This is a genomic window from Ruegeria sp. BC6 (assembly GCF_056539185.1).
Window position 1 is genome coordinate 1 of sequence record NZ_JBQFUM010000005.1, and the last position, 108978, is coordinate 108978.

Annotated in this window: 117 protein-coding genes and 2 tRNA genes (1 of these 119 only partly in view); 64 read left to right on the forward strand and 55 right to left on the reverse strand. The window is 61.0% G+C overall.

Annotated features, from left to right (window positions below; all coding sequences use genetic code 11):
* Positions 1-499 precede the first annotated feature (499 nt).
* Both ACR0MM_RS14410 and ACR0MM_RS14415 read right to left on the reverse strand, forming a co-directional pair.
* Positions 500-1882 (reverse strand): D-alanyl-D-alanine carboxypeptidase family protein, encoded by a 1383-nt coding sequence (locus ACR0MM_RS14410; protein ID WP_170452418.1) that lies wholly within the window; start codon positions 1880-1882, stop codon positions 500-502.
* Between the two features lie 297 nt (positions 1883-2179).
* On the reverse strand, positions 2180-2881 hold the full coding sequence (locus ACR0MM_RS14415; protein ID WP_480696944.1) for an HAD family hydrolase: 702 nt from the start codon (positions 2879-2881) through the stop codon (positions 2180-2182).
* Between the two features lie 92 nt (positions 2882-2973).
* On the opposite strand from ACR0MM_RS14415, the gene clpS reads away from it, so the two are divergent.
* Genes clpS through hemF form a run of 4 tightly spaced genes read left to right on the forward strand, consistent with a single transcriptional unit; the run spans position 2974 to position 6051 of the window.
* Positions 2974-3315 carry an ATP-dependent Clp protease adapter ClpS gene (clpS, locus tag ACR0MM_RS14420; protein ID WP_093963054.1) on the forward strand — a complete coding sequence of 114 codons (342 nt, stop codon included), beginning with the start codon at positions 2974-2976 and terminating at the stop codon, positions 3313-3315.
* Positions 3316-3354: 39 nt separating this feature from the next.
* The gene (locus ACR0MM_RS14425) at positions 3355-4320 is read left to right on the forward strand and encodes a class I SAM-dependent methyltransferase (protein ID WP_170360343.1); all 966 of its coding nucleotides are present in this window, start codon (positions 3355-3357) and stop codon (positions 4318-4320) included.
* Between the two features lie 37 nt (positions 4321-4357).
* Complete coding sequence (locus tag ACR0MM_RS14430; protein WP_170365224.1) at positions 4358-5158, forward strand: SDR family NAD(P)-dependent oxidoreductase; 801 nt, start codon at positions 4358-4360, stop codon at positions 5156-5158.
* A gap of 8 nt (positions 5159-5166) precedes the next feature.
* Positions 5167-6051: an oxygen-dependent coproporphyrinogen oxidase gene (hemF, locus tag ACR0MM_RS14435; RefSeq protein WP_480696946.1), complete on the forward strand. Its 885-nt coding sequence runs from the start codon at positions 5167-5169 to the stop codon at positions 6049-6051.
* 4 nt (positions 6052-6055) lie between these two features.
* Here hemF and ACR0MM_RS14440 read toward each other — a convergent pair whose 3' ends face one another.
* Entirely contained in the window at positions 6056-6466 is a 411-nt protein-coding gene (locus ACR0MM_RS14440) for a hypothetical protein (protein ID WP_480696948.1), read from the reverse strand.
* 193 nt (positions 6467-6659) lie between these two features.
* Here ACR0MM_RS14440 and ACR0MM_RS14445 point away from each other — a divergent pair, with 193 nt between their 5' ends.
* Positions 6660-7172: a toxin-activating lysine-acyltransferase gene (locus tag ACR0MM_RS14445; RefSeq protein WP_480696950.1), complete on the forward strand. Its 513-nt coding sequence runs from the start codon at positions 6660-6662 to the stop codon at positions 7170-7172.
* Positions 7173-7181: 9 nt separating this feature from the next.
* Here the strand turns inward: ACR0MM_RS14445 and modC are convergent, their stop codons facing one another.
* Genes modC through modA form a run of 3 tightly spaced genes read right to left on the reverse strand, consistent with a single transcriptional unit; the run spans position 7182 to position 9749 of the window.
* On the reverse strand, positions 7182-8279 hold the full coding sequence (modC, locus tag ACR0MM_RS14450) for a molybdenum ABC transporter ATP-binding protein (RefSeq protein WP_480696952.1): 1098 nt from the start codon (positions 8277-8279) through the stop codon (positions 7182-7184).
* Positions 8276-8968 (reverse strand): molybdate ABC transporter permease subunit, encoded by a 693-nt coding sequence (gene modB / locus ACR0MM_RS14455; RefSeq protein ID WP_093963061.1) that lies wholly within the window; start codon positions 8966-8968, stop codon positions 8276-8278. The genes modC and modB overlap by 4 nt, the downstream gene beginning before the upstream one ends.
* A gap of 4 nt (positions 8969-8972) precedes the next feature.
* The gene (modA, locus tag ACR0MM_RS14460) at positions 8973-9749 is read right to left on the reverse strand and encodes a molybdate ABC transporter substrate-binding protein (protein ID WP_480696954.1); all 777 of its coding nucleotides are present in this window, start codon (positions 9747-9749) and stop codon (positions 8973-8975) included.
* Positions 9750-9989: 240 nt separating this feature from the next.
* Between modA and ACR0MM_RS14465 the strand changes: the two genes are divergently transcribed.
* The 3 genes from ACR0MM_RS14465 to ACR0MM_RS14475 all read left to right on the forward strand — a co-directional run bounded on the left by ACR0MM_RS14465 (position 9990) and on the right by ACR0MM_RS14475 (position 12307).
* On the forward strand, positions 9990-11243 hold the full coding sequence (locus tag ACR0MM_RS14465; protein ID WP_480696956.1) for an aminotransferase class V-fold PLP-dependent enzyme: 1254 nt from the start codon (positions 9990-9992) through the stop codon (positions 11241-11243).
* Between the two features lie 77 nt (positions 11244-11320).
* A tRNA-Val gene (locus tag ACR0MM_RS14470) sits at positions 11321-11396 on the forward strand.
* Between the two features lie 158 nt (positions 11397-11554).
* A complete protein-coding gene (locus tag ACR0MM_RS14475) occupies positions 11555-12307 on the forward strand; it encodes an outer membrane protein (RefSeq protein WP_170372095.1) in 753 nt (250 codons plus the stop codon).
* A gap of 135 nt (positions 12308-12442) precedes the next feature.
* On the opposite strand, the gene ACR0MM_RS14480 is transcribed toward ACR0MM_RS14475, so the two are convergent.
* Both ACR0MM_RS14480 and ACR0MM_RS14485 read right to left on the reverse strand, forming a co-directional pair.
* Positions 12443-13378 (reverse strand): mechanosensitive ion channel family protein, encoded by a 936-nt coding sequence (locus ACR0MM_RS14480; protein WP_475142676.1) that lies wholly within the window; start codon positions 13376-13378, stop codon positions 12443-12445.
* Positions 13379-13436: 58 nt separating this feature from the next.
* Positions 13437-14252: a response regulator gene (locus ACR0MM_RS14485; RefSeq protein WP_170583075.1), complete on the reverse strand. Its 816-nt coding sequence runs from the start codon at positions 14250-14252 to the stop codon at positions 13437-13439.
* Positions 14253-14309: 57 nt separating this feature from the next.
* On the opposite strand from ACR0MM_RS14485, the gene ACR0MM_RS14490 reads away from it, so the two are divergent.
* Genes ACR0MM_RS14490 through ACR0MM_RS14505 form a run of 4 tightly spaced genes read left to right on the forward strand, consistent with a single transcriptional unit; the run spans position 14310 to position 18313 of the window.
* Entirely contained in the window at positions 14310-14534 is a 225-nt protein-coding gene (locus ACR0MM_RS14490) for a NepR family anti-sigma factor (RefSeq protein WP_480696959.1), read from the forward strand.
* Positions 14527-15072, forward strand: coding sequence for an RNA polymerase sigma factor (locus ACR0MM_RS14495; protein WP_480696961.1), 546 nt, complete (start codon positions 14527-14529; stop codon positions 15070-15072). The genes ACR0MM_RS14490 and ACR0MM_RS14495 overlap by 8 nt, the downstream gene beginning before the upstream one ends.
* 6 nt (positions 15073-15078) lie before the next feature.
* Positions 15079-16839 carry a sensor histidine kinase gene (locus ACR0MM_RS14500; protein WP_480696963.1) on the forward strand — a complete coding sequence of 587 codons (1761 nt, stop codon included), beginning with the start codon at positions 15079-15081 and terminating at the stop codon, positions 16837-16839.
* The gene (locus ACR0MM_RS14505; protein ID WP_480696965.1) at positions 16817-18313 is read left to right on the forward strand and encodes a phospholipase D family protein; all 1497 of its coding nucleotides are present in this window, start codon (positions 16817-16819) and stop codon (positions 18311-18313) included. Before ACR0MM_RS14500 ends, ACR0MM_RS14505 begins: the two co-directional genes overlap by 23 nt.
* A 5-nt stretch (positions 18314-18318) precedes the next feature.
* Here the strand turns inward: ACR0MM_RS14505 and ACR0MM_RS14510 are convergent, their stop codons facing one another.
* The 4 genes from ACR0MM_RS14510 to ACR0MM_RS14525 are packed head-to-tail and all read right to left on the reverse strand — an operon-like array spanning position 18319 to position 20975.
* On the reverse strand, positions 18319-19311 hold the full coding sequence (locus ACR0MM_RS14510; RefSeq protein WP_480696967.1) for an AI-2E family transporter: 993 nt from the start codon (positions 19309-19311) through the stop codon (positions 18319-18321).
* A 9-nt stretch (positions 19312-19320) separates the two neighbouring features.
* Positions 19321-20082: a hypothetical protein gene (locus ACR0MM_RS14515; RefSeq protein ID WP_480696969.1), complete on the reverse strand. Its 762-nt coding sequence runs from the start codon at positions 20080-20082 to the stop codon at positions 19321-19323.
* Positions 20075-20473: a phage holin family protein gene (locus ACR0MM_RS14520; protein WP_170460774.1), complete on the reverse strand. Its 399-nt coding sequence runs from the start codon at positions 20471-20473 to the stop codon at positions 20075-20077. Before ACR0MM_RS14520 ends, ACR0MM_RS14515 begins: the two co-directional genes overlap by 8 nt.
* Positions 20466-20975 (reverse strand): hypothetical protein, encoded by a 510-nt coding sequence (locus tag ACR0MM_RS14525; protein WP_480696971.1) that lies wholly within the window; start codon positions 20973-20975, stop codon positions 20466-20468. Before ACR0MM_RS14525 ends, ACR0MM_RS14520 begins: the two co-directional genes overlap by 8 nt.
* A 212-nt stretch (positions 20976-21187) precedes the next feature.
* Between ACR0MM_RS14525 and ACR0MM_RS14530 the strand changes: the two genes are divergently transcribed.
* The 3 genes from ACR0MM_RS14530 to ACR0MM_RS14540 all read left to right on the forward strand — a co-directional run bounded on the left by ACR0MM_RS14530 (position 21188) and on the right by ACR0MM_RS14540 (position 22822).
* Positions 21188-21385, forward strand: a complete 198-nt coding sequence (locus tag ACR0MM_RS14530) for a CsbD family protein (protein ID WP_170456361.1) — start codon at positions 21188-21190, stop codon at positions 21383-21385.
* A 92-nt stretch (positions 21386-21477) separates the two neighbouring features.
* Positions 21478-22098: a PRC-barrel domain-containing protein gene (locus ACR0MM_RS14535; protein WP_480696973.1), complete on the forward strand. Its 621-nt coding sequence runs from the start codon at positions 21478-21480 to the stop codon at positions 22096-22098.
* Between the two features lie 154 nt (positions 22099-22252).
* A complete protein-coding gene (locus tag ACR0MM_RS14540) occupies positions 22253-22822 on the forward strand; it encodes a PRC-barrel domain-containing protein (protein ID WP_170456366.1) in 570 nt (189 codons plus the stop codon).
* 87 nt (positions 22823-22909) lie between these two features.
* Here ACR0MM_RS14540 and ACR0MM_RS14545 read toward each other — a convergent pair whose 3' ends face one another.
* Positions 22910-23659 carry a Crp/Fnr family transcriptional regulator gene (locus ACR0MM_RS14545; RefSeq protein ID WP_480696975.1) on the reverse strand — a complete coding sequence of 250 codons (750 nt, stop codon included), beginning with the start codon at positions 23657-23659 and terminating at the stop codon, positions 22910-22912.
* Positions 23660-23722: 63 nt separating this feature from the next.
* On the opposite strand from ACR0MM_RS14545, the gene ACR0MM_RS14550 reads away from it, so the two are divergent.
* Positions 23723-24121, forward strand: coding sequence for a hypothetical protein (locus ACR0MM_RS14550; protein ID WP_170452354.1), 399 nt, complete (start codon positions 23723-23725; stop codon positions 24119-24121).
* Between the two features lie 95 nt (positions 24122-24216).
* Here ACR0MM_RS14550 and ACR0MM_RS14555 read toward each other — a convergent pair whose 3' ends face one another.
* Positions 24217-24408, reverse strand: coding sequence for a PLD nuclease N-terminal domain-containing protein (locus ACR0MM_RS14555; protein WP_093961670.1), 192 nt, complete (start codon positions 24406-24408; stop codon positions 24217-24219).
* 187 nt (positions 24409-24595) lie between these two features.
* Between ACR0MM_RS14555 and ACR0MM_RS14560 the strand changes: the two genes are divergently transcribed.
* Positions 24596-25450: a formate/nitrite transporter family protein gene (locus tag ACR0MM_RS14560; protein WP_170360292.1), complete on the forward strand. Its 855-nt coding sequence runs from the start codon at positions 24596-24598 to the stop codon at positions 25448-25450.
* A 166-nt stretch (positions 25451-25616) separates the two neighbouring features.
* On the opposite strand, the gene ACR0MM_RS14565 is transcribed toward ACR0MM_RS14560, so the two are convergent.
* On the reverse strand, positions 25617-25901 hold the full coding sequence (locus ACR0MM_RS14565) for a DUF883 family protein (RefSeq protein WP_170365267.1): 285 nt from the start codon (positions 25899-25901) through the stop codon (positions 25617-25619).
* A gap of 122 nt (positions 25902-26023) precedes the next feature.
* On the opposite strand from ACR0MM_RS14565, the gene ACR0MM_RS14570 reads away from it, so the two are divergent.
* From ACR0MM_RS14570 to ACR0MM_RS14585, 4 genes are all read left to right on the forward strand, one after another.
* Entirely contained in the window at positions 26024-26185 is a 162-nt protein-coding gene (locus ACR0MM_RS14570; RefSeq protein WP_093961673.1) for a DUF1328 domain-containing protein, read from the forward strand.
* A gap of 51 nt (positions 26186-26236) precedes the next feature.
* Positions 26237-27862 carry an acetolactate synthase large subunit gene (locus tag ACR0MM_RS14575; protein ID WP_480696977.1) on the forward strand — a complete coding sequence of 542 codons (1626 nt, stop codon included), beginning with the start codon at positions 26237-26239 and terminating at the stop codon, positions 27860-27862.
* 69 nt (positions 27863-27931) lie between these two features.
* A complete protein-coding gene (locus ACR0MM_RS14580; protein WP_170360286.1) occupies positions 27932-28432 on the forward strand; it encodes a Dps family protein in 501 nt (166 codons plus the stop codon).
* A gap of 124 nt (positions 28433-28556) precedes the next feature.
* Positions 28557-28931 (forward strand): YidH family protein, encoded by a 375-nt coding sequence (locus ACR0MM_RS14585; RefSeq protein ID WP_480696979.1) that lies wholly within the window; start codon positions 28557-28559, stop codon positions 28929-28931.
* Between the two features lie 408 nt (positions 28932-29339).
* Here ACR0MM_RS14585 and ACR0MM_RS14590 read toward each other — a convergent pair.
* The 3 genes from ACR0MM_RS14590 to ACR0MM_RS14600 form a co-directional block, all read right to left on the reverse strand.
* Positions 29340-29416 (reverse strand) — tRNA-Arg (locus tag ACR0MM_RS14590).
* A gap of 21 nt (positions 29417-29437) precedes the next feature.
* Positions 29438-29914, reverse strand: coding sequence for a GNAT family N-acetyltransferase (locus tag ACR0MM_RS14595; protein ID WP_170373034.1), 477 nt, complete (start codon positions 29912-29914; stop codon positions 29438-29440).
* Positions 29915-30226, reverse strand: a complete 312-nt coding sequence (locus ACR0MM_RS14600; RefSeq protein WP_093963390.1) for an ETC complex I subunit — start codon at positions 30224-30226, stop codon at positions 29915-29917.
* Positions 30227-30386: 160 nt separating this feature from the next.
* Between ACR0MM_RS14600 and uvrB the strand changes: the two genes are divergently transcribed.
* Positions 30387-32573, forward strand: a complete 2187-nt coding sequence (uvrB, locus tag ACR0MM_RS14605) for an excinuclease ABC subunit UvrB (RefSeq protein ID WP_170365273.1) — start codon at positions 30387-30389, stop codon at positions 32571-32573.
* Positions 32574-32606: 33 nt separating this feature from the next.
* Here uvrB and ACR0MM_RS14610 read toward each other — a convergent pair whose 3' ends face one another.
* Positions 32607-33338 (reverse strand): hypothetical protein, encoded by a 732-nt coding sequence (locus tag ACR0MM_RS14610; RefSeq protein ID WP_480696981.1) that lies wholly within the window; start codon positions 33336-33338, stop codon positions 32607-32609.
* Positions 33339-33519: 181 nt separating this feature from the next.
* On the opposite strand from ACR0MM_RS14610, the gene ACR0MM_RS14615 reads away from it, so the two are divergent.
* A complete protein-coding gene (locus ACR0MM_RS14615) occupies positions 33520-34227 on the forward strand; it encodes an ORF6N domain-containing protein (protein WP_480696983.1) in 708 nt (235 codons plus the stop codon).
* On the opposite strand, the gene ACR0MM_RS14620 is transcribed toward ACR0MM_RS14615, so the two are convergent.
* The 4 genes from ACR0MM_RS14620 to ACR0MM_RS14635 form a co-directional block, all read right to left on the reverse strand.
* On the reverse strand, positions 34224-34577 hold the full coding sequence (locus ACR0MM_RS14620) for an MmcQ/YjbR family DNA-binding protein (RefSeq protein ID WP_480696985.1): 354 nt from the start codon (positions 34575-34577) through the stop codon (positions 34224-34226). The genes ACR0MM_RS14615 and ACR0MM_RS14620 overlap by 4 nt on opposite strands.
* Positions 34578-34633: 56 nt before the next feature.
* Positions 34634-35191, reverse strand: a complete 558-nt coding sequence (locus ACR0MM_RS14625; protein ID WP_480696987.1) for a lysozyme — start codon at positions 35189-35191, stop codon at positions 34634-34636.
* Positions 35192-35218: 27 nt separating this feature from the next.
* Positions 35219-35509 (reverse strand): hypothetical protein, encoded by a 291-nt coding sequence (locus ACR0MM_RS14630; RefSeq protein WP_480696989.1) that lies wholly within the window; start codon positions 35507-35509, stop codon positions 35219-35221.
* Positions 35510-35669: 160 nt separating this feature from the next.
* On the reverse strand, positions 35670-36062 hold the full coding sequence (locus ACR0MM_RS14635; RefSeq protein WP_480696991.1) for an excalibur calcium-binding domain-containing protein: 393 nt from the start codon (positions 36060-36062) through the stop codon (positions 35670-35672).
* A 119-nt stretch (positions 36063-36181) separates the two neighbouring features.
* Between ACR0MM_RS14635 and ACR0MM_RS14640 the strand changes: the two genes are divergently transcribed.
* The gene (locus tag ACR0MM_RS14640; RefSeq protein WP_480696993.1) at positions 36182-36691 is read left to right on the forward strand and encodes a HugZ family pyridoxamine 5'-phosphate oxidase; all 510 of its coding nucleotides are present in this window, start codon (positions 36182-36184) and stop codon (positions 36689-36691) included.
* Here the strand turns inward: ACR0MM_RS14640 and ACR0MM_RS14645 are convergent.
* Positions 36676-37083, reverse strand: a complete 408-nt coding sequence (locus ACR0MM_RS14645; protein WP_093963399.1) for a universal stress protein — start codon at positions 37081-37083, stop codon at positions 36676-36678. The two genes, ACR0MM_RS14640 and ACR0MM_RS14645, sit on opposite strands and share 16 nt — an antisense overlap.
* A gap of 72 nt (positions 37084-37155) precedes the next feature.
* The gene (locus ACR0MM_RS14650) at positions 37156-37476 is read right to left on the reverse strand and encodes an antibiotic biosynthesis monooxygenase family protein (protein ID WP_093963400.1); all 321 of its coding nucleotides are present in this window, start codon (positions 37474-37476) and stop codon (positions 37156-37158) included.
* Between the two features lie 139 nt (positions 37477-37615).
* Here ACR0MM_RS14650 and ACR0MM_RS14655 point away from each other — a divergent pair, with 139 nt between their 5' ends.
* Positions 37616-38281, forward strand: a complete 666-nt coding sequence (locus tag ACR0MM_RS14655; RefSeq protein WP_480696995.1) for a hypothetical protein — start codon at positions 37616-37618, stop codon at positions 38279-38281.
* 43 nt (positions 38282-38324) lie between these two features.
* On the opposite strand, the gene ACR0MM_RS14660 is transcribed toward ACR0MM_RS14655, so the two are convergent.
* The 4 genes from ACR0MM_RS14660 to ACR0MM_RS14675 all read right to left on the reverse strand — a co-directional run bounded on the left by ACR0MM_RS14660 (position 38325) and on the right by ACR0MM_RS14675 (position 43429).
* A complete protein-coding gene (locus ACR0MM_RS14660; RefSeq protein WP_480696997.1) occupies positions 38325-40610 on the reverse strand; it encodes a glycosyl hydrolase family 28-related protein in 2286 nt (761 codons plus the stop codon).
* 142 nt (positions 40611-40752) lie between these two features.
* A complete protein-coding gene (locus tag ACR0MM_RS14665) occupies positions 40753-41154 on the reverse strand; it encodes a DUF4864 domain-containing protein (RefSeq protein ID WP_480696999.1) in 402 nt (133 codons plus the stop codon).
* Positions 41155-41202: 48 nt separating this feature from the next.
* Positions 41203-42777 (reverse strand): lysine--tRNA ligase, encoded by a 1575-nt coding sequence (locus ACR0MM_RS14670; protein WP_170391956.1) that lies wholly within the window; start codon positions 42775-42777, stop codon positions 41203-41205.
* Between the two features lie 115 nt (positions 42778-42892).
* Positions 42893-43429 (reverse strand): class I SAM-dependent methyltransferase, encoded by a 537-nt coding sequence (locus tag ACR0MM_RS14675; protein WP_480697001.1) that lies wholly within the window; start codon positions 43427-43429, stop codon positions 42893-42895.
* 310 nt (positions 43430-43739) lie between these two features.
* Between ACR0MM_RS14675 and ACR0MM_RS14680 the strand changes: the two genes are divergently transcribed.
* Entirely contained in the window at positions 43740-44162 is a 423-nt protein-coding gene (locus ACR0MM_RS14680; protein ID WP_093963405.1) for a tellurite resistance TerB family protein, read from the forward strand.
* 6 nt (positions 44163-44168) lie between these two features.
* Here the strand turns inward: ACR0MM_RS14680 and dacB are convergent, their stop codons facing one another.
* The 3 genes from dacB to ACR0MM_RS14695 all read right to left on the reverse strand — a co-directional run bounded on the left by dacB (position 44169) and on the right by ACR0MM_RS14695 (position 46975).
* Positions 44169-45647, reverse strand: a complete 1479-nt coding sequence (gene dacB / locus ACR0MM_RS14685) for a D-alanyl-D-alanine carboxypeptidase/D-alanyl-D-alanine endopeptidase (protein WP_480697003.1) — start codon at positions 45645-45647, stop codon at positions 44169-44171.
* Positions 45648-45731: 84 nt separating this feature from the next.
* Positions 45732-46334: a nicotinate-nucleotide adenylyltransferase gene (locus tag ACR0MM_RS14690; RefSeq protein ID WP_480697005.1), complete on the reverse strand. Its 603-nt coding sequence runs from the start codon at positions 46332-46334 to the stop codon at positions 45732-45734.
* A gap of 32 nt (positions 46335-46366) precedes the next feature.
* Positions 46367-46975 (reverse strand): MOSC domain-containing protein, encoded by a 609-nt coding sequence (locus tag ACR0MM_RS14695; RefSeq protein WP_480697007.1) that lies wholly within the window; start codon positions 46973-46975, stop codon positions 46367-46369.
* On the opposite strand from ACR0MM_RS14695, the gene ettA reads away from it, so the two are divergent.
* The 4 genes from ettA to ACR0MM_RS14715 all read left to right on the forward strand — a co-directional run bounded on the left by ettA (position 46974) and on the right by ACR0MM_RS14715 (position 50472).
* On the forward strand, positions 46974-48641 hold the full coding sequence (ettA, locus tag ACR0MM_RS14700) for an energy-dependent translational throttle protein EttA (RefSeq protein WP_170360247.1): 1668 nt from the start codon (positions 46974-46976) through the stop codon (positions 48639-48641). The two genes, ACR0MM_RS14695 and ettA, sit on opposite strands and share 2 nt — an antisense overlap.
* Before the next feature lie 84 nt (positions 48642-48725).
* The gene (locus ACR0MM_RS14705) at positions 48726-49034 is read left to right on the forward strand and encodes a hypothetical protein (protein WP_480697009.1); all 309 of its coding nucleotides are present in this window, start codon (positions 48726-48728) and stop codon (positions 49032-49034) included.
* A 479-nt stretch (positions 49035-49513) separates the two neighbouring features.
* Positions 49514-49720, forward strand: coding sequence for a cold-shock protein (locus ACR0MM_RS14710; protein ID WP_170360243.1), 207 nt, complete (start codon positions 49514-49516; stop codon positions 49718-49720).
* Positions 49721-49911: 191 nt separating this feature from the next.
* Positions 49912-50472 carry a L,D-transpeptidase gene (locus tag ACR0MM_RS14715; RefSeq protein ID WP_170440322.1) on the forward strand — a complete coding sequence of 187 codons (561 nt, stop codon included), beginning with the start codon at positions 49912-49914 and terminating at the stop codon, positions 50470-50472.
* Between the two features lie 8 nt (positions 50473-50480).
* On the opposite strand, the gene ACR0MM_RS14720 is transcribed toward ACR0MM_RS14715, so the two are convergent.
* Both ACR0MM_RS14720 and ACR0MM_RS14725 read right to left on the reverse strand, forming a co-directional pair.
* Positions 50481-51095 carry an SOS response-associated peptidase gene (locus ACR0MM_RS14720; RefSeq protein ID WP_480697011.1) on the reverse strand — a complete coding sequence of 205 codons (615 nt, stop codon included), beginning with the start codon at positions 51093-51095 and terminating at the stop codon, positions 50481-50483.
* A gap of 3 nt (positions 51096-51098) precedes the next feature.
* Positions 51099-51740, reverse strand: coding sequence for an arylesterase (locus ACR0MM_RS14725; protein ID WP_480697013.1), 642 nt, complete (start codon positions 51738-51740; stop codon positions 51099-51101).
* A gap of 49 nt (positions 51741-51789) precedes the next feature.
* Here ACR0MM_RS14725 and ACR0MM_RS14730 point away from each other — a divergent pair, with 49 nt between their 5' ends.
* A complete protein-coding gene (locus ACR0MM_RS14730; RefSeq protein ID WP_480697015.1) occupies positions 51790-52485 on the forward strand; it encodes an ABC transporter ATP-binding protein in 696 nt (231 codons plus the stop codon).
* Entirely contained in the window at positions 52482-55007 is a 2526-nt protein-coding gene (locus tag ACR0MM_RS14735) for an ABC transporter permease (RefSeq protein WP_480697017.1), read from the forward strand. Before ACR0MM_RS14730 ends, ACR0MM_RS14735 begins: the two co-directional genes overlap by 4 nt.
* A 2-nt stretch (positions 55008-55009) precedes the next feature.
* Here ACR0MM_RS14735 and ACR0MM_RS14740 read toward each other — a convergent pair whose 3' ends face one another.
* Positions 55010-55456, reverse strand: coding sequence for an RrF2 family transcriptional regulator (locus ACR0MM_RS14740; protein ID WP_480697019.1), 447 nt, complete (start codon positions 55454-55456; stop codon positions 55010-55012).
* A 97-nt stretch (positions 55457-55553) separates the two neighbouring features.
* On the opposite strand from ACR0MM_RS14740, the gene ACR0MM_RS14745 reads away from it, so the two are divergent.
* Positions 55554-56123, forward strand: coding sequence for a gamma-glutamylcyclotransferase family protein (locus tag ACR0MM_RS14745; RefSeq protein WP_480697021.1), 570 nt, complete (start codon positions 55554-55556; stop codon positions 56121-56123).
* A gap of 71 nt (positions 56124-56194) precedes the next feature.
* Here the strand turns inward: ACR0MM_RS14745 and gltX are convergent, their stop codons facing one another.
* Together gltX and ACR0MM_RS14755 are read right to left on the reverse strand one after the other, a co-directional pair.
* On the reverse strand, positions 56195-57520 hold the full coding sequence (gltX, locus tag ACR0MM_RS14750; protein ID WP_480697023.1) for a glutamate--tRNA ligase: 1326 nt from the start codon (positions 57518-57520) through the stop codon (positions 56195-56197).
* 74 nt (positions 57521-57594) lie between these two features.
* Positions 57595-58029 (reverse strand): DUF1801 domain-containing protein, encoded by a 435-nt coding sequence (locus ACR0MM_RS14755; protein WP_480697025.1) that lies wholly within the window; start codon positions 58027-58029, stop codon positions 57595-57597.
* Positions 58030-58144: 115 nt separating this feature from the next.
* Here ACR0MM_RS14755 and ACR0MM_RS14760 point away from each other — a divergent pair, with 115 nt between their 5' ends.
* Entirely contained in the window at positions 58145-59077 is a 933-nt protein-coding gene (locus ACR0MM_RS14760) for an MBL fold metallo-hydrolase (protein ID WP_170343274.1), read from the forward strand.
* Here the strand turns inward: ACR0MM_RS14760 and ACR0MM_RS14765 are convergent, their stop codons facing one another.
* The 3 genes from ACR0MM_RS14765 to ACR0MM_RS14775 form a co-directional block, all read right to left on the reverse strand.
* A complete protein-coding gene (locus ACR0MM_RS14765; RefSeq protein ID WP_480697027.1) occupies positions 59078-60409 on the reverse strand; it encodes an NAD(P)/FAD-dependent oxidoreductase in 1332 nt (443 codons plus the stop codon).
* A 144-nt stretch (positions 60410-60553) separates the two neighbouring features.
* Entirely contained in the window at positions 60554-60829 is a 276-nt protein-coding gene (locus ACR0MM_RS14770; protein ID WP_480697029.1) for a hypothetical protein, read from the reverse strand.
* 299 nt (positions 60830-61128) lie between these two features.
* On the reverse strand, positions 61129-62787 hold the full coding sequence (locus ACR0MM_RS14775; protein WP_480697031.1) for an NAD+ synthase: 1659 nt from the start codon (positions 62785-62787) through the stop codon (positions 61129-61131).
* A 156-nt stretch (positions 62788-62943) separates the two neighbouring features.
* Between ACR0MM_RS14775 and ACR0MM_RS14780 the strand changes: the two genes are divergently transcribed.
* Positions 62944-64416: an MORN repeat-containing protein gene (locus ACR0MM_RS14780; protein ID WP_480697033.1), complete on the forward strand. Its 1473-nt coding sequence runs from the start codon at positions 62944-62946 to the stop codon at positions 64414-64416.
* A gap of 4 nt (positions 64417-64420) precedes the next feature.
* On the opposite strand, the gene ACR0MM_RS14785 is transcribed toward ACR0MM_RS14780, so the two are convergent.
* Positions 64421-65086, reverse strand: coding sequence for an SDR family NAD(P)-dependent oxidoreductase (locus ACR0MM_RS14785; protein ID WP_480697035.1), 666 nt, complete (start codon positions 65084-65086; stop codon positions 64421-64423).
* Between the two features lie 287 nt (positions 65087-65373).
* Between ACR0MM_RS14785 and ACR0MM_RS14790 the strand changes: the two genes are divergently transcribed.
* Positions 65374-66945, forward strand: a complete 1572-nt coding sequence (locus tag ACR0MM_RS14790) for a 2-isopropylmalate synthase (RefSeq protein ID WP_480697037.1) — start codon at positions 65374-65376, stop codon at positions 66943-66945.
* Positions 66946-67097: 152 nt separating this feature from the next.
* Here the strand turns inward: ACR0MM_RS14790 and ACR0MM_RS14795 are convergent, their stop codons facing one another.
* A complete protein-coding gene (locus ACR0MM_RS14795) occupies positions 67098-67883 on the reverse strand; it encodes a 23S rRNA (adenine(2030)-N(6))-methyltransferase RlmJ (protein ID WP_480697039.1) in 786 nt (261 codons plus the stop codon).
* Positions 67884-68039: 156 nt separating this feature from the next.
* Between ACR0MM_RS14795 and ACR0MM_RS14800 the strand changes: the two genes are divergently transcribed.
* From ACR0MM_RS14800 to ACR0MM_RS14825, 6 genes are all read left to right on the forward strand, one after another.
* Positions 68040-69086, forward strand: a complete 1047-nt coding sequence (locus ACR0MM_RS14800; RefSeq protein WP_093963423.1) for a rod shape-determining protein — start codon at positions 68040-68042, stop codon at positions 69084-69086.
* A 61-nt stretch (positions 69087-69147) separates the two neighbouring features.
* Positions 69148-70050 carry a rod shape-determining protein MreC gene (gene mreC, locus ACR0MM_RS14805; protein WP_480697041.1) on the forward strand — a complete coding sequence of 301 codons (903 nt, stop codon included), beginning with the start codon at positions 69148-69150 and terminating at the stop codon, positions 70048-70050.
* On the forward strand, positions 70043-70579 hold the full coding sequence (locus tag ACR0MM_RS14810) for a rod shape-determining protein MreD (RefSeq protein WP_480697043.1): 537 nt from the start codon (positions 70043-70045) through the stop codon (positions 70577-70579). The genes mreC and ACR0MM_RS14810 overlap by 8 nt, the downstream gene beginning before the upstream one ends.
* A complete protein-coding gene (gene mrdA / locus ACR0MM_RS14815; protein ID WP_480697045.1) occupies positions 70576-72522 on the forward strand; it encodes a penicillin-binding protein 2 in 1947 nt (648 codons plus the stop codon). Before ACR0MM_RS14810 ends, mrdA begins: the two co-directional genes overlap by 4 nt.
* Positions 72519-73658 (forward strand): rod shape-determining protein RodA, encoded by a 1140-nt coding sequence (gene rodA / locus ACR0MM_RS14820; RefSeq protein WP_170372184.1) that lies wholly within the window; start codon positions 72519-72521, stop codon positions 73656-73658. Before mrdA ends, rodA begins: the two co-directional genes overlap by 4 nt.
* Before the next feature lie 15 nt (positions 73659-73673).
* A complete protein-coding gene (locus tag ACR0MM_RS14825; protein WP_480697047.1) occupies positions 73674-74606 on the forward strand; it encodes a 2-hydroxyacid dehydrogenase in 933 nt (310 codons plus the stop codon).
* A gap of 47 nt (positions 74607-74653) precedes the next feature.
* Here ACR0MM_RS14825 and ACR0MM_RS14830 read toward each other — a convergent pair whose 3' ends face one another.
* The 6 genes from ACR0MM_RS14830 to ACR0MM_RS14855 form a co-directional block, all read right to left on the reverse strand.
* Positions 74654-76669, reverse strand: coding sequence for a M3 family metallopeptidase (locus ACR0MM_RS14830; RefSeq protein WP_480697049.1), 2016 nt, complete (start codon positions 76667-76669; stop codon positions 74654-74656).
* Positions 76670-76728: 59 nt separating this feature from the next.
* A complete protein-coding gene (locus ACR0MM_RS14835; RefSeq protein WP_480697051.1) occupies positions 76729-77775 on the reverse strand; it encodes a HesA/MoeB/ThiF family protein in 1047 nt (348 codons plus the stop codon).
* Complete coding sequence (dut, locus tag ACR0MM_RS14840; RefSeq protein WP_480697053.1) at positions 77775-78230, reverse strand: dUTP diphosphatase; 456 nt, start codon at positions 78228-78230, stop codon at positions 77775-77777. Before dut ends, ACR0MM_RS14835 begins: the two co-directional genes overlap by 1 nt.
* Before the next feature lie 39 nt (positions 78231-78269).
* Positions 78270-79466 carry a bifunctional phosphopantothenoylcysteine decarboxylase/phosphopantothenate--cysteine ligase CoaBC gene (gene coaBC, locus ACR0MM_RS14845; protein ID WP_170541381.1) on the reverse strand — a complete coding sequence of 399 codons (1197 nt, stop codon included), beginning with the start codon at positions 79464-79466 and terminating at the stop codon, positions 78270-78272.
* A gap of 64 nt (positions 79467-79530) precedes the next feature.
* Entirely contained in the window at positions 79531-80355 is an 825-nt protein-coding gene (locus tag ACR0MM_RS14850; protein WP_170540624.1) for a ChaN family lipoprotein, read from the reverse strand.
* Positions 80352-81230 carry an RNA polymerase factor sigma-32 gene (locus tag ACR0MM_RS14855; RefSeq protein ID WP_093963433.1) on the reverse strand — a complete coding sequence of 293 codons (879 nt, stop codon included), beginning with the start codon at positions 81228-81230 and terminating at the stop codon, positions 80352-80354. The genes ACR0MM_RS14850 and ACR0MM_RS14855 overlap by 4 nt, the downstream gene beginning before the upstream one ends.
* Before the next feature lie 101 nt (positions 81231-81331).
* Between ACR0MM_RS14855 and cobU the strand changes: the two genes are divergently transcribed.
* From cobU to ACR0MM_RS14875, 4 genes are all read left to right on the forward strand, one after another.
* On the forward strand, positions 81332-81853 hold the full coding sequence (cobU, locus tag ACR0MM_RS14860) for a bifunctional adenosylcobinamide kinase/adenosylcobinamide-phosphate guanylyltransferase (RefSeq protein ID WP_480697055.1): 522 nt from the start codon (positions 81332-81334) through the stop codon (positions 81851-81853).
* Positions 81850-82428, forward strand: coding sequence for a histidine phosphatase family protein (locus tag ACR0MM_RS14865; protein ID WP_480697057.1), 579 nt, complete (start codon positions 81850-81852; stop codon positions 82426-82428). Before cobU ends, ACR0MM_RS14865 begins: the two co-directional genes overlap by 4 nt.
* A gap of 58 nt (positions 82429-82486) precedes the next feature.
* The gene (locus ACR0MM_RS14870) at positions 82487-83365 is read left to right on the forward strand and encodes a glutathione S-transferase N-terminal domain-containing protein (RefSeq protein ID WP_480697059.1); all 879 of its coding nucleotides are present in this window, start codon (positions 82487-82489) and stop codon (positions 83363-83365) included.
* A 64-nt stretch (positions 83366-83429) separates the two neighbouring features.
* Positions 83430-84944, forward strand: a complete 1515-nt coding sequence (locus ACR0MM_RS14875) for a YifB family Mg chelatase-like AAA ATPase (protein ID WP_480697061.1) — start codon at positions 83430-83432, stop codon at positions 84942-84944.
* On the opposite strand, the gene gshB is transcribed toward ACR0MM_RS14875, so the two are convergent.
* The 3 genes from gshB to rsmI all read right to left on the reverse strand — a co-directional run bounded on the left by gshB (position 84941) and on the right by rsmI (position 87165).
* Complete coding sequence (gene gshB / locus ACR0MM_RS14880) at positions 84941-85873, reverse strand: glutathione synthase (protein ID WP_480697063.1); 933 nt, start codon at positions 85871-85873, stop codon at positions 84941-84943. The genes ACR0MM_RS14875 and gshB overlap by 4 nt on opposite strands.
* Before the next feature lie 61 nt (positions 85874-85934).
* On the reverse strand, positions 85935-86306 hold the full coding sequence (locus tag ACR0MM_RS14885) for a YraN family protein (RefSeq protein WP_480697065.1): 372 nt from the start codon (positions 86304-86306) through the stop codon (positions 85935-85937).
* Between the two features lies 1 nt (position 86307).
* On the reverse strand, positions 86308-87165 hold the full coding sequence (rsmI, locus tag ACR0MM_RS14890; RefSeq protein WP_480697067.1) for a 16S rRNA (cytidine(1402)-2'-O)-methyltransferase: 858 nt from the start codon (positions 87163-87165) through the stop codon (positions 86308-86310).
* A gap of 88 nt (positions 87166-87253) precedes the next feature.
* Here rsmI and ACR0MM_RS14895 point away from each other — a divergent pair, with 88 nt between their 5' ends.
* The 3 genes from ACR0MM_RS14895 to murJ are packed head-to-tail and all read left to right on the forward strand — an operon-like array spanning position 87254 to position 92731.
* Positions 87254-88414: a penicillin-binding protein activator gene (locus ACR0MM_RS14895; RefSeq protein WP_480697069.1), complete on the forward strand. Its 1161-nt coding sequence runs from the start codon at positions 87254-87256 to the stop codon at positions 88412-88414.
* Positions 88374-91193, forward strand: coding sequence for a [protein-PII] uridylyltransferase (locus ACR0MM_RS14900; protein ID WP_480697071.1), 2820 nt, complete (start codon positions 88374-88376; stop codon positions 91191-91193). Before ACR0MM_RS14895 ends, ACR0MM_RS14900 begins: the two co-directional genes overlap by 41 nt.
* Positions 91190-92731, forward strand: coding sequence for a murein biosynthesis integral membrane protein MurJ (gene murJ, locus ACR0MM_RS14905; RefSeq protein ID WP_480697073.1), 1542 nt, complete (start codon positions 91190-91192; stop codon positions 92729-92731). The genes ACR0MM_RS14900 and murJ overlap by 4 nt, the downstream gene beginning before the upstream one ends.
* 5 nt (positions 92732-92736) lie before the next feature.
* Here the strand turns inward: murJ and ACR0MM_RS14910 are convergent, their stop codons facing one another.
* Complete coding sequence (locus ACR0MM_RS14910; protein WP_480697075.1) at positions 92737-93423, reverse strand: rhomboid family intramembrane serine protease; 687 nt, start codon at positions 93421-93423, stop codon at positions 92737-92739.
* 86 nt (positions 93424-93509) lie between these two features.
* On the opposite strand from ACR0MM_RS14910, the gene trpS reads away from it, so the two are divergent.
* Complete coding sequence (gene trpS / locus ACR0MM_RS14915) at positions 93510-94538, forward strand: tryptophan--tRNA ligase (protein WP_170360177.1); 1029 nt, start codon at positions 93510-93512, stop codon at positions 94536-94538.
* A 58-nt stretch (positions 94539-94596) separates the two neighbouring features.
* On the opposite strand, the gene ACR0MM_RS14920 is transcribed toward trpS, so the two are convergent.
* Positions 94597-95646 (reverse strand): Glu/Leu/Phe/Val family dehydrogenase, encoded by a 1050-nt coding sequence (locus tag ACR0MM_RS14920; protein WP_480697077.1) that lies wholly within the window; start codon positions 95644-95646, stop codon positions 94597-94599.
* A 129-nt stretch (positions 95647-95775) separates the two neighbouring features.
* Between ACR0MM_RS14920 and ACR0MM_RS14925 the strand changes: the two genes are divergently transcribed.
* From ACR0MM_RS14925 to ACR0MM_RS14990, 14 genes are all read left to right on the forward strand, one after another.
* Positions 95776-96237 carry an Lrp/AsnC family transcriptional regulator gene (locus tag ACR0MM_RS14925; RefSeq protein ID WP_170360173.1) on the forward strand — a complete coding sequence of 154 codons (462 nt, stop codon included), beginning with the start codon at positions 95776-95778 and terminating at the stop codon, positions 96235-96237.
* A gap of 58 nt (positions 96238-96295) precedes the next feature.
* Positions 96296-97159: a branched-chain amino acid aminotransferase gene (locus tag ACR0MM_RS14930; RefSeq protein ID WP_170360171.1), complete on the forward strand. Its 864-nt coding sequence runs from the start codon at positions 96296-96298 to the stop codon at positions 97157-97159.
* Positions 97160-97234: 75 nt separating this feature from the next.
* On the forward strand, positions 97235-97690 hold the full coding sequence (locus tag ACR0MM_RS14935) for a universal stress protein (RefSeq protein ID WP_170342153.1): 456 nt from the start codon (positions 97235-97237) through the stop codon (positions 97688-97690).
* Complete coding sequence (locus ACR0MM_RS14940) at positions 97690-98283, forward strand: DsbA family protein (protein WP_480697079.1); 594 nt, start codon at positions 97690-97692, stop codon at positions 98281-98283. The genes ACR0MM_RS14935 and ACR0MM_RS14940 overlap by 1 nt, the downstream gene beginning before the upstream one ends.
* Before the next feature lie 68 nt (positions 98284-98351).
* A complete protein-coding gene (locus tag ACR0MM_RS14945; RefSeq protein ID WP_093963451.1) occupies positions 98352-98915 on the forward strand; it encodes a NifU family protein in 564 nt (187 codons plus the stop codon).
* Positions 98905-99495 (forward strand): tRNA (adenosine(37)-N6)-threonylcarbamoyltransferase complex dimerization subunit type 1 TsaB, encoded by a 591-nt coding sequence (tsaB, locus tag ACR0MM_RS14950; protein WP_480697081.1) that lies wholly within the window; start codon positions 98905-98907, stop codon positions 99493-99495. The genes ACR0MM_RS14945 and tsaB overlap by 11 nt, the downstream gene beginning before the upstream one ends.
* Positions 99492-99905 (forward strand): GNAT family N-acetyltransferase, encoded by a 414-nt coding sequence (locus ACR0MM_RS14955; protein ID WP_480697083.1) that lies wholly within the window; start codon positions 99492-99494, stop codon positions 99903-99905. Before tsaB ends, ACR0MM_RS14955 begins: the two co-directional genes overlap by 4 nt.
* 159 nt (positions 99906-100064) lie before the next feature.
* Positions 100065-101063 (forward strand): BMP family lipoprotein, encoded by a 999-nt coding sequence (locus ACR0MM_RS14960; RefSeq protein ID WP_480697084.1) that lies wholly within the window; start codon positions 100065-100067, stop codon positions 101061-101063.
* A gap of 112 nt (positions 101064-101175) precedes the next feature.
* Positions 101176-102705 carry an ABC transporter ATP-binding protein gene (locus ACR0MM_RS14965; RefSeq protein WP_093963455.1) on the forward strand — a complete coding sequence of 510 codons (1530 nt, stop codon included), beginning with the start codon at positions 101176-101178 and terminating at the stop codon, positions 102703-102705.
* Position 102706: 1 nt separating this feature from the next.
* Positions 102707-103801, forward strand: coding sequence for an ABC transporter permease (locus ACR0MM_RS14970; protein WP_170367644.1), 1095 nt, complete (start codon positions 102707-102709; stop codon positions 103799-103801).
* On the forward strand, positions 103801-104769 hold the full coding sequence (locus tag ACR0MM_RS14975) for an ABC transporter permease (protein ID WP_170365360.1): 969 nt from the start codon (positions 103801-103803) through the stop codon (positions 104767-104769). Before ACR0MM_RS14970 ends, ACR0MM_RS14975 begins: the two co-directional genes overlap by 1 nt.
* 90 nt (positions 104770-104859) lie before the next feature.
* Positions 104860-105783, forward strand: a complete 924-nt coding sequence (locus ACR0MM_RS14980; protein WP_170343308.1) for a sulfite exporter TauE/SafE family protein — start codon at positions 104860-104862, stop codon at positions 105781-105783.
* A gap of 121 nt (positions 105784-105904) precedes the next feature.
* Entirely contained in the window at positions 105905-106825 is a 921-nt protein-coding gene (locus ACR0MM_RS14985; RefSeq protein ID WP_170343309.1) for a sulfite exporter TauE/SafE family protein, read from the forward strand.
* A gap of 1 nt (position 106826) precedes the next feature.
* Positions 106827-107591, forward strand: coding sequence for a TIGR02186 family protein (locus tag ACR0MM_RS14990; protein WP_170360158.1), 765 nt, complete (start codon positions 106827-106829; stop codon positions 107589-107591).
* A gap of 3 nt (positions 107592-107594) precedes the next feature.
* Here ACR0MM_RS14990 and ACR0MM_RS14995 read toward each other — a convergent pair whose 3' ends face one another.
* On the reverse strand, positions 107595-108323 hold the full coding sequence (locus ACR0MM_RS14995; protein WP_170365362.1) for an SDR family oxidoreductase: 729 nt from the start codon (positions 108321-108323) through the stop codon (positions 107595-107597).
* On the reverse strand, positions 108320-108978 hold the 3' end of the coding sequence (locus ACR0MM_RS15000; RefSeq protein WP_480697087.1) for an ATP-dependent DNA helicase. 874 nt of this gene lie beyond the right edge of the window; 659 of the gene's 1533 nt are visible here — the last part of the coding sequence; its start codon lies off the right edge, out of view; the stop codon is at positions 108320-108322. The genes ACR0MM_RS14995 and ACR0MM_RS15000 overlap by 4 nt, the downstream gene beginning before the upstream one ends.

Here is a 108978-nt window from a genome sequence, read left to right on the forward strand (position 1 = left end):
GCCGTCACTCCGACCAACCAACACCGCCTCAGCAGCGCCGGTGAAGGGCGTTCTAAGGATAACTACAAATCACCGCAAGCAGAAAATGACAAACTGCCAAACTTTTTTGCTGATTTTATTTTTATCAATATTTGTCAGTAACTTAGATAACGATCACCTAGCTCCACCGTTGGGAATTTCACCCTCGGAGATCAAGCCCGACCCGCTGGATTCAAAGTCCGACCCCACGAGACCACTATATATAGCGAAAGCGCCCTGACACCACCACAAGAACACTCGACTCGCGCCCCGTGAATCGACTCACTCTGCGCCCGAATTGCGGCTCGGAACGCACAAGCGTTGAAGGGCCGAACACAGCGTTTTGCGCCACTCTGCTGCTTTTGGCGTCCACTGGGCAAGTGGCTTCCGACCGGACCGATGGACCGCCGCATTCAAGGCGTAAAAAAAGGCCGCGAAATCCATTCGCGGCCAGCAACGATCCAGGAGAGAGCGTCGGACCTTATGATGGCCCGATCATGAAACAGGTGACATTGCGTGCCTTCAGGCGGCGACAGGCCAGATCCGCCTGCTCGCGGGTCATGCCCTGGAAGGTCGCGTCGAACCCGCGCGAACTCTGGTTCACTTTGCGCAAAGTGCCTTCCAGTGTCGTCATCTCCGACAAAGCCGTTTTCAGCAAAACCTTCTCGGCCTCGTAGCGGGTGGTGTAGCGCCCGACATTGACGCCCCAAAGATGCCCGCCCGACGTGGACAGACGGGTAACGACCTCCTGCTCGGGCTCGGCCACGACTTCTGCGGGCTCGGTCGATGCAAGCACAAGGTTCTCGGGGCGCAGGGCCGGGCGCGTGTCGGCATTCTCGACCGGAGGCGCCGTCGGCGCGATATCCGCTGCGGCGATCGCAGCGGCGATGCCGTCTTGAATACGTGCACCGTTCTTGGCTGCGGTTTCAGCCACGGCGCCGGCAACCTGGATGGCCACCCCAGCCCCGGGTCGCATCACAGGTCGAAGGCTGCGCTGTGGCGCGCGGACAGCACTGGCCAATTGGGTGGCTCCACCCAGCCCGGTATTCCCGGCATATGCCGGACGGGCAGGTTTGCGGATCGGAGCGCGCGACGGGGCGCGCCGGAATCCCATGTCCAGTAGCTCGGCCACCTTGGCGTTGCGCGAAGTGCTGGATTTGCCACCGAACACGGTTGCGATGATCCGTTTGTCCCCACGCTTGGCCGAAGCAACAAGGTTGAAGCCCGCAGCGCGCGTGTACCCGGTTTTGATGCCGTCGGCGCCCCGGTAGGCTGCCAGCAGCCGCCGGTTGGTGTTCGGAACAGTCTTGATGCCCGCATGTGTCGATTGGCGTGAAAACAGGTTGTAATACTCAGGATAGTCATAAAGCAGGTGCCGACCCAGCGTGGTCATGTCACGCGCAGTCGAAAGATGGCCCGCTTCGGTCAGCCCGTGTGCGTTCTTGAAGGTTGTGCGGCTCATGCCCATGGCCTTGGCTGTGCGGGTCATACGGCGCGCAAAGGCGGCCTCGGATCCGCTGAGAGCGATGCCGATCGCGGTCGCGGCGTCATTGGCCGATTTCACAGCGGCCGCGCGGATGAGATAACGGAACGCGATGGTCTGGCCCGCCCGCAGGCCCAGCTTGGAGGGCGGCTCGGCCGCCGCGGCCTTGGTGATCCGCACCTGGGTGTCCAGCGTGATCTCACCGTTCCGCACCGCTTCGAAGGCGATATAGAGGGTCATCATCTTGGTGAGAGAAGCAGGGTGCAGCCTGGTATCGGCGTTGCGGGAATGCAGAACCTCACCGGTTCTGGCGTCAATGACCATTGCCGCATAAGGAGCCGCAAGCGCCTGAGTCGCCAGGACCAACGCCATCCATACCATTGTGACTACGAGCAAGCCCGCCCGCGCCGGAACTATCCGCCGAATCTGCACGATCTTTGCCTCTGTCTGCCTCGCGCCGCCGAGTTTTCCCGGTCAGCCTTTTTGATTATTTGGTCGAGGCTAACACACAGCACTGTTGAAATAAACCGAAAGCTGAAAAATCCGCGGCAGAGGCTCCGCTCGGTGGCGTCTAGATGTTGCGGCCCAACGGATGGCCGCCACCAAAACGGCGAAGATGTCAAAAAGTTGGCGCGACTTCGTCGTAAAAGTTTGAAACTGGGGCCAATCTGTCACAGGTCAGGAAATCTGCCGGACCAGATCAGGAAGATCTCCCAAATCGCGGATCTCCCGGAAACGGGGATGGCTTGTCGGGATCTCGGCCTGCTCGATCTCCCACACCAGACCGTGCGGTACGTGCACGCCCCAGCACCCCGCCTGGATCGGCGCGACCACATCCGACCGCATCGAATTGCCGACCATCATGGCACCGGCAGGTGACTGCCCCATCCGCCGAAAGACTTCGCTATAGGTGTCGGGCGTCTTTTCCGACACGATTTCGACCGCGTCGAACAGTTCACCCAATCCCGATTGGGCCAGTTTGCGCTCTTGATCAATGAGATCACCCTTGGTGATCAGAACAATGCGATGGGTGCCTGCGATTGTCTCGACCGTCTCCCGCGCGTGAGGCAACAGCTCGATCGGGTGGGACAGCATCTCCTGCCCGGCTTCGATCAGTTCGCGGATGACCCTGGCCGGGACTTTGTCTTCCGTCACCTCGATTGCGGTTTCGATCATCGACAGGACGAAACCTTTGATGCCATACCCATAGTGGCGGATGTTGCGCTTCTCGGCCGCCAACAACCGCTCCATCAGATGGTCACGGTCCGCATGATCCGCCAGTAGCGCAGAAAAATGCGCTTGGGTCAGCTGAAAGAAACGCTCGTTGTGCCACAAGGTGTCGTCAGCGTCGAAAGCGACGATGGTCAGGTTTTCATCCATTTCGAATCCGCCCGGTTGCTCTTTCCTCTGGGTGGGTCGACGTTATATAAGCCCTGAAACGACCCGAAGTGTGAATCGGAAAATCTCGCGACATGATTGAAGCCCGTTGGATGATGGCTGGCAAATCGGAAGACGATGGCGACACGTCAATCCTTGTTCAGACCAAGCCCAAGACCAAACGACCGCCCTTGTACAAGGTGCTGCTGTTGAACGACGACTACACGCCCATGGAATTCGTGGTTCATGTGCTCGAGCGGTTTTTCGGGATGTCCCATGCACAGGCTTTCGAGATCATGTTGACCGTGCACAAGAAAGGTGTGGCCGTGGTCGGTGTATTCAGCCACGAGATTGCCGAGACCAAGGTTGGGCAGGTGATGGATTTCGCTCGTCGGCACCAACACCCGCTTCAATGCACCATGGAGAGAGAGGAGTAGGGTCGCGACGCGCGCCTCTGCCCCCTTCAACCCGCTCTGATGTCCTTACGATTGTCTCTCGCCCTCGACTCGGGCCTGACCCTGTCGGAACCGATATCGGTCATTGGACCGACGCCGGATCATGACCTGTCGGCGCTGCCGAACGGTGTCGAGATTGTTCAACCTTTCAAACCATTCCACGACCATTTCCGGGACCGCGGCTTTGCAGCTGTGCCCGAAACCGACAGCGCCTGCGAAGACGTGGTTCTGTTTCTGCCCCGCGCCAAAGCGCAGGCACGCGCCATGATCCATCATGCGTGCAGCCGGGCCTCGGGAACGGTTGCCGTTGATGGTGCCAAGACAGATGGCGTGGACAGCTTGCTGAAGGACGTTCGCAAGCGGGTCGAGATCGAGGGCCCCATCGCCAAGGCGCATGGCAAGATCTTCTGGTTCAAGGCCGATCCCGACGCATTTGCAGACTGGGCCGCGTCCACAGGACAGATGGCGGATGGCTTCCAAACCGCGCCCGGGGTGTTTTCGGCCGACGGGGTCGATCCTGCTTCGGCACTGTTGCGCCAGACCCTTCCACCAAAGCTTGGACCTCGGGTCGCCGATCTGGGTGCCGGGTGGGGCTATTTGTCCTCCGGGCTGCTGCAGGATGACACTGTGCGCACGCTGCATCTCGTCGAAGCCGACCATACTGCCCTGACATGCGCCCGGACCAACGTGCCCGACCCAAGGGCACAGTTCCACTGGGCAGATGCGGTGACGTGGTCTGCGCCAGAACCCGTGGACACCGTTGTCATGAACCCGCCGTTTCACACGTCGCGCAGCGCCGATCCCGACCTGGGGCGTGGGTTCATCACCGCCGCCGCGCGCAACCTGTCCCGCTCGGGCCACTTGTGGATGGTCGCCAACCGCCATCTCCCCTATGAAACGACTTTGACTGACGCGTTTGCGCGGGTCGAGGAAATTGCAGGCGACAACCGGTTCAAGGTATTCCACGCCTCTCGCCCTCGGCGGTGAAGCCGATTAACCTGCGCCGCGACTCAGGAGGAAACACATGTCCTTTTCCATAGCCGGCAAGACCGCCATCGTTACCGGAGGCGCCAACGGCATCGGCCTTGCCATCGGCCGTCACTTTGCCGATGCGGGCGCCAACGTGATGTTCGCCGACATGGACGAGAAACGTCTGGCAGAAGAACTGGGCGAACAGGCCGACGACAGCAACGTCCGCTACTTCGCCGGTGATCTGCGCGAAAAGCTGACGATCGCCAACCTCCTTTCGGCCACTCTGGATGCATTCGATCAGGTCGATATTCTGGTCAACGGGGCCAGACAGGTCATCCCGACGGATCCGCTGGACCTGGAAGACGACTCGGTTCGCACCCTTCTGAACCAGAACCTGATGCCCGCCCTGCGGCTGAGCCAGCTTGTCGCCAAGCGGATGATCAAACAATCCGAGGATCAGGAAGACGGGCCGAATGGTTCGATCATCAACCTGTCCTCGATCGCCGGTCAGCGCGCGCATCCAGGCCTTTTGGCCTATTCGGTTTCCAGCGCCGCGCAGGACCAGTTGACCCGGTCCCTTGCAGTGGCTCTTGCGCCTCATCGGATCCGCGTGAACTCGATTGCGTTGGGGTCGGTCATGAGCGCGTCACTGCAGGCCACCCTGAAAGACAATCGGGACTATCGGCGGGACATTGAGGATCATACCCCACTGGCCCGCATTGCCGCCCCGGCCGAGCTGGCCGAAACGGCGCAATACCTTGCCTCGGACGCGGCTGCGTTCATTACCGGGCAAGTCCTCACAATCGACGGTGGACGGACCCTTCTGGACCCGGTTGCCGCCCCCGCGCATTGAGCCTGACGATGTTTGAAACGGAAAAATCCACCGCCTCGACCTGGTTTCGCCAGTTGCGCGACGAAATCGTCGCGGCCTTCGAGGCTTTGGAAGACAGCCACCAGGTGGGGCCGTTTTCCGATGCCCCCGCCGGACGGTTCGAGGTCAAGGAGACCCGACGCCAGTCCGAGGACGGCTCGGACGCGGGTGGTGGGCTGATGTCGGTCATGCGCGGTGGCCGCGTGTTCGAGAAGGTCGGCGTCAATGTATCGACCGTCTACGGCACGCTCGGCGAACGGGCACAACAGGCAATGGCCGCGCGCAAGGGTATCCCCGGGATGACAGACGACCCGCGGTTCTGGGCCTCGGGCATCAGCCTTGTGGCGCATATGCAAAACCCGCACGCACCGGCCGTTCACATGAACACCCGCATGTTCTGGACCCCGCACGCTTGGTGGTTCGGCGGTGGATCAGACCTGAACCCCTGCATCGAATATGCCGAGGACACGGCCCATTTCCACGCCACGCAAAAAGCGCATCTAGACCCGCACGGGCCGGGTCACTATCCGCGGCTCAAAGAATGGGCAGACGAGTATTTCTACATTCCGCACCGCAAGCGTGCGCGTGGGGTGGGCGGCATTTTCATGGACGACTACTGCACCGGCGACTGGCAGGCGGATTTTGCGCTGACACAGGACATTGGCCGCGCTTTCCTGCCGGCCTTTCTGCCGCTGGTCAAAAAGCGGCGGACCCAACCCTTTACCGAGGCAGACAAAAACACCCAGCTGGTGCACCGCGGGCTCTATACCGAATACAATCTGGTCTATGACCGGGGCACGAAATTCGGCCTGGAAACCGGGCATGACCCCGACGCCGTGCTGATGAGCCTGCCCCCACTGGCCAAGTGGGTCTGAGACGTCAGAACCCGAAATCCATGAAGTTGTCGTAGCAGTAGTTCTGCGCGGAGGACGCTGACATGTTCTCGCCCACCCGCTTGACGGTAATTGAATAGCCGGGGGTGGTATCCACGCCCGGCGGCGGCTTCAACGAGAATTGCACAGTTCGTACACCCGGCTCGTACGCCCTCCAGATGTAGATCCGTTGCGAACCGGGGACACCCAACTGCCGAATGGCGAAATCGCCGATACCGCACCAGTAGTTGACAGGGGCTGACGACCCGATTGCCTTGACCTCATACACACCGTCTCCGACGGGTCTTATCTCGGTGCGGTAGGTCGGGCGGACGCCGATGCCGAACCCGACAGCTTGTGCGGCGATCGGAGCCAACAGAGTTGCAGACAGAACCAGGGCTGAAATCAAATGCTTCATCAAAACTATCCGCCAAAAAAACCGGGTTGCTCCAATCATAGGCCGCATGTCCATTGAGTAAAGCCAAACCCGGTTACCTTTGGGAACAGGCCACGCCCACAAGCCCGCTCAGCTGCAGAGGCGACAGAAAACGAATACCATTTCAAGACTTTGCCCGATATACTGCCGATGTCCCAAGGGGTTGAGGTCAGGTTTGAGCAGAAAATTTCCAAAGGACTGGTTTGATATCTCTCCCGAGAAATACGCAGACTTCGGCGCGCTCTTCTACCTTGCCGGACTGACCAAAATCCACCAGCAGCGCAGCCTCGCCCAGGTTCTGTACGCGTTCGAAACGCCTTTGCGGCTGGGGCAGTATCACATCTTTCGCCAAAACGGATTCCCGCGCGGGTTCGTGACCTTTGCCGGGCTCAGCCCTGAAGCGGAATACCGATATGCGGTGCAGGAAAAGCCGTTGATGGATACTGATTTCACCAGCGGTTCATCTTTCTGGATCGTCGACTTGGTCGCACCTTTCGGACAGACCAACCAGATGGTCGAGATTCTGAAACGCGAGATTCCGCACCCGAGGGTGCGCACGAACCGCATGGACAGCGACATGACCCGAAATCGGATCGTCGAATGGACCCGGGATGAGGCCGGCAAGGTCCACATGAAGCTGTACCGGAAAAAAGAGTTCTCACAGCTTCTGAAAGAACAGGGTGGCTGACCCTGCCACCTAAGACTTGGCGACCCGCCCGCCGACATCCTGCGGTGCCAGCGCTACGGTCTTGACGACCGCGTGGCACGGTTTGCCGGGCTGCAACGCCAAGGCATCGACCGACCGGCGCGTCACACGGGCCAGCAGGGTGCCCGCCGGTGTTCGGACCGATACGATCGCTCCCGGACCTTCACCCGCGCGCACGGTCTCGACGGTGCCCTGCAGGACGTTCAGCGCCGACAGGCCTTCGGGCTTTCGGTCCGACAGTATGACTTCCTGGGCGGGGATGCGGATCCGAAGCGCATCACCAACCGAATGCGGGATGCGCGGCAGGAACAGTCGGACACCGTTTGCCGCCAGTTCCGTCAGGCCGTCTTCGTGATGCGCGGCCACAGTGACCTCAAGCACCGCACCCACAGCCCGCACACCTGTCGGGGCAACCGAGGGATCCGCCAGCACTTCGGAGGCCGGTCCCTGCCGCAGCACCTTGCCGTCCTGCAACGCTACGACCGAGGTAGCAAGGCGGGCAACTTCGGCCGCAGAATGCGTGACATAGAGGATCGGCACTGAGACCTCGTCCCTCAATCGCTCGAAATAGGGCAGGATCTCGGCCTTTCGGGCTTCGTCCAGCGCAGCGAGAGGTTCATCGGCCAGGATCAACCGCGGACTTGCCAGCAGAGCACGGCCAATGGCGACACGCTGCTTTTCACCGCCTGACAGGTGGGCGGGGCGACGGTCCAGCAGGTGGCCGATGCCCAGCATCTCTATCACGTGATCGGGGTTTTCACGGCGCGCGTCCCGGGGAGCAAACCACCGGCCGTACGACAGGTTTTGGCGCACGGTCAGGTGCGGGAACAAGCGGCCTTCCTGAAAGATATACCCCAGCCGGCGGCGATGCGGCGGCAGCCATTGGCCTTGCTCGGTATCGAACAGCACCCAATCATCCACCGCGACCCGCCCGGCTTGAGGGCGCAGCAAACCGGCCACGGCATCCACGATGGTGGTTTTGCCAGACCCCGATCGTCCGAACAGCACCGTCACACCCCGCGGCGCCTGGAACAGGATGTCCAGGTCAATGCCCGGCAGGCGGTGTCTTATCTTCACGGACAGGCTCATGTTCCGGCCACCCGGGCCGCTGCGCGACGCCCCACATATTCCGAAAGAAGCAGCGCCCCCATGGCGATGACGATCGAGATAATGACCAGCCGCATCGCGGCGCTCTCGCCGCCCGGCACCTGAAGGAAAGCATAAACCGCCGACGGCAGGGTCTGGGTCTGGCCGGGAATGTTCGACACGAAGGTGATCGTGGCTCCGAACTCGCCCATCGCCTTTGCGAAGGCAAGGATTGCCCCTGCGATGATCCCCGGCAAGATCATAGGCAAAGTCACAGTGACAAAGACAAAAGGTTGCGATGCCCCAAGCGTCGCTCCGGCCTGCTCCAGTTTTGGATCAACCGCCTCGATCGACAGGCGGATTGCCCGAACCATCAGCGGAAATGCCATGATCCCGGCGGCCAGTGCGGCTCCGGTCCAGCGGAAGGCCACAACGACGCCCAGATCAGCCAACACCCGACCAACCGGGGCTTGTACGTTGAAGGTCAGCAACAACAGATAACCGGTCACGACCGGCGGCAGGATAAGCGGCAGATGCACCAGACCGTTCAGCACGTGTCGGCCGGGAAACCTCCAGCGGGCCAGTGCGTAGGCCACGAATATCCCGAGTGGCAGCGAAACGATCGTCGCCCAGAAAGAGACACGCAGTGACAGTCGCAACGCTTCGATCTCGGCGGGGCCCAACCAACCCATGGCGCTATCCGTGCGGCAGGGTGAAACCCTGCGCCTTGAATATGCCGGTCGCCGGTTCGCTCTGCAGGTAGTCGAGGAAGACCTGCGCCTCAGGCCGTGCGGTCGCGGTCAGGGCTGCGGGATAGACGATCACCGGGTGCGTGCCTTCAGGGAAGACTCCGACCACATCCACCCGAGCCTCGGCCTGCGCATCGGATCGGTAGACAACACCCATTGGTGCCGCGCCGCTTGCGACAAGCGCCAAGGCCGCGCGCACGTTGTCGGCCTGAGCCACTTGATCCTGAACATCGTCCCACAGGCCCAGGGCAGTCAACGCGGCCTTGCCGTAGATTCCGGCGGGAACCGCATCAACGAGGGCCATCGCCAGATAGCCGCCTTTCAATTGGCCTCTCAGATCGAAGTCCGGCGTAAGCGTCTGTTCGCTGGGCTGCCCTGCGCGAGCAATCAGCACCAGCCCGTTGCCCACAAGATCGACCCGCGACGCCGGGTCGATATCTCCGTTCCTCTCAAGAACATCCATCCATGCGGTATTGGCCGAGATAAACAGATCGGCCGGCGCGCCCAGCTGAATCTGCCGGGCCAAAACGGAAGAGGCTGCGAAGGAAACCGTAACCTGTTGACCCGTCGCGGCCTCGAATTCCGGAGCGATTTGGTCCAGCGCGGTTTTGAGGCTGGCCGCTGCGAACACCAGGACCTCAGCCGCCGCAACCCGAAGCGGGGCAACCAACGCGCCGCAAAGAGCGGCAACCGCAACAAGACGGCGGCATGTGTCGAACTGCATCCCCGGCTCTCCTGTTCGGACGGTCGCACTGCTTTTGGCATATCGGAGGCAGCGGGCCGCAGGCAAGGTGTATTCCCGCCGGCGTGCCATGCAGAGTCCGGAATCAATTGGTCTTTCCGGCGTCGAAAGAGTAAGCCCGGAGAAAAAGGCGGCATCCCAAACCCGCAATCTGTCGCAAACGAAATTGATGTCGCGCACTCGCAAGACGAGTCTGGGCACGAACCAAACAGGACGTACACCATGCTGCACCAAACCCCGGGATTGATCGACACCGTTCGCGCGCGGTTTGCCCATGTGGACAACTGCCCCTTTCAGGGTCCCCGCATCTTTTTCGAGAATGCCGGCGGCGCACTGACCTTGAACTCGGTGGTCGAAACCTCGGCCCGTTTTGCGGCCATCCCGGACAATCAGGGGCGGGACAACCCCGCCAGTCACGCGTTGGTCGACATCATCAGCCGTGCCAAGGCAGATCTTGCCGTGTTTATGAATGCGCCTTCGGGGCAGTTCTTCGTGGGTGAAAGCGGAACCGAGCTGCTGTTCCGCATGATCCGCACGGCCTGCGTGAATGCGCCAAAAGGGGCAAAGGTGATCGGCAGCTCGATCGAACATCCCGCCAGCCGCAGCGCCGCGCGCCGCTGGGCGGGCCTTGCCGGATTGGACTATGTGAACGTGCCGCATAACGACGCGACAGGTTTGGTTACTGCCGCAGATTATTCGGCCCACATGACACCGGACGTCGCGGTCGCCACGATCCTGCACGCTTCGCCGGTGACGGGAATGGGAATGGACGTGGCTGAAATCTCGCGCGCGATCCGGGCGGTGTCGCCGGATTGTTTCATCATTGTCGATGGCATCCAGCACGCAGCACACGGACAGTTGGATATCGACAGCTATGAAGTCGATGGATATGCGATTTCACCCTACAAAGTGTTTTCCCGGCATGGCTACGGCATTGCCTGGATCTCCGACCGGCTGACCGCCCTGCCCCATGACCAACTGATTGACGCGCCCGCTGATGGTTGGGAATTCGGCACGCGCGATACCGGCGCCTACGCCACGATGTCCGACGTGGTTGCCTATTTCGACTGGCTGGGCGGTCAGGTGTCGGATGCCCCTGATCAACGCACCAGAATCGAGGCCGCCGGCCAGGCGATTCATGCCTATGAGACCCATCTGACCAACGCGATGATCAACGGCGTCGGCAACCTGCCCGGCCTGCGCGATATGGATCACGTCACGATTCTGGCCGGAGCAGACAACCCCGCCCGAGAAGGACTGGTGTCGATCGTGGTCCGCGACATGCCCTCGACCGACGTAGTCTCGCGCCTGAACGCGCAGGGTATCCGAACCCACACCCGCAAGGCCGACCATTACAGCGGGAACGTGCTGAACCCGTTGGGCTTGTCCGATTGTATCCGGATTTCGTTGTGCCACTACAACACCGAGCACGAAGTTGCGCAGCTGCTGACGGCATTGAAAGACATGAATCCCTGAGACACACGGCCACCGGCGCAGAAATTCTGAAAGACCCTCTTGCGCCGGCCCACCAGCTTGGCTAAATCCCCCCTCACGGGTGATTAGCTCAGTTGGTAGAGCGCTTCGTTTACACCGAAGATGTCGGGAGTTCGAGTCTCTCATCACCCACCATCCCAACCTCTTCTCCGTCTTCAGTATTTGCGCGGATGTGACCTGCCAATTCCTGGCGCGTCGCCCCGACCCATGCACAAATCAAAATACTATTTTGGTTTGCGGGCAGCCTCCTTTACTGTGGGTCAAAGCCAAAATGGGCTCACCGGAGGGACATCATGAAGACGGTACGGATCGCGAAACCCCTGATGCTTGGCCTGTCGCTGGCGATTTCAGCAGCGACCTCGGCACTATCTCAGCAGTCCGACTGGTCCTATTCGGCCACGATCTACCTGTTCACCCCTGAAACCGAAGTGTCGCTGGACACACCGGCAGGAACCTTGGATGGCACGCTCAGCTTCTCTGACGCGCTGGAGAACCTCGACCTTGCTTTCATGGGCACGTTTACCGCGTCGAACGGCCGTTGGTCGTTCCTTGCGGACTACAACTATACAAACCTGTCCTTCTCGAACGAGACTCCGGGACCGGCAAGTTCGGGTCTGGACACATCGTTCAAAACCCAATTCCTGAGCGGGTATGTCGGCTACCGTGTCCATGAAACGCCGACAGCCAGCGTCGATCTGGCTGGCGGGTTTAGATGGTTCAGCACTGAAACAAAGTTCAACCTGTTGCCCGGAACAGCGCCCGGCAATCAGACGTCGGTCGACAGCAGCTGGACCGATCCGGTGATCGGCGTCCGTGCCCGGGTCGCGTTTTCGGACAAATGGTCGGGAACCGGGTTCCTGGATTATGGCGGGTTCCGCAGCGACAGCGAAACCTGGCAGATCCTGCTGACCGCGGACTATGCGATCAACGACCGCTGGCTGCTACGCGGCGGGTACCGCTACATTTCCTTTGATCACGACATCAATGGCAATGACTTCAGCTTCCACCAATCCGGCCCGGTCATTGGCGCAACCTACCGATTCTAGGGCATTTGCCGCCCGCTAGGTGACGCTCGACATGCAAAGCCCGTCCTGCGACGCATAAATCCTGTCTTTCGGCACCCCGATGTCGTTCGTTTTTTTTGAGTTGTGGCTTCGGACCTCTAGGTTCAACAGTCAAGGTTACTCTGCCGCGATCGCCTTCTCTTGCCGTCTCTCGACGTCTTCGATCAGCAGCGTGCGGGTCGGAAACGGGATATTGATATCGGCTTCGTCCAGCGCTTCTTTGACTTTGCGCTTCATGTCTGCCTGGTACTGGAAGTAGTCCGAAGACTTGCACCAAACGCGGACAAGAAAATCGACGCTGCTGCTGCCAAGATTGTTCACCTGGATGAACGGTTCGGGATCTGCCTGCGAACGGGCGTCCGACATGATCGTATCGCGAATGACACGCTCGGCCTCCGCCAGGTTGACGCCGTATCCAACGCCAAACGTCCATTCGGCACGACGGGTCTCATAGACGGAATAATTCTTGATGGTGTTTCCCCACACCTCGGCGTTCGGAACGATAACCTTGACGTTCCCCATATCCGCAATTTCAGTGTAGTTCAGGGTGATATCTTTTACAGTTCCGAGCACGCCGTTCACGTCGACGAAATCGCCGATCTTGAGCGGCCGGAACAGGATGATCATCACGCCGGCTGCGACGTTGGACAATGTGCCTTGCAGGGCAAGACCAATGGCCAAACCCGCGGCACCGATCAGCGCGATGATCGACGTCGTCTGCACCCCGAACGTGTTCAGAATGAACAGCCCCGTAAACGCCAGGATCGTATAGCGCGCCAGATTGCCAAGAAAGTTGAACAGCGTATCGTCCAGGCGTTCCGAGTTTTCACCGACGCCCCGGATCTTCCGGCTGACATATCTTGAAATCACAAGCCCAAGCACCAACAGGATCAGCGCGGCGATCGTGTTCGCGACGAGGCCAAGAAGGGCCTCAAGCGTCAACAGGTCGCTCAGCGATTTCCCGTCATACAGCTCGGTATTCAGAACTTGCGACAGTTCGGCCCAAACGGTGTTCGTCACGGTCTCTGCGGTCTGTGCAATCTCGTTTTCCATGGTGTTCCTCGTGTTTCATCGCCTGAATTTTCGTATCTTGCAGCGCGGCCCTGCCGCGTCAGACCTCGATCACGGCGCTAGAGGCAAAGAACATGGCCTGGCTGACGGCCGATTTGACCTGTTCTTCGGTGTAGGGTTTGGAAATCAGAAAGGCCGGTTCGGGGCCTTTGCCCGTCAGAAGGCGCTCGGGGAAGGCGGTGATGAAAATGACGGGGCAATCGCCGTGCTGGGCAATGATGCGGTTCACCGCATCGATTCCGCTGGATTTGTCCGCCAGTTGGATGTCCGACAGGATCAGGTCGAACGGCTCGCGCTCGGCCAGGTCAATGGCGGCCGTCTCGGTGCGTGCGACCCCAGTGACCCGGTGGCCCAGGTCGGTCACCATCGTTTCAAGATCCATCGCGATGATTGCTTCGTCTTCGATGATCAATATCCGGCCGGATGTGTGGCGGGCCATTTCCTCGTAAGCGATTTCGATCAGCTTCTGAGCCTCGGCGGGTTCTATCTGCATGATTGCGGCGATATCGCTGACCGAGAACTCTTCGACCGTGCGCAGCAGCAAGGCCTCGCGCGTGTTCGGCGTCAGGCGTGCCAACTGGGCGTGAGCGCGCGTTTGGATGTCAGAGCTGTGGCCATCTGCGTCAACTGGCATTCCCGACGTTGACCAGATACCGTGAAAAACACGAAACAACGCGACCCGCGGCGTGAGATCGGCATCGAACTGGGCGGGATCTGCAAGGATCGCCTCAAGCGATGCAGCGGCGTACGCGTCGCCACTGTCCTGTGAGCCGGTGAGGGCACGGGCATAACGGCGCAGAAACGGCAAGAGCGGGCCAATTTGATCTGCGACGGAAACTCCGGTCAGCTCAGTCATCTATGTTTTCCTCATTTTTTTCTCTAAACTCGGGAACCAAACGCATACTGGGGCGTTATGGTTCCAGCAAAAGTAAAAATTTTTGATGATGCCATGACAAAACCACAGCCAAGCCGAAGCCATCGGCAAGAAATAGAGCAAAGGATCGACGAGAACCTCAAGCGGGCTTTCGATGAGGTTGCCAACGAACCGGTTCCGGACCGGTTCGTCGATCTTCTTGAAAAACTGCGCAATCAGACCAGTGTCTCCAAAAGCGGTGAGACGGGAGGCTCGGATGGTTGATCCGCGAGAAGAGCTTGTCGAACATATTGGTGCGATGCGTGCCTTTGCGATCAGCCTGTGCCGAAACGGCGCCACTGCCGATGACATCGTGCAGGACGCATTGATCAAGGCTTGGAGCAATATCGACTCGTTCCAGGAAGGCACCAACATGCGGGCCTGGCTGTTCACCATTGTCCGGAACACCTATTTTTCCCTGCACCGCAAACGCAAGCGCGAGGTCGAGGATGTCGATGGTGCCATGGCCGAGGGCCTGTCGCAGAAGCCCGACCATGACGGACGTTTGGCCTTGAAGGATTTTGCGGTTGCTTTTGAGCAGTTGACGGATGAGCAGCGCGAAGCGTTGGTGCTGGTCGGTGCACAAGGGTTTTCCTATGAGGAATCGGCCGAGATGTGCGGTGTCGCCCTTGGAACGATCAAAAGCCGGGTGAACCGGGCCCGCGCGCAACTGGCCGAACTGATGGGTTTGGAAGATGACGAACCCATCGAATTGACCGATGCGGTAACGGCGGCAATCGTTCAGACGCAACCGGCGGCCTGACGATCGATGGATGCGAAGCCGCGCAGCCTGACCGTTTATCTTGCAGCGCTGGTCACTCTGGCACTTCTGCCTTTGGGGCTGATTGCGGTATTGCAGACACGCGCTGTTATTACCGAGGCCGACGAAAGATCGCGGGCCTCGGTGCTGGCGCGCACGATTGAGGCGGCCAGCCGGGAACGGGAGCTTTTGCAAAAAGCCGTTGGTGCAAGTTCGGGACTCACAGCAGCGCTTGCCGAGGGAGGCTTGGACAATGCTGCTTGTTCGGACCTCATGCGCCGGTTCGTCGAACGCCAGCCCGAGTTCGTATTTGCCGGATTTATTCAGCCAAACGGGGTCATGGCCTGCTCGACCGTCGAGCGAGCCATCGATTTGTCGGACGCGCCCGGTTTCGGGCAGATCTCGGAAAATCCGCAGCTTACGTTTTCTGTCAATCGTGCCGGCGCGGCGACCGGGCAATCGGTGATCATCGTGACCCAGCCGGTCCTTAACAGGACCGAACTTGTGGGGTTCGTTTCCATCTCGATACCGCATGCGTTGGCGCGGACGCCCTTGGATGTTGGCAACATTGACAGCGACGTCGTCATCGCCCTTTTCGACGCGACCGGAGAAGTGCTGTCGTCAAATGTCGGCCTGGACGCGGTCCAGCAATTCCTGCCGCCCGTGCAGGAAAATCTGTTGGTTCTGTCCAGTTCCGGCAAGACCTTTTCCGCCAAGACGGTCGGAGGCGAGGATCGGGTTTTTGCAGTTGCCACCATCATTCCGGGCGAAGTTGCCGTAATCGGCAGTTGGCCGCGCGAGGCGGCTCTGGCCTCTGTTGGTGCAGGCAGTACGGCCCTGACCATTGCGTTTCCCATCCTGATGTGGGTTACCGGACTGGGAGTTGCCCTGTGGGGCCTGCATCGAATGGTGATCCGGCATCTCGACAGCTTGCGTTCCGCCGTTCGTCGCTTTGCCTTGGGCGAGCGCGACCCGATTGAAAGCCTTGCGGGCGCGCCGCAGGAGTTTCAGCAAATCCAGACTGCATTCAACCGCATGGTCTTGTTGATCCGCGAGGCTGAGGCACAGCACGAACGGGATCTTGTCGAAAAAACGCTGTTGTTGCGCGAGGTTCACCATCGTGTCAAAAACAACCTGCAACTGATCGCTTCGATCATGAACATGCATTTGCGCAAGGCTGAAACCCCCGAGGCCCGGCGCTTGCTGGAACAGTTGCAGCGTCGGGTTCGCGGCCTGGCCATGGTGCACCAGACCCTGAACCAGAACTCGCAGATGACGACGATCAACACCGAGGCTCTCATCGGGCATTTGGTGGCCGAACTGGCGCATCGACCGCCAATTCTGGGTCAGGTGGTCGAGGTCGACTGCCGGATCGCGCCGGTCGAACTGGGGCAGGATCAGGCCGTCACGATGTCGATGCTGGTGGCCGAGGCGCTGACGAACGCGGTCAAATACGTAGGCGTACCGCAGGACGGACCGCCTAAAATTTCGGTGGAATTGACCCGCCCCGAGGAGAGCACCCTGCATCTGAAAATCTCCAACACGCGCGGGCAGACGGACGACGGTGCGGATCTGTTCCACAGCGGCGGGATCGGTCAACGGCTGATGCAGGCCTTCCTCCGCCAATTGGACGGTTCCGAAACCATAACCGAGACGTCATCGCATTATGTGTATGAGGTGACGTTCGATATCGCCGAAGTAGAAGGCGATAGCGAACCACAGACCATTGCGGATGAGAGAGGCGGTGATGCCCGTGCCGCAGCAGAATGACTTGGAAGTCCTGATCACGGCCGAGCAAGCCTGGCCCGCCTTGGAAAAAGCGGTTCTGAAGGCCCGGCACCAGATCAAGGCAAGTTTTCGGATATTCGATTTCATGACACGGCTGCGCAGCGATGAGGCGCGCCGGATCGGCGATACCTGGTTTGATCTGATCGAGCATGTCATCCGCAAGGGTGTCTCGTTTCATTTGGTCATCAGCGATTTCGATCCGATCTTTGCGACCGAGTTGCACGAACTGAGCTGGCGCACCAAACGGCAGGCGGTTGCGCTTGCGGAAATCCTTGGACCTGAACTGGCCGCGCGCTTGAGCGTTCGCGTGTCCATGCACCCCGCGCAGGCCGGCGCATTGCCTTGGGCCACGCTGTTACCCGCGGTTTTGCGAAAAAAGGCGCAGCGGATGCAGGAGGTGTCCCGCGAACGACGCGAACGGCAGGCGGTACGGCTGGGGTCGGACACGCTGCCCCGGCTTCACACCGTGTCGCACCATCAGAAAGTCGCCGTGATCGACAATGAGGTCTGCTACCTCGGCGGATTGGACTTGAACGAAAGGCGCTTTGACACACCGGATCACGACCGTCTGGCCAAAAACACATGGTCAGACGTTCAATTGCTGGTCCGCGGACCCGAGGCCGCCGAGGCCGCGCGCCATATCGACCGGTTCGAACATGAAATCGCAACCGGAAAACCGGACCCGCAGGCGACACACTTGCGCCGCACCCTGTCCAGCCCGCGCCGGTTTGCGTTCTGGCGGCTGTCGCCAAAGACCATTGCGCATGAGATCGAGGATGAGCACATCGCCGCCTTTCAAGCCGCGCGGCAACTTCTGCACATCGAGACCCAGTATTTCAGATCAACCCGACTGGCCGAGGCCTTGGCTGAGGCGGGCCATTCCAAGCAGGATCTGAAACTGGTGCTTGTTCTGCCAGCCTTGCCCGAGGAAGTGGCCTTTAGCGGCCATGACGGATTGGACGCGCAGTACGGGTTGGACCTGCAGGCCAAATGTCTGGAGATCATCCAGCAGGGGTTCCAAGACCGGGTTTCGGTGTCGACCCCGGTCCAACCGATTTCGGCCAGTGGGGCTGATGCCAGCGCTGAAGTTCTGAGCGGGTCTCCGATCATTCACGTTCACAACAAAGTTCTGGTGGTGGATGACAGCCATGCCTTGGTCGGGTCCGCCAACCTGAACGGACGGTCTTTGCGGTGGGACACAGAGGTCGCCCTTCGGATCACCGATCGGGAGCGGGTCGCGATTCTGCGGCAGGCCTTGGTGGACCATTGGTGGTTCTCGGACGATCTGCGCAGACAGATCGAGCCCGATGCCATGTTCGCGTGGTGGAAGCGAGAGGTTCGCGCCAACGGCGTGCGGCGTCCCGAAGCGCGCAGCGGCTTTCTGGTCCCGCATGACGCAGACGTTGCGCGCGATATGCGGCAACCTCTTCCGGGGGTAACTGAAAACATCGTCTAGGTGGTCTAGACCGGGCTCATGACCTTGGGGTGCATCAAAACACCGAACCACAGCAGGATCGGCAGCGCGACGATGGCGCCGACCGGTCCCCACAGCCAAAGCCCAAAGATGATGGCGATGAATACGACCAGCGGGTTCACCTGCAGACGTTGGCCGACGAAGGCGGGTGTTACGAATTGTGCCTCGGACAGATTGATCGCCAGGAAAATCAGGGGGGGCAACAGGGCCGCGGCTCCGCCGAACTGGGTTAAGCCGGCGATCAGAAGGCCGGTCAGTATCATCAGCGGGCCGAGATACAGCACAAAGTTCAGAAGGCCGGCGGCCACCCCCCAGATCACGGCGTCATTTATGCCGATCAGCCCCAAGGCCACAGCCGTTACCGTCCCGAGGCCGATATTGACCAACGTCACGGCAGCGAAATAGCGATAGACCGCGCGGTCGGCCAGATACAGCCGCTCCGTCAACGGGCCGGCTGCGGCATAGAGCTCGGGTCGGGTCAAAACGAAAAAGAACAGAGTACCGATGAAAATCAGGATCTTTGATCCGAAATTGGGCGCTAGCCACAAAGCATCCATTACAGACGGAAGGGCGGACTCCGTTTCCGCTGCCCCATCGGCGCCGACGGTTTCCTCGATCTCGCGTCCAAGCGTTTCGATACCCCGAATGAACTCGGACATCGCGGCGACCCAAGAGCGCAACTCGCGTTTGATGGCAGGCAACTGTTCGACCAGCGTAGACAGTAATGGTTCAAGCAGAAGGAATGCCGCGACGATGACGGTGCTGGTCACGAACAGCAGTGCCGAGGCGGATATCACACGCGGGCAACCGACCTTCTCAAGCTTGTCCGCAAGCGGGGCAACCACGACCCCCAAAACCAAAGCGAAGGTGATCGGCGCAACGATCGACCGGGCCAGGTACAAAGCGGTGATGATGGCAATCCCGGTCAGGATCGCCAGCATCGCACGCAGGGCCGATGGAGAGCTGAAAGCAGTTGGCATGGGTGCGCTTCACTGACTGCGCAAAGCGTCAGAGGCCCGATCAGCCGCCTCATCCAGCCGTGCGTTGGCCGCGGCATGCAGTTTGTCCAGTTCTTCGTTCAAAACCCGTTGGGCCTGTCGCATCAGCTGATCGCGCCGATGGCCCAGCAACTCGTCCTCTTTGCGGGTGTTGGGCAGCAGAGCGCCAGCCAGAATTCCTACGCCCAGCGCTAATGCTCCGGCCGCCAGCGGCTGATCATGAACGAAGGTTTGCGAGGCCTTCGCCGCCTTCCGCGCACGTTTCTCGACCGCTTGCTGCGCACCGATTGCGGCCTTGCGCGCCTCGATCACACGGGCACGGGCTTGGGGCGAGAGCTTGTCCAGACCACGATCCAAGGCGGCGGACAGCACGCTGGCAGATTGGCTGTGCTCAGTCATTCCGGTCATCTCCTTTTTCATGCGGCTATCAGCGTTGGCGACACGCCGATCAAACCCGTCGAAGGCCTGCTGCGGGGGTACGGCCTGGGGCGGGGATTGGGTGCTTTTTGCGCCGGACCCGGGACCCGCAACCAAAAGGGCTGCTCCTGCACCGAACAGAGCAAAAGCGGCCGGGTTTTTTCGAGCCGCGGACCAGAGCTGCGCACCGATCTGCCCGCCATAGGCTTCGAGTGTCGATTTCGCCTCGTCGGCCAAGCGCTGTGGCGCCAGCGTATCCGACAGAGCGTTCAGCGAGCGCGCAAGGGCGCTGCGTTCATATGCGATCTGCGTCTCAAGGGGTGTCAGGTCAGACATGGGTCGACTCCTTCATCGCTTCGATGTCGCGCTGCAGGTTTTTCATGGCTTGCTCGGGAACCAAGGCGGCGGCGGACATACGGGACCGACCCAAAAGCGCCAGGCACGCAGCAGCCAACGCCAAGCCCGCGCCAACAAGCAACGAGGCCATACCCACAGACAATCCATTGGCGGCGATATACGCAACCAAGGCTGTGGCCATGAGGTTCAGCGCGATCATCAACAGGATCAGAGCAATGCCAATGCAGGCCAGCCCTACGCCCGCTCGCGTCAGGTTTCGGGACAACTCCTCCTTGGCTAGCTTCACTTCAGCCTGAAGCAAACCCGACAGATGTTTGAGCGCGTTTGCCAAAAGCCCCGGTGCCGATCGCAGATCGTTGGGGTTATGCATCGCGGCCACCATTCATCCGCGCCAGCGCGCTGGTGTGGCCCGACGTATCGACCGAGGTCCCATGCAGCGGCGAGGGATCAATATCCCAAGGATCTGCGCCAAAAGATGCGGATTGAGCGGCGCCCGTGTTACGCGCGCTCAGAAAACGGGCTGCGGCAAACCCAGCCAAGGCAGCCGATCCGACGAACAACAGCGGGTTTTCCCGGGCGAAATCAGATACCTTTCGGCTCATACTGGCCAAATCGGCAGAGCGCACTTGCCCAGCCACTGCCTCCATGTTGTCGGCAATCCTCGACAGGACCTGATGCTGCACAGATTGGTCGGGAAATGCATCGGCAGCTGCGTCAGCTGCATGAGCGGCACTCTCAGCCTCCTGCGCTGCGCTGTCTTTCAGGGCTTCGGCCCGGGCCGAGACCTCGGCGGTCACGGTGTCCTTGACCTTGCCGGCCAGATCCTGGGCATGGGCTTTTGCTTTCTCCGTGGTCTCGGTTCGACGTGGCATGGTTCGATCTCCTGTGTTGAGGTCTCAAGCCCCCAACGCATAGCTAGCGAGATTGTTCCCAAGACCACTTCGGACGCCACTGAGGACCCAGTTCGGATACCGTCAGATCGCCCTTGCACGTTGTCAGTTTCAGAAAAAACGCCGCCGACCGGAACCAGTTCGCGTTTGGCGCGTTTCACTGACAGCGACGAAGCAATCGAAAGGAAATTATCATGAACTGGGACCAAATTCTTGGACGCTGGACCGAATTCAAAGGCAAGCTGATCGAGCGTTTCGGCGATTTGACTGATGATGAACTCGAACAAGCGCGCGGCGATCGCGAGCAACTGGAAGGCATCATCCAAAAGAAATACGGAGACTCGAAAGAGGACGTTCGGGAAATCGTGGATCGCCTGATGAAGGAAATGTAGCCCAAAGGTGGATGCGCACATCGCGTGGGGTGGCGTCAAACCAATGGCGCCGCACACTCCCAGGATAGACACCAAAGGCAATCATCGAGACTATGAAACTGTCTGACCTCATCAACACGCCCGTAGTCCCAGCCGGAACCGGCCACGCAATTGGTCGTGTTTCCGATATCGCCATCCGCGCTGGGCAAACCGAGTTGGAGTACGCCTTGGTCAATCTGAGCGTGACCGGGGGGAGTGACCCGGTGGCGTTCACGGCCGATACGCTCGATCTTGGCGCAAGCGAGATAGAGTGCGCGTTCTCCCAACAACAATTGGATCACCTTCGTCAGCGCAAAGAAGACGAAAATCCCCTTGCAGTGGACATCGAAGGTCTGCCGCCCCTGGTCGTAGGGCCTTTCGGAAACGCGATTGCACCGGTTGTGATGGGGGCGGTCCTGAATGACGCCCTCCGCCAAAGCCCCCAACCCACGCCACCCGGTAGCAACTTCCGATGGTTTACGAAGTTGCAGGGCAACCCAGTGTTTGACTCGACTGGTGAGTTGGGCAGATTCAAGGATATTGAGTTCGACCCTGACACCAAGGCTCTGCGGTTTCTCTTGATCGACGGGCGACCAGATATCCTGAGTTTTCCATTCGCCGAGTTACGCAATATTCCCGACGACGAACACTACATGGTTCTGTCCAGATCTTCCGATCCGCTGCACCCGGTCTGAGTATCTGGACACGGCTTGTCAAACCGCGCAGATGCGCGGTTTTTTCTTTTTAAAACAAATATTTTTGCATTCTTTTGGGAACAAGTTGCGGCGTCATTCGTTTGTTCAACAAGACCGCGGGAAATGCGGTCAGAACAGACCAAAGGAGTGAGCTATGAAACGTTTTCTGACCACAACTTCGATCGTTCTGGTGATGTCGGCATCGGCCTATGCAGAAAGCTCGAATGTCGAAGAAGTCGGCAAGAACCTGGAAGAGGCAGCCGAGGCAGCCGGTGATGCGCTGTCCAATACCGCGCAGGATATCAAGAACGCTGCGCAGAACACGGCGGAAGACGTCGACCAGGCAGCCGAAGCAACCGGTGAGTACATCAACGAAAAAGCCGGACAGATGGCTGATGCGGTTGATCCAACCACCATCGACATCGAGGGTTATGTCCCCGTTGCCCAAGGCACGATCCCGGCCGAAGACCTGACCGGCATGCGCGTCTATGACGTCTCGCAAGAGTGGATCGGCGAGATCGAAGAGGTCGTGGTAGACATGGACGGATCGGTCGATGGTGCCGTGATCGGCGTCGGCGGGTTCCTCGGCTTGGGGGAAAAGGATGTTCTGATCGATTTCTCGCGCGTGTCGCTGATGCGTGAAGTCGATGGTGATACCACCTATGCCTTCGTTCACGCTGACAAGGAGATGCTGAAGGATATGCCGGCCTACGAAGGGTCGTAAAACGGCTCCTCGGTCGCAAAGCATGTGATCAAGCCGCCGGCCGATTTTTCGGTCGGCGGTTCTTTAATTCCTGTCCATCCACCACGTTTAGATCAGCGGGCGCGGAACGGGTTCGGTGATTTCGACCAAGCCAAGCTCGGCCAGACCCTCAAGATCGTTGATCTGCAGCACATTGTTGGACCACTCGGCCAGACCGAGATCCTTCAGCCGGCGCAGGGTCTTGTTCGTGTGAACCAGCGACAAGCCCAACGCATCCGCAAGATCCTGCTGCCGGTAGGGCAGCGGACACCGCAAGCCTTTGGCCAATCCGACGGCCTGCGACCTTGTGTAGAAGCGGTGCAGGCTCCACGCGATCTTCTCGATCGCGCCGCGCTGGCCGACGGTTGTCAGGGCGTCGCCCAGGAAATGCTCTTCGACGGCTGCCAGGAATGTCAGGTCAAAGGCCCGATCAGGCTGGTTCTGATACAACTCGAACAGCCGCGAGCGATTGAACACGCACAGCCGCATCGCGGTTGTCGCTTCGACGGAGTGCCGCATCTCGCCCATGACCCCAGCCTGCAACCCGACCAGATCGCCGGGAAGCACAAAGCCGATGACCTGCCTACGACCGTTTTCCAGCGTTTTGTAACGAACGCCCATCCCGCTCAGAACCGTGAACAGATGCGCGGATTTCGCACCCTCGATGAACAGCTGTGTTCCGGGTTCGGCCTGCATCTCGCCGGTTTTGAACCCCTGCATGAACCGCAGGTCGTCTTCCGAGAACGGCAGGAAGACATCCATCTGCCTCAGCGGACAGTCCGCACATGCGATCAGAGAAATTTTTCGTTGCTGTGTCATAGTTTATTGCGGCGCTGCGGGATTGCCCTACGGTGGCATCGAACAGATTTCAGGATGGTATTTATGGAAGCCTCTTCCCGCAGCGTAGCAGATGTTTTAATTGTTACGGAAAACTTTATCGAAGCAGCGGACATCAGTGACGCCATCCCCGGAGTTTCGCCCGATCGCATTGTCCATATCCGCGAGCTGCACGCGGGCGGGCATTTCTGGCAGGACCCCGAATTCGCCCCGGCCCTGAGCGTTCTGAGCTATCGCAGAAGTGAGACGTCATTTGACGCCGTCGCGCGGCTGTTGGTTGAACGCGGCAGTGCACTGTTGCTGCTGGACCCGTCCCCCGAGGTGCAAGCGCAATTTGAATGCGCGGCTCTGATACGGCCTTTCACGGCCGCAGATCTTGCACGCAAGATCGCATCCATCGATTTCAGTGGGAACGGCTTGAAGGTCGGTTCAGATCCTGGGTGAGTCGGCGCAGGGCGCATTGTGCCCCCAATATCCTTGAACGAAAAAAGCGCGGCCGATGCCGCGCTTTGTTTTTGTACTGACAATTTCCGAACTGATCAGATCGCGCTGCGCGCGGCCTTCGGGCCAAAGATCAGCCAGCAGATGAATCCGATGACCGGAAGCAACAGAACGAAAAGGACCCACAGGATTTTCGCACCGGTCGTCGCAGACGAACCGATGATCGAGATTATGGCCCAGATCGACAAAACCAGGACGATCAGACCGCCAATGCCATATACTTCCACCATACCGAAGTTCCTTTCGAATTACGTGTCGTTGTTCCTACGAGGAAACAACGCGATAGGTAGCCGAAAGTTCCCGACAAAGATCTGGGCGTGATCCCAGTTCTTTCAGAAGGTTTGAGGAACTTTGTACCTGACGGAACCAAAACGACCGGCAGAACGTTGGGTTTGAAGGTCGATACATGGGGTCAAAATGTCCGATAAAATCAAAGCGCCGCGAAAAGATCTTGTCGAGAAAGAAAGTGAGCGCGAAGCGGTCGAAGAAGCGTCCGGCCTGTCTCCGCGCCTGATATTCGAGACCATCCGCCAAAACGGCGAGGAGGAACTGGACCGCCCGACCAAAGCGTTGTTCTGGTCCGGGATTGCCGCAGGCGTGCTGATCAGCTTTTCGGTGCTCGGCGAAGCGATCTTGCGAGCACATCTGCCCGAAACCAGCGGGCGCTTTCTGATCGAGAACCTGGGTTATTCCCTCGGCTTTGTCCTGGTCATTTTGGGGCGGATGCAGCTATTCACCGAAAACACGATTACGACTGTTGTTCCAGCCATGATAAATCCGTCCGTTGCCTGCTTCACCAAAACCGCGAGGCTGTGGGCAATCGTACTGGGTGCCAATGTGCTGGGGGCGTTTGCGATATCTGCCTTCCTGATCCATACGCCGGTGTTGTCGCCCCAGCTCGTCTCGGTCATCAACGACCTGAGCCACCACGCCACCGGCATGGGCGCCTGGGTTGGCTTTCTGCGCGGAATACCGGCGGGAATCCTAATTGCGGCGATCGTTTGGATGCTGCCTTCGGCACAGAACAACGAGGTGCTGGTCATCGTCATCTTCACTTGGATGATTGCGGCCGGTGACTTTACCCACGTCGTTGCCGGATCGGTGGAAATGGCGGTTCTGATGCTTCAGGGGCAGTTGCCAGTAGGCGCAGCCGTTTTCAGCTTTTTCCTACCCGTTCTCGCCGGCAACATCATCGGAGGAACCGCTGTCTTCACGATGCTGGCCTACGCCCAGATCAAACCCGAAATAGAAGAAGACCCAAAGCGCGGCTGAGGCGCTTTGGGTCGTTGGGATGGCGGGCTGGTTGGCGTGGCAGTGACGAATAGCGCTGTCAGCGATTCCTGATGAAAAACCAGATCAGTAGACCGGCCAAACCCAAGCCGAGCATGGCCGGCAATACGTATTCGATGCCCATATCGGTCGCAGTGTACCGCGTGTTCTAACTGCGGTCCGCCTTGCGCAGCGCGAGGCCCAGCAGGACACCCACGCCCAACGCTCCGACCATTGCCAGACCCGGGTTCTCACGCACGAATGCGACACTTTTCTCGGATGTCTGTGTCAGCTGTTTTTGCGCCTCGTCGCGCGCCGTCTTCAACGTGTCACGCGTTGCGGTTACGCCATCTTCCAACGCTGATTTGGCCTCCTTGGCCACTTCGTCGATCCGCGCCGCCATCTCTACATGCGGAGTGTCCTGAGGGGCCTTCTTCGCCGTTTTCTGTGTCATGTCAGATCTCCTTTCATCGACCTAACGCGGGCGGTCGCCAATTGTTCCACCAAAATGATCCGGAACCAATCTGGGGTTTCAAGCGTTGACCCGTCAGTAGTCACAAAATGAAAGGAAATCCCATGTTGTCTTGGGCGCTGATCTTTTTCGCACTTGCTATCGTTGCTGGCATCTTCGGGTTTGGCGGCATCGCGTCGGCCTCGGCCGGTATCGCGCAAATCCTTTTCGTGATCTTTCTGGTCCTGTTCATCGGTTCGCTGATCTTGCGACTGATCCGTGGGTAAACCCCGGCTCATCCGCACTCCCTGAAACAGTACCCCGAGGTTCAAAGCCCTATGAAAGATGCCGTCCATGCCCAAACCGCCGCCGAATTGCTGATTGCCTGCCTCGAGGCCAACGGCGTGACCTGTGCCTTCGGTGTTCCGGGTGAGGAAACAACCGATCTGATCGCCGCAATCGACCAGTCGAGCATCGACTTCGTCCTGTGCCGGCACGAGCAATCGGCGGCGTTCATGGCATCGGTTCACGGTCGATTGACGGGGAACCCGGCGGTATGCCTCTCGACACTTGGACCTGGTGCGACCAACCTTGTCACCGGTGTGGCTGACGCCACGCTTGACCATGTGCCGCTGATCGCCCTCACGGGACAGGGTGCGCGGTCCAGGCTGGGCCGCGAAAGCCATCAGATCATCGATCTCGAAGCACTCTTCGCGCCAGTCACCAAGTTGAGCCGAACGCTGATGGTTGCGGATGAAATTCCCCAAGTCGTGGCCGAGGCCGTGCGGTTGAGCAAGCTCGACAAACCCGGAGCCGTCCATCTTTCCCTGCCCGAAGATCTGGCCGAGGTCCCGATTCTGGCCGAACCTTTCGTGGCCCCGCCGCCAGCGGAGGTACGACCGGCAGCCGATGCGGTCATCCGTTCCGCGCGCCTGCTGGCTGAGGCGAAAAAGCCCTTGATCCTTGCAGGACACGGGGTGATCCGATCCGGCACCGCAAGCGACGTTCGGGCACTTGCGGAAAGCCTGTCTGCCCCGGTCGTCACGACATTCATGGCCAAAGGCGCTCTGCCTCCGGGGCACCCGCTCTCGCTGCATTCGATCGGTCAGCCGGGCAAAGAATTGGCATCAGAAGCCTTCGACCTGTGCGACCTGATCATTGCAATCGGGTTTGACCCGGTTGAATATCCACCCTCGAACATCTCGATGGGCGGTAAGAAGCCGGTTCTCGAGATCTCGGACGTGGCCTCGACTGTTGATGTGGACTGGCCGGTAAAGGCCGCTCTGACAGGCGACCTTCCGCACTGCATCGACGTTCTGGTGAAGGCCACGGCCGAACGTCCCACGCAAAGCTGGTTCAAAGGTCTCCAGCGGAGGATTGAAGCCTCGCTGGAAGGTGGACCAACAGCTTCCGATGCCGCCTGTGTCGCGCCGTCGGACATTTGTCAGGCGATTTCCGAAACGCTTCGCGAAAGCGACGTTCTGTTGTCTGGCGTTGGCCTGCACAAGCTTTGGGTCGCCAGCAAGGTTCAAGCACGCCGGGCGGGTCAAATCATCATTCCGAACGGTCTGGCCGGTATGGGCCTTGCGCTGCCCGGAGCGATTGAGGCTGCCCGTCTGTTGGACGAGGGTCGGGTGATCGCCGTTTGTGGTGATGGGGACTTCCTGATGAACGTTCAGGAGATGGAGACGGCGGCCCGGTTGTGCGTGCCCATTACCGTTCTGATCTGGGAAGACAACGGCTATGGTCTGATCGACGAAAAACAGCCAGGTGCGCGCGAGTTTTCCTTCGGCAACCCCGATTGGGAGTCACTGGCCCGATCCTTTGGCTGGGTCTACCACGATATCGAAAGTCACAGCAAACTTGCTCCTGCGCTGCAGGCGGCGGCTGACGTCGCCGTTCCGACCTTGCTGCGGGTGTCAATCGACTATTCCGCTGATGGCGGGATGCCCACCGTCACCTGATTTTTCCGCCGAAAGTGGAACAAAATCCGGTTTTGGACGTTTCTTCCCCAGTAGAAAAAAGGAGTTGTCATGACCGACGCATTGAACGTTGTCCCGAACGAAAACCCCGTTTCCACTGGCGTGCGCGACACCGCGCCCTTGGCCAAGGGTCTGGCTGATGTTCTGGCCGATACCTACCGGCTGACCTTCAAGACACATGCGTATCACTGGAACGTGGAAGGCCCGCTGTTCTATTCGATCCACAAGCTGACCGAAGAACAGTACGAAAACATGTTCGCCGCCGCTGATGAGATCGCGGAACGCATCCGCGCGCTGGGACATCTGGCGCCCTCGCGCATGTCCGACATCCTCGATTTCTCGGCCATCAAGGATCGCGAAGGGGACCTGTCCGCCGCCGACATGATCGAAGATCTGGCTGCTGATCACGAGCGAGTGGCGCACCGCCTGCACGCCCTGACCGAGCTTGCAGGAAGCCGCAAAGACGTCGTGACCGAAGATCTGGCGACCGAACGTTCGGCATTTCATGAGCAGGCAGCTTGGATGCTGCGGGCGATCTCGAAATCAAGCTGACGCGGTGACCAGGCGCGTGTGTCCTTTTGCGACCCAACTGTGCGCGTTTAAGGTCTTGTGAAGGCTTGCCGAAAAACCGGCAAGCCTTCACATTCCGATCTGGTGAGCAGTCCAAAGGGCGGCAATGTCTGACAAAAGCACGAAAAGCCAAAACTTGGCCGAGGAGCGGACCGACTGGGCCGAAGACCGCACCATTTTGGCAAATGAGCGCACGTTTGCGGGTTGGATGAGAACCGGGATGGCCTGCGTGGCCATCGCCCTCGGCCTCAAGGCCGTATTTTCCGCCGTCGAACCCGAGTGGCTGGCAAAAGCCGCAGCCACTCTTTTTGTGTTGATCTCGCTGCTGATCTATTGGGGAGCTTGGATAAACGCCCGCCGCGTATATTCCCGATTGGAAGCGCACAGCGCCCAACCGGCATCTCGCTTCCACTTGCAATTGGTTGTTGGGAGCCTGTCCCTCGGATCAATCGCATGTTGCCTTGTGTTGTGGCTTGTCTAGTTGAGGCGCCCCTACAGGGTGGTCCGCTTCGATTTTCAGTTCGTCGCGGGCCTTCGGCCCATCAAGCGATGATTTCTGATGCGGGCAGACGTCAGCCAATGCGCTGTGTGGCCTGACGGTAGTGTAGTGGAGACGCCATTGCACGATCAGGGTTTCGGCTTGCTTTGCCGCCGCAGCGGGTGCAGTCCCCGCCTGGGGACAAAACTTCGGCATACCGGTCCAGATGATCAGGCAACGGCTTGCGGCTGTGCTATCGGACCCGGTCAGATTGAATGAACCGCCGCATCGCGAATAAGCCGTTGAAAGATCAGCGCTAAAGGCAAAGCAGGTTCGAGCGCAATTCCAAAAAAACCGCTTTTTTGTCGCAAAAACCGACTTTGGATCTCGAACGTCACTTGGATCAGTAACTGGCGATCCCGGAAGGACTCGAACCCTCAACCTGCTGATTAGAAGTCAGCTGCTCTATCCAGTTGAGCTACGGGACCGCTGGGCCCTTCTTGATCGGTTTAGAGCCGGGGTTCAAGAGCCAAGCGCATGAACGCGCTGTTGGGATCGTCGTGATACCCAAAGATCGGACCGCAATAGCTGTATCCCAACGCTTCATAGAGTTTGCGTGCGGCGTCGTACTCGGCCAGATGGGCAGCGCCGGTTTCCAGAACCAGAGCAGAGATTCCGTCGGCGCGGGCGCTTTCGGCCAGGTGGTTCATCATCGTCCGCGCCAACCCGCGCCCACGTGCTTTGGCCAGGATATGGACGGACTTCACCTCGGCCGTCCCGTCCGGCAAAGCCTTCAATGCGCCGCACCCCACAGGCTCGTCGTCGTCGAACAGGGCCCAGAACCGAATATCCGGCCCAGAGAGCGCCTCGGCATCCATTGTGTGATTGCTTTCGGCGGGTCCCGCGGTTTCGCTGTGCGCGAAATGCGCCTCGACCACCGGCCGCAGGGCAGCCGAAGTCGGATCCGCCTCGCGGATGTCAATCATTCAGTGGGTCCAGGGACCGCGGCGGTCTGTTGCAAAATTCTCGCCATACCCGCGCTGGCGCAGGTTGGGTTTGCGCTTGTGCGGTTCGCTGACCAGAACTTCGATGCCATGATCCTTGGCATAGTCCAACGCTTCTTCCTTGGTGTCGAACTTCAGGCGAACCTGGGATTGCGTGTCCGAAGACGATGTCCAGCCCATCAGCGGATCAACCTCGCGCGCCGACGCAGGCGCGAATTCCAAAACCCATTTGCGGGTCTTGGCCATACCCGACGTCATCGCATTTCTTGCAGGCTGGTAAATCCGTGCGCGCATGTCGCCTCTCCATACTCGGTTGGTCGCGACCGTTTATGCGTCAGAGTGCGGGCGGGGACAAGATTGCAAATGCCGCAGGGCCATGCAAATGACCGGCGCTGCAGGGGTTGCATGCGGACAAAATAAGAACAAATGTAAGAAGCCCAAGCGGAGCCTGCCGATGCCCTATGCACATTCTGACAAAACCCAGCTGACCGTCGACGATGTCCGCGCCCGCCTGAAGCTTGAGGGCGGCAAGCGGTTCGTCATGCATACGGAGTTTGCACCGGCCGGGGATCAGCCAACGGCCATCAAGGAACTCGCCGCCGGTGTCCTGGACGGCGAGCGCGATCAGGTGCTTCTGGGCGCCACGGGCACCGGCAAGACCTTCACCATGGCCAAGGTGATCGAGGAAACCCAGCGCCCCGCCATCATCCTGGCCCCCAACAAGACGCTGGCGGCCCAGCTTTACGGCGAGTTCAAAGGCTTCTTCCCGGACAACGCGGTCGAGTATTTCGTCTCGTACTACGACTACTACCAGCCCGAGGCCTATGTGCCGCGCAGCGATACCTATATCGAGAAGGAATCGCAGATCAACGAACAGATCGACCGGATGCGCCACTCGGCCACCCGGGCGCTGCTGGAACGCGACGACGTGATCATCGTGGCCTCGGTGTCGTGCATATACGGCATTGGATCGGTCGAGACCTACGGGGCGATGACACAGGATCTGAAGGTCGGGAACGAATACGACCAGCGGCAGGTGATGGCCGATCTGGTGGCCCAGCAATACCGCCGCAACGATCAGGCCTTCCAGCGCGGCAGCTTCCGGGTGCGGGGCGATTCCCTGGAAATCTGGCCTGCCCACCTGGAAGACCGCGCGTGGAAACTCTCGTTCTTCGGCGAGGAACTGGAGGCGATCACCGAGTTCGACCCCCTGACCGGCGAGCGCACCGACACGATGGAGCAGATCCGCGTCTACGCGAACTCGCACTACGTCACGCCGAAACCGACGATGCAGCAGGCGATCCTCGGCATCAAAAAGGAGCTGCGCCAGCGGCTGGATCAGCTGGTGGGCGAGGGCAAGCTGCTCGAAGCTCAGCGGCTGGAACAGCGCACCAATTTCGACCTGGAGATGCTCGAAGCCACCGGCGTCTGCAACGGGATCGAGAACTATTCGCGCTATCTGACCGGCCGCGCACCGGGCGAGCCGCCCCCGACCCTGTTCGAATTCATCCCCGACAACGCCATCGTCTTCGCCGACGAATCCCACGTCTCGGTGCCGCAGATCGGCGGCATGTATCGCGGCGACTACCGGCGCAAGTTCACGCTGGCCGAACACGGGTTCCGCCTGCCCTCCTGCATGGACAACCGTCCCCTCAAGTTCGAGGAATGGGACGCCATGCGCCCGCAGTCGGTATTCGTCAGCGCCACGCCGGCCAAGTGGGAACTGGAGCAGACCGGCGGCGTTTTCACTGAACAGGTGATCCGGCCCACGGGCCTTTTGGACCCCGAGGTTGAAATCCGCCCCGTCGAGATGCAGGTCGACGACCTGTTGGACGAGGTGCGCAAGGTCTCGGCCAAGGGGTTCCGCACGCTGGTCACCACGCTGACCAAACGCATGGCCGAAGACCTGACCGAATACATGCACGAACAGGGCATCAAGGTCCGCTACATGCATTCCGACATCGACACGATCGAGCGGATCGAGATCCTGCGCGACCTGCGGCTGGGGGCCTTCGACGTGCTGGTGGGCATCAACCTGCTGCGCGAGGGGCTCGACATTCCCGAATGCGGTCTGGTCGCCATTCTGGACGCCGACAAAGAGGGCTTCCTGCGCTCGGAAACCTCGCTGATCCAGACCATCGGCCGCGCCGCGCGCAACGCCGAGGGCCGCGTCATCATGTATGCCGACCGCATCACCGGCAGCATGGAGCGCGCGCTGGAAGAAACCAACCGCCGCCGCGCCAAGCAGATCGCCTATAACGAGGAGCACGGCATCACGCCCGAGACGGTGAAGAAGAATGTCGAGGACGTTCTGGCCGGTCTCTATCAGGGCGACGTGGACATGAACCGCGTCACCGCCACCATCGACAAACCGATGCACGGCGCCAATCTCGAGGCCCATCTGGACGGGTTGCGCGAGCAGATGCGCAAGGCGGCCGAGAACCTGGAATTCGAAGAGGCCGCCCGCATCCGCGACGAAATCAAGCGTCTGGAAGCTGTCGATCTGGCCGTCGCCGACGACCCCATGGCGCGGCAATGGGCAGTCGAGAAAGCCTCGGAAGACGCAATTCGCTCGCAGGGACGGTCAACGGCTGGGCGGCCCGGGCAGCGGGGTGGGAATGTGAAGAGAAGGAAGCGATAACTCAGACGGCTGAAAGCTACCAGTGACTGGGAGCTAGTTTCTTAAGGCCCAAATTCCCGCTCCTTTGCCCTCGGGCAAACAAAACCAATCCTCTCCTCGCGCTGCGTCAAAAACTTCCGAGTCAGATGATCGCATTTCAAGTTCTTTCCGAACCACTTCCTCTAGACTCTTAGGCGTAGATCTACCTGCACTTTGTCTGATTTCTTCCACTTTCTCGTAAATCTTCGACAGGTGCGCCCTGCCACCCAATTCATCTAAGGCTGACCTAACATCGTCACACCATCTTGCATCGGGCGCCATCATGTCATCACTACTCCTTTGAGTGGCCGCTTTTTTTTGGTTTCTAGTGGTTACAGTATTTGGATCTCGAAGAACAGAAACGGGTTTGCGTCGACCGGCTGCATCAATAAAGAACCAATTGGCCCATGCGTTTTCAGTTTTTGTTCCGATCGCGCGGCTTAACTCATTTAACGTTGAATATCTGCCACTTAATCCAGCAATCTGCCACTGCCCGCCAACTACGATTGCTTGGTACTCTTTTCCTAGATACGTTCTGTGTATCTGGAAGCCTTCGCTGAATTGCACTCCAAATCGACGATCTACCAAACCGAGTCTATCATTGGACTTTTGCTGCGTTGCCTCTGGTGATTTTTTATCCTCCCGGCTCAAAACCCTTCTAAGAATATCGTCTTCGTTTTCTTCGCCGCGAATTCGCAACGACCAGATCAAAGCAAAGACGTCGGTTGATACTTTAATTTCTTTCATCTAGAACCTCCAATCTAGGCTCTAGAAATCATAGATAGATCTAGAACTCAAGGGAAATCGTACGTCTGATGAAATCACCATACCGCCACAGTCGCGTTATACCTGTTCATATTCCACCCTTGCCACCCACCCCTCCCTCCTCCACGTTTGAAATCACAAATTGTGATTCCAAACGGGTGCCATGACGAACGCCAAGAACCTGCCCTCCATGCATGAGGTCCAAAGCGCCATTCACCGGGTGCGTGGCACCCGCGTGGTGCTGGCCGAGGATCTGGCGCGGTTCTACGGAAAATCCGTCAGCGCCTTCAATCAGGCCGTCTCGCGCAACAAGGACCTGTTCGAGGGCTACCGCTTTCAGCTGACCGATGCCGAGGTGGCGGATTTGATATCACGGAATGTGATTTCAAAACCCAAGGGCCGCGGTGGGCGGCGGGTCAACCCGTGGGTCTATACCGATTACGGCGTGGCCATCGCCTCGACCCTGTTCAAGGACCCGCGCGCGATCAAGATCACCCGCATGATCACCGAGGCCTTCGTCGACGGCGCCAACGCCCTGGCTGAAACCCCGCGCAGCGCGCCCGAGATCCTGCCGCCAGAAGGCACTCCCGCCCCGCTGCTGCCCAATGGCGAGCAGTTGCGGGCGCTGGCCGAAAACATCCTCGATTCCGGGCAGCAGAGCCTGGTCGATTACATCGCCAACCCCACCACCAAGCGCCAGCAGGCGGTGGCGGTGATCATGAAGACGCTGGCCGAAACCGCAGGCGAAGAGGTGCGCACCCAGCACGAGCGTCTACGCCTGCGCATCGCCGAACGGTTGGCCGCGGGCGACTATGCCGATGACGATGACCGCAAGCGGCTGATCGAACTGCTGCAGGCGATGAAGGGCTAAAGCCCCAGCTCGGCCCGCATCTTTTTCGTCAGCTTGGCCACGACCATCTCGTAGGACGTCACGATGTGGTCGCGCAGGGACGCGTCGCTCATCCCGCGTTCGTCATAAACCTGCAGCCATTTCATGCCGCGCGAGGCCAGATAGGGCGCGGGCCGGATGCCGGGCTGATCCTGCAGCACCTCATAGGCCAGGTCGGTGGCCTTGAAGGTAAAGGCGTCCTTGCCGTCGTTCCAGCCGCAGATCGCGAACACCTTGTCGCCCACCTTCCACACATCCGCATTGCCCCACTGCACGACGTGGCTCGTGGCCTTCAGAGAGGCGCAGAAAGCGTTGAATTCGTCCCGGGTCATGACGCCGATCCTGACGGGCCGGCAAGGATTTCGCAAGCAAGCATGACCTGTCGGGCCTAACCGAACAGGTCTTGCAGAACGTCGCCGATCAGCACCGTTGCCGCGCTGGACCAGTCTGGCCGATAGGACGGTTTTCGCACCTGGTACTCGGTTCCGGTGCCCGTGCCCGACCAGACGCCATCGAAGAACAGAGCGCGCTCCTTGCGCCGCCGTGGGCGTATTTCAGGCGGCCGCCGCCAATACATGATCGCGCGTCGAGCACCGGCCACATCCCCGGCCTTCCACCTGCGCACCCATACGGCCCGGTCTATGGCCCCGGTGTTGTAGTGAAAGGACAAGGCCGCGCCCAACTGCGCCTCTGTCAGGGCGTGGCCGGCAAAGGCCGTTTCCACCGCAGGCAGATAGTTGGTGCGGATAGCCCACTCATACACTTCAAAGCAGCGCCGCAAGGTCTGGGGGTTGTCCAGATAACGCGGCCAGACCGTGTGGCCCGAGGCCGACGTGATCCCCACGCTCCAGGTCCAGACATCAACGGAATCCAGATAGGCTTCACGCACGATGGCTTCGTGCACGATAAGCTCGGCTGCAATTCGCGGCGTGATCTTGTAAGGCATCAGGCCATCCCCGGGTGACGGCCGATGTCACCCCTTGTCCCAATGGGCGATGACATCATACCCCATCGGCGTCGGAGGTCCTTCAAGATACTCGGCAAACTGGCCCCACAACTCGGCAACCTTGGGGGCGTTTGCGTTTGATGTCGCCTCGCTTTCGACGACCGAGATCACATAGCCACTGCCATCCTCGTTCATCACATTCGTAAAGCAGTGCATACCGGGCATGCCCATGATCTGATCCTTAAGATCGTTCATTCGGGCCGTGGCGGCCTCGCGGGTGCCGGGCTTCATCTTGAACTGGGTAATGCGTGCAAACATGGTTGTCCTCCCTCGCATGGGGTCCAGACCCCGAACCGCGGCAAACTGCCAGCGGACGGTATGATCCTACCACGTCCTGCCCAAATCACGCAGGGACACAGGCAACGCGATCATGTGCGCGAAAAGGTTCAACCATGAAGATAGGTGTCTTCAATGGCCGTCAGGGGCGGACAAATTTGGCGTTTCCGACAGCCCGCGGTTTGGGCGCCGCGTTTTGCGTGGACGCAGGTGCCTGGACCGGCACAGCCGACCGCGTCGCGGCCCGGACAGTGGACTCGCATGCGATCCCGTCGCCATCAGGGTCGTTGCGTTTGTGGTACCCAAGCTGTCCCTCGCGCATCGGTCCAAGACCAACGGAGCGTGCCGCGTCGCAACCAGCCAGCGCCACAAGGTGCATCACGGCTTCGGTCCGCTCCAGATCCGAGGTCCGGAGATATACGCCCAGCGCGATCATCCCCGTCGTCAGCGGTAGGGCCAGCACCATCAGCAGAATGCGCAGCGGGGACAGCGCATGTCGGCGCAGGGCATCAGCCTTGCGCTGTCGACGTGCCAAGCGCGGGTCTGGTGCGGGTTCGTTGTATACGGTTGTCTTCAGCTTCATAAGCTTGGCGATACACCAACTATGTGGCAAAGCCGAGGCATCGGAATGACGCAATCCAGCGAGGGCGCCACGTGAACACTCGAAACCCATTTCAACCGGTCGACGAGACTGCACGGGAACTGGCCCTTGATCTCATCGCGCAGGCCCGTTTTGCCGCGCTTGCCGTGGTGCATCCGGACAACGGACTGCCGTCGATCAGCCGCATAGCACTGGCCACCGACAGTGCTGGATGGCCGCTCACCCTGATCTCGGATCTGGCGGAGCACTCACGCGCGTTGGAGGCAAATCCGGCCTGCGCGTTGCTGATCGGCGAGCCCGCTGACAAAGGTGATCCACTGACCCATCCCCGGCTGACCCTGCACTGTACGGCGCGCCCGATCCCACGGGCGACCGAGGAGCATACCGCGCTTCGGGCACGCTACTTGTCACAGCGTCCGAAGGCCGGGCTATATGTCGACTTCGCGGATTTCCGTTTTGTGCGTTTTGAGATTGTCGATGGGCTTCTCAATGGCGGGTTCGGCAAAGCGTGGAAGATGACACGCGAAGACCTTTGCCCGCCATCAGATCAGCGAACGACGTGAACTGCGCAACTGGCGTGACGCACCACATGCGTCGCGGTCGAGCCGAGCAACAGATCCTGCATCCCCGGTCGGTGCGACGCCATGATGATCAGGTCAGGTTTGTTGGTTTCCGCCCAATCCAGAATCGTGCGCCCCGAATGGCCCTCGACCACAACGCCTTTGGCGTTCGGCAGCTTGGCAGCCAGAATGTTCAGCTCATCCTGGATCGCGCGCCGCGCCTCGGTCAGGTATTCGGCCGGCATATAAGAGATTGCGTAGTCCGGAATATGCTCGACAACATGCAACAGGGTCACTTTGGCATCTGGCGTCGCCAACAGCTTGGCCAGCTTCAGCGGCCCCGACGTGTCACGCTCGGCATCGAAGGAAATCGGGACAAGAATATTGTGATACATGGCTGGCGCCTCCTTGAGTTTCGCGTTCAGATAGCAGTAGCCAAAGTCTTCTGACCTTGATTCAGGTCAGGATCAGTCAAATGTTTCGGCCACGTCGTACATCACCGGCTCGAAGCTTTTGCACAATTCGTTGATCTTGCGGTTACGCTCGCGCATTTCAGGCGTTCGCAGCATGGCCAGAAAGTCTTCCCGCCGCTCCCACTGCGAATAGTTCGCGATGCGGGTCTGGGCATCGTTGACATGCAGTCCGGCCGCGACAAAACCGGGCTGCTTGGAAATGAAGTTCGCATAGGCGTCGGTCAACGCTTCCAGCAGGTCCTGGCAGGTTCCGGGGGTCATTTCGAAAGTGGTGATAACGGTCTGAACACTGGCGTCTTTTGATATCTTCGGCATCGGTCATCTCCCTTGTCTGACCCAAGCCTAGCACAGGTTTTTCAAACGTCCTGCCTTTCGTTGAGCTGGCGCGAAAAAGTTTCCGAAAAATGAACCGAGCGCTAACCTTCCGTTAACCAAGGTTGATGATCCTGCGCCAATGGCCCGCCTGATCGCCTTCCTGTGTGCAAGCCTTGTGTTTTCGACTCCGGCCGTCGCCGGGGCGTGGCTGCGTGAAAAAGGCGCCTCGTTCACTTCGTTGGCCCTGACGGCGTTTTCCGAGTCCGGGAGGGACATCCGCTTCAAGTCCTCGCTCTATGGGGAATGGGGCATCCGCCCAAACCTGACGCTGGGTTTGGACGCGGAAGAGCATCAGGACCTCTACGGTCATGCCGTGGTGTTTGCGCGCCTACCGGTTGCCGAATTTTCCAACGGTGGGCGGCTGGCGGCCGAGTTAGGTGTCGGCGCGCATCACCGTGAAACCCGCGCATGGGCGATGTACAAGGCAACCCTGTCTTGGGGCAAAGGATTTCAGGCCCGATATGGCAGTGGCTGGATGGCGGCTGATGCCGCGCTGGAATACCGAAGCCATGACGCTCTGATCCGCAAACTGGACCTGACAGTGGGTTTGTCGTCGCACCGTCGGGTCAATCCCCTGCTCCAAATCGAAACGTCCTATGTACCTGGCCGCCCGCTCTATTGGAGCGCGCGGCCCTCGGCGATGTTTCGATCCGAAACCGGCCCAAACACCTGGATAATCGGGGTCGAGCGTAACGCCGCCCAGGACAGGCCGGGCCTGAGATTCGCGCTGTGGCGCGAGTTCTGAATGCAGCGCGCCGGCCGCCTCAAAAGCGACCGGCCGACACGGATCAGACCTCGATCCGCATGATCACCGAAACTTCACCGCTCAAGGCCTCGGACCAACGCAACTTGATCTGGTCCTGGTTTGTCCCCTGCTGCAACTGAACATAGGGGGCCGAATAGCGCAGGGTTCCAAGGGCGGTTCTCAGCCCGTCCAAAACGACGACGCTGTCACAGCTGCGGGCCTGCCCACCAAAGGGGAATGCACCATCCGAGTCCACCGTCCAGGCAGAGGCCGCCGTATTCTGTTCGTGTCGGACCCGCAGCGGGTTCGCGGTCTTGATTGTCACGTTGTGATACGTGTTGTCTGCGAACGTGACATTCACATGCCGATCAGGATTCAGATCGGCAAAAGTTGTATCAACCTTGTCCACGCGGTCGATTGACCCGTTCGCCGTTCGGAACTTGTTGCCCGTGACCGTCATTCCGTTCAGGAAATGCCCGACGCCATGCGGGCGCACGACGATATAGGCGAACCACGGGGCAACATCACTTGAATAGAAGATGTTGTCGGTGATGCTCATGGCGCTGAAGGAATAGCCTGAGGTGTAGTCGGGTTCGGCATCGCGCTCATTGCTCCACTCGATGAAACAGTTGTCGACATAATTGTCGGCGATCGAAGAGCTGTTGTAGGCCCCGATCATCACCAAACCCGCATTGCGCACACCGTTCGACACGCTGTCGCCCTGAAAGAAATGGTTGCCCAGAACCAGGTTGTTGTCTCCGCCCAGAACCGCGAAGTGGTGGAAACGAACGGCGCGGTTGTGGCGCAGCTTGACGTCGTTGGCATTGGCGTTGATGGCAATCGAACTGCGGTCGGGCACGTCCAGAGACTCCTCACTGGACAGGAACTGGCAACCGTCGATCAACATGCCTTGGCACCCTACCCCGATCGAAGTGATTCCGCGGTCCAACGGGCGGCTGACAAAGCAGTTTTTCAAAACGAACGTGTTCCCGCCCGGCGACAGGCGGATCGCACTACAGCGCCCGTTGCATTGAAACTCGATGTCTTCCATCGCGAATTTCTGCAGCGCACTGAAGCCCGAGAAATCCAACAGGTACTTGAAATCAACGAACGTGAAGGTCTGAGTGCCAGCCGCATCGTAGATGGGTGCGTTCAAGGTGATCTCACCGGCACCTTCATCCTTGGACCGAACATAGATCTCACGTCCAACGCCGCTGCCCTGAACCAACGACCCGAGCGGGATATTGGCCACGTTGGCCACACCGGACAACTTGTAAGGATCCGCCGGATCGTATGTTGAGACAGAGGTAAAGGTCTCGGTGTCCCATGAGGCGCTGCTCTTGACGTCGAACTGCCCGTTGCGGATCACGCGGCGAGTGGAGTAGCTGCCGCGATTGGGTACGGCGGCCTGCATGTCGATCGGCTCGGACACCGAGATCTTGCGGCCGCCCAGGTCCAGCGATTCATGATCCGAGTTGTTCAGCAGCGCCTGAAACGCCTTTTTGAAGGCCAGGGCTTCATCGCCGAAGGCGGAGATGTAAGTCGGCAGATCGAAATTCTTGGTCAGAAGAAGCATCTTGTCATCAGGCATCGTGACCGTGCCCTCAAAGTCGACCTCTGCGTCCAGCCCAACATCCTGTGCCAGGTGATAGGTTCCCTGCGGCACATAGATGCGGCGACCTCCCGCGGCTTGGTCTGCCGCTTCAAACGCGGCCGAGTCGTCGGCCACACCATCTCCTAACGCGCCATAGTCCCGCACGTCCACAAGGCTGATCATGTCGCGCAAGAAGACCCCGGTGACATCGGTAATTTCGATATCATCAATCCGAACGAGCGCGCCGTTTGCCCCCTCGATATCGAGGCCGAAATGCCCGTATAGCGCTGAAATGCCCCAAGGCATGTCCACGCCCGGCCGCTGTCCAATCCCGACGATGGCGGTGACCTCGTGCACCACGCCATAGCCCGACAGCTGGATGGCCGGGCCCTGTTCGGTCAGTCCGGAAAGGTGCACGTCGCCGGCCCCTCCGGCCCATCCAGCGATCCGGACCTGCGGCAATGGCCCGCTGATCGCTTTGACCCGCGCCTTGATCTGCAAATAGCAGCCCGGCAGAAGCGGCGTCTGCCCCATGTACCGCAGTTGCTGCGTGGCATTGACCTTCAGTATCTCAAGACAACCGCCAAACTCCGCATCTGCAGGCACGAACACTCCCGTTCCAGACCCGTCATAGGTCGGTGAGCCCGGAGTGCCATCGCCGCTGGACCACACATCCAGACCATTCGCGAATTGCGGCGGCGTGAAAACGATTCCGTCGGTGATTGCCTTGTTCATTGAATACCCTTTCCCAAACGCGCCCACTCTTCAGGCTATGGCGCATGCCAGATTTCGGATCCGGAAGCCGCCCGGACACGCTGGTCTGAGTATCGAAAAGGGATTAACCGTCGCTCATATCATCGTGACGGTGGGTGTTGCGTCAGGCGGATGGGTCGGAGTTGCCAAGCAGTTGCACCCCGTTGATCTTCCAGCCGTTTTCCAGCTGGACCATCTGATAGTCCAGGATGTGAACCCGGCCGTTCGCATCCACCACCATCACTTTCTGCCACCAGAACCCTGAGATCTGCCGCAATTCCAGAAATCGGATCTCAGCTGGGCGCCAGACCATTGGATAGCCGTTGCGCACCATCGCGCCAAAATTCTCGGGCGTGCGGAACATTGTCTGGATGTTGGGGCTGGCGAAGGTGAAGGCCGTGGCGAAGTCATCGGCCTTGAAGGCTTCAATCTGCGCCGCGATATTGGCTTCGATGTCGCCACTTTGGGCAACTGCGGCTTTTGCCAGACCGGCGCTCAGGGAAACTGCAAGCAAAAGTCGACGCATGGGGCCACCTCCTGTCGGAAAGGTAGCCCCATGCAGTATCGGGTCAAATCAGGCCAGGTCTCCGGCCAAAGCCTTGTCGATCAGTGCAATCGTTTCGGGGACGCCATAAAGGGCGATGAACCCGCCGAACCGAGGACCTTGGCTGGCGCCCAACAACACCTCGTAAAGGGCTGTGAACCAGCCGCGCATCGGGTCAAAGCGCTCGCGGCCGATGGAATAGACCACCGATTGCAAAGCTTCGTCCTCGACCGGACCGTCATAGGCTTCAAGCGCCGACTTCAGGGCCTCAAGCGCCTCGCGCTCTTGCTCCGTCGGCGCCCGATGCTTGCGGGTCGGTTTCACGAAGTCGTTGAAGTAGCGCACTGCAAAACCGGCGGCCTTGTCGAGGTCCGGGTGGCTTTCGGCCGTGGCTTCGGGCGCATAGCGGCGGATGAAACCCCACAGCGTCTCTTTGTCTTCGGCACCTGAAACCGACGCGAGGTTCAGCAGCATTGCAAAGGGTACGATCAACGTCGATTCCGGCACGTCACCGCCGTGAATGTGCCAGACCGGGTTGTTCAACTGAGCCTTCAGGTCCTGCCCGGGGTAGGCACGCAACTGCTGATGGTATTCATCATATGCCTTCGGGATGACGTCAAAATGCATCCGTTTTGCCGTCTTCGGCTTTTGATACATGAAATAGGCCAGACTCTCGGTCGGCGCATAGGTCAACCACTCGTCGATCGAAACTCCGTTTCCGGACGATTTCGAGATTTTCTGCCCGTTTTCATCGAGGAACAGCTCATACGAGAAATGCTCGGGCGCACGGCCGCCCAGCGCCCGGCAGATCGCGTCATAGATCTTTTCGTTGGTCGCATGTTCCTTGCCATACATCTCGAAGTCGACGCCCAACGCCGCCCAGCGCGCGCCGAAATCCGGCTTCCACTGCAACTTCACATTGCCGCCGGTCACTGGCAGCGTCCACTCCTTGCCATCTTCATCATCGAAGGTGACGGTGTAGGTCTCGGCGCACACCTTTCTCATCGGCACATAAAGAACCCGGCCCGTTTCCGGATGGATCGGCAGGAAGATCGAATAGGTCTGCTGACGCTCCTCGCGCAGGCTTTTCAGCATGATGGCCATGATGTCGTCATAACGTTCTACTGCACGCTTCAGGATTTCGTCGAACTGACCCGAACGATAAAAGTCGCGCGCCGAATAGAACTCGTATTCGAACCCGAACGTATCAAGGAACCGACGCAGCATGGCGTTGTTGTGTTCACCAAAGCTGGGATACTCGCCGAACGGATCAGGGACCGAAGTCAGCGGCTGCTGCAGATAGGCTTCAAGGGCCTCGGGGTTCGGCACGTTGCTGGGGACCTTGCGCATTCCGTCCAGATCATCCGAAAAGCAGATCAGCTTGGTGGGAATGTCCGACAGGGCCTCGAAGGCGCGCTTGACCATCGTGGTCCGTGCCACCTCACCGAAAGTGCCGATATGCGGCAGGCCCGACGGGCCATATCCCGTTTCGAACAGAACGAAGCCCTTCTCCGGTGGAGACTTCTGATAGCGTTTGAGCAACCGGCGCGCCTCTTCGAAAGGCCAGGCCTTTGACGTCATGGCGGTTTCACGCAGTTCAGACATTTCGTTCGTTCTCCATCGGGAAATCAGCGAGGGTCGCTCAATGCGACCGACCGGCATCTCCTATTGTGCAGATGCAGCGTGAGTCAATGACCACAGGCGAGAAACGCCGCCCCTGCTACGATTTCAGACGGTTGTTCGTGACCAGGAACACGGCCTGACCCGCTTGCAGATCGACCAACTGCAAACAACCAGGATTGGCTGCAATAAAATCGCAGGCGGCCTGCTTCACCGAGGCTTTCCCCTCGTCATCATGCCAGTTCCAGTCATCGAAGATAAGAAAACCACCGGTTTTCAGCTTGCCTAGGTACGACAATATATCCGCCCGAACACCGTCATAGTAGTGGTTGCCGTCAACGTAGACAAAATCCAGGCTTTCGTCAGGCACCGCGGATGCCGCTTCCGCAGATCTTTTCCGAACAAAGATCTTTTCGCCAGGCAAATGTGCCAGTCGAGACTGCGTCCGTTCAAAGATTTCGTCCATGTCGCCCTGATTTTGCGCGACCTTTCCCCCATACATCCTGTTCGGGAATTGCGGCATGAACTCGTAGGGATCAATCAGGTAATACTTCGCGATGCTGCCCGTACTCAGAACCATCTCCGAAAAATCGCCCATCCAGACGCCGATTTCAGCGCCCGCGGAATTGGTAGTCAAATAGTGAGTCAAAAACTACCTTGGGTCCGTCGGCGTCTTTCCATAGAGTTTCCTGATTTTTCTGCTGCTCAATGACATTCGTTCAACCGTTTCCGTCAGATCTGTTGTTCAGGGTGAATTGGCCCCTGCGCGGACCAACTACGAAACACATACCACTTTGTGACCGATGGGCGGCAAACGCGCAACTCTGCTGGTAAACGTTCGCCGTACTTGCAATTCCAGACTACGGTCGCCGGCGAAACAAGGTGTTGAACCCGCGGGCCCTGCCCCATATCGTGCGCGATCAAAGACAGCCAAGCAGGACGTTCCCATGACCCAACCCGTTTCCCACCCGATGTCGCCGCAGGATTGCCTTGTGGCGATCATGGTGGCCGTCTCAGCCTCGGACGAGAACATCCGCACCGTCGAACTGGTCAAGATCGAGACAGCCGTGAACATGCTGCCTGTGTTTGCCGACTACGATATCGACCGTATGCGCCGGGTTTCGCAGATCGTGTTCGATCTGTTCGAGCAGGAAGATGGTCTGGACGCACTGTTTGGTCTGATCCGGGACAACCTGCCTGAGCGGTTGAACGAAACGGCCTATGCTCTGGCCTGCGATGTCGCCGCCGCCGACGGCTCGCTGGCCGAAACCGAACTGCGGCTGCTGGAAGAGATCCGGTATGAGTTGGAGATCGATCGGCTGCACGCCGCAGCGATCGAGCGCGGCGCACGGGCGCGTCACACCGTCTGATCGGATTCAGCTGCCATAAAGCGCGCCCCAGCGCTCGATGAGGGCCTGCTGCAGTTTGCGGGACCTGCGATTCCAGCTGCGCGCGCCTTCAGGGCGTTCGCGGCTTTCACGCGCGATGGTCGCCCGATGCGGAAGATCGGCAGTGAATATCGCAAAGGCCAACTCGGATCCTTCGGCGGTGGTCAGATACCCGCCCAAGCCAGATACAAAGTTCAGGGTTCCGGTCTTGGCGTCGACCTTGATCGGGTGCCCTTGGATCCGCTGGCCTTTGGCGTCGGTCAGGGTAAACGGCTTCAACAGATGTCGCAGCGTTTCATGTTGCTGAGCGGCCACCAGAACTTTGACCAGGCCAGACGGCACCATTCGCGAAGCATCGCCCAACCCCGAATGATCCACCATAGCAATACCGGACGCGCCATAGGTCTGAGCCGACCAGCGATTCATCTCATCCGCGGACTCTGCCAGTGTTTGCGGTTGCCTACCCCGCGCGACGGTCGCAGCCAGCCCCACCATCTCGGCCGTGAGGTTGGTCGAATATTTCAGCATCCCTTTCACTATGCTGGTAAGTTCATCGCTCTGATGCGTGACCAGAACGGTGCCGCTGGGGGCCTCGCGTGTGACTTGAACCCGCCCCAGGACGATGCCGTTCACCCGGGCCAGAGTGCGGAACACATCCCCGGCATACAAACCCGGTTTGCGCACGGGCAACCACCTGGCGCCACCATTACCCAGCGCGCCCTTGGCAACTGTCCAGCGGTCCTGCCGCGCGCTGGGTTGATAGCTGTAGACCGGAAGGTTGCGATTTTCGATCCGCATCGCGGCCATTTCCACCGACGGCGTATAACTGGCACTGCGTGCGTCCATGGTCACGTCATAGCTGGACCCTTGGCGTTTCCACTCGAAATGCACGCGGTTGAAGTTCAGGGAAATTCCACTGATCGCAGGGCTATAGCCCACATGATCAGGCTGACCGGGGTCTATGCTGAATACATAGGGCAATGCGCCGCTGTACACTTTGAACGCCCCCCGAACCTCGGTCAGTCCGGCCTTGCGCAGGTTGGCGGCCATCGTGGCCAGAGCATCGGTATCCAATACCGGATCGCCGCCTCCGACCAGTATCAGATCACCCTTGAGGATTCCGTTTTCAATCGGACCATCTGCGATCAGCTTTGTTTCAAACCGATGGTCCGGGCCCAGAACGTCCAGCGCGTAAAGCGCGGTCAGGGCTTTGGCGACACTGGCCGGCGGCAAGCCGCGGGCCCCGCCGAATTCCTCCAGTTGCGCGCCGGTTTTCACGTCGGCCACGGCGAAGACCACTTCGCCCTTCAATCGCGCCGCCTGAATGATGCGTTCGGCACCGCTCAACTCGGCGCCACGGGCAACAGGCCGCAATGAGACCGTTGGCGCCCCGGCAAGACCCGCGGTGGGGATCAGAAGCGAACCGGCGCCGGCCAGAAAGAAACGTCTCGAAATACGATCAGTCATGGGTCAAATAAAATCCCAGAGATCACAGGCAAACAACCATGCACCTGAATTATGTGCCCATCGGGGCTGTTCAGGCAACACCTGTCAGGTCCAGCCGCCTCTGGAGCGTATCTGAGTCGAGCTGACATCGACCATCGGCACGTTCACGAAACACCAGGCAGGCGCATCGGCTCGCCCCAAAAGATGCCGCGCCGTTCCGTCAATCCGGTATTTGGCATAGACACGCGCCGCCGGTGACATGCGCGCCGAAATCCGATCTCCGGGGCGCGCCACCACGCCTACAGGAACGGTGTCCATGATCAACCGCCAGTCCTTCCATTTGTGAAACTGGGCCAGGTTGTCAGCCCCCATCAGCCAAACGAACCGAACCTGCGGATAGAGCCGCCGCAATGCAGCAAGTGTGTCAGCCGTGGCGCGGGTGCCGGTCAGATCCTCTATGTCAGTCACCTCAACCTTGGGATGCCGCATGATGGACCGTGCGGCCTCGACACGCTGATCGATCGGAGCCGGGCCGCGAGATTTCAGCGGATTCCCCGGCGACACCAACCACCAGACCCGATCCAACCCAAAAGCCTTCATCGCCTCCAGTGTAACGTGCACATGCCCCTGATGCGGTGGATCGAACGATCCCCCGAACAGTCCCACGACCTGACCGGGCCGCGCATATGGTATCGCGCTTCGCAACATCCCCTGCTGTAGTCCAGAACTCGGCAGCCTTGTCAATCAACAGGTTGCACAGCATCGCCCAAACCGACCATCCCCGATCGCACCACTTCGGCACACCAGCCGCCATGCCCACGCACGGCAGAGTAGCCTCCGCTGCCCAACGCCTCTTCCATCCTGCTGCAAGGCGCGCAGATAACCGTGATCCGCAAAATCGCTGTGCCGACCTGAACCTCGCGCCCTTTGAGAGCGCTCAGATTGACGCCGGAAACCACCAGATTGCGCCGCAGCACGTCCGGTGTGACCGGACCTTGTCCCAAAAAGCTGCCGATCGCGGCAAGATGCTCGTGCTGAACCAGGGTCACCGCACGCTTCCCTGGGCGACTGCGATCGCCCTCAACCCCGTCTTCCCGGATCATGGCCTGACCCAGTGCGATCATATCCAATCGTCGCCCCGGTCTGACGCCGATCCATTCGATCCGTCCGGCCTTGGCCCAACCCGATACCAATTGCGCAAGTTCCGGCATTTCCAGCATCCTTCCCAGTCCGGTCAGGCCGGCGCATAAGGCCAGCCAGAAATTCGCCAAAGCACCAGCTTGCCCCGCCCGTCCCGCTTGGCTATCAAGCGGTTCAACCTGAATTCCCCGACCCAGAGGACGCGACATGGCCGCCTATCAATATGTCTACCACATGCAGGGTGTCTCGAAGACCTATCCCGGTGGCAAGAAGTGCTTTGAAAACATTCACCTGAGCTTTCTGCCCGGCGTAAAGATCGGTGTCGTCGGCGTGAACGGCGCGGGTAAGTCGACCCTGATGAAGATCATGGCCGGCCTTGATACCGATTTCACCGGCGAGGCGTGGGCCGCCGAGGGCGCAAAGGTCGGCTATCTGCCACAGGAACCTCAGTTGGACGAATCCCTGACCGTCCGCGAAAACGTCATGCTGGGCGTGGCCGAAAAAAAGGCCAAGGTCGACCGCTTCAACGAAATCGCGATGGAGATTGCCGAGAACTACTCGGACGAGTTGATGGAAGAGATGACCGCCCTGCAGGACGCGATCGACGCGGAAAACCTGTGGGACCTCGACAGTCAGATCGACGTGTCGATGGAGGCACTGCGCTGCCCGCCGGACGATGCCAACATCGCCAACCTCTCAGGCGGTGAGAAACGCCGCGTGGCACTGTGCAAGCTGCTGCTGGAAGCGCCCGACATGCTGCTCTTGGACGAACCGACCAACCACCTGGACGCCGAGACTATCGCCTGGCTGCAACAGCACCTGATCGACTACAAGGGCACCATCCTGATCGTCACCCACGACCGTTACTTCCTAGATGACATCACCGGCTGGATTCTGGAACTCGACCGCGGACGCGGCATCCCCTACGAGGGCAACTATTCCTCGTGGCTGGAGCAGAAGGCCAAGCGCCTGGAACAGGAAGCCCGCGAGGACAAGTCCAAGCAGAAGACCCTGCAGCGCGAACTGGAATGGATGCGTCAGGGTCAAAAGGCCCGTCAGGCCAAATCCAAGGCCCGGATCAACGCCTACAACGAGTTGGCGGAACAGTCCGAGCGCGAGAAGCTGACCCGCGCCCAGATCGTCATCCCCAACGGCCCGCGCCTGGGCAGCAAGGTGATCGAGGTCAACGGTCTGGCCAAGCATATGGGCGACAAGCAACTGATCGAGAACCTGTCCTTCAGCCTGCCGCCGGGCGGCATCGTCGGTGTGATTGGCCCCAACGGCGCCGGTAAATCGACCCTGTTCAAAATGCTCACCGGCCAGGAAAAACCTGATGCCGGCACCATCGAATACGGCGACACGGTGCAACTGTCCTATGTCGATCAGTCGCGCGACGACCTCAACGACAACGACTCCGTGTGGGAGGCGATCACCGGCGGCGCCGAGATCATCCAACTGGGTGACGCGCAGGTCAATTCCCGCGCCTATTGCTCGTCCTTCAACTTCAAGGGCGGCGACCAGCAAAAAAAGGTCTCGCTGCTGTCAGGGGGTGAGCGCAACCGCGTCCACATGGCCCGCCTGCTGAAAGAGGGCGGCAACGTCCTGCTGCTGGACGAACCGACCAACGACCTGGACGTCGAAACCCTGCGTGCGCTGGAAGACGCGCTGGTCGATTTCGCCGGCTGCGCCGTGGTCATCTCGCACGACCGTTTCTTCCTCGACCGGATTTGTACGCACATCCTGGCCTTCGAAGGTGATGCGCATGTCGAATGGTTCGAGGGCAACTTCGAAGACTACGAAGAAGACAAGAAGCGCCGCCTGGGACCGGACGCGCTGGAACCCAAGCGGTTGAAGCATAAGAAGTTTGCGCGATAACACTCCTGACACATCTCCGGATGGATAGTGTGGGCAGAAATAAGCCCATACTATCAACGGGATGATGAACAGTTGGAGAACTGTATGGCGGAAGCGCCACTGTTGCTTGGTTTCTTTATGATCGCAAGCATTTCGGTGTGGGTGTCTCCGCTGATCTTGGCGTCTGTGTTTCCATTCTTCAACTTCAAGAAAGAGTATACCGAGTATCTGTTGAGGGTAAGCGGCGCACCGCCCGCCCGTCTTCGTCTGCTTCTGACGGTTTACAGGGCTAACAGCTATTTCTTTAGGATTGATTGGGGGTACGAGTCACCTGCACCGGGTGCACTCAAAACCACTCCAAATCGCAACCTTTTTCGCATGCTCCTCCTGGCATTTGCGACCTTGATTTTTTAACGTGTTCCTTTGGGTCGCTGCATTCGCGATTTTCGACATCATCTCGGCACTCATTTAGAAAATGACATCCCGGCATCTGGGTGATTGCTTGTGCCGATTCAGGCTTTCGGGCGTCCGAATGCCGTTGAATGGAGTCGACTATCAGACAGGTGACCGATCCTCTTTCTTAGTTGTGCCGCTGCTGGCCTCGCGCCCGTTCGGCCCGCGTAGGGCGCGATAATCTGACAACAAAAAAGCCCGAGGCAGGTTCGAATTCAGTTCGGCGGATTTACGTTCACAACGCCCGTTGACCCCTGAAAGCGCAGCACATTCTGCCCAACCAGCCCTTGCCACATGGCGTTCTCAGTGCCATATGCAAAGAGCTTACGTTTTTCTACTTCGACCTACTGTCTCCGTTTTCGGCGTTCAGTCTATCGATCCAGACAACGACGCCGGGCTGCCGCAATTCCGTGGGCAGCACTCAAACAGGAGATACGGATATGCCCGCAGGCACCGTAAAATGGTTCAACACCACCAAAGGCTACGGCTTCATCGCACCCGAAGAGGGCGGCAAAGACGTGTTTGTGCACATTTCGTCCGTCGAGCGTTCGGGCCTGACCGGCCTGGCCGACAACCAGAAAGTCACTTACGAACTGCGTTCGGGTCGTGACGGTCGCGAAAGCGCCGACAACATCGAACTGGCCTAAACCAAGTCTCTTGGGGGCGACGGATGACCGTCGCCCCCATTTTTTTGCGCGGTTTCTGATCGCGCTTTCCAGCCCCAGTGGGGCAGGAAAACAACATCACTTTCCGGTGAAACCCGCGCGGGAATTGACCGGATCGGCTATTCTGAACAGACTGCTACCCTGTTTTCATTGTTGATTAGCCGAGTATTGCCATGTTCTCACGCCGCAATTTTCTGATCTCCGCTGCCGCTATCAGCGCCGTGCCTGGCACGGCCCACGCGCAGAAGAAGCCGGTCGAGTACGACCCGACTCCGCAAATCGTTCGGATCAAGAAGCAGTTTTTGCCCGGGCAATTGTTGGTCGCGCCACGTTCGTTCTACCTGTATTTCGTGACCGAGCCCCGCAAAGCCATCCGTTATGGCTGTGGCGTCGGCAAGGCCGGGCTGGAATTTACCGGAACTGCGACGATCGACGTGAAAAAGGAATGGCCCACCTGGCGCCCGACCGAAGAGATGATCGAGCGGGACCCCGTTGCCTATGCCAAATTCAAGGACAATGACTATGTCCAGCCCGGTGGAGGAGACAACCCGCTGGGCGCCCGTGCCTTGTATCTGTTTCAGAACGGCGTCGACACGTATTTCCGCATCCATGGAACGACCCAGCCGCAGACCATCGGACGAGCCGTGTCGAACGGGTGCATCAGAATGCTGAATGAGCACGTGATCGACCTGTACAACCGCGTCCCGATCGGAACGGTCGTCACCGTCGTCTAAGGCAGCGGTCAAGGCCCCGACCAATCCACCCCTTCGGCTTTTTCAATCTTCAGTCTTCCGTTTGGCCACGGGACACAAAGGCTTGCCGCTTGCCTGTCCGATCCGTTCAGCCAGGTCCGGACGTCTTCGGGCCGCAACAGGACACCCATGCGGTGGTGGATCGGCCGCAGATCATCGTTCGGCTCGCAGGTCACAGCAGCGAACTGATCGACATGCTGACCACCGGGCGCGATCCATCTGTCCGTAATCGCGGCAAACAACAAGGGGATTCCGTCGGCGGATTCAATCCGCCACGCGGTTTTGCGGCGCTTTTCGCCAGTCCACTCGTACCAGCCATCAACCGGAACAACCGCGCGACCGACACCTAGAAAAGCAGATTTGTCAAAAACCGTTTCCGACCGCGCATTGATGATCGTTTCCATGACCGGTCGCCCCCGGGCATTGACGCGCCCTACGGGAATCATGCCCCACCGCATGGGCCCGGCGCCTTCAGCGGTCAGAACGATAACTTCCTGACCGGGCTGTATGTTCTGGCGCGGCTGCTCATCCGGCCAAGCAGTTTCTTGACCCAGGAATTCGGAAATCTGGGAAAACGGCCGCGTCAGAAAGAACCGCCCGGGCACGGTTTACTGCCGCTGTTTTGCGGCGGCGATCAGATCAAGGACAGCAGGTCCAAGATCATCCACGATCAGCGCAACGCCGCGCGCATTGGGGTGGATCCCGTCTGGTTGCATGTAGGTCTGCACGGCTCCGGGGTCGCCCCCCGCCTGCAATCCGGAAAAAAAGCTGGGGGCGAAAAGTGTGCCGAACTGGGTGGCCAAATCAGGATAAATCGCATCAAACGCCTGTTTGTAGTCCGCACCATAATTGCCCGGGGCCTGCATGCCGATCAGCAGAACCGGAACCTTGGCCGTTTGCGCCTCGGTCAGAATTTTTTCCAGATTCGACTTCGAGACCGCCGGGTCGATTCCACGAAGAACGTCGTTTCCGCCCAGCGCCACGATCATCCCGTCCACCTCTGGTGTCAGGGTCCAGCCCACACGCGCCGCACCGCCGGCCGTTGTGTCCCCGGAAACACCGGCGTTGATTATCTTCACCTCGACGCCTTGCGCATCCAGCCACCGGTTCAGTTGAGGGACGAACCCATCCTCCTCAACAAGGCCGTAGCCTTGAGTCAGCGAGTCTCCGAGAGCGGCCAGGACCACCGGCTCGGCTGTGGCAGCAATGCCGCAGAGCGACAACAGCCCCGCCGCCAGAGCCTTGCGCAAATTCCTGACCGCTCCATATCCCAAATGATTGCCCCTTTCGGAAAGACTGATGACTGAACCCGTTCTGACACTCCAAAATGCCGCTTTGTCGCTGGATGGCAATGCCGGACCCGTTGAAATCTTGCGGGAAATCAATCTGACCGTGAAAGAGGGAGAAACGCTGGGCCTCGTCGGCCCGTCTGGTTCGGGTAAATCCTCGCTGTTGATGCTGATGGGTGGGCTGGAGCAGACGACCTCAGGTCGCATTACCGCATTGGGTCAGGACCTGACCTCGATGAGTGAGGATGCGCTTGCCCGCTTTCGTCGTGACGCGATGGGCGTCGTTTTCCAGAATTTCCATCTGATCCCGACCATGACGGCGCTTGAAAACGTAGCCACCCCGCTGGAACTGGCCGGTCACCGCGATGCCTTCGATCGGGCCGAGGCCGAATTGGCGGCGGTGGGGCTTTCGCATCGGCGCGATCACTATCCGGCGCAACTGTCGGGCGGCGAACAACAGCGGGTCGCGCTGGCCCGCGCTTCGGCCCCGCGGCCTCGGATCCTGTTGGCGGACGAACCGACCGGCAATCTGGATGAGACGAATGGCGCGGCCATCGTTGATTTGCTGTTCGGCCTGCGTGACCGGCACGGGGCAACGCTGGTTCTGGTCACACACAGCCACTCGCTGGCCCGAAGATGCGACCGGGTCGCCCGATTGCGCAACGGCCGCATCACCGAAGAGGCCAGCCAAGAGGCAGCGGAATGAGCTTGCGCCTGGCGACGCGCCTGGCCCGACGTGAACTCAGGGGCGGCTTACGCGGTTTTCGGGTTTTTCTGGCCTGCCTGACCCTGGGGGTTGCCGCTATTGCTGCGGTTGGATCGGTGCGGCAAGCAATCATGACCGGCCTTGCACAAGAGGGGGCAGCCTTGCTGGGCGGCGATGCCCAGATCGAGCTGACCTACCGCTTTGCGGACGAAGCAGAAACCGCATGGATGGAGCAGAACGCCGATCGCGTGTCCGAAGTCGTCGATTTCCGCTCGATGGCCGTGACCCGCAGCGACGCACCGCTACGCGGACTTACTCAGGTCAAGGCCATCGATGACGCCTATCCTCTGATCGGCACCGTCCAACTGGACCCCGAGATCTCGCTGTCCAAGGCGTTGGACGGAAATGCCACTCTTCCCGGGGCAGTGATGGACCCGGTTCTGATCGAGCGTCTGGGGCTGGACATCGGCGACAGTTTTGCACTGGGCACGCAGGACTTTGTGCTGGCTGCCGCCCTGATATCCGAACCCGACGCGGCCGGAGATGGGTTCACCTTGGGCCCGCGCACATTGGTTCGCACAACCGATCTGAAAAACTCGGGCCTATTGCAGCCCGGCACGCTGTTTTCAACCAAATACCGTATGGACCTGCCGGTCGAGGCCGACCTCGCAGAACTCTCGCAACAGGCCGAGAGCGTTCTGCAAGGCTCAGGACTGCGCTGGACCGATGCGCGCAACGGCGCACCCGGAATTGCCGAATTCGTCTCGCGCCTCGGCGCGTTCTTGGTGCTGGTGGGTCTCTCGGGTCTGGCTGTGGGCGGCATCGGCGTGTCCGCGGCCGTACGCGCCTATCTCGCCCGAAAGACCGAAACCATCGCCACACTGCGCACCCTGGGCGCAGACCGCGCCACGATCTTTCAGACCTATCTGATCCAGATCGGCGTTCTTTCGGTTGTCGGGATCGCCGCTGGTGTAGCCCTTGGCGGGCTGGCGCCGATTCTCCTGGCACCCCTGATTGAAAGCCGGCTTCCCGTACCGGCCGTTTTCTCTGTCTATCCGCAACCGCTGTTCGAGGCGGCATTGTATGGCCTGCTGACCGCCTTGCTTTTCACCCTGTGGCCCCTTGCCCGGGCGGAGGACGTCCGGGCAGCGACCCTGTTCCGCGATGAGCTGAGCAGTGCCCGCAGGCTGCCCCGCGCCGCTTACCTGTTTGCGACGGGCCTGGCCCTGGCGACACTGATCGCCACCGCCGCTTGGTTCAGCGGCTCCCCCTGGCTAACCCTCTGGACCGGAGGTGGATTTGTCGGCGCATTGGTGCTGTTGGCGCTGTCGGCCCATGGCATCCGCTATGTGGCAAAAAGGACCGCAACACGCGCCCGCGGCCGCCCGGCGTTGCGTTGGGCACTTGCCGCAATTTCCGACCCCCGTGAAGGTGCCGCATCGGTGGTCCTGTCTCTGGGATTGGGGCTGTCGGTTCTGGCTGCGGTCGGACAGATCGACGGCACTCTGCGCAATGCGATATCCGGGAACCTGCCAGACGTGGCGCCGTCTTACTTTTTCGTGGACATCCAAAAAGACCAGATGCCCGGCTTCAGCAGCCGGCTTGAAAATGACCCCGGTGTCACACGCGTAGAAAGCGCACCAATGCTGCGCGGAATCATCTCGCAGATCAACGGCCAGCCCGCACATCAGGTTGCGGGCGATCATTGGGTTCTGGAGGGCGATCGCGGCGTGACCTATTCGGACAATGCGCCACAAAACGCCCGCATCACCGCCGGGGAATGGTGGCCAGAGGACTATTCAGGCCCGCCTCAGATCAGCTTTGCTGCGGAAGAGGCCGAGGAAATGGGTCTCAAGCTTGGTGACGAACTGACGGTGAACATTCTCGGGCGTGATATCACCGCGACCATAACATCGCTGCGCGAGGTGGATTTCTCGAACGCGGGCATGGGATTCATCATGTCGATGAACCCGTCCGCACTGGCCGGCGCGCCTCATAGTTTCATTGCAACGGTCTACGCCGAGGAAGAGGCCGAGGCAGCCATCCTTCAAGACCTTGCAACCCAGTTCCCCAACATCACCGCGATCCGGGTTCGGGACGCGATCGACCGTGTCTCGGGGCTGCTTGCCGGCTTGGCCTCGGCCACTTCCTACGGCGCCGGTGTGTCTTTGCTGACCGGTTTTCTGGTTCTGATCGGCGCCGCCGCTGCGGGAGAGCCCGCGCGTCGCTACGAGGCCGCAATCCTCAAGACGATCGGCGCAGATCGCCAACGGATACTTCTCAGCTTTGGCTTGCGCTCGGCGCTGCTGGGTGCGGCCGCGGGCTGCGTGGCGCTGCTGGCCGGCATCCTTGGCGGCTGGGCTGTGGCGACATTCATTTTCGATACCAGCTTTGCGGTGATATGGCCTTCGGCATTGGGTATCGTCGCTGCCGGGCTGGCCGTCACGCTGCTGGCGGGGCTGTTCTTCGCCCTCCGCCCCCTATCCGTCAGCCCGGCCCGCGTCTTGCGGGCCAGCGATTGAATTCAACGCGCGCAGGTAACGGGTTGCAGAATTTTCAGCAGCGGATCGTTGTCGCAAACCAAAGCGTCCAGCGATATTTCATCCAGCGACGCAAAGAAGACCTCGGCCGCGTCCTGCAGCGCCAGACGCAGGCGGCAGGCATCGGTCAACGGACAGGTGTTGTCGGCATCCGCAAAACACTCGGCGATCGGCAAACTGCCCTCGACATGGCGGAAGACGGATCCGATCCGGATCTGGTCCGCCGGCCGCCCAAGAGTCATGCCGCCGTTGCGACCGCGCTGCGTACTCAGATACCCCAACTGACCCAGCTGGTTGATGACTTGGGCCAGGTGGTTTTCCGAGATGTTGCAGACATCCGCAATCTCGGATTTCGTCACGAGCCGGTCGGGATGCGCAGCGCAATACATCAACAGCCGCATTGCGATATTTGTTCGTTTGGTGATCCGCATCAGATCCTCCCCCCGAATTTCAAGATGCAGCCTTATTGCACAGGCCGCAAAAAAACGGTTTGACATACATCAATCGTCAAAAAGGACAGCACGCGACATGGCAGAGCCCTATTTCTTTGGCTATGGCAGCCTCGTAAACCTTGCCACGCATGACTTTCCCGACCCGCGACCGGCGCGACTCAAAGGCTGGCGCCGGGCGTGGCGGCATACCGATCTGCGCCCGGTCGCCTTCTTGACCGCGGTGCCGGATCCCGACTGCGAGATCGACGGCATGATCGCACATGTCCCCAAAAACGACTGGGCAGCACTGGATGAACGGGAGTGGGCCTATGATCGGATCCCCGCCACCCACGCCATAACTCATCCTCTGAAGAAAGAGGTCGAGATTGCGGTCTATGCTGTTCCGGAACAGCACCGCAAGGACCCGACGCACAGCCACCCGGTTTTGCTCAGCTATGTGGACGTTGTGGTGCAGGGGTATTTGCGCGCATTCGGCTTGCCGGGTGTCGAGCGTTTCTTCGCCACAACCGACGGGTGGGACGCGCCGATCCTGAATGACCGGAACGCGCCGCGTTATCCGCGCCACCAACAGCTTCACCCCGACGAAACAGCCTTGGTCGATGAGCACCTGTCCCGGGTCCCGGCCCGGATCGTTCAGACCGCGTGAAAAAGGCGGGCGCCTGCAGCACCCGCCTCTGGTTCTTGTTCAGATCGAAGGCGACACCGCTCCGCGGTGTCTTATTTTCGCGCCCGCACGACCTGCAGCAACGGCAGAAAGGTCGCCATCTCGGGGCCACGCTCCATTCCGGTCAGCGCCTTGCGCAGGGGCATGAACAGGCCCTTGCCCTTGCGCCCGGTCGCCTCTTTCACGGCCGCGGTCCACTTGCCCCAGGTCTCGCCGTCAAACGGCCCCTCGGGCAGCAGTTCCATCGCCTGCGCAACGAATTCGCGGTCTTCGTCGTCGATCAGCGGCTCGGCCCCGTCGCGGCACAGTTCCCACCAGCCCTTCAGGTCGTTCAGCGTGGTGATGTTCTCGCGCGCCATCATCCAGAACGGCTCGGCCAGTTCATCGGGTACACCGGCCGCGGCCACCGCGTCGGCAACCTTCTCGAGCGGCAGCGTCTGCAGATACCGGGCCGTCAGCGGAAACAGGTCCTGCACGTCGAACTTGGTCGACGCCGACCCGAACCGAGTCACGTCGAAACCTTCGATCAACTCGGCCATGTCGCTGCGCAGTTCGACTGGGTCGGACGAGCCCAACCGCGCCATCAGGCTCAGCAGCGCCATAGGCTGAACGCCCTGCTCGCGCAGATCGCGCAGCGCCAGCGTGCCAAGACGCTTGGACAGCGCCTCACCCTGCGGGCCGGTCAGCAACGAGTGATGGGCAAAACGCGGAACGGTTCCGCCCAGCGCCTTGATGATCTGGATCTGGGTCGCGGTGTTGGTCACGTGGTCGGCACCGCGCACCACGTCAGTCACGCCCATCTCGGTATCGTCCACGACCGAGGCCAGCGTGTACAGCACCTGCCCGTCGCCGCGGATCAGCACCGGATCCGACACCGAGGCCGCATCGATCGACACGTCACCCAGTATGCCGTCCGTCCACTCGATGCGCTCATGATCCAGCTTGAACCGCCACACACCGTTGCCGCGTTCAGACCGCAGCGCCTCTTTCTCGGCCTCCGACAGGTTCAGGGCGGCGCGGTCATAGACCGGCGGCTTGCCCATGTTCAGCTGCTTCTTGCGCTTGAGGTCCAGCTCGGTCGGGGTTTCAAACGCCTCGTAGAACCGGCCGATCTCGCGCAGCTTGTCGGCGGCTTCCGCATAGCGGTCCAGCCGGTCCGACTGCCGTTCGACCCGATCCCAGTGCAGACCCAGCCACTCGAGATCCTGCTTGATCGCATCAACATATTCTTCCTTCGACCGTTCGGGGTCGGTGTCGTCGATACGCAGAATGAACGTGCCGCCGGCCTTGCGGGCGATCAGATAGTTCATCAGCGCGGTGCGCAGGTTGCCCACATGAATATAACCGGTGGGCGAAGGGGCGAAACGGGTGGTTGTCATGGATGTCTCCTGTTGGCGCGGCTCATGTCACATGAGCGCGTTTTTGTCCAGAAGGCGGTGCGAATGCTTGCCGTTTACTCGGACTTGATCGGCCAACGTGATGACAGGTCATCCAACCCTGCGCGGATCAATTCGGCCAACACGTCCTCGTCAATGTCCGACAGCTTGTTCACGTACAGACATGACTTGCCGGTCTTGTGCTTGCCCAAGCGCGCCAGAATACTGCCGAAATCGGAGTAGCACGGCATGATATAGATCGAAAACGCGGCCTTGCGTGGGGAAAACCCGGTGGCAAGAAACGTGCCTTCCCGCCCGGACTTGTAGCGGTAGTCATACCGCCCGTATCCAACGATGGATGGCCCCCACATGACTGGCCGAAACCCGGTGACGGTTTCAAACAGGGTGTTCAGCCTCTGCGCCTCCGTAGCGCGCGCGGCCGGCAGGATCGCCGCCAAGAATTCCTGGACGCTTTGATCCGTCGGAACGGTTTTGTTTCCTGAGCGGGACATGAACAAGATTTAACATGCGATCGGCCAGCGCGCAGCCCATATGGTAGAGTGGAAAGTGGCAATTATCCGAAAGCGTTCTAATTCGTCGCACGTAATCTGACAGGGAGACTTTGAAATGACCATGAAACTGACCCGCCGGGCCGCTTTGGGCACGGCCGTTGCGCTACCTTTTGCATCTATCGCGACACAGTCACTGGCTGCCGGGGCCGAAACCAAGGCCAACTCGACCGTCGCCCGCAGCTTTCAACTGGGCGATTTCACGGTCACGACCCTGTTGGATGGCAGCCTGCCGAGAGACGGCGCCCAAGAGATTTTCGGCGGTGGCGCGTCAGACGAGGAGTTTGCCAAGGTATCGGCCGACAATTTCATCTCGCCCGACATTGCCCAGTTCTTCTTCACGCCAACGCTCGTCAATACCGGATCCGAACTGATCCTGTTTGACACGGGATTGGGCCAAGGCGGTATCCAGAAGGCTCTGGCCGATGCGGGCGTTGGCCCCGAGGCGATCAACGTTGTCGTACTGACCCACATGCACCCCGACCACATTGGCGGCATGACGACCAACGATGCCGCGACCTTTCCGAACGCACGCTATGTGACCGCCGCGGCCGAGTACGATTTCTGGTCAGCACAGGAGGCCGGCAACCGCGTCGGCGACCTTGTGGCAGCCAAGGTCACCCCGATGGCTGAAAAGATGTCGTTCATCGAAGACGGCGGCGAGGTCGCATCCGGCGTGACCGCCATGGCGGCCTTCGGGCATACGCCTGGCCATATGGTCTATCATCTCGAAAGCAACGGTCAGCGGCTGATCCTGACCGCCGATCTTGCCAATCACTATGTCTGGTCCTTCGCGCATCCGGAATGGGAAGTCCGGTTTGACATGGACAAGGCGGCGGCCACCGCATCCCGTCGGAACGTGTTGGGTATGCTTGCCGCGGACAAGGTCCCGATGATCGGGTACCACATGCCTTTCCCGGCCGCCGGCTATGTCGAGCCGCGCGGCGAAGGCTTCCGCTTTGTACCCGTCAGCTATCAGATGATGGGCTGATCAATACCCCGGATCCGGCCGTACTTTCGTACCGTCCGAAAACCGCGACAGTCGAAAGGCGGCCGGGTCTACACAAGGCGCTGTGTTCGTCACCATATCGGCCACCAGGCGGCCGGCACCGGGGCCTATGCCAAATCCATGTCCCGAAAATCCGGTTGCAATCACCAGTCCCGGGATTTCCCGCACGTTCGAGATGACCGGGATTGCATCCGGGGTCACATCGATCATCCCGGCCCAGCTCTGCACGATTTCGGCACCAACCAGTGCCGGAAGCGCCTGACGGGCCTTGGCCCATGACTTGCGGAGCGCCTTCTGCGACGGCTCGGGGTCCAGGATCCGACAGAGTTCGAACGGGGTTACGTCGGTGGGCGTCCATGACCGGCGCTGACGCGCCTCAATGGTCCAGCGGTGCGACAGGCGGAATCTGAGCGATTTCCATTCCTGCGCGTATGCCGGCAGGAATTTCGCGGCCAACCGAAAGCTGTCAGGAACGATATCCACCGTGTTTTCATGGCCCGAGGCGATCGTGTACCCGCCGTCGGCGCGTTTGCGAATGGCAAAATCATCCGACCAAAGAGCTGTTTCCGGACCCGGTTCCACAGGCGAGGTCCGCAGAACCGTGTTCAGCACCTTCAGCTGTGGCAGGGCAATGCCTTCGTTACCGGCAAACAACCGCGACCATGCCCCCCCGGCCAGAACCACTTGATCGCAAGCGACCCGCCCCCGTTCCGTGTAAACCCCGGCAACACGACCAGCTTGCAGGTCGAGGCAGCGTACCGCGCAATTCGTCATGATGACCGCGCCTTGGTCACGCGCCGCCTCGGCCAACGCCGGAGCAACCCATTGCGGCTCGGCCCGTCCGTCCTGCGGCGTGAAAAGCGCGGCCTTCAGCTCGGTCTTGAGGCCGGGCATGTGCTGTTCCAACTCGGATCCGGAAACCATGCGCGCTCCGGTCTGGTAGCCTTCGAGGTTTCGCAACCAGCGTTCCATTTCAGCTGCGGACCGGTCGGTCCGCGCACCGAACAGAATGCCGGATTGCACATAGCCGGTTTTGCGCCCGATCCGCTCATCAAGCGATTGCCAGATCCTGAGCGACTCGGTCATCAACGGTATTTCGCGCGGGTCGCGCAGCCCCAGGCGAACCCAGCCCCAGTTCCTGGAACTCTGTTCAGCGCCGATCTGGCCCTTTTCACACAAGAGGACGGAATTGCCACGTTCCGCCAGTTCCAGCGCAGTTGAGACACCGATAATCCCTCCGCCGACGATCACGACGTCAACGGATTTGGGCAGGCAAAGATCGGATTCAACAGGGTTGGGCTTGGGGCCGGGCATCAACGGATCTTGTTAGTCAGACACGAGCTTCATCGAGCCTTGGCAAACGTCATCCGGCAATCCTGAATAACGGAAAAAGCATCACTTTGTTCGGCTGTGTGGCGTCGATGCAAACGCCACAATGGAACTAGACCGGCACCCGGTTCAGGCTGCGCCCGAGAACTCGGCCCATTTTTGACGCAACAAAGCTGCGACACCCGAGTTTTGGGTCTCTGCCTCGGTCTCTTCGGGTTGAAGCTCGGGCAATTCCGGGTGTTTGGCTGAGAACTCCTCGGACGGCTCCTCGCTCTCTGCGTCAGCCTCGGCCAACACACCGGCGATTGCCGCTTCCAGACGCGCCTCATCCAATTCGCGCGCCGGCGTCTCCATTGACTTGTACCTCAACGGCGCATGCAGCGGTTTGTCATATCCATCAACCATCGGACCACCTAAACCTTATAACCGGCACCCCACCACGGATGCGTCACCAGAAAACTTGGTCTTCAACTGCGCTTCGGCCGACAGATCAATGCCCGGCCCCCGCGCGCCGATCTTTCAAAATATGTGGCAAGATCGGTCCTAAACTATGGCAAAAAAATGTCCCAAAAACAAGGAGGCGGCCAAGCGCTGCCAGCAATACCGCCCCAACCGCAGAACAGTCAGGGTGGGGGCCCCTCATTGCTGCCGATTTGTAAACAAACACCCGGACCCGGGCACAGGGCGCTCAGCCGCAGTTTCCGTCAGCTCGGATCGCGCCAACGATTCACGATCGGATAGCGCCGGTCCAACCAGAAGGCCCGAGGTGTCAGGCGCGTGCCCGGCGCGGACTGAAAGCGTTTGTATTCGCTGATATAGATCAGATGCTCGACACGTCGGGCATCAGCCTCCTCGTACCCGGCTGCAACACAATCCGCGATCGAGCCATCCTGATCAACCAGGATGTCGAGAATACCGTCCAGAACCGGGTAATCCGGCAGGCTGTCGCTGTCCTTCTGATCCTCGCGCAGCTCGGCACTGGGTGGTTTGTCGATGACTGAGGGGCGAATGACCTCGCCGGCGGGTCCTTTCATCCAGTCGCGGTAATTGGCATTGCGCCAGCGGCAGGTTTCGAACACCCGGGTCTTGTACAGATCCTTGATCGGGTTGTAGCCGCCATTCATGTCGCCATAGATCGTGGCATATCCGACCGCCACTTCGGATTTGTTGCCGGTGGTCAACAGCATCTCGCCAAACTTGTTGGACATCGCCATCAACAGCAGACCGCGCAGACGGGACTGGATGTTCTCCTCGGTAATATCGGCCTGAAGACCGTCAAACAGCGGCGCCAGGGTCTCGGTGACGGCGGCGCGGGACTGGCTGATCGGAACGTAGTCGTATCGCACACCCAGCGCCTTGGCGACGGCTTCGGCATCCTCCAGCGACTCGGCGCTGGTGTATTCCGACGGCAGCATCACGCATCGCACATTGTCGGCCCCGAGAGCGTCAACCGCGATGGCGGCAACTAGCCCGGAATCGACGCCTCCGGACAGTCCCAGCAGTGCTTTGGAAAACCCGGTCTTGCCCATATAGTCGCGCAACGCCTGCACCATGGCGCGATAGTCCTGCTCCCACGCGTCCGGCTGCTCGGCGATTTCGGCGGGAACGATGACCCATCCTTCATCACCGCGCCGCAGATCGATCTGCATCACCGCCTCGTCGAAGACCGGCATTCGAAAGGCCAGTTCGCCGCCGGGATTCAGGCCAAATGTCCCACCATCGAAAACCTGATCATCCTGCCCGCCCACCATGTTGAGGTAGATCACCGGCAGCCCGGTTTCGACCACACGGGCCACCATCTGGTTCAGGCGCACATCGTGCTTGTCGCGGAAATAAGGTGATCCGTTGGGGATCAGAAGAAACTCGGCGCCCGTCTCCTGCAGCGTCTCGGCAACATCCTCGTGCCAACCATCCTCGCAGATCGGACTGCCGATACGGGTGTTGCCTACCGCATAGGGGCCACCCAACGGCCCGGAGTCGAACAACCGAACCTCGTCGAACACAGTCTCGTTGGGCAAATGGTGTTTCAACACCTTGCTGACGATCCGCCCCCGGCTGAGGATCAAATAGGCGTTGTAGAGGTTGCCACCCTCGACCCAAGGCCCCCCGATGGCCATCGCCGGACCATCCGCGCAGGATTCCGCCAACTGCTGCACAGCCGCCATGGCAGCCTTGTGAAACGGCGGCTTCAGAACCAGGTCCTGAGTATTGTAGCCAGTGATGAACATCTCGGGCAGAGCCACCAGATCGGCCCCCGCAGCGCGGCCTTGCTCCCATGCGGAACGGGCTTTTGCGGCGTTGCCTGCAATGTCGCCCACCGTCGGGTTCAGCTGCGCCAGCGTGATGCGGAAATGGTCGGCCATCTTTGCCCTCTTGCCCTCGTCACCTGAAAAGGCATTTAGCAGATCAGGCCGCAAGTGAAAGGCCAATGCGGCAAAACCCGTTGCCCGACCTTCATCAGTGTCATAGTTTTGCACGAACCAATGCACCACGGGACAATCGGGCAGGCAGGGACTACCATGAACGCTTTTCGTACAACGATTGCCGTTGCCGCAATGGGCATCGCCGCACAGAGCGCGTCCGCGCAGCAGGGCCAGATCATCACCGCGGATGACGATGTGGGCGGGGTCTACGAAGGCACCTTTGAAAACGGGCTGCGTCACGGAACCGGCACCTATCGCCTGCCCGACGGCTTTGAATACACCGGTGAGTGGGTCGAAGGAGAAATTCAGGGCAAGGGCGTGGCACGTTACGCCAATGGATCGGTCTACGAGGGCGATTTCGTCAAAGGTCGCCCGCACGGCAAGGGCAAGATCACCTTTGCCGACGGCGGCACCTACGAGGGCGACTGGACCGACGGTGCGATAAACGGAACCGGCATCGCGCAATACGCAAACGGAATGCGTTACGAAGGTGGCTTCAAGAACGCCCAGCATGACGGCAAGGGCGTCATGACCGACCCCGGCGGCTATGTCTATGATGGCGACTGGGTGGACGGCGTTCGCCAGGGCAAGGCCAAGATCACCTATGCGGACGGCGCGGTATACGAAGGCGATATCGTTGCCGGCCAGCGTCAGGGCAACGGATCGCTGACCTTGCCCGACGGCATGATCTATTCCGGCGAATGGACTGAGGACCGGATCACCGGAACCGGCGTACTGAAACAGGCCAACGGTGACGTTTACGAAGGCGCCTTGGTGGACGGGCGCCGGCAGGGCAAGGGAAAGGCGACCTACGCGAACGGCGATACCTACGAAGGCGATTTCGTCGACGACCGCCGACACGGCAAGGGTACGTTTACTGGCACCGACGGCTATGTCTACACCGGAGATTGGAAAAACGGTCAGATCGAAGGGTTGGGCGAACTGACCTATCCCGATGGCTCGGTCTATGTCGGTGACTTCAAGGCGGACCTCGCCGACGGCAAAGGCCGGATCACCTATCCTGACGGCTCGTCCTATGACGGCGACTGGGTTGCGGGGGTGATCGAAGGTCAGGGCACCGCGACCTACACGAACGGCACGATCTACAAAGGACAGTTCAAGAATGCCCGAACGCATGGCACCGGCGTTCTGACCCGGGCCGACGGCTCTCGCTACGATGGCGAGTGGGTAGAGGGCGTGCGTCAAGGCAAGGGCACAGCCACCTACGCGGATGGTACGGTCTACACGGGTGATTTCCAGAACGGTCAGCGCCATGGCCAGGGCGAGGTCGTGATGGCGAATGGCTTCAAGTATTCCGGCCAGTGGACCGAGGGCAAAATTACCGGCGCAGGTGTCGCGACATATGCAAATGGCGATGTCTATGAAGGCAACTTCGTGAACGGCAAACGCCAGGGCTCTGGAACAATGCGCTATGCAAATGGCGAAGAGGAAAGCGGCACCTGGGAAAACGGCGCCCTGTCGGAAGCGGGCGCGGCGCAACCATCGGGCAACGAGCCGCAGGCGCCGGAGGCCGAACAGGACCCGGAAGTCACCCCATCGGACGGATAGCCCGCTACCAGGGAACCGGTTGGCCGGCCCAGTCGAAGAACTGGCCGGTCTGATCAGCCGTCAGACCATCCACAACCCGCAGAAGGTTTTGGGCGGCGTCACTCGGCTCGACCGCGGGATGGCGGCCCAGGTATTTCTGCGTGAACGGGGTCTTGACCGTTCCGGGGTGCAGGGCGACGCAGATCGCATCCTTGTGGGTTCGGGCCAGTTCAATTGCGGCCGTGTGCACGATCTGGTTCACCGCCGCCTTGGCCGCGCGATAGCTGACCCAGCCGCCCAGACGGTTGTCCCCGATCGAGCCCACGCGCGCAGACAGCACGGCGAAAACCGACCGCCCATTGCGCGGCAACAAGCGATGCGCGTGTTTCAACACCAAGGCCGAGCCCACTGCGTTCAGGGCGAATTGATCCATCATGGCCTTGGCCGACACCGCCCGAATGGTCTTTTCCGGTTCCGCCCCGTCGATCTCGAGCGCACCGGATGCCACCAGAACAAGGTCGAACGGCCCCTCGATCCGGCCTAGAATCTCGTCGGCCAGTTCCGGCTGCATCAAATCCAGCCCATTTTCCGACCGCGACAGACCGACCACATGAACCGACCGCGACAGAAGCGCATTGCAGACGGCCCGGCCGATCCCACCACTTGCGCCTATGACCAAAGCATTTCTCATCGTCCTCCAGCTAGCGGAGTTGACCACGCAATCAATCCCCGTTTCCGTTCCTTTCGCGAAATCGGACAACCGCGCATTTTCCTTCTTTTCATTCCCGGTTCGGGGTGTATAACCTCGGACCCATGATCAACCGCGCAGATATCCCTTTTGCTTTCGCCGCGTCCGCCGGCGCTGCCCTGCGTGGCCTACTGATCCTAATCCGCCTCTGAGCGTGCCATCCGGCGCGCCCGCTCAGAGGAGGACGCCTGCGCGCCAATGGCTTTAGGACAGACAAGAAAGTGACCCCCATGACCAACGTGACCGACCAAGACCGCGTCTTGATCTTTGACACCACTTTGCGCGACGGCGAGCAAAGCCCCGGCGCCACCATGACCCATGACGAAAAGCTGGAAATCGCCGAGCTTCTGGACGACATGGGTGTCGACATCATCGAGGCCGGCTTTCCGATCGCCTCCGAGGGTGATTTCAAGGCCGTTTCGGAAATCGCGCAGCGATCCAAGAACGCCCGTATCTGCGGTCTGGCGCGCGCCAATTTCGCCGATATCGACCGCTGCTGGGAGGCAGTGAAACACACCGAAAAGAACCGGATCCACACCTTCATCGGCACCTCGCCGTTGCACCGCGCCATTCCGAACCTGACGCAGGACGAGATGGCCGAAAAGATCCACGAGACCGTCAGCCACGCCCGAAATCTGTGCGAAGACGTGCAATGGTCGCCGATGGATGCGACCCGGACCGAATGGGACTATCTGTGCCGCGTGATCGAGATTGCGATCAAGGCCGGCGCGACCACGATCAACATTCCCGACACGGTGGGCTATACTGCCCCGATTGAAAGCGCGGACCTGATCAAACGCCTGATCGAAACCGTTCCGGGCGCAGACGAAGTGATTTTCGCCACCCATTGCCACAACGACCTTGGAATGGCGACTGCCAACTCTCTGGCCGCCGTTGCAGGCGGGGCCCGGCAGATCGAATGCACGATCAACGGTCTGGGCGAACGCGCGGGCAATACCGCGCTGGAAGAGGTCGTGATGGCCCTGCGCACCCGCAACGATATCATGCCGTGGAAGACGGGCATCGACACCACCAAGATCATGCACATCTCGCGTCGGGTGGCGACGGTTTCGGGCTTTCCGGTGCAGTTCAACAAGGCGATCGTCGGCAAGAACGCCTTCGCACATGAAAGCGGCATCCATCAGGATGGCATGCTGAAGAACCGCGAGAATTTCGAGATCATGCGCCCCGAGGATATCGGCCTTTCGGGCACCTCGCTTCCGTTGGGCAAGCATTCCGGCCGGGCCGCGCTGCGCGACAAGCTGGAAACGCTGGGCTACGAGATCGGGGACAACCAGCTCAAGGACATCTTCGTGCGGTTCAAGGATCTGGCCGACCGCAAGAAAGAGGTGTTCGACGACGACCTGATCGCGCTGATGAGTGCAGATGACGAGGCCAATGACCACCTGCAGCTGGTCTCGATGAAAGTCACCTGCGGCACAGGCGGTCAGGCCGAAGCGACGGTCGAACTGGAGGTGGACGGCAAGGATGTCATCGCCACCGAGCACGGCGACGGGCCGGTCGACGCCACCTTCAAGGCGATCCGGGCCATCTACCCGAACAAGGCGCATCTGCAGCTCTACCAGGTGCATGCCGTAACCGAAGGTACCGACGCACAGGCCACGGTTTCTGTCCGCCTCGAGGAAGACGGCATGATCGCCACGGGCCAATCCGCGAACACGGATACCGTGGTGGCGTCGGCCAAGGCCTATATCAGCGCGCTGAACCGTCTGATCATGCGCCGCGAAAAGGCAGGCCCCGGCGCGGATGCGCGCGAGATCAGCTACAAGGATCTGACCTGATCAGACATGGCAGGCGGGTCTCCCGCCCGCGCAGCAGCCCGGCTTCGCCGCGCAGCCTGACGGACTTGGGCCCGGCACCGCGCCCAACACGTTTGGCGGCATCTTTGATGCTGTCAGACGGGGCGGGAGGCCTTCGCGCCCCCGAAGCGCCGTCAGATCTTTGCGAACAGGTCGGACAGACGCGCCGCTTCGTCTTCGATCCCGAAGGGCGCGTTGACCACGAACATGCCCGAACCGATCATCCGGTGACCCTCACGCGCAGGCGGAAACCGAACTTCGTGCACGAACGTCTTGGGAAGATCCAAGCCCTTCAGCGCCGTCACCATCGGAACGTGCCGATCATCAGTCAGGATCGGGTACCACAGGGCAGTGAGACCCACGTTCCACTTGCGGTGCAACTTGGCGATCAGCCCCGGCAGGCGGCCATAGTCCGCCTTTACCTCGTAGCTGGGGTCAATCAGCATCACCCCGCGCCGAGGCGTGGGCGGCAGAACCGACTGAGCCAGCTCGAACCCGTCCTGTCTGTAGGTCTTGGCACCGCGCCCGGTCAGCGCTTTTTTCAACGCTGCGTATTCCTGCGGATGAAGCTCGGCGAACTGCAGACTGTCCTGCGGACGCAGCAGGCTTGCCGCAATCATCGGCGAGCCCGGGTAGGCCGTTTCGCCAAACTGCGCCTGGACCGCATGCAACGCGCGTGCCAGCGGGTGATCGTCGGCAAACCACCCGTTGCTCAGCGCGCGCCCGATCCCTGCCGCCGCCTCTCCGGTCTGCACGGCCTCGGCCGCATCGAGGTGGTACAGACCACGCCCCGAATGGGTCTCTAGATAGCTGATCGGCTTGTCCTTGCGGGTCATGTAGTCCAGCATCCATGCCAACAAAGCGTGCTTTTGCACGTCCGCCAGATTTCCCGCGTGGTAAATGTGTTGATATGAGAGCATGTTGCCTTCTAAAGTCCCTGTCAAAGAGGCGGAAAGGTGCTGATTTACGCGGAATCAGGCCTTTAACCGGGCGTCATGGCACCCTATAAGTCATCCGTCCCGGAACCGTCGAGTCGCGGGCAGTAGAAAACATCTGACAGACAGGATCAGGGGAATATGGGGATCTTTGACAGTTTGGGCGGCCTGTTCACAGCGGATATGGCCATCGACCTCGGGACGGCCAACACGCTGGTCTACGTCAAGGGGCGCGGCGTGATCCTGTCTGAACCCTCGGTTGTCGCCTACCATGTCAAGGACGGCGTCAAGAAGGTTCTGGCCGTGGGCGAGGACGCCAAGCTGATGCTGGGCCGCACCCCCGGCTCGATCGAGGCCATCCGCCCCATGCGCGAGGGTGTGATCGCCGATTTCGACACCGCGGAAGAGATGATCAAGCACTTCATCCGCAAGGTGCACAAGCGTTCGACCTTCTCGAAGCCCAAGATCATCGTCTGCGTTCCCCATGGGGCAACGCCGGTTGAAAAACGCGCGATCCGTCAGTCGGTTCTGTCAGCAGGCGCGCGGCGCGCGGGTCTGATCGCCGAGCCGATTGCCGCCGCCATCGGAGCCGGGATGCCGATCACCGATCCCACCGGCAACATGGTCGTGGATATTGGCGGCGGAACCACCGAAGTGGCCGTTCTGTCGCTGGGCGACATCGTCTATGCTCGCTCGGTCCGCGTGGGGGGCGACCGCATGGACGAGGCGATCATCTCGTACCTGCGCCGGCAGCAGAACCTGCTGGTGGGCGAATCCACCGCCGAGCGGATCAAGACCACCATCGGCACCGCCCGGATGCCCGATGACGGGCGCGGGCAGTCGATGCACATCCGCGGGCGCGACCTTCTGAACGGTGTCCCCAAAGAAATCGAGATCAGCCAGGCCCAGGTGGCCGAGGCTCTGTCGGAACCCGTCCAGCAGATCTGCGAGGCGGTGATGACCGCGCTGGAAACCACCCCGCCGGATCTGGCCGCGGACATCGTGGACCGGGGCGTGATGCTGACCGGTGGCGGCGCGCTGCTGGGTGATCTGGACCTGGCCCTGCGCGAACAGACCGGATTGGCCGTGTCGATTGCCGACGAAAGCCTGAATTGTGTGGCTTTGGGCACCGGCAAGGCGCTGGAATACGAAAAACAGCTGCGCCACGCGATTGACTACGAAAGCTAAGGCGCGCACCCTCTGATCTGAGGGTTCAAGATCGGGCACGAGCAGCACGGGAAGGAGTCCTGTGGCAAAAGACCGAGCACAGCGCGACAACTACACCACCCCCTTGCGCCGCTTGTTCATGGGGATCGTTGTTCTGTGCCTGCTGGGCATATTCCTGATTTGGCGCATCGACAGCCCGCGGGTCGAAAGGTTCCGGGCCCAAGTGGTGGATGCCGTTGTGCCCTCGATGGAATGGGCGATGGTTCCGGTCACGGCCGCGATTAACCTCGTACGGGATTTCCAAAGCTACCAAAGGCTGAGCGAGCAGAACCAGGAACTGCGCAGTGAACTGCGCCGCATGCGCGCCTGGAAAGAGGCGGCCCTGCAGCTGGAGCAGGAAAACGCGCGGCTTCTGGACCTGAACAACGTTCGACTGGATCCGCGTCTGACTTATATTACCGGGGTCGTCATGGCCGACAGCGGGTCGCCATTTCGGCAATCTGTCTTGCTGAACGTCGGCGAGCGTGACGGGATCGTCGACGGCTGGGCCGCAATGGACGGCATCGGGCTGGTGGGCCGGATTTCTGGCGTTGGCCCGGATACCGCGCGGGTCATCCTGTTGACCGACGCCTCGAGCGCGATTCCCGCCACGATCCAGCCCTCGGGCCAGACCGCGCTGATTACCGGTGACAATACCCCTGCCCCAGCCGTCGAGTTTCTTGAAAGCCGTGAACTGGTGCGACCCGGCGACCGTGTGGTGACCTCAGGCGACGGCGGCGTATTTCCTGCGGGCCTTCTGATCGGCCAGATCGCCGCCGATCCAGGGGGGCGTCTGCGCGTCCGACTGTCCGCGGATTTCGAGCGTTTGGAATTCCTGCGCGTCCTGCGCTACCACTCGGCCGCCCCGATCCGAGACCCGGGCGGCATCGTCGGACCTCCGCGCCCCGAGGCTCTTCTCCCGACCGAGGAGGCCGCCGATGGATAGCGCTGCGTCACGTCTATGGCTGGTGCGGGGCCTGTACCTGTTCCTCGCTCTGACGGTGATGTTCTTTCACCTGTTGCCTCTGAACACGCAACCGGGTCGTCTGCCCTTTCCTGACTTCCTGATCTGCCTGACCTTTGCATGGGTCCTCAGGCGGCCGGAATATGTACCGACACTCAGCATAGCTGCGGTCATGCTGATGGCCGACCTGTTGCTGCAACGGCCGCCGGGACTGCTGGCGGCATCCGTCGTCATCGGTTCTGCCTATCTGCGATCGGCAGGCCCCGGAATGCGCGACGTCGGATTCGTGGGCGAGTGGACGACGGTGGGCGTCGTCATCGCGGCAATCTTTGCCTTCAACCGGACAGTTCTGGCGCTGCTGTCCGTCAGTCAGGCCAGCATTGGCCCGGTATTTGTCCAAGTGGTCTTCACGGTCCTCGCCTACCCGCTTGTCGTTGCATTCAGCCAAACCATATTTGGCGTCCGCAGGCCATCTGCGGTAGATGTTGCCACTGTGGGAACACGCTCATGAAACGCACACCCAAAACACAAGGTGCCGCATACAAAAGGCTGACCCGGCGCGCGCTGGTGCTGGGTGGCATGCAATTCGCATTCGTCGGCGGCCTGGCGGCCCGCATGCGTTACATGCAGGTCGATCAGGCCGACCAATATCGCCTGTTGGCCGAAGAAAACCGCATCAACATCCGGCTCATTCCGCCAACCCGAGGGCGCATTTATGACCGCAATGGTCAGATCATCGGGCAGAATGCGCCGTCCTACCGCATCGTGATCGTGCGCGAGGATGCGGGCGACGTCGACAAGGTCATTGCCAAACTGTCACAACTGATTCCGCTGAACGAAGACGAGATCGAGCGGGCCAAAGCCGAGATGAAACGTACAGCGCCGTTTCTGCCGGTTACGCTGGCCGACCAGGTCACCTGGGAAGATATCTCGAAGGTGGCGATCAATGCCCCCGCCCTTCCCGGCGTCACGCCCGAAGTCGGACTGACCCGCCAATATCCCCGCTACGAGGATTTCGCCCATGTGGTCGGGTATGTCGGACCTGTCAGCGACTATGACCTGAGCAAGATGGAAGACCCCGAGCCGGTTCTGATGATCCCGCGCTTTCAGATCGGCAAGGTCGGGCTTGAGGCCAAGAAGGAAGACCTGCTGCGCGGCAAGGCGGGCGCCAAGCGCGTCGAGGTCAACGCGACCGGTCGGGTGATGCGGGAACTTGACCGCCGCGAGGGCAAGCCCGGCGCCGACCTGCAATTGACCATCGACGCCGACCTGCAGGAATACGCACAGGCCCGGCTGGCCGGAGAAAGCGCCGCCGTGGTCGTGATCGACTGTGAGACGGGCGATCTGCGGGCCATCAGCTCGACCCCCAGCTTCGACCCCAACCTGTTCGTGCGCGGGATCTCGGTCGCGGATTACCAGGCTCTGACCCAGGACAACCACCGCCCGCTGGCCAACAAGACGGTTCAGGGCACTTACCCGCCCGGTTCGACCTTCAAGATGATCACCGCGCTGGCCGCGCTCGAGGCCGGCGTCGTCGGTCCGGGCAACACCGTCTATTGTCCCGGCTACCTGAAGGTGGGCAGCCGTCGATTCCACTGCTGGAAGCGCGGCGGACACGGGATGGTCGATCTGGAGACCTCGTTGAAGCGCAGCTGCGACGTCTACTATTACGACGTCGCCCTGCGGGTCGGGATCGACAAGATTTCGGACATGGCGCGCAAGTTCGGCCTCGGCATCAAACACGACCTGCCGATGTCTGCCGTGGCGGCTGGCCTGGCGCCGAACCAGGAATGGAAGCAGACCACCCACGGACAGGACTGGCTGGTCGGCGACACGGCAAATGCCTCGATTGGGCAGGGCTTCATGTTGGCCTCGCCGATGCAACTGGCCGTCATGACCGCGCGCATCGCGACCGGCCGATCGGTGACGCCGCGTCTGATCCGCAGTGTCGACGGGGTCGAACAGCCTTCGGGCGCGGGCGAGCCGCTGGACGTCAATCCGGCCAACTTGGAACAGGTACGCAACGCGATGTACAAGGTCTCGAACGACCGTCGCGGCACCGCTTATCGCAGCCGGATCATCGCAGACGAATTCCGCATGGCCGGTAAGACGGGCACCAGCCAGGTGCGCAACATCACCAAGGCCGAAAGGGCCGCCGGGGTCATCCGCAACGAAGACCTGCCCTGGGAACGGCGGGACCACGCGCTGTATGTCAGCTTTGCCCCTTACGACAATCCGAAATATGCGGTGGCCGTCGTGGTCGAACATGGCGGCGGCGGTTCGAAGGCTGCAGCCCCCGTGGCCCGGGACGTGATGCTGCAGGCGCTGTACAACGGCACCCCGCCGCTGGAAGCATATCCCGTGGCCGACCGCGACCGCATCAAGGAACAGCAGAAACGTCTGGAAGGTGATCGCCGCCCGAAAGCGCGCCCTGACGAAAAGGACCGCGCATGAGCTATCTTGAATATGCGGTCAAGACCACGCCGACGGGGATCCGCAAGGTTCTGTACATGAACTGGCCGCTGACGCTTTTGCTGATCAGCGTCGCAAGTGCCGGTTTTCTGATGCTGTATTCGGTGGCCGGCGGCTCGTGGTCGCCGTGGGCGGAACCACAGATGGAACGGTTTGGCCTGGGCCTGACAGTCATGTTCATCGTCGCATTGGTTCCGATCTGGTTCTGGCGCAACATGTCCGTCGTCGCCTATCTTGTATCTTTGGGGCTTCTGCTGTTCGTCGAACTGTTCGGCACCATCGGCATGGGCGCGCAACGCTGGATCGACCTGGGGTTCATGCGCCTGCAGCCCTCCGAACTGGCAAAGGTGACTTTGGTCATGTTGCTGGCGGCCTACTACGATTGGCTTCCCTCCTACAAAACCTCGCGCCCGGTTTGGGTCTTGATCCCGGTTGTCCTGATCCTGATCCCGACCTTCATGGTGCTGCGTCAGCCTGACCTGGGAACTGCAATCCTGCTGTTGGCGGCCGGAGGAGGCCTGATGTTTCTGGCGGGCGTGCATTGGGCCTATTTCGCAGCGGTCATCGCGGCGGGTGTCGGCTTGGTTTCAACGGTGTTCAAAAGCCGTGGCACCGATTGGCAGTTGCTCAAGGATTATCAATTCCGGCGCATCGACACATTCCTTGACCCCTCGACCGATCCGTTGGGCGCGGGGTATCACATCACCCAGTCCAAGATTGCCCTGGGCTCCGGCGGCTGGAACGGTCGAGGCTTCATGCAAGGCACCCAGTCACGCCTGAACTTCCTGCCCGAAAAGCACACCGACTTCATCTTCACGACACTGGCCGAAGAGTTCGGCTTTGTCGGGGGCACAACCTTGTTGCTGCTTTACGGACTGATCCTGATCTTCTGCCTCGTCACGGCGCTGTCGACCAAGGACAGGTACTCATCATTGGTGACACTGGGCATTTCGCTGAACTTCTTTCTGTTCTTCGCCGTCAACATGTCGATGGTCATGGGGCTGGCGCCGGTGGTCGGTGTTCCGTTGCCGATGGTCAGCTATGGGGGCTCGGCCATGTTGGTTCTGATGGCCGCCTTCGGCATCGTGCAGAGCGCGCATATTCACCGTCCTCGTTGATCCGAAAGGCCGACCATGTCCGTGAACGTCCTGTTTTCCGCCCGCCCGACACTTTGGCCGGTTTACGAGCCCTTGCTGAACATCGGGCTGGCCGATGCGGGGATCAAAGCCACTATCGCCACCGACCTGCCGCCCGATCAGGTGGATTACATCGTCTATGCACCCAATGGCGGGCTGCTTGATTTCACGTCCTACACGCGCGCAAAGGCCGTGCTCAGCCTATGGGCCGGTGTCGAGAAGATAGCCTCGAACGACACGCTGACCGTGCCGTTGGCCCGGATGGTCGATCACGGTCTCACCCAGGGCATGACCGAATGGGTCGTGGGGCACGTTCTGCGCTACCATCTGGGCATCGATCGACACATAACGGTCCAGGATGGGGTTTGGGCCCCGGATCCGCCTCCGCTTGCCACGCAGCGATCGGTCTGCGTTCTGGGACTTGGCGCCCTGGGCCGGGCTGCGGCACAGGCGCTGGCCGCGTTGAACTTCAACGTGACAGGGTGGAGCCGTTCGGCCAAGGAACTGTCTGGTGTCACGTGCCTGCACGGACCGGACGGGCTGCGCGTCGCCCTGAGCCAGGCCGAGATACTCGTCCTGCTGCTGCCTGAAACGGCAGCCACGGAGAACACTCTGAACGCGGACACTCTGGCACTTCTGCCAAAAGGTGCGCGAATTCTGAACCCCGGCCGAGGCCCACTGATTGACGACGAAGCGCTGTTGCAGGCGCTGAACACCGGCCAAGTTGGGCATGCCACGCTGGATGTGTTCCGCACCGAGCCGCTGCCCTCCGATCATCCGTACTGGGCGCATCCAAATGTAACCGTCACGCCGCATATCGCGTCGGAAACCCGGCCCGAAACGGCTGCGCAGGTGATCTGCGAAAACATCCAACGCAGCGAATCCGGACGGCCGCTGCTGCATCTCGTCGACCGCGCACTCGGGTACTAAGGCCATCGGGGGCCACCGCCCCCGTCTTGCCGGGCGCTATTCGACCGCTACGCGTCCACCAGTCCCCGACCTTTCAGCAGGGCTTCGACACCCGGCAACCGGCCCCGGAACGCCAGATACAGATCCTCGGCCTCCTTCGAGCCTCCTTTGGACAGAATGTTGTCCTCCAGAGCCTGCGCCCGCTCAGGATCAAACGCGCCTCCTGCCTCTTCGAAGGCAGCAAATGCGTCAGCATCCATCACTTCGGACCACATGTAGCTGTAGTAACCCGAGCTGTAACCATCACCCGCAAATACATGAGCGAAATGCGGCGTCGCGTGGCGCATACCGATGGCATGCGGCATCCCGATCTCGGCCAGAACCTCAGCCTGCTTCGCCATGGGGTCCGCCGGGGCCGGACCGTCGTGAAAGGCCAGGTCGACCAGCGCCGAGGCGACGTATTCGACCGTCTGAAAACCCTGATCGAAATTGGCGGCACCCAGAACTTTGTCCAGCAATTGCGGTGGCATCGGAGTTCCGGTTTCGGCATGAGTTGCAAACTCGGCCAGAACCTCCGGTACTTCCAGCCAATGCTCATACAGTTGGCTGGGCAGTTCCACGAAATCCCGCGCAACGCTGGTCCCCGAGATGCTGTCATAGGTCACATCCGACAGCATCTGGTGCAGTGCGTGCCCGAATTCATGAAACAGGGTCCGTGCGTCGTCATATGACAGCAGCGCCGGATCGCCCTTGGCGAAATTGCAAACATTGATGACGATTGGCGTCTGGACCTTGGGAAACTTGGCCTGCGCGCGCATCGCGCTGCACCACGCACCCGACCGTTTCGATCCACGCGCAAAATAGTCTCCGATGAACACGGCAACGTGTTTGCCACGCCGGGTCACCTCCCAAGCTCGACAATCCGGATGGTACAGCGGAACGTCCAACGGCGCGAACTCCAACCCGAACAAGCGGTTGGCGCAGGTAAAGGCGGCTTCGATCATGCGCTCCAGCTGCAGATAGGGTTTGAGTTCTGCCTCATCCAGATCATGCTCGGCCTTGCGCCGTTTTGCGGCATAGTACCGCCAGTCCCAGGGTTCGAGCGGACCGTTGACGCCATCCTCCTGCATCATTCGCGTCAGGATCTCCGCGTCGGCCTCGGCCCGGGCCTTGGCGGTTGCCCAGACCTGCATCAGCAAGTCGCGTACCCGTTCGGGGGTTCGGGCCATCTCGGTCTCGAGCTTGAAGGCCGCAAAGCTATCATAACCCAGCAACTTGGCCCGTTCCTCGCGTAGCTGAAGGATTTCGGCGGCAATCGCTCGGTTGTCGGTCTCGCCTCCGTTTGCCCCGCGTGACGCCCAGGCGCGGTAAGCCTTTTCGCGCAAGTCGCGACGTGGCGAGAACTGCAGGAACGGCACGATCAGAGACCGCGACAGCGTGACAACCGGCCCCTTGGCCCCTTTTTCCCGACCGGCCGCGTGTGCCGCATCGACAACGAAACCCGGCAGTCCCGCCAGGTCATCTTCAGTCAGCTCCATGAACCAGCCACGCTCGTCCGCCAGCAGGTTTTGCGTGAACGCGGTGCCCAATGACGCCAGACGCGCCTTGATCTCCTGCATCCGGGCATCTTCCGCACCGTGCAGCGCCGCACCCGAGCGGACGAACCCGCGATGGGTGAGCATCAAAACCCGATCCTGTTCCTCGGTCAGCTCCAGCGTATCTCGTTTCGTCCAAAGGTCGTCCACACGCTGGAACAGCGCCTTGTTCGAGGAAATCGCGGCGAAATGGGCTGCAAGCTTGGGCGAAAACTCCCGTTGCAACGCTTCGCGCTCCGGGTTGCTGTCAGCGCCAGCGACCGTGAAGAAAACCGACAGGACCTTGTTCAAGGCCTCGCCCGCCGCTTCCAGCGCTTCGATCGTGTTGGCAAAACTCGCGGGCTGGGTATTCGTCGCGATGGTGTCGATCTCGTCGGCATGGGCCTGCAGAGCAGCTTCCAGTGCCGGGGCAAAATCGTCATCCGAGATTTCGGCAAAGGGCGCGATTTCAAACGGGGTCGTCCAGTCGGACAGGATCGGATTGGTCATTGGGGTCTCCTTCAAGCGTCAAGCTAGGAATGCAGGGCAAGATCGTCCAGTGGCCGCGATCAAACGGATTGCCCGCAAACCGGGCAATCGTCCCGCCGGGACAGGGTGATCTTGCGGCTTTCGCCATAAAGCGCGTCATAGATCAGCATCTCGCCACGCAAGGCCTGACCTGCACCCGTGACTACCTTGACCGCCTCAACCGCCATCATCGCCCCCACCACGCCCGGCAGTGGCCCGACCACCCCGGCCTCGGCACAGGAAGGCGCAAGCCCCGGCGCAGGCGCTTCGGGAAAAATACATTGGTAGCAAGGGCCGTTGTTGGCGGGGTCAAACACGCTCAGTTGGCCTTCCCATTGGGACAGCGCGCCTGAGATCAGGGGCTTGCCCAAAGCCACCGCGGTGCGGTTGGCCAGATACCGGGTTTCGAAATTGTCGGTGCCATCGAGGATCAGGTCATAATCCGCGAACAGGTCGGCCGCGATGTCGCCCGTGAGGCGGCGGCGATAGGGGCGAACGATGACATTGGGGTTCTGCGCCTCCATTGCTTGCTGCGCAGAAAAGACTTTGGGCATTCCGATATCGGCATCCCGATGGATGACCTGCCGCTGAAGATTGGCATTCTCGACGACGTCATCGTCAATGACGCCAATCGTGCCCACGCCGGCGGCTGCAAGGTACTGCAGCGCCGGTGCGCCCAACCCACCTGCCCCGATCACCAATACACGAGCGGTCTTCATCCGTTTCTGCCCGGGTCCACCAAGCTCGCGCAGGACGATGTGACGGGCATAGCGCTCCAGTTCGGCTTCGCTGAACTGGTCAGGTGGTCTGTTCGGTCGAATATCCGACGGTGGGTTGGCCCGGCGCCTCAGGGCTTTCACCACAGCGCCATAACCCATGGCCAGCAGAACGAAACCACCCAGGATCAGCCACATCGCGGCCGAGCCGCCTGTGGCCTCGCGCAGTGGGTTCCCGTCGGGCAAAACCAGATGAGACAGAACCACCCCTGCCAGCAAAACCAAAACCGACACCCAACGGGCAGTACGCGAGGCACCAGCGAGGTAGCCAAGCCCCCAAAGACCCGCTGCCAGCGCCAGTACCAGAACCATCAGGCGCGCCCCGTGGATCCGAACCCACCGGAACCGCGCTGCGACTCCTGCAGGCTGTCCGCCATCTCGAACCGCGCCTGGATCACCGGGGCCACGACAAGCTGCGCAATTCTGTCGCCATGTCCGATTTCAAAGGCTTCCTGACTCGCATTCAGCACGATCACCCCCAAGGGACCGCGATAGTCGCTGTCGATCGTGCCCGGTGCGTTCGGCAGCGTGATCCCGTGTTTCAACGCAAGTCCCGAGCGCGGACGCACCTGGATCTCATATCCATCCGGAATCTCTACCCGCAGGCCGGTTGGGACCAAGGCGCGCTCACCGGGTTGAAGGGTGATCGACCCTCGATCAGGCAGGTTGGCCCGCACATCCGCGCCGGCTGCCCCGGCCGTTTCATAGGACGGCAATGCAATGGCCGGATCGGCCCCGTCTTCTCGGATCACCCGGATTGCCACCATCAGCGCATCCCAACCTTCATCTTCTGTCAAACAACCGCATTACCCCGCCAGCGCGGTTGCGATCTTTTCCGCCAGCCGCACGGCCACTGCGTCCTTGCCCATGCGCGGCCACTCCTCGGCACCCGCATCCGAAATCAGTATCACCGCATTTTCGGCCCCACCCATGATGCCGGTCATCGGACTGACATCATTGGCCAGGATCCAATCGCACCCTTTGCGCGCCCGCTTGGCGGTTGCGTGGGCGATCACATCATCCGTCTCGGCGGCGAAACCCACGACCAAGCTGGGTCGGCCGGTCTCCAGATGCGAAATCCGTTTGAGGATGTCCGGGTTTTCGGCAAATTGCAGGGCAGGCATTCCATCGCGGCTTTTCTTCAACTTGCGGTCTGATGCTCCGTCTACCCGCCAATCGGCCACGGCTGCGGCAAACACGCCCGCATCCACCGGCAGAGCCGCGTCCACCGCATCCGACATTTGTTGCGCAGTCTCAACCTGCACAACCTGGACGCCTTGGGGTGGTGGCACATCCGCGGGGCCGGTTACAAAAACGACTTCGGCCCCCAGGGCCGCCAAAGCGTTCGCAATCGCCGTCCCCTGCGCCCCCGAGGATCGGTTTGCAATGTACCGAACCGGATCAATCGGCTCATGCGTCGGCCCCGACGTCACGAGAATCCGCTTTCCCTTCAGTGGGCCATCCGACAAGGCAGACTCGACCGCCGCCACGATCTCGAGAGGTTCCGACATGCGGCCGGGACCGAACTCGCCACAAGCCATGTCACCGTCGTTGGGTCCGACAAACCGGACGCCGTCCGCGATCAGCTGCTTGTGGTTCCGGCGCGTTGCCGGATGGTTCCACATCCGCACGTTCATCGCCGGCGCACATAAAACAGGGGTATCCGTGGCCATCAACAGGGTCGATGCCAGATCATTGGCCAGACCCCCGGCCATCTTTCCCATCAAATCCGCAGTCGCCGGGGCCACGACGATCAGATCAGCCGAACGTGACAGTTGGATATGTCCCATCTCGGCCTCGTCCGTCAGGTCGAACAGATCACGATAGGCTTTTTCACCGGCCAGAGCAGACACGGACAAGGGGGTCACGAATTCCTCGGCAGCGCGGGTCAGGACCGGGGTCACCGCCGCCCCGCGCTCCTTCAACCTTCGGATCAGATCCAGCGATTTGTAGGCCGCGATCCCACCGCCAAGGATCAGGAGGATCCGTTTGGATGCCAGCATGTTCAGCCCTTCCCGGTCGTACTCGGCCTCGACACTATGCAACCCATGTCCCGAGTTCCAGCGCTTAATTCTGGGACTCGAAGGCCTTGCAGGGGTCTTCGCGTTCGGCCGCGGGGCTGTCAATCACCGCGTCAAATTCACCGTTCACGACACCGTCTTCGGCCTGCCCGAGAACAAAGACCTTCAGGCCCGGACGCAGGCGTGACAGAAAGGTCGGAATGCCCTGATCCTTGCGCGCGTGCCCGTTTCCGGTAATCACCGCCACCGGACCGCCGGTTTCATCAATTGCACGAAGAATGGCCCGGGTCAGAACAGCATCGCGCAGACGCTGGATCGCCACCAGTTGCGGCAAGGCCTCGGCCGGAAGTGCGTTGCAATGCGCTGCCAATTGCTCGGCCTCGCGCGCCGCCTGATCCTCGGGCTCCAACGGAATGTTCAACCCATATCGCGCCGCATCCGCGCCCAGGGTCGTTGCGGCACCGCGTTCCATCGCAGCCCGCGCAGCCGCGCGTGGCACCATCGCTCCGTATACCGGAGCCTCTGATGCTTGGAAAACAGGGTAATACATGCTGAGCGGCGGCCATCCCGTTTCTGCCCATCTCAGGATCCGTGACAGCTCCTCGGGGTTCGAGGCGGCAGTCTGCGCCAGTCTCTGAGCCCCTTCCTCGGTTACCATTTCCCAGACCATTGCAGACGGATCGATGTCCGCAATCGCTTCGGTCTGGACCAGGTGATGCAGTGGGTTGTCGTGAACTTCGCCAAGGATCACGACATCGGCGTCCCTCATCTGTGCCAATATATCGTCGGGAATAAGATCCCCGGCCAGAACTGGCCGGGTCAAAAGTGTTAGCGACAGCACGGCCGCCGTCAGAATCGCAAGATGTCTCATGCGAAGAAGTGTTGCACCTCGCGCGATTGAGCTTCAAGGTTCTTGCGCATCTTCACGAACGCCGCTGCCTCAAGCTGCCGCACGCGTTCCTTGGACAAACCCAGTTCCTGACCCAGGCTTTCCAATGTGCGCGCCGGCTCACGCAGCTTACGCTCACGCACGATGAACCGTTCCCGATCGTTGAGCGCTTGCATCGCCGTGATCAACCATTCCCGCAATTGGCGGGTATCGTGGCTGTTCTCGACAGTTTCCGCAGCCTGCTCGCGATCATCCTCCAACGCGTCGATCCACTCGCGACCATCCTCGTCAGCCGATTGAACGGCGTTCAGGGAAAAGTCTGAGCCGGCCAACCGGCCGTGCATCATTTCCACATCGCGCAGCGGTACACCGATCTCGGCCGCAATCATCTGGTGCAGCTGATGGCGGTCCAATTCGACGCCATCGGTCGCAGCTTCGCGCTCCAGCCGGGCCTGCACGCGCCGCATGTTGAAGAACAGAGATTTCTGGGACGATGTCGAACCGGTCCGTACCATCGACCAGTTGCGCATCACGTAATCCTGAATGCTGGCCTTGATCCACCACACCGCATAGGTCGAAAAGCGGACCCCGCGATCCGGGTCGAACTTGTCGGCGGCCTTCATCAGGCCCAGCCCGGCCTCTTGGATCAGGTCATTCATCGGCGCGCCATAGCGTTTGAACTTGGCCGCCATTGAAATGGCCAGACGCATATAGGCCGTTATCAACCGGTGAAGGGCCTGTTCGTCGCGCTCGTCTCGCCAAGCATAAGCCAGGCGCAATTCGGTTTCCGCATCCAGCAATTCGGCTTTCATAGCCTGCCGGGACATCGAGAAGTCGTTCGGGTTATCCAGTGCCATGCAGCTCTCCCATCTGTCGTAGGCGCCGCCGGTCTTGCCTTGCCGACGTATGGTCGATACGCAAGGGCGCACCGGGTGGATCACTGTAAAGGTAGTAAAAAATGCATCCTGATTTAACCTTTGTCCTGGGTGGCGCGGCATCGGGAAAATCTGCATTTGCCGAGCAACTCGTTGTTTCAACAGGAAAAACCCGCATCTACCTGGCAACATCACAAGTGTTTGATAATGAGATGCGCCTAAAAATCAGGCGCCATGTGGACCAAAGAGGCGACGGCTGGGTCACGATCGAAGCCCCGATGGACCTGCGCCCGGCGCTGGCGAGGCTGAACCGGGATCAGGTCTGTCTTATCGATTGCGCCACGATGTGGCTCAGCAATCACTTGCTTTCGGACAGCGATCTTGAGCAGGAACAGGCCGCCCTTCTGGCCGCACTACGGACCTGCCCCGCGCAGGTCGTGATCGTCTCGAACGAAGTGGGGCACGGTATCGTCCCCGACAATGCGCTGGCCCGCAAATTTCGCGAGGCGCAGGGGCGGTTGAACATCGCCCTCGCCGCCCAAGCCGACCTTGTGGTTCAGGTCATCGCGGGGCTGCCGCAGGTTTTGAAAGGCCAGTTGCCGTGACCCGGTTGCATCTTGTCCGCCACGGCCCGACCCATGCCAAGGCGATGGTGGGCTGGTCCGATATTCCCGCCGACCTGAGCGACCACGCGGCCATTGCGCGCCTGCATCACCACCTGCCGCGGGATGCGCTGGTCATTTCGTCGGACCTGTCGCGCGCCGCAGATACGGCCACGGCCATTCAAGGCACGCGCCGTCGGCTGCCGCACCATCCCGACCTGCGCGAGATCCATTTCGGCACGTGGGAGATGCGCGCATTCGCCGAGATCGAGGCCGAAGACCCCGAACTGGCCTTTGCCTATTGGGACAGCCCCGGCGACGTGCGCCCGCCCAACGGCGAAAGCTGGAACGCGGTCCGCGCGCGGGTCGACGCGGCGGTCGACGGGTTGATCGGTATGCATACCGGCGCCGATCTGGTCATCGTGGCCCATTTTGGCGTGATCCTAACCCAGGTACAGCGCGCCCTTGACCTGGACGCGCAACAGACCTTTGCCCATCGCATCGACAACCTCTCGGTGACCGAACTGGCCTTTGACGGCAAAACCTGGTCGGCCGGCCGGATCAATCATCTTCCGTGAACACGGGGCGCACAATTCAGCGTTTTACTGATATCGGGCGTTCGACCATCCTCGGGCCATGACATATGACCTTTTCATCGGGGACCGCCTGTTTTCCAGTTGGTCCATGCGCGGCTGGCTGATGCTGGAAAAATTCGGCCTGCCCTACACGACCCACATGATCGGCCTGTATTCGGGCACGATGACCCGGGACATGCAGCCGCTGGCCCCGGCCCGTCTGGTCCCCGCGCTACGCCTGCCCGAAGGCACGGTGGTCGGCGAAAGCCTCGCCATGACCGAGACGCTGGCTGAACGCCACCCCGATGCGGAGCTTTGGCCGCAGGACGCCGCCGCCCGCGCAACCGCCCGTTGGCTGTGTGCCGAGATGGTCGCCGGGTTCCATGCGCTGCGGTCGGCCTGCCCCATGCAACTCAAACACCGCTGGAAAGGGTTCGAGGCGTCCGCCGAAACCCGCGCCGATCTGACCCGGATCGAGACCTTGTGGGCGCATGCGCGCAAGATCTCGGGCACGACGTCCGGCCCGTTGTTCGGCAGCTATTCGCTGGCCGATGTGTTCTATACGCCGATCGCGGCCCGGATCATCGGCTACGGTCTGCCCGTATCCGTGCAGAACCACGACTACTGCATGGAATTGTTGTCGGACCCGGCAGTTCGGCAATGGCGCGCGATGGGGCTGACTGTCGACTACGACCCTTTCCCCTATGACCAGCCGCTCGACGCCGAGCCTTGGCCGGTCGGCGGAGCCTCGACGGCCCGCGCGGTTGAGGCGGGGCCTTCGGTCAATGACCGCTGCCCCTATTCCGGCAAGCCGGTGACCGCATTTCTGGAGCTGGATGGCAAACGATGGGGCTTCTGCAACACCTTCTGCCGCGACAAAACCGTGGCCGACCCCGGAGCGTGGCCGAAATTCACGCAAATGATCCGGCAAGCGGTGTGACCGTTAACCATTCCTAAACCGACGCCATGGCAGCAAGGTCCTATTAACCAAGAACAGGATCGCCATGGTCGCCCGCGCTCATACCGTTGCTTTTCAGGGGGTCGAGGCCCGCCCGGTCGAGGTGCAATGCGCCGTCTCTCCCGGGCTGCCCGCCTTTTCAATCGTCGGCCTGCCGGACAAGGCCGTGTCCGAGGCCCGCGAACGCGTGCGCAGTGCGCTCAGCGCGATGGCCATTGCGCTGCCCTCCAAACGCATCACAATCAACCTGTCGCCCGCTGACCTGCCCAAGGAGGGAAGCCATTTCGACCTGCCGATCGCGCTGGCCCTGCTCTGTGCCATCGACATCCTGCGCGCCGACGCCGCCGAAAGCACCATGGCTCTGGGCGAGCTTTCGCTGGACGGCTCATTGGTGCCCGTGGCCGGCGCCCTGCCCGCCGCGATGACCGCCGCGGCCGAGGGCCGCACGCTGCTGTGTCCGCGCGCGTCAGGTGCCGAGGCGGCCTGGGTCGACGCGACCCAGGTGATCGGGGCCACGTCCCTGGCCGACGTCGTGCGCCATTTCACCGGCCAGTCGCCCCTGCCGGTCGCCCAGCCCGGCGAGGTCAGGTTGGAGCCCTCGACCCGCGATCTGCGCGACGTCAAAGGGCAGGAACGGGCAAAACGCGCATTGGAAATCGCAGCGGCCGGCCGTCACCACATGATCATGATCGGCACGCCGGGATCAGGCAAATCCATGCTCGCCGCCCGCCTGCCCGGCATATTGCCGCCGTTGACGCCCACCGAGGCGCTCGAGACCTCGATGATCCAATCGCTGTGCGGCATGCTGGACGAGGGCGGCATCAGCCGGACCCGCCCGTTCCGCGAACCGCATCATACGGCGTCGATGGCGGCGATCGTGGGCGGCGGAAAGGGCGCGAAACCCGGCGAGATTTCCTTGGCTCACAACGGCGTCCTGTTCATGGACGAATTCCCCGAGTTTCCGCGAACGGTTCTGGAAACCCTGCGCCAGCCCATCGAGACCGGCGAAGTCATGGTCGCCCGCGCCAACGCCCATGTAAAATACCCCTGCCGGTTCATGTTGGTGGCGGCGGCGAACCCCTGCAAATGCGGATATCTCAGCGACCCGTCCCGCGCCTGCTCGCGCGCGCCGGTTTGCGGCGAGGACTATCTGGGCCGCATCTCGGGGCCGCTGATGGACCGGTTCGACCTGCGGATCGAAGTGCCGCCCGTGGGTTTTACCGACCTTGACCTGCCGCCATCCGGAGACAGCTCGGCCACCGTCGCCGCGCGGGTGCAACAGGCGCGCGGTGTTCAGGCCCGGCGCTTTCAGAACACGCCCGGGATTCGCCAGAACGCCGATATCGAGGGCAATCTGCTGGAAGAGGTCGCCGCTCCAGACGCCGAGGGCAAGGACCTGCTGGTCAAGGCGGCCGAGCGGTTCGGCCTGTCGGCACGGGCTTACCACCGCATCCTGCGCGTGGCCCGCACCATTGCCGATCTCGAGGGCGCGCCCGATGTGCGCCGCCCGCATGTGGCCGAGGCGCTGAGCTACAGGATCAGCGCGCGGGTTGCGGTTTAGACCTTGGCCTCGATCGCCTGCCAGATCTTTTCGGCAATATTTGTACCGTTGAACCGCTCCAATTCCTGGAGTCCGGTGGGCGAGGTCACGTTGATTTCTGTCAGATAATCTCCGATCACGTCGATACCCACAAAGATCTGGCCCTTTTCCTTCAGCAGCGGTCCGATGGCCGCGCAGATTTCAAGATCGCGGCCGGTCAGCCCAATCTTTTCGGGACGGCCACCCACATGCATGTTCGACCGGGTCTCACCCTCGGCCGGAACGCGGTTGATCGCGCCGACCGGTTCGCCATCGACCAGGATCACCCGCTTGTCGCCGTTGCGCACATCCGGCAGGAATTTCTGAACGATCAGCGGCTCTCGCGAGAAACCGGTGAACAACTCATGCAACGAAGTCAGGTTGCGGTCATCGGCATCCAGCCGGAACACGCCGGCCCCGCCATTGCCATAGAGCGGCTTGAGGATGATATCGCCGTGCTTTTCCTTGAACGCCTTGATGGTCTGCAGATCGCGGGCGATCGTGGTGGGCGGAGTCAGGTCAGGAAAATCCAGAACCAGCAGTTTTTCCGGATAGTTGCGCACCCAGAACGGATCATTCACCACCAGAGCCTGCCCACGCAACCGATCCAGCAGGTGCGTTGAGGTAATATAATGCATATCAAACGGCGGGTCCTGCCGCAGCCAGACGACATCGAAATCCGCCAGATCAACCTCGCGCTCAGGCCCCAGAACCGCCGGCTGGTCCGCAACCCGCTGCACCGTTATGTCGTGACCGCGGGCGGTGATACGCCCCTCTTGATAGGCCAGCTGATCGGGTCCGTAGTAAAACAGTTGGTGCCCACGGGCCTGGGCTTCTTCGGCCAGCCGGAACGAGCTGTCTGCATTGATGTCCACGGCCCCGATCGGGTCCATCTGAAAGGCGATTTTCATGGCGTGTCCCTCGTAGTCACGCCAGATACATGGCCCAGCGGGGACGGGTGTTCAATGGCGATCAGCCCTGACCAAAGGCGTTTTCGACGATTTGTAATGCGCCCGTTGCATCCACCAGAGCCGCGTCGAACCGGACATTGGTCAGCTGCCCGCCCGGTTCCTGCGCCAAATACTGCGCCGCCGAGGAGCATATCCGGTCGATCTGCCGCTTGCTGATCCGCGCGGCGGCGCTGTCAAAGGTTTGGCTTTTCTTGACCTCGACGAACACAAGGCCCTGCGCATCCCGGACGATCAGGTCGATCTCGCCACCGGCGCCGCGCCAACGCCTGTGACAGACCTTGAACCCTCGGCTTTCGTAGTCGGCAGCAACGCTCTGCTCGGCCGCCTGCCCGGCGTGATAGGAAACCGAGCCCTGGACCGACCGTCGCGCCATATCATCCCTTTCCTATCTTTAGGGCCTTCTGGTAGATCGGCCGCCGTGGCAAATCATACATCTTGGACACCAGATCTGCCGCATCCCGGACCGAGTGCGTTTCCAGAGCCTGTCGCAGCGCCTCTTCTACATCTGAATCGTTAACGGATTGTGAATGGGCACGGTCCACCAGCAAGACTATCTCGCCCTTGACAGTGGCACCTCGATACTGTTCGGACAGCTCTGCAAGGCTGGCCCGCCGGACTTCTTCGAACTTCTTGGTCAGCTCACGACAGACCGCGGCCTGACGCTCGCCACCCAGAACCTGCGCCAGATCCGACAAGCACGCCCCCAAACGCTTGGGGGATTCGTAGAACACCAGCGTCCCGAGAACATCCCGCAACGCCTCGATCCGTGTTCGGCGGGCGCCGGACGCATTCGGCAGGAATCCGGCGAAAAAGAAGGCGTCCGTCGGCAGGCCCGCTAGGGTCAGCGCCGTCACGACGGCTGACGCTCCGGGGGCGCAGGTCACGCTGAACCCGGCCTCGGCCGCCTGCTTGCCCAAGTCATAACCCGGGTCGGCGATCAGCGGCATCCCCGCCTCGGACGCGTAGGCCACGGACTTGCCCTGAGACAGTTCGGCAATCAGTTTTTCACGCGCAGCCGTGCCGCTGTGGTCGTGATAGGCCAGGATGCGCCGCCCTTCGAGGGGTACACCGTGAATCTCCATCAATCTGCGCAGGCTGCGTGTATCTTCCGCCGCGATCACATCAGCCGAGGCCAGAACGTCCAGCGCCCTGAGCGTAATGTCGCGCGCCGTTCCGATCGGAGTGGCAACAAAATACAGCCCCCCAGCCAATCTTACCTTTTGGAAATTCAAAGCTGGACCCTCGCAGCGTGACGTTTATTATCGCGGCGTGTTAGAACAGCAGCGTTCTTTGCCGCCGGATCAGGGAGTTTTCATTTAGATGTTTACCGTTTGCAAGCCCGTTCGCAAACTGGCGAAAATCGCCATCGGCCTGACCGCGGCGGCATTTTTGGCCGCCTGCGAACCCGGCGCCACCGGGCGCGGACCGTCGATAGACACGTCAGAGCCGATCCCCGTTGCCCTGCTGGTGCCCAAATCGGGCGACGCCGCGTTGGCGCAAAGCCTTGAGAACGCTGCCCGGCTGGCCATGGCCGATCTGGACAATGTCAAGATCGATCTTCGCGTCTATGACACTGCCGGCAATCCGAACACGGCAGCCGCAGTTGCGCAGCAGGCCGTTGCCGACGGCGCAAAGGTCATTCTGGGACCGGTCTACGCGCAGGCCGCCAATGCTGCGGGCCTTGCGGTTCTGAGCAAGAACGTGAACGTTCTGTCCTTCTCGAACAATACCAGCATTGCCGGCGGAAACGTGTTTGTCCTTGGCCCGACCTTCGACAACACGGCCAACCGGCTTGTCAGCTACGCCGGCAAACAGGGAAAGAAAAGCACCGTCATCGTGCACAGCAACGATGCGGCTGGCCAATTGGGCCAGGCGGCAATCTCGAACGCACTTGGCAACAGCCGTGTGGCGAATGCGGGTGTGGTCGGTTTTGATCGATCTCAGCAGGGCGTGATCGACGCCATCCCTGCAATCAAGGCAACTGTAGACTCGACGGGGGCGGATTCACTCTTTTTGACCGCCACGACCGCCGGCGCTCTGCCGCTTTTCAGCCAGTTGCTGCCCGAGGCCGGTGTCTCACCGGCAACCGTGCAATATATTGGCCTGACCCGCTGGGACATTCCGGCCCAGACGCTGGAACTGCCCGGGGTCCAAGGCGGATGGTTTGCCTTGCCCGACCCCGCCAAGGCCCAGGCCTATCGCGTGCGCTACAACGCGACCTATGGCGAGGCCCCGCATCCGATCAGCGGCCTGGCCTATGACGGCATCGCCGCCATCGGCGCTCTGGCCAGCCAAGGGAAGTCCAATGCCCTCTCCGCCGCGGCCCTGACCCAGAATGCCGGGTTCCAGGGTGTTGGCGGTATTTTCCGTCTGCGCCCGAACGGTACGAATGAACGAGGTCTGGCCGTGGCCACGATCCAGAACAAACAGGTAGTTGTGATTGACCCTGCCCCGCAAAGCTTCTCTGGCGCCGGTTTCTGATCAGCTTGTGACGATCCCCGCGCCGGCTGGCGCATTGATCTGCGACGCCAGCGAAATCTTCGATGGCGAAAAGGTCAACGCGCTGCTGTCGAAGGCCCTGAAAGACATTCCGGAAACGGCCGCAGCCCGAAACGAGGCCGTCCGGATCCTGCGGGACGCTCAGAAATCCGGGCGTCAGGCCATCGAAGAGGCATTCGCCGCCCGGCCATTTGACGCCCGGCCGTTGACGCGATCCTACACCTATCTGACCGATGGGCTGGTCTGCGCCGCGATGACCGTGGCCGGACAGCATCTGCATCCATTGGCCAACCCGACCCAGGGCGAGAAGATGGCGGTTTTGGCGGTGGGCGGCTATGGGCGCGGCGAGATGGCGCCGTTTTCGGATGTCGATCTGCTGTTTCTGACTCCTTACAAGATCACCGCCTGGGCCGAGAGCGTGATCGAGTCGATGCTGTACATCCTGTGGGATCTACGGCTGAAAGTCGGGCATTCCTCGCGCACGATCCGTGATTGCCTGCGTCTGGGAGACGAGGATTTCACGATCCGGACAGCGATGCTGGAACAGCGCTATCTGGCCGGTGATCGGGACCTTGCGGATGAGCTGGAAAGCCGGCTGAAATCCGAGCTGTTCAAAGGAACCGAACGCGAATTCATCGAAGCCAAACTGCATGAACGCGACGAACGCCACCACAAGCAGGGCGAGCGTTACATGGTCGAACCGAACGTGAAAGAAGGCAAGGGCGGCCTGCGCGACCTGCAGTCGCTGTACTGGATCGCCAAATACATCTATGGCGTTCAGGACGTGGCTGAACTTGTCCCGCTGGGGCTGTTTACCCAGGACGAATTCAACACGTTCGTGCAGGCCGAAGACTTCCTTTGGGCCGTACGTTCGCATCTTCATCTGGTGACACGGCGCGCAACCGAACAGTTGACCTTTGATCTGCAGGTCGAGGTGGCCGACCGCATGGGTTACGAAGACCGAGCGGGCCGCCGGGCCGTCGAAATCTTCATGCAGCGGTATTTCCGAGAAGCCACGAAGGTGGGAGAGCTGACACGGATCTTCCTGACCAAGCTTGAAGCGTCACATATGAAGAACGCGCCGTTGCTGGAACGCATCTTCAGCCGCAAGCCACGGGTCAAGCCGGGCTATAGGGTTGTTCATGGCCGGCTGGACGTGGCCGACCCAAAAAGCTTTTTGTCCGACAAGCTGAATCTACTGCGTCTGTTCGAAGAAGGTCTGCGCACGGGTATGCTGATCCATCCCGATGCGATGCGGCTGGTCACGGCCAACCTGCACCTGATCGATGACGAAATGCGCAACGACAAAGAGGCGAGGCGCATCTTTCTGGATCTGATGCTGAAACACGGCAATCCCGAACGCGCGCTGCGCCGCATGAACGAGTTGGGCGTTCTGTCGGCCTTCATCCCCGAGTTCGAGCCCATCGTGGCGATGATGCAGTTCAATATGTACCACAGCTACACGGTGGACGAGCACACGATCCAGTGCATCATAAACCTGGCGCAGATCGAACGGGGCGAACTTGTCGAAGCGCTGCCGCTGGCCTCGTCGATCCTCGAGGGCGGAGTGAACCGGCGTGTGCTTTACGTCGCTCTGCTGTTGCACGACATCGCCAAGGGCCGCCCCGAGGATCACTCGATCCTGGGGGCCAAGATCGCACGGACGGTCGCGCCTCGGCTGGGGCTGAACAAGAAAGAATGCGAAACCGTCGAATGGCTGGTGCGGTATCACCTGCTGATGTCGGACATGGCGCAGAAGCGTGACATCTCGGACCCGCGCACGGTGCGCGACTTTGCCAAGGCGGTTCAGACCGTCAAACGGCTGGATCTGCTGACGGTTCTGACAGTCTGCGACATCCGCGGCGTTGGGCCGAACACCTGGAACAACTGGAAGGCCACTCTGCTACGGGCCTTGCACGCGGAAACCAAGCGCGCGCTGAAAACCGGCATGGAGGACCTCAACCGTGCCAATCGTGGCGCCGAGGCCAAGAAAGCGCTGCGTGACGCGTTGTCAGCCTGGTCCAAGGCCGACCTCAAGACGGAAACCGGTCGGCACTACGATCCGTATTGGCAGGGGCTCAACCTCTCGACCCATGTCGAGTTCGCCGAAATGCTGCGCGCGCTGGAAAAAAGCGCGGATCCGGCGGCGATGGAAATCCGGCTGCACCCTGACGAAGACCGGGATGCGACGCGGGCCTGCTTTGCCATGGCCGACCACCCCGGTATCTTTTCCCGGATTGCCGGTGCGCTGGCGCTTGTGGGCGCAAACGTGGTCGATGCCCGCAGCTATACCACCAAGGACGGCTACGTGACTGACGCGTTCTGGATTCAGGACGCTGACGGCCACCCGTTCGAACTGTCGCGTCTGCCGCGCCTGACCCAGATGATTCAGCGCACCCTCAAGGGCGAGGTGGTGGCCCGCGAGGCACTCAAGTCCCGCGACAAGATCAAGAAGCGGGAAAAGGCGTTCAACGTCCCGACGCACATCACCTTCGACAATGAAGGGTCCGAGATCTACACGATCATCGAAGTCGACACCCGCGACCGGCCCGGCCTGCTCTATGATCTGGCCCGGACCCTTGCCGCCGCCAATGTCTATATCGCCAATGCCGTGATCGCGACCTATGGCGAGCAGGTGGTGGATACGTTCTACGTCAAGGACATGTTCGGGCTCAAATACCACTCGGAGGCCAAGCAGAGGACGCTGGAAGCCAAGCTGCGCACCGCGATCACCGAAGGCGCCGAGCGGGCCGCCTCATGAAGCAGATCCGCCTGTTCTCGGGCCTGTTCACGGTCGGGTTCTGGACCCTTGCCAGCCGTATTCTGGGCTTTTTGCGGGAAATCCTGCTGACAGCCTATATCGGGCCGGGGCCGGTCATGGATGCTTTCGTCGCAGCCTTCCGCCTACCCAACATGTTCCGCCGGTTCTTCGCCGAGGGCGCTTTCAACGCAGCCTTCGTTCCGATGTTCTCGAAACGGCTGGAAGGCGGCGAAGACGCGCAGGGGTTTGCGCAGGATGCGTTCAACCTGCTGGCGGCGGCCGTTCTGGCGCTGGTCGGGCTGGCCATGGTGTTCATGCCGGGGCTGGTCTGGCTGACGGCCGAAGGGTTTTATGGCGACGAACGTTTCGATCTGGCGGTCGGGTACGGGTATGTCGTCTTTCCCTACATCCTGTTCATGTCCCTGGCCGCGCTGTTTTCCGGGGTTCTCAATGCCACGGGGCGCTTCGCCGCCGCGGCGGCGGCGCCGGTCCTGCTGAACATCTTCGCCTGCACGGCACTGATTGTAGGCGCGGCAACCGGTGGCGAGGTCATCCGTTGGCTCATCGCCGTCATACCCATTGCCGGGGTTGCTCAACTGGCGCTGGTATGGGTCGCCACCGAGCGCGCCGGAATTCGCATCCGGTTCGGCCGGCCGAAGCTCAGCCCTGAAATGCGCAACATGGTTCGTATCGCGGTACCGGCGGCACTTGCCATGGGGGTGACGCAGGTCAATCTCGTTGTCGGGCAGCTGGTCGCGTCAAAGACCGAAAAGGCCATCAGCTGGCTCTTTGCCGCCGACCGGCTGTATCAGCTGCCGCTGGGCGTGGTCGGCATCGCCGTGGGCATCGTGCTGTTGCCCGACCTGTCGCGACGCCTGCGCGCCGGGGACGGCGACGGTGCGCGCAACGCCTTTTCCCGCGCCGGAGAGTTCACCCTGCTGATGACCATTCCGTCCACCGTGGCCTTCGTGATCATTCCCGTCCCGCTGGTCTCGGTCCTGTTCGAACGAGGCCAATTCACACCCGAGGATACCGCCGCCACCGCGCTGGCCGTGGCGGTCTATGGCATCGGCCTGCCGGCTTTCATGCTGCAAAAACTGCTGCAACCGCTGTTCTTCGCGCGCGAGGACACCCGCGCACCCTTCCGGTATGCCGTGATGGCGATGGTCATCAACGCCGTTCTGGCCTTTGGGCTCTACCCGCTGGTCGGCTGGATCGCCCCTGCCATCGCGGCCTCGGCCGCAGGGTGGGGCATGGTGGTGCTGTTGGTACTGGGCGCCCGGCGCATGGGCGACGAGGCCCGTTTCGACGACCGGTTCAAGCGCCGCGCGCCCAGGATATTGGCCGCCTCAATGGGAATGGGCGTGGTGCTGATCGCGGCGATACAGCTGTTCGGTTGGACGTTCGAGGTTCAGGGCTGGCGCTATCTGGCCTTGCTGGGCCTGATCGTTGTCGCCGCGGTATCTTACTTCCTTCTCGGCCACCTGCTGGGCGCATTCCGTCTGTCCGAGTTCCGGTCCGCCCTGCGAAGGTCCTGACCGCCTCAGTCCCGACGGATACGCCCCACCAGCCGCGCCCATCCACCCGGCGCCACGAAAAACGACAGCCCGAACCCGGTCGCGAAGCCACCCAGATCGGCCACCCAGTCCGAGGTGCCGCCGAAGATAAGCCCGAACAGCAGTTGGATGCCCATCAGCACCGCGATCAGTTGGAACGCCCGCGCCTGGTTTTCTCCGACCAGCGACAGCCTGCGCCACAGCAACCAGGTGAATGCGCCGATCAGGCCGTATACCGGCGGAAAGCCCCCGACCAGCGGATAGCGCGGGTCCAGCAGCACCGCATAGGCCAATGCCCCGCCCACGCCGGACAACACGAAAATCACCAGCATCGCAAAACCGCCAAAGACCTCGCCCACCATCTTGCCCATCGCCAAAACGAAGACGCAGACAAAAAGCGCCTGGGTAAAACTGCCTGACACGAAGGGGTAGGTGAAGAACCGGATCACATACACGACCGGCCAACGCCCGTTCATCACCATCCAGTCGAAGATGTCGGCCGAGAAGGAATAGCGCTGAATCGCCTCGAGCCGCCAGCCCACCGCGCCCGGTCCGCCGACCAGGCCGCGCGTGCCGAGGGTGAAGGCCAGTTCGATCCCCATGATGAACAAGACCAGCGCCACCACCACGGGCGGCAGGGGGTTCACGGGGGGTGTGTAATGCTCGCTGCTCATTGGGTGGGCCTTTCGCGGCTGTTGACGTCCCTTTGCCTCATGGGTAAGCGACGGAGGCTTATTTTTCCAGACGGGAGTTCCCTTCCATGACCGAGACCAAGTTCACGCCGCGCGTGTTTTCCGGCATTCAGCCCTCGGGAAACCTGCATCTTGGCAACTACCTTGGTGCGCTCAAGCGTTTTGTGGATATGCAGGGGCCGGAGATGGAGACCGTGTACTGCATGGTCGATCTTCACGCGATCACCGTCTGGCAGGATCCAAAGGAACTGGCGCATTCCACGCGCGAGCTGTGCGCGGGCTTCATCGCCGCCGGCATCGACCCGGAACAGTCGATCCTGTTCAACCAGTCGCAGGTGCCCGAGCACGCGCAACTGGCCTGGATCTTCAACTGTGTCGCGCGCATGGGCTGGATGCAGCGCATGACCCAGTGGAAGGACAAGGCCGGCAAGAACCAGCAGAACGCCTCGCTGGGCCTGTTCGCCTATCCCTCGCTGATGGCGGCCGACATTCTGGTCTATCACGCGACCCATGTGCCGGTGGGCGACGATCAGAAACAGCATCTCGAGCTGACCCGCGACATCGCCATCAAGTTCAACCACGACTATGGCGTCGATTTCTTCCCGATCACCGAGCCGGTGATCGAGGGCGCGGCGACGCGCGTGATGAGCCTGCGCGACGGGGCCAAGAAGATGTCCAAGTCGGACCCGTCCGACATGAGCCGGATCAACATGACCGACGATGCCGACACCATCGCCAAGAAGATCCGCAAGGCCAAGACCGACCCCGATGCCCTACCCTCGGAGGTGGACGGGCTGGAAGGCCGCCCCGAGGCGCGCAACCTGGTCAACATCTATGCCGCGCTCAGCGATCAGACGGTCGAGCAGGTTCTGGCCGAGGTCGGCGGCAAGCAGTTCGGTGAATTCAAGCCGATGCTGGCCGATCTGGCGGTCGCAAAGCTGTCGCCGATCTCGACCGAGATGGCGCGGCTGATGGGCGATCAGGCCGAGATCGACAGGATTCTGGACCGTGGCGCAGAACGGGCGCGGGAAATCGCGGCTCCGATCCTCAGCCGCACCTACGAGATCGTGGGGATGGTGGGCGCCGGCCGCGCCTGAGACCCAGACAGAAACTTCAGCGCCGCCCCTGATCCGGGGCGGCGTTTTTCGTTGCAGGTCAGGCGGCCTGCGGGTGCAGTTTTTCCTCGACGATGGATTCGGCCACCGCATGAGGGCTGACGCCATCGACCTTGGCGCGGGTCAGGATGCGGTCCATCGTCCGCTCCAGCGCCTCGAGCCGCTGACCGACCCAGGCTTCGCGATCCTTGATCTTCAGGATCTCGGTCGCGACGTTCACGATCCCGCCGCCATTGGCCACGAAATCCGGAGCATAGAGGATGCCGCGGTCATGCAGGCGCTGCGCGTCTGCATCGGTCGCCAATTGGTTGTTGGCCCCTCCGGCCACCGCGCCGACCTTCAGCAGCGGAATGTTGGTTTCGTTCATAATGCCGCCGATGGCGCAGGGCGCGAAAATATCCGCCTGGGCCGCATAGATCGCATCGGGCGCGACGGCCTGCGCCGCGAACCGGTCCGCCAGCCGGGCGGTCTGATCCGCATCGATGTCGGTGATCACCAGTTTCGCTCCGACGTCGTGCAACAGTGCGCACAGATGTTCGCCCACATGGCCCAGCCCCTGCACCGAGACGGTCTTGCCGCCCAGGTCGTCGGACCCGAACCGATGCCGCGCGGTGACGCGGATGGCGTTGAAGATCCCGCGGGCAGTGACGGGTGACGGGTCGCCGCTGGCGAAGGGGCCATCGGGCAGACCGGCGACATACTCGGTTTCGGTGCCGATCTGGGCCATGTCGGCCGGGGTCATCCCCATGTCCTCGGCCGTCCAGTATTGGCCGCCGAGGCTCTGAACCACGCGCCCGAAGGCCTGCAGCAGCCGGGGCGTCTTGTCCGCACTCGGGTCGCCGATGATCACGGCCTTGCCCCCGCCCAGCGGCAGATCGGCCGCGGCGTTCTTGTAGGTCATGCCCCGCGACAGGCGCAGCGCATCGTCCAGCGCCTCGGACGGGTGGCCATAGGTGCGCATCCGCACGCCGCCCGCTGCAGGCCCCAACTGCGTGGAGTGGATTGCCACAAAGCCCGAAAGCCCGCTGGCGGCGTCTTTGAATTCGACCACACGCTCGTGATCTGGCGCGTCAATCGTGGTTATTTCCATTTTGCTCCTCCGGAAAGACAGATGGATTCTGCCACATCCGACCGAGCGATTTTCGCCAATACATGCTGGTCAACTTATCTCTCTTGGGGATAATAGTAATCTGATCCGATCATATTAGGGATTCTCTCCATGGACCAGATCGACCGCAAGATCGTGCGCGCGCTGCAGCAGGACGGGCGCATGACCGTTCTGGACCTGGCCGAAAAGGTGGGCCTGTCGCCCACACCCTGCGCGCGGCGGCTGGACCGCCTGCGCCGCGACGGGGTGATCACCGGATATTCGGCCCAGGTCGACCCTGAGAAGCTGGGCTTTGGCGTCACGATTTTCGTGTCGGTCGAACTGGAGAAACAGGACCGCCACGCCATCGACGCCTTCGAACGCGCCATCCTGCGCTGCGATGAGGTTATGGAGTGTTACCTCATGACAGGCTCGCGCGACATCCTGCTGCGCGTCGTGGCGCGTGACCTGACCGCCTTTGATGCGTTTCTGGAAAACCGGCTGATGCAGATTCCGGGCATCCGCAACCTGCGCTCCAACTTCGCCCTGCGCGCGATGGTCAAGCGCGACGTGTTGCCATCGTCGGCTGGATAATCTGCTGGACCTCGGGCGCGCGCGCTCCTACGGTTCGGCGGAATTGACGGAGGGCACAATGGCAGTCGGCAAGAATATCCGCACTTATTTCGATGGCAAATGGCACGATGGCGATGCCCCGATCATGCGGGCTGCGGACCACGGGGCCTGGTTGGGTTCGTCGGTGTTTGACGGGGCCCGCCGATTTGATGGCATGACCCCTGATCTGGCCGCGCATTGCGACCGGGTGAACCGCTCGGCCGAGGCGCTGATGCTCACTCCGACCGTGACCACCGAACAAATGGTCGAACTGATCCGCGAAGGTCTGGAAGCATACCCGACCGAGGCCGCCGTCTACATTCGCCCGATGTACTGGGGGATCGACGGCGACGCGACCGCGATCGTACCGCAGGGTGACAGCACAGGTTTCGCCATCTGCCTCGAAGAGATCCCAATGGCACCCGAGGCGGCCTCGGTCACTCTGACGACCACCCGCTTCCGCCGCCCGGTTCTGGAAAGCGCGGTCGTCAACGCCAAGGCCGGGTGCCTGTATCCAAATAACGCCCGAATGCTGGCGGAAGCGCGATCCAAGGGGTTTTCAAACGCATTGGTGACCGACGCCATGGGCAACGTGGCAGAAACCGCAACGGCCAACATCTTCATGGCCAAGGATGGAGAGGTGTTTACTCCGGCACCGAACGGAACCTTCCTTGCAGGCATCACGCGCGCGCGGCACATCGACAACCTGCGTCGCGACGGGGTGACGGTTCACGAAACTGTTCTGACCTTCGACGATTTCCACGACGCGGACGAAGTGTTCATGTCCGGCAACATGAACAAGGTCACGCCCGTGACCGCACTGGACGACACGCAATATCAGATTGGCCCTATCACGCGCCGCACGCGCGCGCTCTACTGGGACTGGGCGGCCAGCAACCAATAAGCAACGGTCCGTCGCGGCCCGAGTTGCCAGACACCGAATGCTCGGGCATGATCCCGAAAACCGAAGAGGACATTCATGCGCAAGTTCCTTGTAGTTCTTGACGATAGCCGCGAGTGCCTGAACGCCATGCGTTTCGCCGCGATGCGTGCTGCGCATACGGGCGGGGGGGTGACCATCCTCTCGGTCATTCCTCCGGACGAGTTCAACCACTGGATCGGCGTGGCCGAAGTGATGCGGGAAGAAGCCCGCGAACGTATCCATGCGCATTTCGAGGTGTTTGCCAAATGGATGCGCGACAAGCAGGGGATCGAGCCTGAACTGGCGATCCGCGAGGGTGAACCAGTTCCGCAGATCATCGAGCATGTCCGCTCGGATCCCGAAATCGGCGTCCTTGTTCTGGGTGCAGGTACTGACAAGAAGGGCCCCGGTCCACTGGTCACTCAGTTGACGCGGAATTCCGGCAGCTTGCCGATTCCGATTACCATCGTTCCGGGCGACCTGAGCAAGGAGAAGCTCGAAGAGATCACCTGATGCCCGCCACCCTGCACTTCTGGTTCGATTTCGCCTCGACCTATTCCTACCTCAGCGCCATGCGGGTCGAACGGGACGCGGCAGCCTGCGGCGTGCAGGTGGACTGGCAGCCATTCCTTCTGGGTCCCATTTTTGCCGAGCAGGGGTGGAAAACCTCACCGTTCAACATCTATCCGGCCAAGGGGCGGTACATGTGGCACGACATGGAACGGCTTTGCCGGCAGCATGGCCTGCCCCTGACCCGACCTGCCGAGTTTCCGCAAAACAGCCTGAAGGCCGCACGCCTTGCGCTCGCCATCCCTCAACGTGAAGCGCGCGCTGCATTCTCCTGCGCCGTTTTTGCCGCGCAGTTTGGCCAAGGCCTGAACATTTCGGTAGAGCCAGTCCTGCGCAGCGCCCTGTCCGCCGCCGGCCTCCCCGAGGACATGATCGACCGAACCGCAGACTCTGACATCAAGAGTGCTCTGTTTGACCAGGTTGCCCGCGCCAAATCGCTGGGGATCTTCGGCGCCCCCAGTTTTGTCGTGGATGAGGAGCTTTACTGGGGCGATGACCGACTGGACATGGCCATCCGACAGGCTGCAGCGATTTAGAACCGTTCCAAATCTTGACTTCCCGGCCGCTGACGCGCATATCAGAGCCAACTGATACGGAGCGCGCCATGTTCATCCAGACCGAATCCACACCCAACCCGGCCACGCTGAAATTCCTGCCCGGTCAGACCGTGCTCGAGGCCGGTACAGCGGATTTCCCGACCGCCGAAGCCGCGCAGAACTCGCCGCTGGCGCAGCGCATCTTTGCGGTCAGCGGTGTGACCGGAGTTTTCTTCGGCAATGATTTCGTAACCGTCACCAAAGACGACGGCGTGCAGTGGGACCACATCAAACCTGCCATCCTGGGCGCCGTGATGGAGCACTACCAGTCCGGCCAGCCGGTGATGGGGGCCGGGGTGGAAACCGCGTCCGGCCATGCTGAACATTCGGGTGAGGACTCGGAAATCGTCAACCAGATCAAGGAATTGCTGGACAGCCGCGTGCGCCCCGCCGTGGCGCAGGACGGCGGCGACATCACCTTCCACGGCTTTGACCGCGGCGTCGTCTACCTGCATATGCAAGGGGCCTGCGCAGGCTGCCCGTCCTCGACGCTGACCCTGAAGATGGGAATCGAGAACCTGCTCCGCCATTACATCCCCGAGGTGACCGAGGTTCGCCCTGTTGCCGTCTGATCAGACAATTCTGGCATTTGACACATCGGCCGCGCATTGCGCGGCCGCTTTGCTGCGCGGGCCAGACATCGTCGTGAGCCGCGCCGAAATCATGACCCGCGGCCAGGCGGAACGCCTGATGCCTTTGCTTCAGGACATCCTGGCAGAAGGCGGGGTTTCTTGGGCGGATATCGACGCGATCGGTGTCGGGACGGGTCCGGGCAATTTCACTGGAATTCGCATCTCGGTCTCCGCAGCCCGAGGGCTGGCGCTTGGATTGAACAAGCCGGCAATCGGCGTTTCGGGCCTCGAAGTCTTGGCGGCCTTGGCGCCCGAAGGGCGGATCCCAGCCATTCCAGCCCCCCGGGATCATGTTTACCTGCAAGCGCCCGACGGGACGCCGCAACTGATGACGCAGGAACAGGCAGAATCACTTGGCACCCTGTTTTTGTGCGACGATGCGGATGCAGTCGTCCGGGCCATCGCCCGGATTGCATCCGAACGTGTTGACCTTGTGTCAGGTCCCCCGGCCCCCCTGTACGTTCGTGCCGCAGACGCCGCCCCGTCGCGCGATACGCCGCCGCCTTTGCTGGACCCATGAACCCAAAGGAAATGGCCGAGACCCACGGCGCGGCTTTCACCCAGTCCCGCCCCTGGACCGCTGATGAATTCGCTGATCTGCTTGCCAACCGCTTTACCCATGTTGTTGGAAACAAATCAGCATTTGCCTTGATCCAGGTCATCGGCGACGAAGCCGAGCTGCTGACCATCGCGACGCATCCCGATCATCAGCGGCAGGGTCGGGGCCGCGTCTGCATGCAGGCTTGGCATGACAAGGCTCACGATTTGGGTGCACGCCGGGCGTTTCTTGAGGTGGCATCGGACAACGCAGCCGCCATTGCACTCTACCAAAGTTGCGGCTATGCGCGCTGCAGTCTTCGGCCGGGATATTACCGGCGCGGCAAGGCTGACAAAGTAGATGCAATCTTGATGGAGCGCGCGCTACCCTGACGAAAGCCGGGCATTTCTGAGACCAAATGGTCAAAAAGCGGTTGACCATGGCTGTTTCAGACGGCCTTAATTGCCGCTATCACAGCAGTTCTGCTCGCTCTGAGCGGGGCTGGGCAAAAGCCCCTGCCCCGAAGCCATAATAAACAACGGGAGTATATGATGACCCTGATGAAATCCTTGATGGGCGCGGCCGCCGCGTTTGCACTGACCGCAGGTGCGGCGCTGGCCGAACCGGCGATCATCTTCGATCTGGGCGGCAAGTTCGACAAATCGTTCAACGAAGCAGCCCATAACGGCGCCAAGCGCTGGGCCGACCAGACCGGCAAATCCTATCGCGAAATCGAGCTGCAGTCGGAAGCGCAGCGCGAACAAGCCCTGCGTCGTTTCGCTGAAGCCGGTGCAAACCCGATCATCACGATGGGCTTCGCGATGGCTGATCCGCTGTCCGCCGTCGCACCTGACTATCCCGACACCAAGTTCGTTGCCGTCGACGTCAGCTGGCTGGACGCGCCGAACATCCGCCAGGTCTCGTTTGCCGAGCATGAAGGTTCGTACCTGGTCGGCATGATGGCCGCGATGGCATCCAAGTCGGGTACGGTCGGATTCATCGGTGGCATGGACATTCCGCTGATCCGGCACTTTGGCTGCGGCTACGCCCAGGGCGCGAAGGCCGTGAACCCTGACATCAACGTCGTAGCCAACATGACCGGCACCACCCCGGCCGCTTGGAACGACCCGGTGAAGGGTTCGGAGCTGACCAAAGCTCAGATCAGCCAAGGCGCTGACGTGATCTACGCTGCCGCAGGCGGTACCGGCGTCGGTGTTCTGCAGACCGCGGCCGACGAAGGCATCCTGTCGATCGGCGTGGACAGCAACCAGAACCACCTGCACCCGGGCAAGGTTCTAACCTCGATGCTCAAGCGCGTGGACGTGGCCGTTTATGACGCCATGAAAGCAGGCGAAGATGTCGAAACCGGCAAGTTCACCATGGGTCTGGCACAGGACGGTGTCGGCGTTGCCATGGATGAAAACAACGCCTCGCTGGTGAGCGACGAGATGAAGGCCGCCGTCGAAAAGGCGCGCCGCGACATCATCGACGGCAATGTCACCGTCGTCAGCTACTACGAGAACGACAGCTGCCCGGCACTGCAGTTCTGATATCGCGCGGGGCGGGGGAGACCTCCCGTCCCGCATCCACTCATGCCGCTGTTTCGCCACGACAGAATGATCGCGAAATCAGCGCAGCTTCTACGGCAATCGAGGACAAGACATGACAGTCCCCGCCATCGAGCTCAAAGGGATTTCCAAAGCCTTTGGGCCAGTTCAAGCGAACAAGGACATCTCGATCAGCGTCGCCCCCGGCACGATCCACGGGATCATCGGTGAAAACGGTGCGGGCAAATCTACGCTGATGAGCATTCTGTACGGCTTCTACAAGGCCGACAAAGGTGAAATCTGGATCAACGGCAAAAAGACCGACATCCCCGACAGCCAGGCCGCGATCGCCGCGGGTATCGGCATGGTCTTTCAGCATTTCAAGCTGGTCGAGAATTTCACCGTTCTGGAAAACATCGTTCTGGGCGCCGAAGATGGCGGGCTGCTGGCCCCCTCGCTGGCCAAGGCCCGGAAAGAGCTGAAAGAGCTCGAGGAAGAATACGAGCTCTTCGTGGACCCCGACAAGCGCATCGACGAGATCGGCGTGGGCATGCAGCAGCGGGTCGAAATCCTCAAGGCGCTGTACCGCAAGGCGGAAATCCTGATTCTGGACGAGCCCACCGGGGTGCTGACCCCGGCCGAGGCCGACCAGCTGTTCCGCATCCTCGACCGGCTGCGCGCCGAAGGCAAGACCATCATCCTGATCACCCACAAGCTGCGCGAGATCATGGAGGCCACCGACACCGTGTCGGTGATGCGCCGCGGACAGATGACCGCTACGGTCAAGACCGCCGAGACCAACCCCGAGGAGCTGGCCGAGCTGATGGTCGGGCGCAAGGTTCTGCTGCGCGTCGACAAGGTGCCGGCCAAACCCGGCAAGCCCATCCTTGAAATCGAGAACCTGCGGGTGACGGATTCGGCGGGCGTCGAGCGCGTCAAAGGTATCGACCTGACCGTCCGCGCGGGCGAGATCGTGGGCATCGCGGGCGTCGCCGGCAACGGGCAGTCCGAGCTGCTCGAGGTGTTGGGCGGAATGCGCCCGGGATCAGGCGTGATCAAACTGAATGGTACGCCACTGGCGCTCAGCGGACCCGAGGCCGACGGTCAGGCGCGGCGCGCCCAAGGCATCGCGCATGTGCCCGAAGACCGGCAGCGCGAAGGTCTGATCATGGACTTCCACGCCTGGGAAAACGTGGCCTTCGGCTATCACCGCGACCCCGCTTATCAGCGCGGGATTTTCATGAACAACGCCGCCCTGCGCGCCGACACAGAACGCAAGATCGAGAAATTCGACGTGCGTCCGCCCAATGGCTGGCTGTCGGCCAAGAACTTTTCGGGTGGAAACCAGCAGAAGATCGTGGTTGCTCGCGAGATCGAGCGGAACCCCGATTTGCTGTTGGTGGGCCAGCCGACCCGCGGCGTGGACATCGGCGCGATCGAGTTCATTCACAAGCAGATCGTCGCCCTGCGCGATCAGGGCAAGGCGATCCTGCTGGTCTCGGTCGAGTTGGAAGAGATCTTCTCTCTATCCGACCGGATTGCAGTGATGTTCGACGGACATATCATGGGCGAGCGTCTGCCCCATGAAACGGATGAAAAAGAACTGGGCCTGTTGATGGCCGGTGTTGCGGGGGAGGCCGCGTAACATGGATAAGATGCCCAAATGGGCCGACGTCATTCTGATCCCGCTCATCAGTCTGATCCTGGCCGCAATCCTGTCGACACTGGTCATTCTGGCCATTGGCGAAAACCCGGTCGAGGCGGTGAACCTGATGGTCACCGGCGCGCTGGGGTCGACCTATGGCTGGGGCTACACCCTGTATTATGCCACCAACTTCATGTTCACCGGCCTTGCGGTTGCAGTGGCCTTTCACGCGCGTCTGTTCAACATCGGTGGCGAGGGTCAGGCCATGTTGGGCGGACTGGGCGTAGCCATGGTGTGCCTCTATGTGCCGTGGCCGCATTGGAGCATCGCTCTGCTGGCTGCGATGGCCGCCGGCATGCTGTTCGGCGCGGCCTGGGCGGCGATTCCGGCCTATCTGCAGGCCAAGCGCGGCAGCCATATCGTGATCACCACGATCATGTTCAACTTCATCGCCGCGGCGCTGCTGAACTACATGCTGGTCAACGTGATGCGACCGGCCGGCTCGCAAGACCCGGCCACCGCCCGCTTTGCCGAGGCGGTACATCTGCCTACCCTGCACGAGATGCTGGCCCCGATCGGGATCAACTTCTCCAAGGCGGCTCCGGCCAACATCTCGCTGATCATCGCGGTCATCGCCTGCATCGTCGTCTGGGCGCTGATCTGGCGCACTCGCCTGGGCTATGAAATTCGGGCTTATGGGCATTCGGAAACCGGTGCGGTCTATGCCGGTATCTCGCCGGTGCGCATCACCATCGTGGCGATGCTGATTTCGGGCGCTCTGGCGGGCCTGATGGCAATCAACAACGTCATGGGTGAGGCCGAGCGGCTGGTTCTGAACTCGACCGAGGGCGCGGGCTTCATCGGCATCGCGGTGGCCCTGATGGGCCGCTCGCACCCGTTCGGCGTGTTCCTGGCAGCCATCCTGTTTGGTTTCCTCTATCAGGGGGGCGCGGAACTGGCCCTGTGGACGTCGATCCCGCGCGAGCTGATCGTGGTGATCCAGGCGCTGGTAATCCTGTTCACCGGAGCGCTGGACAACATGGTCCGCATGCCGCTTGAAAAGCTGTTCCTGGCCCTGCGGAAGGAGGCGAACTGATGGAGTTGTTCCTGACGATCGTCCAGGTTCTGGACTCGACCATTCGCCTGGCCACGCCGCTGCTTCTGGCCTGTCTGGCCGGCTTGTATTCGGAACGCGCTGGCATTTTCGACATCGGCCTGGAAGGCAAGATGCTGATGGCCGCATTCTTCTCGGCCGCCGTTGCCGCCGTCACCGGGTCGGTATGGCTGGGCCTGCTGGCCGGCATCGCATCGTCCTTGGTGCTGTCTGGCCTGCACGGGCTTGCCTCGATCACGTTCCGGGGCAACCAGCTGATTTCCGGTGTCGCCATCAACTTCCTGGCTGCCGGCATGACCGTGCTGGTGGCGCAGGACTGGTTCCAGCAAGGCGGCCGCACGCCGTCGCTGTTCGGGGGCGGCCGGTTCGAACCGATCAACTTCCCCTTCGCAGAAGCTTTGAGCGGTGTGCCGATCATCGGTCCCATCTACGCCGAACTGCTCTCAGGCCACTCGATTCTTGTTTACGTGGCGTTCCTGATGGTGCCCGCCACCTGGTGGGTGCTGTTCCGCACCCGCTTTGGCCTGCGCCTGCGCGCCGTGGGTGAAAACCCGGCGGCAGTGGACACTGCGGGCGTCTCGGTGGTGGGGCTTCGCTACGCAGCCGTCGCCATCTGTGGCGTGCTGTGTGGCATCGCCGGGGCCTATTTGGCTACTGCGTTGCAGGCAGGGTTCGTCAAAGACATGACGGCCGGCCGGGGCTTCATCGCACTGGCCGCACTGATCTTTGCCAAGTGGCGGCCATGGCACGCCATGTGGGCGTGTTTACTGTTCGGGCTGCTGCAGGCTGTCGCTCTGCGGTTCCAGAATATCGACCTGGGCGGCATCATAATCCCCGTTCAGGTCATGGACGCGCTGCCCTATATCCTGACCGTGGTGATCCTGGCAGGTTTCGTCGGCAAAGCGGTCCCGCCAAGGGCCGGTGGCGAGCCTTATGTGAAAGAGCGTTGATAAGGCCAGTTCAGGACTGCTTTTCAGTCCTGTTTGCTGCAAAGCGGCATGCAGAGTTGATTTTGCATGCCGCAAGCGCTCTAAGAGGGTATGCACGTCTACCTTCCCATAGCCGAAGTATCCGTTAGCCCGTTTGTCCTGCTGGCGATTGGTGTTTCCGTGGGCGTTCTGTCCGGCATGTTCGGAGTGGGAGGCGGCTTTCTGATCACGCCACTGCTGTTTCTGATTGGCATTCCACCTGCAGTCGCCGTGGCGACATCGGCCAACCAGGTGGTGGCATCCTCGTTTTCCGGGCTGATGGCACATCTCAAGCGCAGGACCGTAGACCTGAAGATGGGATCGGTTCTGCTGGGCGGCGGCCTGCTGGGCGCGACGCTGGGAATGCTCGTCTTCAACTATCTCAAGCATTTGGGGCAGGTCGATCTGGCGGTCCAGCTGTGTTACGTCGTGTTTCTAGGCCTCATCGGCACTTTGATGTTCATTGAGAGCCTGCGTGCAATTCGCCGGTCACGGGCAGCGGGCGGCACCGCACCGACCGCACGCCGCCAACGCACCTGGGTTCATGCACTGCCGTTCAAAATGCGGTTCCGCGAGTCAAACCTGTACATCTCGGTCATTCCACCCATCCTGGTCGGCTTTGGCGTCGGAATCCTGTCGGCCATCATGGGCGTTGGCGGCGGGTTCATCATGGTTCCGGCAATGATCTATATCCTGGGAATGCCGACAAAGGTGGTGATCGGAACCTCGCTGTTTCAGATCATTTTCGTGGCCGGGTTTACGACGATGATCCACGCTTCGACCAACTTCAGCGTGGATATCGTGCTGGCCTTGTTCCTGTTGATCGGGGGGGTCGTTGGGGCCCAGTTCGGCAGCATGGTCGGCGCTCGGTTGAAGGCTGAGCAGCTGCGGGTTTTGCTGGCGGTACTGGTCATGATCGTGGCCGGAAAAGTCGGGCTGGAACTGATCGTGGCTCCGACAGAATTCTATTCGCTTTCTGAATTGGCGGGGGTTTGATCGTGACCAGTTTATCCTTCGAAACCGCCATGTACCCACCAGTCCGTTTCTTCGCCCAACGCAGCGCGCCTGCCTTTGCTCGCATTAACCAGTCCACCGCAGTACGGATCGGCTAGACCACATGCATATCTACCTGCCTATCGCCGAAGTTTCCGTAAACGCCTTTCTGCTGCTTGGCCTCGGCGGCATGGTGGGAATCCTGTCCGGCATGTTCGGTGTCGGTGGCGGCTTTTTGATGACCCCGCTGCTGTTCTTTATCGGCATCCCACCAGCCGTTGCCGTGGCAACCGAGGCGAACCAGATCGTTGCCTCGTCATTCTCGGGGGTGCTGGCGCATTTCCGAAGAAAGACGGTCGACCTGAAGATGGGCACGGTCCTTCTTGTAGGTGGTCTGATCGGCGCCGCCGTTGGCGTTGTCTTCTTCAACTATCTCAAAAGCCTGGGTCAGGTCGATCTGCTGGTCAAGCTCTGCTATGTCGTCTTTCTGGGCGTCATTGGCGGGCTGATGTTCTTTGAAAGCCTCAATGCGCTGCGCAGGTCCCGCAAGGCAGGTGGGGTCCCTGTCAAACGGCGCCAGAGGGGGTGGATCCACGCCCTGCCGTTCAAGATGCGGTTCCGGACCTCGGGGCTGTATATCTCGGTCATTCCGCCGGTGCTTGTCGGCCTGTTCGTCGGCGTGTTGTCGGCGATCATGGGCGTGGGCGGCGGATTCATCATGGTGCCCGCCATGATCTATCTGCTGGGAATGCCAACCAAAGTGGTTGTGGGGACATCCCTTTTCCAGATTATTTTCGTCACTGGCTTCACCACCATGCTGCACGCCACGACCAACTTTACGGTCGATATCGTGCTGGCTGTCCTACTGTTGGTTGGCGGGGTGATCGGGGCTCAGATCGGGACCGTGCTGGGGGCACGCATCCCGGCCGAGCAGCTGCGCGTTCTGCTGGCCGCTCTTGTCTTGGCGGTTTGCGGCAAGCTGGCCCTGGATCTGTTGTTGCAACCGGCCGAGCTCTACTCGCTTGGCACCGATGGGGGGCATTGACGTGTTGCGCTGGTTCATCGCCCTTGTGTTCCTGACCCTCCCCGTCCACGCCGCGGATGAGCAGGTCGTTCTTGGCCTCAGCCAGGATCGCGTAGCCATTACCGCCGATTTCGACGGATCCGAGATTCTGATCTTTGGCGCCGTCAAGCGCGAGGCGCCGATCCCGCCCGGCCCTCCGCTGGAGGTGATCGTGGCAGTCGCGGGCCCGTCCGAGCCGGTGATGGTGCGGCGTAAGGAAAAGAAATTCGGCATCTGGGTGAATACCGACAGCGTTCTGGTCGATTCCGCACCCAGCTTCTACGCAGTCGCTACAAGCGCACCGTTCACGGACATCATCACCGACACCGAAGATCTGCGCTATCGCATCTCGATCCGGCGCGCGATCCGGTCCGTCGGGGCAGCCATGCATATTCGGGAGGCTCAGGATTTCGCCCGGGCTGTCGTCAGGATCCGAGAGGATGAGGGCCTGTACTCGATCCGGGAGAACACGGTTGCCGTGGATGAGCAAACGCTATTCCGCACCTCCATCGAGATGCCGGCCGACCTGACCGAAGGCGACTACCTGACCCGCATCTTCCTGATGCGAAACGGCGAAGTCATTTCGCAGTTCGAGACGGTTATCGACGTTCGGAAAGTCGGGCTCGAGCGGTTTCTCTACAACATGTCGCGTCAACAGCCGGTCTGGTACGGGTTGATGTCCCTTGTCATTGCCATCGCCGCAGGCTGGGGCGCTTCGACGGCTTTCCGACTGTTGCGCGAAAACTGACCGCTACCCGCGCCCTATATACGGCATCGTCGTTGCCATCACGGTCATGAACTGGACGTTGGCTTCGGGCGGCAGGATGGCCATGTGCAGGACCGAGCGCGCGGCATCTTCGACCGCCATCGTCGGATCAGGCTCTCGCCCTTCAGCAACCGCCGTATCGACCAGGTTCTGCACCATCTGGGTTCTGGCATTTCCGATGTCGATCTGCCCACAGGCGATCCCATGGGCGCGGCCGTCAAGCGACAGGCTTCGTGTCAGCCCGGTAATCGCGTGTTTGGTGGCGGTGTAGTGCACGGAGTTCGGACGCGGCACATGCGCCGCGATCGAGCCGTTGTTGATGATGCGTCCACCTTGCGGGTTCTGCCGCCGCATCGCGCCAAAGGCGGCACGGGCACACAGAAACATCCCGTTCAGGTTCACGTTGACGCTCTGATACCAGTCGTCCAGCGCGATTTCGTCGATCGTGCCTGCGGGCGCGAAAATACCCGCGTTGTTGAACAGAACATCCAACCGTCCGGCCTGCGCCTTAAATTCATCGAACGCCGCCGACACCGCTTGGGGGTCGGTTACGTCGGCCACCAGGGGAATGGCGTTTTCGCGCGTCGCGGCCATCTGGCTCAGCTTGTCCGCACTGCGTGCCAACAGGCCGACCTTCCAGCCCTGGTCCAGAAACAGCTCGGCCGTCGCCCGCCCGATGCCCGAACTTGCCCCGGTTACAATGATCGTCTTCACGTCTCCTCCGCCTCCAGCGTCAGTTTTGCGGCCGGGACCGCACGCAGGTCGTCAACCCGCAGCGGGTGGCTTGGTTTGGACAGCCGGTTGCGCACCACCCAGATCAGCCGCTCTTGCGCCCGGGTGATGGCCACATAGGCCAGCCGTTTCCACAGGGGTTGCCCGGCCTCGGTCCGGCCCATGCGGGCGGCGGCGTAAAGGTCAGGGGCAAAGACCTGCACCGTGTCCCATTGCGAGCCCTGCGCCTTGTGGATCGTCACGGCGGCCCCATGCAGAAACGTGGCCCCCATGCGCGCGGCAAAGGGGATGAAGGGCTCTTCCTCGTCCGGTTTTTCGATCTGCACGATCGACGCGGCGCTGACCTGCGGGTCTTCGGCCCCCATGACATGCAGCCGCGAGAACCCCGGCTTGCGCCCCGGCCCCAGATAGATCACCTGCGCGCCCTTGATCAGCCCGCGCGCCTCGAGGTCGAGCCGTTTCTTGCGGTGCTTCAGCGGCAGCTCGATCCCGTCGCAGATCAACGGTTCGCCTTCCAACAGCTCGGTCTCGGGGGCGCCATGCACCTGACGGAAGGCCTGGATCAGCCGGATACGCGTCGCGTTCCGCCAGACCAGAACCGGGCTGCGGGCCATCAGGTCGACCTCGACCCGCTGGC

What these genes read in the sequence shown, in the direction of transcription:
- ACR0MM_RS14410 (WP_170452418.1), bottom strand. Translation starts at nt 1,882, where the DNA reads ATGGTATGGATGGCGTTGGTCCTGGCGACTCAGGCGCTTGCGGCTCCT.
- ACR0MM_RS14415 (WP_480696944.1), bottom strand. Translation starts at nt 2,881, where the DNA reads ATGGATGAAAACCTGACCATCGTCGCTTTCGACGCTGACGACACCTTG.
- clpS (WP_093963054.1), top strand. Translation starts at nt 2,974, where the DNA reads ATGATTGAAGCCCGTTGGATGATGGCTGGCAAATCGGAAGACGATGGC.
- ACR0MM_RS14425 (WP_170360343.1), top strand. Translation starts at nt 3,355, where the DNA reads ATGTCCTTACGATTGTCTCTCGCCCTCGACTCGGGCCTGACCCTGTCG.
- ACR0MM_RS14430 (WP_170365224.1), top strand. Translation starts at nt 4,358, where the DNA reads ATGTCCTTTTCCATAGCCGGCAAGACCGCCATCGTTACCGGAGGCGCC.
- hemF (WP_480696946.1), top strand. Translation starts at nt 5,167, where the DNA reads ATGTTTGAAACGGAAAAATCCACCGCCTCGACCTGGTTTCGCCAGTTG.
- ACR0MM_RS14440 (WP_480696948.1), bottom strand. Translation starts at nt 6,466, where the DNA reads ATGAAGCATTTGATTTCAGCCCTGGTTCTGTCTGCAACTCTGTTGGCT.
- modC (WP_480696952.1), bottom strand. Translation starts at nt 8,279, where the DNA reads ATGAGCCTGTCCGTGAAGATAAGACACCGCCTGCCGGGCATTGACCTG.
- modB (WP_093963061.1), bottom strand. Translation starts at nt 8,968, where the DNA reads ATGGGTTGGTTGGGCCCCGCCGAGATCGAAGCGTTGCGACTGTCACTG.
- modA (WP_480696954.1), bottom strand. Translation starts at nt 9,749, where the DNA reads ATGCAGTTCGACACATGCCGCCGTCTTGTTGCGGTTGCCGCTCTTTGC.
- ACR0MM_RS14465 (WP_480696956.1), top strand. Translation starts at nt 9,990, where the DNA reads ATGCTGCACCAAACCCCGGGATTGATCGACACCGTTCGCGCGCGGTTT.
- ACR0MM_RS14475 (WP_170372095.1), top strand. Translation starts at nt 11,555, where the DNA reads ATGAAGACGGTACGGATCGCGAAACCCCTGATGCTTGGCCTGTCGCTG.
- ACR0MM_RS14480 (WP_475142676.1), bottom strand. Translation starts at nt 13,378, where the DNA reads ATGGAAAACGAGATTGCACAGACCGCAGAGACCGTGACGAACACCGTT.
- ACR0MM_RS14485 (WP_170583075.1), bottom strand. Translation starts at nt 14,252, where the DNA reads ATGACTGAGCTGACCGGAGTTTCCGTCGCAGATCAAATTGGCCCGCTC.
- ACR0MM_RS14490 (WP_480696959.1), top strand. Translation starts at nt 14,310, where the DNA reads ATGGTTCCAGCAAAAGTAAAAATTTTTGATGATGCCATGACAAAACCA.
- ACR0MM_RS14495 (WP_480696961.1), top strand. Translation starts at nt 14,527, where the DNA reads ATGGTTGATCCGCGAGAAGAGCTTGTCGAACATATTGGTGCGATGCGT.
- ACR0MM_RS14500 (WP_480696963.1), top strand. Translation starts at nt 15,079, where the DNA reads ATGGATGCGAAGCCGCGCAGCCTGACCGTTTATCTTGCAGCGCTGGTC.
- ACR0MM_RS14505 (WP_480696965.1), top strand. Translation starts at nt 16,817, where the DNA reads ATGCCCGTGCCGCAGCAGAATGACTTGGAAGTCCTGATCACGGCCGAG.
- ACR0MM_RS14510 (WP_480696967.1), bottom strand. Translation starts at nt 19,311, where the DNA reads ATGCCAACTGCTTTCAGCTCTCCATCGGCCCTGCGTGCGATGCTGGCG.
- ACR0MM_RS14515 (WP_480696969.1), bottom strand. Translation starts at nt 20,082, where the DNA reads ATGTCTGACCTGACACCCCTTGAGACGCAGATCGCATATGAACGCAGC.
- ACR0MM_RS14520 (WP_170460774.1), bottom strand. Translation starts at nt 20,473, where the DNA reads ATGCATAACCCCAACGATCTGCGATCGGCACCGGGGCTTTTGGCAAAC.
- ACR0MM_RS14525 (WP_480696971.1), bottom strand. Translation starts at nt 20,975, where the DNA reads ATGCCACGTCGAACCGAGACCACGGAGAAAGCAAAAGCCCATGCCCAG.
- ACR0MM_RS14530 (WP_170456361.1), top strand. Translation starts at nt 21,188, where the DNA reads ATGAACTGGGACCAAATTCTTGGACGCTGGACCGAATTCAAAGGCAAG.
- ACR0MM_RS14535 (WP_480696973.1), top strand. Translation starts at nt 21,478, where the DNA reads ATGAAACTGTCTGACCTCATCAACACGCCCGTAGTCCCAGCCGGAACC.
- ACR0MM_RS14540 (WP_170456366.1), top strand. Translation starts at nt 22,253, where the DNA reads ATGAAACGTTTTCTGACCACAACTTCGATCGTTCTGGTGATGTCGGCA.
- ACR0MM_RS14545 (WP_480696975.1), bottom strand. Translation starts at nt 23,659, where the DNA reads ATGACACAGCAACGAAAAATTTCTCTGATCGCATGTGCGGACTGTCCG.
- ACR0MM_RS14550 (WP_170452354.1), top strand. Translation starts at nt 23,723, where the DNA reads ATGGAAGCCTCTTCCCGCAGCGTAGCAGATGTTTTAATTGTTACGGAA.
- ACR0MM_RS14555 (WP_093961670.1), bottom strand. Translation starts at nt 24,408, where the DNA reads ATGGTGGAAGTATATGGCATTGGCGGTCTGATCGTCCTGGTTTTGTCG.
- ACR0MM_RS14560 (WP_170360292.1), top strand. Translation starts at nt 24,596, where the DNA reads ATGTCCGATAAAATCAAAGCGCCGCGAAAAGATCTTGTCGAGAAAGAA.
- ACR0MM_RS14565 (WP_170365267.1), bottom strand. Translation starts at nt 25,901, where the DNA reads ATGACACAGAAAACGGCGAAGAAGGCCCCTCAGGACACTCCGCATGTA.
- ACR0MM_RS14570 (WP_093961673.1), top strand. Translation starts at nt 26,024, where the DNA reads ATGTTGTCTTGGGCGCTGATCTTTTTCGCACTTGCTATCGTTGCTGGC.
- ACR0MM_RS14575 (WP_480696977.1), top strand. Translation starts at nt 26,237, where the DNA reads ATGAAAGATGCCGTCCATGCCCAAACCGCCGCCGAATTGCTGATTGCC.
- ACR0MM_RS14580 (WP_170360286.1), top strand. Translation starts at nt 27,932, where the DNA reads ATGACCGACGCATTGAACGTTGTCCCGAACGAAAACCCCGTTTCCACT.
- ACR0MM_RS14585 (WP_480696979.1), top strand. Translation starts at nt 28,557, where the DNA reads ATGTCTGACAAAAGCACGAAAAGCCAAAACTTGGCCGAGGAGCGGACC.
- ACR0MM_RS14595 (WP_170373034.1), bottom strand. Translation starts at nt 29,914, where the DNA reads ATGATTGACATCCGCGAGGCGGATCCGACTTCGGCTGCCCTGCGGCCG.
- ACR0MM_RS14600 (WP_093963390.1), bottom strand. Translation starts at nt 30,226, where the DNA reads ATGCGCGCACGGATTTACCAGCCTGCAAGAAATGCGATGACGTCGGGT.
- uvrB (WP_170365273.1), top strand. Translation starts at nt 30,387, where the DNA reads ATGCCCTATGCACATTCTGACAAAACCCAGCTGACCGTCGACGATGTC.
- ACR0MM_RS14610 (WP_480696981.1), bottom strand. Translation starts at nt 33,338, where the DNA reads ATGAAAGAAATTAAAGTATCAACCGACGTCTTTGCTTTGATCTGGTCG.
- ACR0MM_RS14615 (WP_480696983.1), top strand. Translation starts at nt 33,520, where the DNA reads ATGACGAACGCCAAGAACCTGCCCTCCATGCATGAGGTCCAAAGCGCC.
- ACR0MM_RS14620 (WP_480696985.1), bottom strand. Translation starts at nt 34,577, where the DNA reads ATGACCCGGGACGAATTCAACGCTTTCTGCGCCTCTCTGAAGGCCACG.
- ACR0MM_RS14625 (WP_480696987.1), bottom strand. Translation starts at nt 35,191, where the DNA reads ATGCCTTACAAGATCACGCCGCGAATTGCAGCCGAGCTTATCGTGCAC.
- ACR0MM_RS14630 (WP_480696989.1), bottom strand. Translation starts at nt 35,509, where the DNA reads ATGTTTGCACGCATTACCCAGTTCAAGATGAAGCCCGGCACCCGCGAG.
- ACR0MM_RS14645 (WP_093963399.1), bottom strand. Translation starts at nt 37,083, where the DNA reads ATGTATCACAATATTCTTGTCCCGATTTCCTTCGATGCCGAGCGTGAC.
- ACR0MM_RS14650 (WP_093963400.1), bottom strand. Translation starts at nt 37,476, where the DNA reads ATGCCGAAGATATCAAAAGACGCCAGTGTTCAGACCGTTATCACCACT.
- ACR0MM_RS14655 (WP_480696995.1), top strand. Translation starts at nt 37,616, where the DNA reads ATGGCCCGCCTGATCGCCTTCCTGTGTGCAAGCCTTGTGTTTTCGACT.
- ACR0MM_RS14660 (WP_480696997.1), bottom strand. Translation starts at nt 40,610, where the DNA reads ATGAACAAGGCAATCACCGACGGAATCGTTTTCACGCCGCCGCAATTC.
- ACR0MM_RS14665 (WP_480696999.1), bottom strand. Translation starts at nt 41,154, where the DNA reads ATGCGTCGACTTTTGCTTGCAGTTTCCCTGAGCGCCGGTCTGGCAAAA.
- ACR0MM_RS14670 (WP_170391956.1), bottom strand. Translation starts at nt 42,777, where the DNA reads ATGTCTGAACTGCGTGAAACCGCCATGACGTCAAAGGCCTGGCCTTTC.
- ACR0MM_RS14680 (WP_093963405.1), top strand. Translation starts at nt 43,740, where the DNA reads ATGACCCAACCCGTTTCCCACCCGATGTCGCCGCAGGATTGCCTTGTG.
- dacB (WP_480697003.1), bottom strand. Translation starts at nt 45,647, where the DNA reads ATGACTGATCGTATTTCGAGACGTTTCTTTCTGGCCGGCGCCGGTTCG.
- ACR0MM_RS14690 (WP_480697005.1), bottom strand. Translation starts at nt 46,334, where the DNA reads ATGTTGCGAAGCGCGATACCATATGCGCGGCCCGGTCAGGTCGTGGGA.
- ettA (WP_170360247.1), top strand. Translation starts at nt 46,974, where the DNA reads ATGGCCGCCTATCAATATGTCTACCACATGCAGGGTGTCTCGAAGACC.
- ACR0MM_RS14695 (WP_480697007.1), bottom strand. Translation starts at nt 46,975, where the DNA reads ATGTCGCGTCCTCTGGGTCGGGGAATTCAGGTTGAACCGCTTGATAGC.
- ACR0MM_RS14705 (WP_480697009.1), top strand. Translation starts at nt 48,726, where the DNA reads ATGGCGGAAGCGCCACTGTTGCTTGGTTTCTTTATGATCGCAAGCATT.
- ACR0MM_RS14710 (WP_170360243.1), top strand. Translation starts at nt 49,514, where the DNA reads ATGCCCGCAGGCACCGTAAAATGGTTCAACACCACCAAAGGCTACGGC.
- ACR0MM_RS14715 (WP_170440322.1), top strand. Translation starts at nt 49,912, where the DNA reads ATGTTCTCACGCCGCAATTTTCTGATCTCCGCTGCCGCTATCAGCGCC.
- ACR0MM_RS14730 (WP_480697015.1), top strand. Translation starts at nt 51,790, where the DNA reads ATGACTGAACCCGTTCTGACACTCCAAAATGCCGCTTTGTCGCTGGAT.
- ACR0MM_RS14735 (WP_480697017.1), top strand. Translation starts at nt 52,482, where the DNA reads ATGAGCTTGCGCCTGGCGACGCGCCTGGCCCGACGTGAACTCAGGGGC.
- ACR0MM_RS14740 (WP_480697019.1), bottom strand. Translation starts at nt 55,456, where the DNA reads ATGCGGATCACCAAACGAACAAATATCGCAATGCGGCTGTTGATGTAT.
- ACR0MM_RS14745 (WP_480697021.1), top strand. Translation starts at nt 55,554, where the DNA reads ATGGCAGAGCCCTATTTCTTTGGCTATGGCAGCCTCGTAAACCTTGCC.
- gltX (WP_480697023.1), bottom strand. Translation starts at nt 57,520, where the DNA reads ATGACAACCACCCGTTTCGCCCCTTCGCCCACCGGTTATATTCATGTG.
- ACR0MM_RS14755 (WP_480697025.1), bottom strand. Translation starts at nt 58,029, where the DNA reads ATGTCCCGCTCAGGAAACAAAACCGTTCCGACGGATCAAAGCGTCCAG.
- ACR0MM_RS14760 (WP_170343274.1), top strand. Translation starts at nt 58,145, where the DNA reads ATGACCATGAAACTGACCCGCCGGGCCGCTTTGGGCACGGCCGTTGCG.
- ACR0MM_RS14765 (WP_480697027.1), bottom strand. Translation starts at nt 60,409, where the DNA reads ATGCCCGGCCCCAAGCCCAACCCTGTTGAATCCGATCTTTGCCTGCCC.
- ACR0MM_RS14770 (WP_480697029.1), bottom strand. Translation starts at nt 60,829, where the DNA reads ATGGTTGATGGATATGACAAACCGCTGCATGCGCCGTTGAGGTACAAG.
- ACR0MM_RS14775 (WP_480697031.1), bottom strand. Translation starts at nt 62,787, where the DNA reads ATGGCCGACCATTTCCGCATCACGCTGGCGCAGCTGAACCCGACGGTG.
- ACR0MM_RS14780 (WP_480697033.1), top strand. Translation starts at nt 62,944, where the DNA reads ATGAACGCTTTTCGTACAACGATTGCCGTTGCCGCAATGGGCATCGCC.
- ACR0MM_RS14785 (WP_480697035.1), bottom strand. Translation starts at nt 65,086, where the DNA reads ATGAGAAATGCTTTGGTCATAGGCGCAAGTGGTGGGATCGGCCGGGCC.
- ACR0MM_RS14790 (WP_480697037.1), top strand. Translation starts at nt 65,374, where the DNA reads ATGACCAACGTGACCGACCAAGACCGCGTCTTGATCTTTGACACCACT.
- ACR0MM_RS14795 (WP_480697039.1), bottom strand. Translation starts at nt 67,883, where the DNA reads ATGCTCTCATATCAACACATTTACCACGCGGGAAATCTGGCGGACGTG.
- ACR0MM_RS14800 (WP_093963423.1), top strand. Translation starts at nt 68,040, where the DNA reads ATGGGGATCTTTGACAGTTTGGGCGGCCTGTTCACAGCGGATATGGCC.
- ACR0MM_RS14810 (WP_480697043.1), top strand. Translation starts at nt 70,043, where the DNA reads ATGGATAGCGCTGCGTCACGTCTATGGCTGGTGCGGGGCCTGTACCTG.
- mrdA (WP_480697045.1), top strand. Translation starts at nt 70,576, where the DNA reads ATGAAACGCACACCCAAAACACAAGGTGCCGCATACAAAAGGCTGACC.
- rodA (WP_170372184.1), top strand. Translation starts at nt 72,519, where the DNA reads ATGAGCTATCTTGAATATGCGGTCAAGACCACGCCGACGGGGATCCGC.
- ACR0MM_RS14825 (WP_480697047.1), top strand. Translation starts at nt 73,674, where the DNA reads ATGTCCGTGAACGTCCTGTTTTCCGCCCGCCCGACACTTTGGCCGGTT.
- ACR0MM_RS14830 (WP_480697049.1), bottom strand. Translation starts at nt 76,669, where the DNA reads ATGACCAATCCGATCCTGTCCGACTGGACGACCCCGTTTGAAATCGCG.
- ACR0MM_RS14835 (WP_480697051.1), bottom strand. Translation starts at nt 77,775, where the DNA reads ATGGTTCTGGTACTGGCGCTGGCAGCGGGTCTTTGGGGGCTTGGCTAC.
- dut (WP_480697053.1), bottom strand. Translation starts at nt 78,230, where the DNA reads ATGGTGGCAATCCGGGTGATCCGAGAAGACGGGGCCGATCCGGCCATT.
- coaBC (WP_170541381.1), bottom strand. Translation starts at nt 79,466, where the DNA reads ATGCTGGCATCCAAACGGATCCTCCTGATCCTTGGCGGTGGGATCGCG.
- ACR0MM_RS14850 (WP_170540624.1), bottom strand. Translation starts at nt 80,355, where the DNA reads ATGAGACATCTTGCGATTCTGACGGCGGCCGTGCTGTCGCTAACACTT.
- ACR0MM_RS14855 (WP_093963433.1), bottom strand. Translation starts at nt 81,230, where the DNA reads ATGGCACTGGATAACCCGAACGACTTCTCGATGTCCCGGCAGGCTATG.
- cobU (WP_480697055.1), top strand. Translation starts at nt 81,332, where the DNA reads ATGCATCCTGATTTAACCTTTGTCCTGGGTGGCGCGGCATCGGGAAAA.
- ACR0MM_RS14870 (WP_480697059.1), top strand. Translation starts at nt 82,487, where the DNA reads ATGACATATGACCTTTTCATCGGGGACCGCCTGTTTTCCAGTTGGTCC.
- ACR0MM_RS14875 (WP_480697061.1), top strand. Translation starts at nt 83,430, where the DNA reads ATGGTCGCCCGCGCTCATACCGTTGCTTTTCAGGGGGTCGAGGCCCGC.
- gshB (WP_480697063.1), bottom strand. Translation starts at nt 85,873, where the DNA reads ATGAAAATCGCCTTTCAGATGGACCCGATCGGGGCCGTGGACATCAAT.
- ACR0MM_RS14885 (WP_480697065.1), bottom strand. Translation starts at nt 86,306, where the DNA reads ATGGCGCGACGGTCGGTCCAGGGCTCGGTTTCCTATCACGCCGGGCAG.
- ACR0MM_RS14895 (WP_480697069.1), top strand. Translation starts at nt 87,254, where the DNA reads ATGTTTACCGTTTGCAAGCCCGTTCGCAAACTGGCGAAAATCGCCATC.
- murJ (WP_480697073.1), top strand. Translation starts at nt 91,190, where the DNA reads ATGAAGCAGATCCGCCTGTTCTCGGGCCTGTTCACGGTCGGGTTCTGG.
- ACR0MM_RS14910 (WP_480697075.1), bottom strand. Translation starts at nt 93,423, where the DNA reads ATGAGCAGCGAGCATTACACACCCCCCGTGAACCCCCTGCCGCCCGTG.
- trpS (WP_170360177.1), top strand. Translation starts at nt 93,510, where the DNA reads ATGACCGAGACCAAGTTCACGCCGCGCGTGTTTTCCGGCATTCAGCCC.
- ACR0MM_RS14920 (WP_480697077.1), bottom strand. Translation starts at nt 95,646, where the DNA reads ATGGAAATAACCACGATTGACGCGCCAGATCACGAGCGTGTGGTCGAA.
- ACR0MM_RS14925 (WP_170360173.1), top strand. Translation starts at nt 95,776, where the DNA reads ATGGACCAGATCGACCGCAAGATCGTGCGCGCGCTGCAGCAGGACGGG.
- ACR0MM_RS14930 (WP_170360171.1), top strand. Translation starts at nt 96,296, where the DNA reads ATGGCAGTCGGCAAGAATATCCGCACTTATTTCGATGGCAAATGGCAC.
- ACR0MM_RS14935 (WP_170342153.1), top strand. Translation starts at nt 97,235, where the DNA reads ATGCGCAAGTTCCTTGTAGTTCTTGACGATAGCCGCGAGTGCCTGAAC.
- ACR0MM_RS14940 (WP_480697079.1), top strand. Translation starts at nt 97,690, where the DNA reads ATGCCCGCCACCCTGCACTTCTGGTTCGATTTCGCCTCGACCTATTCC.
- ACR0MM_RS14945 (WP_093963451.1), top strand. Translation starts at nt 98,352, where the DNA reads ATGTTCATCCAGACCGAATCCACACCCAACCCGGCCACGCTGAAATTC.
- ACR0MM_RS14955 (WP_480697083.1), top strand. Translation starts at nt 99,492, where the DNA reads ATGAACCCAAAGGAAATGGCCGAGACCCACGGCGCGGCTTTCACCCAG.
- ACR0MM_RS14960 (WP_480697084.1), top strand. Translation starts at nt 100,065, where the DNA reads ATGACCCTGATGAAATCCTTGATGGGCGCGGCCGCCGCGTTTGCACTG.
- ACR0MM_RS14965 (WP_093963455.1), top strand. Translation starts at nt 101,176, where the DNA reads ATGACAGTCCCCGCCATCGAGCTCAAAGGGATTTCCAAAGCCTTTGGG.
- ACR0MM_RS14970 (WP_170367644.1), top strand. Translation starts at nt 102,707, where the DNA reads ATGGATAAGATGCCCAAATGGGCCGACGTCATTCTGATCCCGCTCATC.
- ACR0MM_RS14975 (WP_170365360.1), top strand. Translation starts at nt 103,801, where the DNA reads ATGGAGTTGTTCCTGACGATCGTCCAGGTTCTGGACTCGACCATTCGC.
- ACR0MM_RS14980 (WP_170343308.1), top strand. Translation starts at nt 104,860, where the DNA reads ATGCACGTCTACCTTCCCATAGCCGAAGTATCCGTTAGCCCGTTTGTC.
- ACR0MM_RS14985 (WP_170343309.1), top strand. Translation starts at nt 105,905, where the DNA reads ATGCATATCTACCTGCCTATCGCCGAAGTTTCCGTAAACGCCTTTCTG.